A 115,343-nucleotide genomic window follows, 5' to 3' on the forward strand; every position below is an offset into this window, starting at 1 on the left:
GTAACTTTTGCTACTTTTTCAAACCACTCACCCATGTTTTCACTATAGAAAGCACGAGAAGTTAATGTAACTTTGTCAGCTTGATCCTTTAAAGCTTGAATAATTTTCGGATGACGATGACCTTGGTTTACAGAAGAATAAGCACTAAGCATATCTAAATATCTGTTCCCCTCTGGATCTGTTACCCAAATACCTTCAGCTTTTGCGATTACTACTGGTAGTGGATGATAGTTATTTGCGCCATATTGATTTGTTTGGTCAATGATTTTTTGAGAATTAGTTGCCATTTGAGTTCCCCCAATATTGATTAATTTTTAGTTTCTTACTAAAAGAATAAGCAATTTCCGTGCCAAACATGTTAAATACAGAAAAATTCACAGAATGTACTTATATCCAATGTTATCCACCAATAATGATGATACCGTTTACAATTTACCGCAAAATATTTTTGCATTTAAGCGCAAAATTAATTAAAATATGCATAGAATATTTGCAGCAAAAAAAAGAGTAACAAAAAAAATTAGCACATTTAGAAAAACTGCCTTTTTATCTTACCAAAAATAGTTAGAAGTGCAAATTTTTTATACAGTGATAATGAAAAGAGAGAATCTTATGAAAAATGATAAACAAAACTTTTTAGCTGTTGATGAATTATTACAGTTAATATTAGAAGAAATTGACATCGGTATACATGTAGTTGACCAAGATGCAAATACAATGGTGTACAACCGAAGAATGATGGAAATTGAAATGATGAATGAAGAGGATGTATTACATAAAAATCTTCTAGATGTATTCACGTTTCAAAAAAACCAATCAAGTACACTTCTCGAAGCCCTCCAAAAAGGGAAAGTTCGTAAAAATATTAAACAGTCCTATTTCAATAATAAGGGAAAAGAAGTTACAACAATCAACGATACTTATCCAATCATGAAGGATCATAAAATTATCGGAGCCATCGAAATGGTTCGCGATGTCACTGAATTAAAACAATCCGTACAAGACGGAATTCTTCAAAACAGAAATACACGCTATACATTCGAACAATTAATCGGAACTTCCGCGTCATTTAAGAGCATTATTGAGGACGCTAAGCGATCGGCTAAAACTTCTTCCTCCGTATTAATCGTTGGTGAAACCGGAACAGGTAAAGAATTGTTCGCACAAAGTATTCACAACGCAAGCCAAAGAGCTACAAAACCATTTATTTCTCAAAATTGTGCCGCTCTTCCGGAAACCTTAATCGAGAGTATTCTTTTCGGTACAAAAAAAGGAGCATTTACCGGGGCAATTGATAAACCGGGATTATTTGAAGAGGCCAATGGTGGAACATTATTACTAGATGAAATCAACTCACTTAGTCCGAACTTGCAAGCTAAACTTTTACGTGTTATTCAAGAACGCAAAGTTAGAAGAATTGGTGATACGAGTGAAAAAGAATTAGATGTGCGAATTATTGCTACTATAAATGAAGATCCGATCGAAGCAATTGCGAATAATCATTTACGGAAGGACTTATATTACCGTTTAAGTGTAGTCTCATTATTTCTTCCGCCATTACGTGAACGATTTGAAGACATTCTATTATTAGCAAACTTCTTTATTCAAAAATACAATCGCCTTTTTGGTCATCGAGTCATTAAATTAGATGAGGAAGTATCCAATTTCTTTCTAAACCATAACTGGCCAGGAAATATACGGGAGCTTGAGCATATGATTGAAGGTGCAATGAACTTAGTTGAAAATGAAACAACTATTTCTACCACACACTTACCATCTAGATTTTTTAATGAAAAAAGAAATGTTATTTCCGCACCTACAATCAGTCAAAATAAAGAGGTCAAATCAGTAGATATGACAGAGGATTCTTCAAATTTAAAAAGTACTTTATTAAATAATGAAAAACAGTACATTATGAATGTTTTAAATGAACATAACGGAAACATTACAAAAGCTGCAAAAAAATTAGGCATCAGTAGACAAAACCTACAATACCGTATTCGCAAATTTAATTTATTTAACGATTAAGGGTATTGAAGAATTCTATGTTTCCAGTACAGTTTTAAACTCGAACGCCCAAACCTTCCGCATTTGTCCAGCATATTTTAAATATGTAAGACTCATAAGTAAAGGAGGTTTGTTATACATGTCGAATGAACTTGAGTATCGCCCAGGATTTGGTGGTGGCTTCCATGGTGGAGGCGGATTTCATGGTGGAATGGGTGGAATGGGTGGATTTGGTGGTAGACCAGGGTTTGGGTTCGGTAGACCAGGCTTTGGGTTTGGTAGACCTGGATTTGGATTTGGTCGTCCGTTCTTCCGTCCATTCTTTCCATTTTTCCCATTCTTTTATGGAGGTTATGGTTACGGTTATCCTTACTACTATTGCCCACCAGGATATTATTGTCCTCCCCAATATTACTACTAGTAATGTAAAATTAAAAAATATAAAAGAGAAGGATCCTAATCCTTCTCTTTTTTTATAGCGATATTGTAGAGTAACTCCCTACGACATCTACCGAAAAGCCTAAAGCTTCTAATTCTTGCTTAACTCCAGGTAATAATACTTCATCATAGCCCATCTCAACATCAATAATGAAAAAGTAATTTCCCAATCCCGTTTTCGTCGGACGAGACTCAATCTTTGAAAGGTCAATCTTTCTCCAGGCAAATGCAGATAGCACTTGGTGAAGCGCACCGGCATGGTTCTCCGGCATATTAATGACTAAAGTTGCCTTAGTCTGTTTAGAATCAAAATAATTTGCTTCTACTTTCGCATCTTGTCTTTGTAAAACGACAAATCTTGTATGATTATAAGAATTAGAATGAATATCTGAAGCAACAATTTCTAATCCATATTTTTTAGCAGCAAACTCGTTCGCGACCGCTGCTATACACTCATTAGTTTGCTGACTAACAATTTTAGCTGCTGCGCTTGTAGAAGTTACCGGCTCTAGCTTCGTGTATTTATATTGACCATGTAAAAACGTATGACACTGAGCTAATGCATGGGAATGAGAATAAATTACCTCAATATCCTTCACTCGATGTGCCTGTCCTTTTGCCATCAATAAATGTTGTCTAATCGGTATAATGATTTCACCAACCATTTTTAATGGCTGCTCATGTACAAGATAATCGATTGTTGTAGTCACAGAGCCCTCAACCGAATTCTCAATTGGAACTACTACTAAATCAACCTCTCCCTCAGCTACACCATCCATACAAACAGGTATACTAGAATAAGCAATATGTTCTTCATTTTTAAATACAGATCGAACTGCGACATGTGTAAAAGTCGCCTCAGGACCTAAATACCCAACTTTCACGTTCCCACTCCTTTTAATTTTTAATTATACTAAAAAGAGTAAAGATTAAAAGCAAAATGTTTCATTTTTAGCAATTATCTTACAAATTTCGCAAATGACAATTAAATGGCTATTCTTTAAAGACTACTTTGACGTATTTTTAACGTCGTTGGAACAATCACTTTTTTAGCTATTTTCCTACCTAAAAGCCTTTCCATCAATAAATCCACAGCGGATTCGCCCATTAATTCGGTATATACTTTCAAAGTACTTAAACTAGGAAACAAATACTTTGTAAACACAAAATCATTCATTCCGATTAAATTCACGCGCTCAGGAACCGATATTTTTGCCTCATGAAGTGCCTTTAAACATCCAACTGCCATCGTGTCACATCCGACTAAAAAAGCTGTTGGTAATTCTCCACCTTGCTCTTTGATTGCCTTGTTCATTAAATTAAATCCATCTTCTGCTGTAAAACTACTTAAATACAGATTTTCTTTATGAAAAAGTCCCTTTTCTTCTAAATACTTTTTATATGTTTTCACGCGAGAATTATGATTTTGATTTCGATCATACTCACGTCCACCAATGTATCCAATTTTTTGATGACCATGCGATATAAAATGGTCTAAAACTTTTACAATAGCATTCTCATAATCAGTTATGACAGAATCGTATTTTTCTTCATCTGGTGAAAAATTAACAAACACAATATTTTTCGAAACTTTTTTCAATGAAATAATTTGGTGACTATCGAACTTACCTAAAGCAATAACACCAAGGATTTGCTCATCATACATTCCCTTTTCACTTCCATGAAAAAAAGTAGAAATATGTAAAGAATGTTGCTCACACTTATTTTCAATTCCGAATCGGATTAGCATATAAAACAATTCATTTAACTCTTCTTTGTCGTGCTCACCTTTAACAAGTGCGATTTTAGCAATATTCTTTTTTACTTTAGACTTTTTCCTATATGAAAGCTTTTCGGCTGTCTCGAAAATTCTTTGTTTTGTATCATCACTTACCGATAGTGCAGGGTCATAATTCAGAACTCTTGAAACAGTAGCAATTGATACCCCTGCTTTTTCCGCAATATCTTTAATAGTAGTCATTACAACTCTCCTCGTAACCTTTCCAACTTAATTGGACTTATTAAGTTAATTTTAACAGTTGAAGGTTGTACGATTATTCATTAAATATGGAGAATTTTTTACATATTTTAATTACTTTAAATCCGAATCGCATAATTAAGTTTTATTTATGTGTTTTTGAAATATTATAATTTACAGGAGGAAATTTTATCTTTTATGGAGTTTACTAGGTTACTTTTTTAATTGTTGGTTGATGTGGTTTCTATTTTTTACTCATATAGAGTTTTTAACATCGTACTTGTTAAAGCTTCAATTGTCCTACTTGAAGATAAGCCAATTTCATTTGGAAGATTACTGTAAATCAATATATCCATCCCCCTATTAATACGATATCCCGCTTGCTTTAAATAACTTATTACTTTCTTTAAATAGCTAGTCCAGTCATGTTTTATTTGATCCTCTACATCATTTAAAGTCACTTCAATGATTCCTAAGTCTTCAAAATTTAATGATACTAGTTTAATTAACTGTGCTTCTGTTCTAGATAAAATAACATAAATACCAAATTGACGAGATCCATTCTCTTCATTCTCAGTTATTTCTTCAATCTGATTATTATGTCCTGATACGAAAAATATACGTAAGTTCGAATGATTGTAATACTGGTTGTACACAGATACTAAATCTTTAACATTCATTTCTTAATCACTCCTATTAAATTATTTCAATGAAGCTCATTAGATCTAATTCAACTTTCTAACTCTCCCACGCCAAAGTCATAACTAGATATAAATTTTACTAGGAATAACCTTTAAACTACTAAAAAATAGATTCTATAAAAAGTATCCTACTCTCATGGATATTATTGGTCAATAATTAATTCAATAAAAATTTACTAAAATGGCAGAAACTTTTACTTAGTTTTTTATTCTGTCACAATTAAAGTTTTCAGAAATAAACTAGCGATAACATAAGGAATTGAAAAGCTTTTTGGATATTAGTTCTATTAGATTACTAAAAGTAATTATTTTACAATTTTACTTTCCGCCTTACGAAATAACTATTTTTAAATAATAAAGTAAATAAAATTAACTAAAATTTTTTAAACTCTATTTCTTTGGTGCGATTTGGAAATAAGTTTATATTGATTTGTTTTCAGAAAATTTAATAAACTAATAGTATAGCCTTACAATAAAGGGGGTAATTATTGGTGTTATCGTTTAATAGTGGTTTAGATGCATTTAAAATTCTTGCTTTCATTTTTCCAATTATCTTCGTATTCGTTTTTGCAGGTATCTTTTTCGCTTTATTAAAAGGATTAAAACAATGGAATTTTAATAATAAACAGCCAAAATTAACGGTTCCTGCAAAAATAGCTACAAAAAGAATTGAATATATTCAGCGTAATAAAAACCAGCTCGGCCAGTCTTACACACATTATTATGTTACACTTGAGATTGAATCTGGGGACAGAATTGAATTTCAAGTTGATGGATTTATTTATGGTCAATTAGTAGAAAAAGATTCAGGAAAACTAACATTTCAAGGAACTAGATTCATAAAATTCGAGCGATAACAAATTATTTCGAGGTGGAATAATGAAGGTTTTCATAAGCGGTGCCACTGGTTTTTTAGGGAAACACACTACTAAAAGATTAAGCGAGATGGGGTATTCTGTAATAGCCTATGGAAGGAACGAAGAAGCGGCTAAATTTTTCGTCAATATGAGTAATGTTACGTTTATTAAAGGTGATTTAAACAACTCCGTCTTGTTAAACGAGAATATAAAAAATGTAGATTATGTAATTCATTGCGCAGCTCTTGCGGCACCTTTTGGAGATTATTCTGAATTCGAAAAAACGAATGTTGAAGGAACAAAGAATATTGTGAATGCTGCACTTTTGGCAAACTTAAAAAAGTTTGTTAATATTTCTACTCCAAGTGTTTATTTCACAAATGAAAGTCGTAAAAACGTTAAAGAAAGCGGTCCACTCCCGACGAAGCACTCTAATTATTACGCTAAAACGAAACATTTAGCAGATTTAATTATTGAAGATGCGATTGAAAAAGGACTACCAGCTATTTCACTAAGACCTAGACAAATTTTTGGTCCTTTTGATCATACGATTTTTGGAAGATTTATACAGATAAATGAGGACGGTGGAATTCCTTTAGTTCATAGTGGACAAGTTCTAATGGATTTCACGTATATAGATAATGTTGTCGATATGATTATTGCTTGTATGAAAGCTGATCATGCCCTTAATGGCGAATACTACAATATTACAAATGATCAACCTATTTACTTAATAGATGTACTAAAGCAACTATTCTTAGCTTTGAATAAAGAATTAAATACAAAAAATATCTCTCCAAAACTACTCTCATTCATTGCAACAAGCTCTGAACTGATAGCAAAGATTACTAAAAAACCACCAAAAGTTTCAAATCATATTGCGAATTTCTTAACCTATGACTATACACTTAATATTGAAAAAATCAAAAATGATTTAAATTACGAACCAAAAGTTTCAATAAATGAGGGTATTGAACGATATGCTGATTGGTACTTAACTTCAAACGAGTTAAAGTAAATGAAAACAAGTTAAAATCACTGGATTTAGTGGTTTCAACTTGTTTTTTAATTTACTATTCTATTTAGTGTCCGTATGTATTTCCTTAATATTTAAAGACCATAGCCCACTATTTAAGATGATTTCCGAATCTATTATATTTAAACGTTCTTTAAAAAGTGGTCCGTCAATGACAAATGTATGGTACTCCCCACCTTCGCCCATTGGACAGATTTCTTTACTAGTAAAAAGTTCTTTTAAGTCTTCATTTAAAGTCCTACCTACTATAGACGAATCAAAAATTCTCTCACTTGCTCTACAAACAATTGCATTATATCCAGTCATTAGCCATTTATTTAGTAAATTAATAGACTCATTTTTAGTAATCCACACAGGGAATAGTGCTTGAAGTCCAGATTGGGATGCAACTAGCTCATTCCATTGTCGATCTTCACTTACATATAATGTGCCAAATGCAATACTAGTAAGATTGAATTGTTCTTTTATCGCTTTTAGCCCGTTGATCATCGACTCCTCATATTGACCTGCCGAATCAATCATAACAAGGGGAATACCAATTGCATCAGCTTGCATTTGCAAAAAATTAAGTTGTGTCCCATGTGCATGGTTTCTATCATCTTTTTTCGAAACCATCGATACTAAACATGCCACTTCATATCCATCTTTAATCAGTTGATCTAGAGCTAAACAACAATCCTTCCCACCGCTCCAGGAAACTGCTACTTTACGATTATTCACTTAAATCATTCTCCCTTAAATTAAAACTCTATAATTCCTTTTAATCCCAAAAATGCGATTCGTACAAACATCATTTTATTAAACTTTTTACATATGCCATGCCTTTCAATGAAAAATTAAACCACTGTTGATTGTCTCCGTAAGGAATTTCAACCCATTCTCTCATTGGTTTCCCACCCATCGGATCAAAGTTTTTTGTGCCTGTTAATTTTAAGGCAGCTTCAACGTCCGCTGGATTTAGTTTTACGACTATATTGAGCTCATTATAAAACATAAAAACCTTTCCTTGCACCTTCAATCCTTTGTGTCCAAAAATACTTCCCTTTGTAGCATCATAATCATTAATTAATTCCGTTCGTAAGCTTTCAAATAGTTCAATTGTACCTTCCATATTCATCATTCCTTTTTCAACTTTAAGCTTAATAATACCCTTTTATAAGAGGATCTTATTAATACTTATAACTTATTGATATTATTCATTGTAAAATTGTCGTCTATACTATTCTTATAGATAATTTGAATTAATTCAAAGGGGAGGTATTTACATGACAATTGACTTCCACGATGCACAAAATAAAATGACTTATACATCTCGAGAGGCTGACCCTTCATGGCTTCAGCTAATGAAGGATAATATTAACTTAAATGGAAAAAACGTGGTTGATCTAGGTTGTGGTGGCGGTATTTATTCAATTGCCCTCACTAAATTAAGTGTTAACCAAGTTACAGCCGTAGATTTTTCAGAGGAAATGCTTAAAGGAGCTGCTGAAAATTGTAAAGACTATAAAAACATAAAGTTTAGTAAAGGTGACGCATACGATACTAAACTCTCATCCTCTAGTTATGATGTAATTTTAGAAAGAGCTTTAGTTCATCACTTAGATTCTTTAACTAAATGTTTTAGTGAAGCAAATCGTTTACTAAAAAAGAATGGAATCCTCATCGTACAAGACCGAACGCCAGAAGATTGCTTATTACCAGGAGACGATAACCATATACGAGGCTATTTTTTCGACCAATATCCTAAACTAAAAACAAAAGAAATTACTAGAAGATATGATTCCAAAGAAATGCAATCGGCATTAGAGTCTGCTGGTTTTCATATAAAAAAAGAAATAAAACTTTGGGAAACTAGACGCACTTACAATGATCTAGATTCACTTAAAACGGATTTATTACTTAGAACAGGCCGTTCAATTCTACATGAACTTACTGATGATGAACTAACTAATTTAGTAAAATTTATAGAAGTTAAACTTAAACATCAAGCACCAATCATAGAGAAAGACCGTTGGACAATTTGGATTGCTAAAAAAGAAATAGAATGAACAATGTTTAGGTAAACGCTTAGTATACTACTGAGCGTTTTTTACTCTTTTTAGTATTTCTACTTTTGAGCTATTAATCATTCACTTTATATTCAACTTTTGGTAGTTTAATTGTTACTTTCGTGCCCTCATCAACGCTACTCTCGAATGAAATTGTTCCATGCATCGCTTCAATGATACGGACAGAAACCGTTGTTCCAACTCCAGTTCCCTTTTCTTTCGTTGAATAGAAGAGTGTACCAATGCGTGAAAGTTGTTCCTTTGTCATACCTTTTCCATTATCTCTGATCGTGATGACTGTTTTATCCTTTTCTTCGCATAGTTTTGTATGTACATATCCACCGGAGCTAGTTGCCTCAATTGCGTTTTTGATTAAGTTTATTAAAGCTTGTTTAAATTGATTTTTATCTGTATTGATGAATGTTTCTGCTTCCATATCACCCTTTAACTTAACATTTTGCTTCAATGCTAAAGGTACTAATAATGTGACTACATCTGAAACACATTGTTTTAAATTGATCGTTTCTACTTTATCAAATTGCGGCTTGGCAAAGTTTAAATAATCATTAATAATCCCTTCCGCTCTACCTAATTCGCTCAATACTAAAGGTAAATATTCCATCGATTGGTTATCTTTACTCTCCTGCATTAATTGAAGAAAACCTTTAACAACCGTAAGTGGATTTCGTACTTCATGTGCAATAGAAGCTGCCATTTCACTTAAAGTATTAAGCTTTTCAGCCTTTTGGATTTCTTTGTGTAATATTTTATTCTCAATTAACGTCTCAATTAGTTTTGCTCCTAAAGTAATGGCGATTAACTCGATCACAATAAAAATAAGAACTAAACCAAAAAGTCTGTAATCGCTTTTAAAACTAATATCATTTACGATTAAATAAGTAAATAAGATTCCTAATTGTATTACAGCTGGCCATAAACTAATTAAAGCCGTTGCAATTATTCTTTGTTTAGGTTTAAACTTCCAAAACCATTTAAATAAAATCAATGAGCCCAGTGAGGATAGGGTAATACTAATCAATCCAAATATAATAGCGTCGCCGCCTAAAATAAATCTAGCTAATAGAATCGATAAAAAAGTCACAATTCCCCAGCGATAACCGCAATAAAGAAAAGCAATCGTTAAAGGAATATATCTTAAGTCCCAAAACAATCCATATGCAGGATATGGAAAGGCCATACAAAGAAAGCCTGCTACAGCTTGGAACATGCCAAATAGATAAATTTTATCCTTATAGCCATGTCTTTCATAAATAATACTGTAGATTAATATCGGACTTAATATGATTAAAACATGCAGTAAAAGTTTTTCGATTAACACGTTTTCATCCTCACTAAATTCAAATTTACAAAAATGAGTTTAACATTAAAATAATACGACAAAACTTCCAAAAATCCTTTATTTTGTCCTACCATTTCCCATCTTTTTTCAATTTCTGTCGATTAATATTTGTCACATTAAATTAACTTTATAATCGATCGAAATAGATGCGTTTATAAGTTTAAACATTTATACTAGAAGTACTTCACTATTACATGAAAGGGATTATTATGAATAAAAGAATCTTATTAAATATTACTTTCGTTATGATTTTCTTTTTCTTAATTAATTTTTTCATAGGCATTAACGGATGGATTTATTTAAGTACTATTTTTAGTAAATGGACAAATCCAACTATAAAATTAATTTATTGGATTGTATTTTGGATTATTACTTTTGCGTATATCCTATCAAGAGTTCTTAAAAGAAAACTCCCTAATTCATTCTTTAAACCATTACATAAAATTGGGGCCTATTGGTTAGCTATATTTTATTATTTAATTTTTTTGGTGATCGCAGCAGATTTAGTTGGCGTATTATTAAGAGCCCTAACCCCTTTAAAAGCGAATGTTATTACTTTGATCCTTGGAACGATTGTAGTATTAAGCATCGTTTTACTTATTACTATCGGAAGAAGAAATGCCATTAACACTGAAATTGTCCATTATGATATAAATATTGATAAACCTAATGATCAATATAAAGAATTATCAATTGTATTAGTCTCAGATTTGCATTTAAGTACACTTGTCACGAATAAGAGACTAGAGTTTCTTGTTGATAAAGTTAATAAAATTTCACCTGATTTAGTCTTGATTGCTGGAGACATTATCGATGAAGATATTACTCCTTTTGTTGAAGAAAACATGATCGAAACTTTAAAAAAATTAAAACCGAGGATTGGAACATATGCTGTACCTGGAAATCATGATTATTATGGTGGGCATTTAGATTTACTAGTTGAGCATTTAAAAGATGCTGGCATTCATATTTTATTGGATGAGAAAGAGCTTGTTGAAAATAACTTTTATATCGTCGGTCGTAAAGACCTCGCAAGTAAAAAGCGTTTAGAATTAAACGAATTACTCGAAGGAATTGATCATACTAAGCCAATCATTTTACTTGATCACCAGCCCTATCACCTAGAAGTCCCAACTCAACTAGGTGTCGATTTACAAGTTTCAGGTCATACACATCGCGGCCAGTTTAAGCCAAATCACTTAATTACGCGCAGGCTTTATGAAGTAGATTGGGGATATTTACAAAAAGAACAATCACACTTTGTCGTTTCTTCTGGATTTGGAACTTGGGGGCCACCAATAAGAACAGGTAACCCTTCAGAAATTGTTACGATTACTGTTTCTTTTACTAATTAATTAAACAAAATGATTTAGAGACCACTGGGTTTTTACGATGGTCTCTTTTTTTATCACAATTTATGTATAAATAATTTTCTGAAAAGTGTAAAATATTATTGTAAGTTTCTTTTTTAGAATGGAGATTGAAACATGAAAAATACGGAGTACTACAATAATAGAAGCCGACGAATTTATATTTATTTCATGGCTTCACTGACTTCTTTATTACTAGTAGGTATTACACTTTCTCCTTTAACTTTTAAGGACCATCCAATCGAACTTCTGACCCAAGTATTCTTAATGTTCGTAGTCATTTTTGCACTATTTTATTTCGTTAAAAAAAATAACACATTTTCAAAAGTATTATTTACGACTATCGCTTCACTATATGTTTATATTAAATTTTGGACATACCCAGACACATCAACAATGTATAGTTTTGTAGCCATTATCCCAATCTTTACGATCTTTTTATATAACCGAATAGCATTTTACATAGGTTGGATCTTAAACATACTAGTTGGACCTACTTTTGTATTATTAATCTCATTTACTGAACTCAAAGAAAAATATTCATATATTGCATTAGACCCTGTTGGTAATATATTAGAATTCCTTTCCATTCAATTAATACTCTTATTTGTATTTTTACAAACAGAAACAAAAGTCATCGCCTTAGAAGCAAACTATAAAGAAATACAGCAAGCAAAACAATTAAATTCAATCGGTCAACTAGCTGCAACAATTGCACACGAAATTCGCAACCCAATTACCGTCGTAAAAGGATTTGCACAGCTTTTTCAAAAATCAAAAACAATCCTACCTGATGAAAGATACTATGTCGATACTATGTTGAAAGAATTAGAGTACGCCCAAATAATAATTAACGATTATTTATCACTAGCAAAACCCCAAACAGACACAATTCTAGTCACTGAAGTAAACAAAGAAATTCTAAACGTAACTGACTTATTAGCCTCAATGGCAAATAGTCAAAGCATTGGCTTTCAATTAAACTTAAACGAAATGCTTTACACAAAAATTAATCCAATTGAATTTAAACAAGTTCTAGTTAACATGATGAAAAACGCAATCGAATCAATGCATTGTGCCGGTTATATTACAATCAACCTTTTGCAAGAAAATGAATTTGCTCTTATTGAAATCATAGATACAGGAATTGGTATGTCTCAAGAAACAATCGAAAAACTTGGCACCCCTTTCTATTCACTAAAAGAAAGAGGTACAGGAATCGGATTAACCGTCTGCTTTAATATAATTGAAAAATTCAAAGGCAAAATTAAAATAAGCAGCAAAGAAAATGTAGGAACAACATTTCGGATTTATTTACCGATTTGGAAAGATCAAAGTGAATAAAACGACTTTGTAAGCTTTAGGAGCGGCCACAATCGAAAACAATATTGTGGCTTTTTTCATGGGATTATTTAGACATGGCAGAGAATAATGAAATGAAATGAAATCAAGTCAGTAGCTACCCTGCTCCAAGAACGCAGTCTTAATATGTTATAGGTACGAACACTTTTTGAACATTATTGATAAAGTTGTGAACTTCGTTGATATATAGCTAAATCTCGTTGATATATTGCTGAACTTCGTTGATATATCACAAAATCTCGTTGATATATTGCTGAACTTCATTGATATATCACAAAATCCCGTTGATATATTGCTGAATTGGATCATATATGCCTAATATTGTTTAATCCAACCCTTATTTCGCTTACAATCCACTTCAAACAATTAATAATTAGAGCTAATCTAACCTCAATTTAAGAAAATACACAAAGCCCGCTAAGAACTCGAAATTCCTAGCGGGCTTTTATTAGTTTTGAAACTACTTTATTTTAAAAATCCTTCGCAACTTCCTTAGCTTTTTGGATTGCTTGTTCTTTAATTTCTTGAGCACGATCTGCGAATTGATTTTGACCTTCTACAAAGATCCCATTAAAATCTTGTACACCTAAGAAGCTCATGATTGTGCCAATATAGCGATGTCCCATTTCAAGACCTGCTGCTGGACCCTCCGAATAAACGCCGCCGCGTGCTTGAATATGTAAAGCTTTTTTATCACCTAATAATCCTTGTGGTCCATTTGCAGTATACTTAAACGTTTTACCAGCAACGCAAATTGCATCAATATAGTTTTTCATAATTGGAGGAAATAAAAAGTTCCATAACGGTGTTACGAAAACATATTTATCAGCTTCAGCAAATTGAGTTACAAGCTCATTTAATCTACCAACTTTTGATTGCTCACCTGAAGAGAGTGTGTCAAATGCCCCTCCAGTTTGAAGTTTCCCCCATCCTGAAAAAACTTCAGCATCAATATGAGGAATCGTTTCCTTATAAAGGTCAATATGTACAACCTGGTCATTAGGATGCGCCTCTTTATAGCTCTCAATAAACGCATCACCGACTGCCATACTATATGAAGTAGCCTTATCGTGAGGATGCGCTGTGATATACAATAGTGTTGTCAAACGTATTTCCACCTTTCATTTCAATTTAAAAGCCTTCAATTATCATCTGTCATTTCTAACCAAACAATACAAATATTTATAAAAAAACCTTTTATTTTAAATGGAAGGATAGGGCTGACTTTGTGGAAAAACGCGAACGCTTAGTGAACTTTATTGATAAAGCTGTGAACTTTGTTGATATAGTAGTGTTTTTTGTTGATATCGAGGTGAAGTTTGTTGATAAAACGATAAAGTTTGTTGATAAATTGTTTTTTTTGCATAGGTGTTGAATAACACTTCTTCATCCGAACACATTAGCAACAAAAAAACCTTTACTCTAATAGTAAAGGTTCACAGTAAAATCATTATTTTGCTTTAAAAATACCAAATGGTTTCCCTACTGGTAAAAACTCTCTTCCAAAGTGACTATTTAAAACAGCTGCAGCTGATCCATAAAATGACATAATTGCAATTCCTAATTCACTATATGCTGCAAATGTATGTGTAGCTTCTTCCATAAATCCAAGAGTGCTAAGTGATAAACCGATAAATAGACAATCAATTAATACAAAAATAATAAATAAAACTTTATGTGTTTCCATTGCTCCAATTGTCATAAAGATTGAAAAGATTAAATATCCTACAAAAGCAAAACCAAGTTGTTTTACATCTGCTGCTTTCATTAATGCTTCCCCAAACACGCCTAATTGAATTAACCAAGTAGTACCAACAGCTAACCAGAAGAAAGCATAACCGGCAAATGCAGTTGCACCAAAAACATTATTATGTTTGAAATCCTGGATACTCGCAAATAATTGTGCAATTGCACCTAAAAATATAGCCCAAGGTAAAATTAATGAAACACCGTCAGTAATTCCTAACTTTTGTGTTGAGGCAACAAGCGTTACCATCGCTAAGCCGAATAAACCAATTGCAGATGGATCCGCAGTAGTAATTTTAATTTGTTGTACGTCTTTCATTGATGTAAATCCTCCTAAACTTTTAAACAGACTAAACTATACTACTATATAATTTTGAGGATTCATATAGCTTTTTTTCGCTTTAAAAAAAGAAAGCACTTTCTTTTAAAAAGAAAGCGCTTTTTACCAAAAATTACTTTTTATGTCGTTTTGCATACCCACATCTTTTGCATAATTCTTCCACTGCACATCGTCTTGAGAATCCATCATAAATCGCTCTAGCACGTTCAGAATTTAAAATATCTTCTAATGATGTCTCATATAAGTTCCCTAAAGGAATTTTACCTTCACTATCTAAACAACACGGTACAACAGTACCATCAACTAGTACTCCGATTTGATCCCTTAAACCATAGCAGAATACTTCCTCATCGATAATGTCATTTCCCATGTCTGGCCATTGAAACTTTTCTGCCATATTTAAATAAATTTTATCGCGCAGTTTAATATTATGCGTTTCTTGCAGCCTTTCACTTAAAGAAAAATCTAAATTTAGTTTTTCCTCAAGTAATCTTAATATATCAATATTTAACGAGTTACTTGCTTGTAACTCTGCGCTATCCATATTCCAAAGCCTAATCGCACAAATCATATCGCTTTTTTCATTCGCTTCATTTATGAAATTCGTAATATTTTCAACGTAATCATGCAAATCCTTCGTTAAATCATTCGCTTCAAAACTGTGAAGTGAAAAATTGATTTGTCTTAAACCTTTTGAATCAATTAACAAATCCTTTACTTTATTAATTAACGTACCGTTCGTTGTAATATTAACCTTCAAACCATTTTCATGACTAATGTCCAAAAATCTACCAAGCTTTGTATTTAAAAATGGCTCACCCATCAAATGAAAATAAATATGATCCGTATAAGGTTTTACTGAATTAACAACATGAGCAAATGCCTTCTCATCCAAAAACTTCAACGGTCTCTCAAGCGTTGGGCTCGGACAAAAATTACACTTCAAATTACAAATATTTGTAATTTCTATATAAACTTTCTTAAATTTTCTCATTCTACTCTCCTACTTTAAATGATCTATATACACATATTTCACTCTTAAAAAACTCGAATAAATCTATCATACAATAATTTTCAAGATATTAATATTTCTACACTCTGTTCAATTTTTACCAACCGAACAAAATTGTAATCATTCTAAAACTTCATGAAATTGTTTAAATTTAATGACTAAAACCTCAGTTTACATATAACTATTTTATTATAATTTAATTAGGCAATTAAATAGCATAGGGGAATGGTTTTATCTTCTTTTCTACATTTTTTTGTAGAAAGGAGGTGATGCCATTGGAAACACTTGAAATACTTACACTGATCTTCATCGCAATGACCTTCGTCGTTGTATTGATTCAATTAGTAGTTAGTATTATTAACGCAACAAAAAAGAAATAGCCCCTATGCTTTCCACCGCATTGACTACTTCTTTAGTAAAATTCTCTGATAAAACCATTTCGGCTTATTTAGTTGCCTAGAACGTGTGTTGTCGCACTCGTTCTTTTCTTAATATATATTTATTATAGCATATGATTCATTTGATATACTTTGATAGCTTGAATTTTTTGTTAAATTATTCTTATCGCAATAACCTTTGTCGTTGCATTGATCGAATTAATTGTTTGTATAATTAGTGCAAAAAAGAAATAGCCCTTATGCTTTTGGCTCACATGGGCTACTTCTTTGAAATACTTAGATAAAACCATCTTGGCTAATTCATTTGCCAAGAACGAGTGTTACAGCACTCGTTCTTTTTGTAGTTTTGCTCAGCATGGGCTACTTCTTTGAAAAACTACATAAAACCAACTCGACTGCCTAGAACGAGCGTTGTTCCTCTCATTCTTACTCTTAATTTATCATATTTTTTAATCCAAATTTATGAAGTATATGTTATTTCTGTGAATAGATAATAATTTACATTTCCAATCAGTTTTATCAGTATTCAATCGACATTTTTCCATATTTCCCGAGAAATTTCCTACCTAAATTTTGACAAAATCTATGCTTTTTAAAATAAAATTTGTTGACAGTTGTTTGTAATCTGTAATATTATTTGTTCATCGCAAAACAAACTAGTTTGATTTTAAAAAATGCAGTATCAAATATAATTAATAATTTAATTTAAAAGCCATGATGAGAAATAGTAAAAATATTAAGTTCTTAAACAGAGAGTTCCCGGTTGGTGCGAGGGGCGTAAGACAATATTTTGAACACATCTCTGAGCTGAGCACCGAACCCTTTTTTGGTAGTAGACTGTTTCCGGATTCCCTGCACCCGTTATCGTGCTAGAGTATAGCTTAATTGCTGCACTTGAAGAGGTTGGTATCGTGAGGTATCAATAAATAGAGGTGGAACCACGTGAGTATTACTCCCGTCCTCTAGCTATTCTATATAGCTAGAGGTCGGGAGTTTTTTGTTTTTCAAGAATAGTTTAAGGGAGAGAGTAAAAATGAATAAAAAATTAATGTCAGCAATTATCATGTGTATGATTTCAATATTAGTTGTAACGGGTTGTGGAAAAGAGAAACGAAATGCGAACGAAGTAGTTGTTGGTTTAGACGATACTTTTGTTCCAATGGGCTTTAAAGATGAAAAAGGAAAGGTCGTTGGTTTTGATATCGATTTAGCAAATGAAGTGTTTAAACGTGAAAAAATGAAAGTAACTTTCCAACCAATTGATTGGTCAATGAAAGAGACTGAATTAAAATCTGGTAATATCGATGCAATTTGGAATGGTTATTCAATTACACCGGAGCGTGAGAAAAAAGTTGATTTCTCTAGTCCTTATTTAAAAAATAGACAAGTTATTATCACACTTGCAAATTCAAAAATAAAAACAAAAGCAGATTTAAAAGGTAAAAATGTTGGTATTCAAGAAGGATCAAGTTCTTTAGATGCAGTTAATAAAGATGAAAAATTAGTAAAATCTTTCAATGGTAGCAAACCGGTATTATACGAAAATAATAACCAAGCTTTAATGGACTTAGAATCTAAGCGTGTTGATGTAGTTGTCGCAGATGAAACATTAGCTCGTTACTATATGAATAAAAGAGGACAAGACAAATATAAAATTTTAGACGATAACTTTGGTGAAGAAGAATATGGAATCGGCGTTAGAAAAGACAATGATGCTTTACTTAAAAAAATTAACAAAGAAATTGATGCTATGAAAAAAGATGGCACTTACGACAAAATTTATAAAAAATGGTTCGGTACTTTGAAATAAAAAGGAGATTATGATCATGGAACAAATTACATCTTTATTACCTTCCATGCTTGATGGATTAACAGTAACGCTAGAGGTTTTCTTAATTACTCTGGCGTTATCAATCCCACTTGGAATCGTTATAGCACTTGGAAGACTTTCAAATATAACAGCAATCAAATCAATAGTGAGTTCTTATATACTTTTAATGCGTGGTACACCACTACTTTTACAAATAATCTTTATCTTTTTCGGTTTACCATTAATTGGAATTGTGTTTGACCGCTTTACAACAGTAATTATCGCGTTTACATTAAATTACGCTGCATATTTTGGTGAAATTTTCAGAGCTGGCATTCAATCGGTTGATAAGGGGCAATATGAAGCAGCTGAGGTTCTAGGCTTAAGTCGCAGCCAAACATTTAAACGAATTATTCTACCTCAAATGACAAAAAAAGTACTACCTCCTGTTTCGAACGAGGTAATTACGCTGATTAAAGATTCAGCACTTGTATATGTAGTTGGACTAGACGATATGCTTCGAGTAGCTAAAATCGCTTCTAATACTAGCGCGTCACTACTCCCTCTTGTTTTTGTTGGAATCATCTATCTGCTATTAACAGCAGTATTAACTACATTATTTAAACGTTTAGAAAATCGATATTCATATTATAAATAAGGAGAGACTTATATGTTAAAAGTAAATAACTTAACAAAACAGTTTAATAAACAAACAGTATTAAATGAAGTCTCTTTTGCAGTCAATAAAGGAGAAATCGTTACCCTTTTAGGACAATCTGGAGCTGGAAAAACAACAATTCTACGTTGCATTAATGGCTTGGAAGGTTTCGATGGTGGATCAATTGAAATAGATGGTCAAATCATTAAATCTAAAAAGGATCTCTTAAAAGTACGAAAAAACGTCGGTCTCGTTTTTCAAAACTATAATTTATTCCCTCACAAAACGGTGATCGAAAACATTATTGAAGCGCCAATGCTTGCACTAGGAATGAATAAAGAAGAAGCTATAAAAAGAGCGATTAGATTACTAGAACAAGTTGGTCTTAGTGAGAAAGCAAACGCATATCCAAACGAATTATCAGGTGGTCAACAACAACGTGTAGCTATTGCTAGAGCATGTGCACTACAACCAAAAATTCTTTGCTTCGATGAACCTACTTCGGCTTTAGATCCTGAACTAACGAATGGCATTGCTGAGATTATGAAGAGTTTAGCAAATGACGGAATGAGTATTCTAGTCATTACACATGACATGGAGTTCGCAAAGAATGTCTCGACTCGCACTCTCCTTGTAAAAGAAGGAAAAGTTTTAGAAAGTGCCTAATTAAGGTGGCTGCTAGATGATATTTTGAATGATTTTACTTAGATTTACACTATTTTCTTATATTCAACGTACTAAAATTGTAAATCTAGGTAAAATCGACTTCATTTTAGGTGAATTTAGCTTCTTATTTGCAGATTCACCTTTTTTATTTGCAGTTTTGATATTTTTAATTGCAGGTTCACGTAATTTATTTGCAGTTCTTCCATTTTTATTTGCAGTTCCATTAGTTTATTTGCACTTTTGTTAAATTTAATTGCAGTTTTCCCTTTTTTATTTGCAGTTTCACCCGATTTATTTGCAGTTTCACCCGATTTATTTGCACTTTCAACATCATTGCTACTTAGGTAATTTATTTGCCGTTCCATTAGTTTTTTTGCACCTTTGCTAAATTTATTTGCAGTTTTCCCTTTTTTATTTGCAGTTTCACCCGATTTATCTACACCACCATTATAAAAAAAGAGGCCACAATAAAATATTGCAAACCTCCCCACAAATCAATGAAAAAACTTACTAATAAATGATAATCCCATTATTAAAGCGACGATAAAGCATAAAATAACTAAACGTTTTTCATGTTTATTTGAAGAGTGCATGTCATCTCCTCCGCTCTACTTTTTCCCTTGAATATATTCGGCATCAAATAAAAATAGTTTAAATAAGAATAGCAATGATGGTACTAGTAGGAGTAACCCTAATAAAAATACGGTTACTAGCATTGTTCCGGACGTTTGATTTGTGTAGCCATTATAGATTGTTATATATGGGTCTAAAATATATGGCAAGTGTGCTGCTCCGTAACCGAAAAATGCGAAGAAGAATTGGAGCATAACAAAGATAAAAGCTGTTCCGTAGTTTCGTTTTATTAAAATTAAAGTTGATGCAATCAGAAAGCAAATTAGTGAAAGTAAAAACATCCACCAATAATGGTTAATAATATTTTGATAAAATCTAGTATTGTTATCTCGTAATCCTACAAATACAAGGAAGCTTGATAGGATTGTTGGAACGGTCCAAAATAAGGCGTATTGTCGTAAAATTGCTAGAGCACTTTCATCCTTTGCTTTACTAGCGTAGTATGTTAAAAATGTAGCGCTAATATATAAAACTGAAATGATTGCAATGATTACAACACTCCATGAATAGATGCTTGTTAATAAATTTTTAGCTAAAAATTGAACGACTCCGTTTTTTTCAAAAATATACCCTCCACCAGAGATCGTTAGAACTGTACAAAGTGATGCAGGTATTAACAAGCCAGTCGCTCCGTATAGGAATAAATATACTTTATTATCCTTTGAACCGTAGTTTGAAAATGCGTAGAATGATCCTCTAATTGCTAACAGTACTAGTGAGATACTACCTGGGATTAATAAAGCTGTACCGTAGTAGAACGCAACACTTGGAAAGAATCCAATAATCCCTACAAAGAAAAATACAAAAAATACGTTGGTAATTTCCCAGACTGGTGATAAATATCTACTAATTAAATTACTTATTAAATGATCCTTCTTCGTAACCTTTCCGTAATAAGCAAAGAATCCTGCACCGAAGTCAATTGATGCAATGATGATATATCCATATAGGAATGTCCATAAAACGATTATTCCTAATAACTCAATATTCAAAGAAGCTCACCCTCCTATTCATCAGCTCTGTTCAAACTTGATAAACAAAGCCTATTTTTTTAAACGATATTGAAGTTCATCTTCGGGTGGATTATGAATGAACATTTTTCGAATTACGATTGTACAAAACACTCCTAAAAATACATACAATACAAAAAATAACCAAAACATTCCGCCTAGTCCTTTGGCTGTTGTGGCCCCTTCTGAAACCTTCATATATCCTCTTAATATCCATGGCTGACGGCCGACTTCAGCAATCATCCATCCTAGTTCGATATTAATCATCGCTACGGGTCCGGTCATTGCTAGTCCACGTAATAGCCATTTATTGTGCATCCAATTTTTCTTTTTAATTGAAAATACAACAAAAATAAAGGTCATCGATATAATTAATCCAACAAAGGTCATCTTAATATCAAATAAATAATGTATGTATAAAGGTGGGGTCTCATCTTTTGGAAATTCATTTAAACCAATTACTGGTGCATTGAAATCTGAAAAAGATAAAAAGCTTAATAATTTAGGAATGCGAATTTCATATTTTACTTCATGGGTCTGATCGTCTAATGTTCCGAATAAGACAAAGTCTGCCCCTCTCTGTGTTTCAAAGTGCCATTCGATTGCTGCTAACTTTTCCGGTTGGTATTTAGCAAGAAATTTTGCTGAGACATCCCCTGTTATTCCAGTTAAAACGGCGAATATTAATCCTAATGTAGCCGCTAATCGTAGACCTTTTCGTGTATATTCTGTATTCATTCCTCTTAAAATTTGAATTGCAGCGATCGAAGTCAATATGAGAGCAGATGCAACATATGCAGTAACGATTACATGTAATGTTTTTGATGGTGCCGCTGGATTAAACATCGCGGCAATTGGATCGACTGTTTTAATTGCTCCATTTTTCAAGGTAAAACCTTGTGGTGTATTCATAAATGCATTTACGGTAGTGATAAAAAATGCTGACAAGGTCGAGCCTAATATTACGGGTAAAATAATTAGCCAATGATAAATAGGCTTTTTGAATCGATCCCAGGTATATAAATATATTCCAAGAAAGATTGCTTCAAAAAAGAAAGCAAATGTTTCCATAAATAACGGAAAACTAATAGCCTGACCTGCAATTCTCATAAAGCTCGGCCATAATAAAGATAGTTGTAGACCGATACACGTTCCAGTAACTACTCCAACTGCAACAGTAATGGTGTAGCCTCTAGCCCATCTCCTTGCCAACAACGAATAATGTGGGTCTTTTTTTAAAATCCCCAATCCCTCAGCAATCGCAATCATTAATGGGATCCCAACACCAATCGTTGCAAAAATAATGTGAAATACTAGTGTCATACTTGTTAGTAATCTACTGAGTGTGACATTATCCAACTCCATCTGCTATCCCCCCTACACTGTAATATCTTATTGTCCATTGGAATTAATTATTCTAATCAAATTTTTACTAATGTTACTATTTTGTGAAATTCATCACTCTATATACTTTTCACGTTCGCATCTATAAAAGTATGTTCCTCTAACAATAAAGGTATACGTTAAGTTACGGATTAAGAAAGGTGGAAATAAAGAAAGAAAAATTGGCGAAGATAGGGTATAGTTTCACTTATTCCCGAATTAGAAACTACGTCTATTTCCCTTTCTAAACGGGAAAAAAACCACAAGAAATTATCTCGTGGTTTACTTCTTAATAGTGCTTTCAGGTAGCCCTATATATTAATTTATTAAGCGGACAATGCGTTTCTTTTTCCAAGAAAATTTGTAGTAAAAATAGTTTAGACAAAGGCCAACTATAAAGGCTGCCGGATATCCTACCCAAATTCCTTTCATTCCGAGATGTGTGTAATGAGACAATAGATAAGCTACTGGTACTTCAATACACCATATGACGAAAATGCTAATTAGAGTCGGCCAGAGAACTGCGCCGCTTGCTCGCATTGTTGACGTCAAAATAAATGAATGGCCAAGGATTAAATATCCCCATAATGTGATCATTAATAGACTATTGGCAATGTGAACTGTACTTGCGTTTGTTAAAAATAAATTTAAGATTGGCTCTGAGAAAAGATAGGTTAATAAAATGACTATGCCCCCTAGCACATAGTTAAGTAATAAACCTATTTTAATAACTTGGTTTAATCGTTCAAACTGATTCGAACCAATTGACTGAGCAGCAAAAATCGATACTGCAATTCCAATACAGATTGACGGCATCTGAACATAGCTTAATAATTGATTTACTACCCCGTAAGAAGCTGTAGCATTTGATCCATAATGATTTACGAACGTAATTACGGCGATTTCTGAAATCGAAAGAAAAACCATATTTATACTAGTCGGTATACCAATTTTTAAAATTAATTTTAATAGTTCAAAATCCATTCGTAAATATTTTCTAATTGATGAATCAATTCTAAGAGGGTGCTTCGTTTTAGATAAGTAAATAATTAGAACGATACATGTTAAAATCGTTGAAACAACTGATGCATACGCCGCTCCGTAAATTCCTAACCTCGGAATACCGATCCATCCAAATACTAAAGGCGGTAACAGGGCAACATTTAAAACCGTGCTTAATACTAGAAAGTAAAATGGGGTTTTCGAATCTCCAATACCTCTCATGAGAGTCGTATAAACCATATAGATAAATAAAACTGGTATTGACCAAAATAAAATCGACGCATAATGACTACTTACATTAAGAATATTTTCAGGTGTCCCTATTAATTTAAGTAAATCTTCAATAAAAAGATTACCAATAATAGCTAAGGCGACAGCAAGAATTAAAGTAAAAGTAAGAGTCGTTCCAACAATTGCTTTTAACCTCTCATCAAACTTTGCTCCATATGCCTGACCGATTAAAATTGAACTACCAGATCCAATTCCAATAATAAAAGAAACCCAAAAGAAAAATATTGGAAAGAAAGCAGAAATTGCAGCTAGAGCATTTTCTCCTAGCCAATTCCCCACTATAATCATGCTAAAAACTTGGCCAATTGACTGCAGAATATTACTTAAAAGCAATGGAATTAGAAACAGAATCATAGGACGTAATAAAGTAAATTTTGTTACCTTTTGCCTATCGGGATTTATCTCTGATGTAATCAAGCTTGATCACCCTTACCATTAAATGAGTTATAACCTCGTTCACCGAACGGTTGCAGTTTTTCCAGCCATTTTTCCTCAAGCTTCTTTAAATCTCCCTTAATACCTAATGGACTAATATCTTCTTCTTTCAAAACTTCTAATTCCTCAAAAACAAATGATTCTTTACCATATTCATTCCATTCTTGTTGAAGAGCTTGATTTGTACAAGACCCTGCCTCTAATTCAAATTTCTTTCCATTTATTGTTTTTAAATTTTTAGTACTTACAATAAATATTTTTTCATTTTTAACATTCCTAATTTGGTATATTCCTGCTTGCACTTTCGTTTCTTTATACTGCATTTTTAATTCTTTTTTCCTACTCATTTCATAACAATCCTTTCTTTTACTAAACTTTTAGCCAATAGCTACTTCCATCTGCCTTACGATCAATAAATCCATACTCAATTAAATATCTTCTTAAAATGACATAGTCATGGTAAATAGCTGTTAGTACCGCATTTATCTCTTTTTCTGTATATGACTTATTTGGTGAAAATCTTTTAGCGATTTCTCTCAAAACAACCAGTTTTTGTTTTTCCTTTAATGGAAATTTAGTTAATGGGCCATCCACGCCTTCAGGAAAATATTTTTTTAAACTTTTTTCCTTCTCGTCTTCAGTGATGTTATAACGATCATCAACCATTTTCGCTGTTTTATGAAGCGGCAAAAAGTTTGGAGCATGCTGATCCTTTTCCTTTAAAAGCTCCATCAACACGAGGAATAATTTCGCTTGTCGCTCTTTTTCTTTTAAAACAAAGCGATGATTCCTAATTGTTGAAGCACTGCCAATTCCGGTTTCTTTTTGAATATCGGCATCACTCTTACCTTGGTAAAAAAGACTTAGAAGATGGTTTTGATGTTCAGTTAATCCTGTCAACTTTTTATCCAGTTTAATTAAATAGTCGAAAACAGAATTATGATTACGTTCTATATGAATCTTCATAAATTTTTCAGCCTCATATAAAACACCTGAATCTTGGTAAACAATTCCTTTCTCAATCTTTTCACTACAAAGTAGGCATGAATAATGATCCTTCTCTTCGCTATACCCTTGTTTTAATTCTTTATTTCCAGCATTCCAAAAAGCATCTAAATTTTCCATTGGCAAACACAACCTTTTATTATCTATTATTTCACAAACAAATAGTTAAAATGTTTATTAATCACTAAACATAATATGTCATTGTTTATAAATTGTCAATTTCATTAAAATTTAATTCCAAAATTCATATATTGATCAAAAAGCCTTTGTAATATTCACTGTAAATGAAATTCATCCAATTATTTTCAAAAATAATCATTAAATGGCATTTATTTTCAATATTTCCAATTATTACCTACAAAAACTTACAAAATAGTACTTTATTCCCTTTACAAACATATTCACTTAAGACACCAGAACCAATTTAAAATCAACAATTGACAATTCTTTACAGTACTTTACAATTAAAATGTAAAGATAATTTAATATTTGTCATATTTCAGCGTGTTAAAAAGAACTATTTTATTTTCTTAATAGACTAATATTTTTTAAGAAAAAACAGTAAAATTAAATATATAAACAAATCAGGTTTTGACTATATATCATTCACGTGTAATCGGAAGTGATTTCTATAAAAGTTAGGGGGAAGTTATGTCAATTTACCAAGAAAAACTTATTGAGCTTTTATCCGTCGAACAAAAATTCGATAGATCGTATTTGCATATTAAACTATTATTTAATCAAGAAATTGAGCTTCATTGGGAAATTGACAACAAAACGGCTAATCTTTTGAAATCAAAAATTAATTTTGAAGAGAATGTGAAGTATAATCTTTCGTTAAATAGTGCTTGGTATGAGGAAAAAGGTCAGTTTACTAGCTATGTAACTAAAACTAGTGATCATAAAAGCGAGAAAATCTACTTTTCATGTTCAGAGGAATACCATCTACAGCTTCATTCCATAAAAAATATGAAAGATCTTAGAATACTAATCGATTTGCCTTATTTATCAATTACTCGATCAAGTTCAAAAAATGAAAAGAATAGCTCGAAACGGTATAAGCTTTATGGTTGGATTACTGTTGCGGCTATTAGCCTGCTTTCTATTATTTTAATAGGTTATAAGAGTCACACTTGTGTCTCAGAATCCTTTTTTTGTGGAAAAAAACCAGCAAAAGCTGAAAGTGTTGCCAAGGCACAAAACATAAAAGTTAATGAAAAGCAAAACAAGATAGACCAGCAAAAACAAGATCCAAAGAAGACTTCAATTAAAAATGTCTCTCAACCGAATTCTCAAATAAATGAACCAGACGTAAGATATGCAACAAAACAAGAACCCGTAAAGAAGCCCGTCCTATCAATCTACCCAACTACAGAGTTAAAAAACGTAGTAAGTTATAGCATCCCAGAAGGCAGTGTAGCACTTACATTTGATGATGGTCCATCGAAATATTCAAAGGAATTTGTTAATATATTAAAAAAATACAAAGTCGGGGGAACGTTTTTCTATATCGGGGAAAATGTTCAAAGATTTCCTGAAAATGTTCTATATGCATATTCAAACGGCTACTCAGTCGGAAGCCACTCTATGCACCATTATGACTTCGTAAAACTATCTTATAAACAACAAGAAAATGATTTAATTCAAACGAACAATCTAATCAAAAATATTACGAAGCAAGACACAGTTCTCTTTAGACCTCCATACGGAGCAAAAAACGAAGCAACTATACAATTAATGCAAAAACATCAATTTAAAATGGTTTTATGGAATAAAGATACTGAAGACTGGAAAAATCGCAACACAAATACAATTATTCATTATGTAAAAAGCTACACCGAGTCTGGTAGCATCATTTTACTTCATGAATCAAAACCTTCTTTAGATGCTTTACCTCAAATTATTGAATATCTTAAATCAAAAAATTTAAAAATAGTTAGTTTATATTAAAAAAGTAGTCACGCTAAAGTGACTACTTTTTTATTCATTTCTTCCCTGCACCAGTGTAAAACTTCTCCCTTGTTAGTTCAAAAATGTACGAATATTTATTTTCCTCACTTGTTGACTCTCTCTCGATTTTACCTTTATTACTAAATTGATTTCTCTCTAGTAGTTGGATTGATTTTTGATTTCCCGACTGAACATCGCCTTCTATTGTTTGTAGATTTAATACTTTAAATCCGTAATCTAGCACTGTTTCAATTGCTTCCTGCATGATTCCTTTTCCTTGAAGCTCCGGTGAAAGTTCGTATCCGACTTCCCCCTTTGATTGTTCGATTGCAAAATTCCACAAACAAATTGTCCCAATCAATTGATCACTTTCTTTAAGTGTAATTGCCCAAAGAACCCATTCATTACGATCTATTCCTTCATTAATCATATTAATGTATTGCAGTGCTTCATCTATCTCTTTTACAAGCGGTCGGCTAATATATTTGGACATTTCTTTATTTGATCGCAATGCAAATATTTCATTTTTATCGTCTTGGTTCATTTGTCTTAAAATTAATCGTTCCGTGATTAATTTTGGAAATGGTTTAAAATTAAGGCTCTCCATTCTAATTTATCCTCCAATTAAAATACTTAAATCAGTACAACTTGTTTCAATTCTATTATCCCTAATCTAATTATGTAATGGAATACTTCTAATAGAAAAAGCACTACTTTATGTAATGCTTCTTTTACGTATTTATTTAGTTTTTATCATGAAATATAAGAACCAATTTGCATGAATGCCATCTTCAATAGCCGCTCGATTAAAGACATTTTTAACAGTTTGATTCGTTGTACTGTCGGCAATTTTTAGATAAAAGCGACTATCATATTGTTCTCCAATAAATAAGGCTTCAATTCCTTGTTTAAAGGTTTTCCCACATACTTGTGTAATTTTGGCTTCAATTGTTCTTCCTGTTAGTATTCGATAAACTTGTTGAAACGCTTCATAATGTCTAACATCATCTTCACGAATCTCATTAATCACTACTTTTGTAGCATCATTTGGTGCTTGTTGTCCTAATTGTGCCAGGCAATTGATTGCATTATATTTTAAGTTAATCGCTTTTTCAATGTCTCTTTCTAATTCAGCGTTTAACTGTCTATAGTAATCGTAATAATTATTTGGATTTTGATAAGAATACATATGTCCCCTCCTCTTTACCACATATTACTTTATGGGTAAACGAAGTATTGGGTGCGTGTCTAGATGAATGTATGGATTTAGGAAAACGAATGGTTTAAAAAAGATTAAAGGAATAATCAATTACAAGGAATAGGGTAGAATAAGGAGCAGATTAAAGAATTTAAGATTGTATTGATATTAATACCTAGGTGCAAGGGATTGGCTCCTTGCTTTTTTATTTTTTTGAACAAACTTTTCTTTTTCTCCCCCCATTTCTCTGCACTTCATTGTTCCTAATTTTCACAGTAAATTTTTACGAAAATACACGTTTTCGGTACGATTTATTTTTAGTAAAAATTAACTTATATTTTTTTTATTTTTTATAAAACTTTTTCGAATAGGTATACGTCTTTTATATGTGTACCTTCTTAGATACGTATCTCAAAAAAGGAGCTCTTTACATGAAGGGGAAGTTAAACTTAGAAAAGGAACTTGTAGATTTTATTATTAATAATAAAGACGATTTTTATCGATTAGCATATAGCTACGTTAAAAACTCAGAAGATGCGGTGGATATATTACAAGATTCTATTCAAAAAGCCATTTCCTCAAAAGATAAATTAAAGAATGAACAATCTTTAAAAAGTTGGTTTTATAGAATTGTAGTAAATACAGCATTAGATTTTTTAAGAAAACAGAAAAAAATAATGGTAGTGGATGAAGAAACGATTGAGTTATATTCTCCAGGCCAAGATGATAATTACACTAATATTGATTTAGAAAGGTCATTAGAATCATTACCAACTAAATACCGCGCTGTAATTGTCCTAAGGTATTTCGAAGACCTTAAAATCGAAGAAGTTGCAGAAATTTTACAGGAAAGTCCAAATACAATAAAGACTCGTTTATATAAAGCTTTAGAAATACTCCGGATTAAAATGAAATGAATTTATTTTTTAGGAGGCCAATTAGTTGGATAAGAAATTAGAAAAATTAAGATCGGACTACAAGAATGTCCCCATTCCTGATAACTTGGACATGATCGTTAAAAAAGCAATTAAACGCTCCATGCAAAAAAGATATCCTCTAAAATCGATTACTGGATTTGTTGCCGCAGCACTATTTGTTTTATCAATTAACACTAGTTCATCATTCGCAAAGACTTTATCGAATGTTCCAATACTCGGAAATGTTATTAATGTACTAACTTTTACTGAATTTACTGTAAATGAACCAACCTATAAAGCAGATCTAAAGGTTCCTGCTGTTACTAATTTAAAAAATAAAGATTTAGAGCAAAGCTTGAACAAAAAATACTTAGATGAAAACCGTAAGCTTTATGAACAATTCAAGAAAGAAACAGAATCAGTCAAAAAGGATTCTGGTGCGCACTTAGGAATTGACAGCGGTTATGAAGTCAAAACAGACAATGAGGATATATTGTCCATTGAACGATATGTTGTCAATACTGCCGCTTCTTCGTCAACAACTATGAAGTTTGACACGATTGATAAGAAAAAAGAAATCTTATTGTCATTACCAATCCTTTTTAAAGATCAATCATATGTAAAAATAATTAGTGAAAATATTAAAGAACAAATGAAAGAGCAGATGAAAAAGGACGAAAGTAAGGTATACTGGATACCTGAGGCAAATCTGGATTATTCAATTGATGCTTTTACAAGTATTAAAGAGAATCAAAATTTCTATATAAATAATGATCATAAATTAGTAATCTCATTTGATAAATATGAGGTAGCCCCTGGTTATATGGGTATTGTTGAATTCATTATTCCGACTGATATTCTTTCAAAAGATTTAGTCGGTAATCATTATATAAGATAGCAGGGTTTCCTTAAATTATCCTTAATAAATTAACAGTATAAACAAATGAATTTAAAAGGGCCTCTCTCATTTTGAGACTTGGCTCTCTTTTAAGCGAAACGAAATAGATATAACCATAAGCCAAATAAATAAAGATAGGGCTAATATAAGTAGTTATATTAGGGGAAGGGGTAGTTTACAATGAACTTTTTGGTTCAGAAAGCTAGAAAGTTAGATTTTCTAAGCGTTCAACATTCTTTTGAGAAAGAAATCGTTTATGAGGTGTTTAAACGTAGAGGCAAATCTTATGTCTAATACAAACAAACAGTATCGTTACATGGGCGGATTAGACGGACTTAGAGCTTTAGCGGTTTTGTCAGTAATTGCATATCACTTAAATTTCTCCTGGGCATCTGGTGGGTTTTTAGGAGTATCGGTCTTCTTCGTACTTTCAGGTTATTTAATTACTGATCTATTAATTGCAGAGTGGAGTATTAATAATAGAATCGACTTAAAAGGTTTTTGGTTCCGTCGCGCCAAAAGACTTTTACCTGGGATGTTTACGTTATTACTTATTCTCATAGCATTCGTTTCATTGTTTAAATCATCTATGATCGGAAATTTAAAACAAGATTCGGTAGCTGCAATCTTTTATTACAGTAATTGGTGGTATATTTTTCATCATCTTTCGTATTTTGATTCATATGCAAACCCATCATTATTAAATCATTTTTGGTCGTTAGCAGTTGAAGAACAATTTTATATCATTTGGCCAATTCTTACTCTATTAGGCTTAAAATATATTAAAAATAAGGATCGACTTTTCTTATTTACATTAATCGGCGCATTTGTTTCAGCAATTTTAATGGCTATATTATTCCATCCAGGGAGTGATCCTAGTAGAGTATATTACGGTACTGATACGAGAGCCTTTTCATTACTAATAGGTGCAGCTTTAGCACTAGTATGGCCGAGTCGAAAGCTTACAAATCACGTTACAAAGTCTGGAAAAATTTTAATTGATGTAGTTGGAATTACTGGTTTATTCATTTTTCTACTTATGGTGGGGAAAACGAATCAATATGATAGTTTCCTATATCGTGGGGGAATGTTCCTATTATCAATTTCTGCTGCTATGCTAATTGCGGCGCTTGCACACCCTACAAGCAAGATTGGTAGATTCTTATCAATGAGACCATTGAAATGGATTGGATTACGTTCATACGGTATATATTTATGGCAATACCCCGTAATTATATTATTTACCCCTAAAGTAAATGCAGGTGATGTTTCAATCTTTAGAGCACTTATTCAAATTACCTTAATATTTGTTCTTGCAGCACTTTCATATCGCTACATTGAAGACCCGATTCGAAAAGGCAAACTAAGATTACTTTTAAAGAACTTCCTCTCAGGAAATATTAATATAAAAGAATTCTTCTACAAACATATCGTCATGATTAGCACGTTTGTTTTATTAGCTGGAATTGCTAGCTTTGGGCTATCAGTACTTCCAGACGCTAAAGGAGTAAAAGCAAGCTCAGAGGTAGAGTCAGTTCAATCCGTATCAAAGCAATCAGCTGAAACGGTACAAAACAATGTTAAAAAGCCTCCTTCAACTAACGTAGTTGATCATGATAAAGTAGCAACGAACCCAGTTCAACATAACGAAAGCAATAACCCATCAAAAACCGATGATAATCCATCAAAAACTGATGAAAAGCCCGTTGCAAATAATACAACAACCAAACAAAATGAACCAGATCAGAATGAACAAAAGAATGACGATAAAAATGTAGCAAAGAATGAAGATCAGAATTCGAATGTAAATACTAACCAAACTCCAACTAACACTAATACACCTGATGTTACGGATAATCAAAAAAACATCTTTATTATTGGAGACTCGATTGTTATTAATTCGATTCCTCAGCTCAAACAGACCTATCCATCTTTATCAGTAAACGCTAAAATTGGTAGACAATTTACTGAAGCAACTAGCATTATTCAACAAGCTAAAAACACAAATTCGCTTGGTAATATTGTTGTCATTGAACTAGGTACAAATGGTCCGTTCACCGGAAAACAAATGTCTTCTCTAATTGATTTAATTGGAAAAGATCGAAAAATTTTATTTGTAAACACGCGAGTACCTAGACCTTGGGAATCTTTCGTTAATAAAACTTTAAGAGAAGTTTCAAATAGATATCCTAATACTAGAGTTCTAGACTGGCATAGTGCTAGCGCAAATCATAGCTCATATTTTTCACCAGACGGCGTTCATTTAAAACCAAACGGCGCAAAAGTATTTGCTTCATTAGTAACAAATGCAATTGAATCATGGAAGTAAAATGAGTAAAACCACAAGGGAATCATGTCCCTTGTGGTTTTCTTTTTGTTTTTTTATCGGATTGTCGTCATTCTTTGGCGCGGAATGGCCCTTATGAACAAAATTTAGTGGTTTATGCACAAAACTCAGTGGTTTATGTACGAAACTCAGTGCTTTATGCACAAAACTCACCCATTTATGAACAAAACTAACGTATTTACGCACAAAAACAGCTGCTTTATGAATAAAGTTCACAACTTAATCAACACAGGACATATTATGTTCGCTTTCTAGCAGCTTACTCATTATCAAATTTTTTTGTTTTAGATATTAAAACAAGTCCAATAATCAAAATAACGATATATGAAAATAAAGCATACTGTTCCGATCCAAACGGTAAGATAAAATTAAAATTGCCACTGCTAAACCAAGGCACAATGCCTCTTATCAAACCTTGTACACTTATAATAAATAAGGCAATACCTAATACTCGCAAAAGCGTATTAATAACCATTCACTCCTAATTACATTAACATTTTTTAATTAACAAGTTTATCTTAACATAGCTAGCAGAACTTTCTAAACGTAATAAAACCACAAGGTAAATTCCTTGTGGTCTAAATCTTTTAACTAATTAAAGCTCTTCTTCAATTCTTCTAACGTTAATTTACTTGTTTTTTCAACTGGTTTAATTGAAGTAGGGAAATATGGATTTGTTGTCATAAAGTTCTTTTCAACATAATTGAAGTCTACTAAATCAACTACGCCATCTTTATTTAAATCTTCCTTCAAGTTATCGCCTGTTGCCTTCGCTTTATTTGCAATTATTTTTGCATCGTAAATGTCGATTACATTATCTCCATTTAGATCTCCCGCAGCAGCAGTGTCAGTGTAAGCAATATAGTCTATTCCTTGGACTTTTCCGTCTATTAATTTACTTAATTTAAGTTTTTTACTATATTGATAGTGTCCTGGAATGTTGACTACTAGTGTGCAATCATCTGCAGTTGCTGGAATATCAAAAATAGTCATATATCCATTTTCTGAAATATCCGCTTTATATTGTTTTCCATTTTTGTCGACAACATATGCTTTTACACCTAATTTTGAATAATCTAAGTCGTAGTTATAAAAGTTTACTGCCTCACCGTGGAAATAACCTTCTAAAACTGAGTGTTGAGCTATGAATTTAAAGTGATTAGCGTATGTTGGTAATGTAACTTGATTACCTTCATTTGTCTGATAAGTTGACTCCTGATAATAAAATCCGCTCTCCCTCATATAGTTAAGATCACTCACAACTTTTAGATTAATATCTAACAAATCAATATTACCATTAATTTTCACCGGTAATTTTGTCTTTTTGTCCTTAATATCAATTGAAATTGTCGTCATATTTGACCAAGTGTCTTCTGTTACTTGTGGTTTACCAATACGAAAACTCCAATTATTTTTCTTTATTAACTCATCTAATTGCTTCGATTGTTTTACACTCATGACTTTATAATAGTTAGGAATATTGATTGTTGCATTTGCACTTGTTAAATCTTTTGCATTATGGACAGTAAATGTACTTGTAAACTCTGAACCAAGCGTTACTTCTTTCGCCGCTGTATTAATCGTTGAATATCGATCACCTTTATTAATAATTGTAAAATCAGGGAAAATCGGGTTACCAGCAGTTGCATAATCATAAGTATAAACTGCTATATTTGTAGGGTAATTAGCATACTCCTCTGGTAGTACTCCAAATTTAAAATCTCCATTTGCTGTAGGGAAAAATTGTGCTGTTGGCCAAGATGAATCCTGGTAAGCATAAACCGTATTCGCTTCTTGTGTCAGATTATGTCCTCTGCTCTTTAAATAGTCAATCGTATCATCATACAAATTACCGTGGACCCAGTAAGCTTTGTAATCTTTACCATCTATTGGGTTTGTTTCAGTTGTTAAATCTTCACTAGTAATTTCATTTATGCCTGTCTTTTTATCAAATACTACTTTTGGAGGTGTATTATCAATTACCATATCATTGTCTACCTTATAGGTTTTTCCATCTGCATCTGTACCAATATAAGAAACGATATATTTGCCCTCATCTAATGATTCATATTCTAGTGATAGTGGTTTATTTGGGTTGCCTGTAAATAATTTTACATCACCTGAAAATCCGTACATCACTAAGTAGTCTGTATCAACATTTGCTCCATCTAAATCGAAAGTACCGTATAATCCAATTGGTTTTCCAGATAAATCACTAACAACGACATCTATTTTTTTCATTTCACTGTTTAATCTGATTGTAACTGGAGTAAATGGTAATATATCTGGGTGGTAATTACTTAAATCACTCGTAATTGCATTCTTAAAGAATTCAACCTTTGCGAAGCCACTTGTAGTATATCGAACATGGAATGGAATTTGATATTCCTGTGTCTTTGATTCATTTTCTACGTAAATATACCCTTCATAAATACCGATCTCAGCAGAATTTGGTATTGATATTTTCGCATCTACATTAACGCTCTCGTTTCCATTAACAGATACAGTTGAAGGTAATTCTAGTTTTACTCCGTTTTTACTAGCATCCTTTGAAACACTATCAATCGTTAAAAATTCTACTCTCGTATGATATGTTTCATTTTGATCACTTAAGTTTTTAATATTAATTGACGTTGTTCGATTTTGTTCCTCACTTGTTTGCGTAATACTTCCAAATGGTAACGAACCTGAAACATCATCAATCTGTTTTTTTAATCCATCCTCATCTAATGTATAAGTTTTATTCTGAACTTCGACTAAAGTCGTATTATGAACTGCTTCATAAGCATCTACTCGTCCAGCTCCAACCTCGTTTACATTATAAGTTCTTCCTTTTAACGGATCTGCTGTATTCATAAGTGCAGCTTTTACATCTGCAACCGTATAATCTGGATGGGATTGAAGAAGTAATGCAGCCACTCCCGCAACATGCGGTGTAGCCATTGAAGTTCCATCCATACTAGCATAACTTGTTGAGTAATCCGTACCCTCCTGGGGATTGTTTATATATTCTGGAACCGTTGAAAAAGTGGATACTCCAGGTGCAACTACATCTGGTTTAATATCAAAATTATTACTAACAGGACCACGGGAACTAAAGTCTGCTAATACATCGCCCGTTGTCATATTTGACTGTAAATCTGTCATTTTTAATTCAGCATCAGGATTCATTTTAAGTTCATCTACAATGCTTTGCCCTTCATCTTGACTCATTTTAAAGGTAGGTACATACCCAAAATTTTCACCTAAGAAAAATGGAATCTCATCTTCTATATTGTTATAAATTAACACTGCTACTGCCCCTTTTTCATTAGCACGGCGAATTTTTTCGTCAAAAGATAATGTACCGCGTGAGATTAGCGCCACTTTCCCAGTAACATTTTTATTTGCATAATCTTCTTCCGCACCGATTCCTACGTCAACAACATTCAATTTTTTATCAATAACACTTAAATAATCTTTCCCTAAGCCGTGAGCCATTAGCTCATTACTAACTATAGCCTTACCTATACTCGTTTTTACTGTCGGTATATCTGTAGGAACATCACTTGCCCCAACAGTAATTGCTAATGGTGATGAACCAGGTGACCCTAATGATCCTGGTGTCGGACCCGCATTTCCTCCAGCTACAACAGGAACTACCCCTTGAAGCGCTGCATTATTAATTGCTACAGCTGTAGCATCCAAAGAATAATTATTACTGTTTCCTAAAGATAGATTAATAACATCCATACCATCTTCTACAGCCTTCTCAATACCAGCTATAATCCAAGAATCATATCCAGAACCATAGTGACCAAGTACTCGATATGCGTATAAATCAACATTTGGTGCAACGCCGGTCATCGCATATTCAACATTATTACGTGGGTTTGAAGCAATTGTTCCTGCTACATGTGTTCCATGTTCGGTAACAAATGGTCGACCATCGACTTCGGCAGGCTCACCAGAAGCGATAAGATCAGCAGGCGTTGACTCCATCGGATCTGAGTCATTATCTACAAAATCATAACCACCTTTATAAGCATCCTTTAAATCCGGGTGATTATAATCTATACCTGTATCAAGAACTCCAACCTTAATTCCTTGACCATTTATATCCTCGTTATGTAAACGATCGGCACCTAAAAGTGGTAATGCTGGAGGGACTACTTTATTTTCTTTCGAATCTTTAGTAGTTAGCTCATTAATTGGTACACTAACTTTGTTATCCTTCCAAATTCGTTTGACTACACCCGTTTCAAGAAGTGAATTGATTCGATCCGTAGGAATTGTCATAGCCACTCCATTAAATACATTTTCAAATGATTGCTTAATATGAAACTGGCTAGTTGCCTCCTTCGCTTCTTGATTTATTTCTGCTTTTTGGTTTTTCTTATTCCATATTTCCGATAATCGCTTTTTAAAAAATTCTTGTTCGCCTCTAATTTTTTCTCTTTTACTTTTTGACACTTCTTTTATTTTTCCATTTTGATCCTTTTCGATTGGTGAAGTTTTAAGCTCAACTATAATGTTTGCGTTTTTGTCCTTTAATGATAATAAACTTGGATCCACCACAAAACCTTCTTGTGGAGTTAATCGTTTAATTGATTGTCTCTGCTCATCCGTAAGTCCCTTTAAGAGTGTTTCTACAGAATTAGAAGTTGCATAAGACTTGTTTGGGGGCATTAAATAAGTTGTAAAAAAGCTCGTAGTCAATACACTAGTTACCATCACGTTTAACACTTTATTCTTTCTAATCTTCATTTCTATGCTCTCCTTCTCTTTATCCTTCGTTAGATTAACTCAGTGAAAATTGAATCTTAATAGAACACAAATCAAAAATGATTAAGTATCTAAATCTATTTCATTCCTCCTATTAAAAAAATGATGTAAAATTAGATTAAGAATAATTAAATAACTCTAACAATTTGATTGTAATTTAGCGATTTTTCATGGTAAATAGGGGTTATTTCAGTCCGAGTTTTCATTTGAATTCTTATTTCATGACAAAAAAAACGTTTCTAGATTGTCTTTTTAGGATGAAAGTCTCATATTTTACTAAATTTATTGATTGATAGATTGTATTTTGGAAGAAAGTCATCTAAATTCAATAGAAATTTTTATTATAAACTTGGGGGAATTGTTGGTTTTCTACTACTCAAACTTTTAATAAAAGGTTTTCTAAGGGGAGAAATATATTATGTATGAGGGGAAAATCATAAAATATTATCGAGAAAAATCTCAAATGACACAAGAGCAATTAGGAAAAGGTATTTGTTCTAGTACTCATATTAGTAAAATTGAAAGATCTCAAACTGAATATGCACATGAAATCATTACACTACTATCAGATCGACTTGGAATAAAAATCGAGCAAGAGATATTAAAATTACAAAATATCAAAAAGCAGATCGATAATTGGCAACAGGCAATTGTCATGCAATTATTTGATGAAGTAGAAAAAATAAACATAGAGCTTGAACAAGAAGAGCTAATACGAATATCAAATTATATAAATCAATATAAACTACTTCGTATTCGATACTTTTTAATACAGAATTTAGTTGATAAAGCCTTGGAGCTCATCATTGAAATCAAAAAAATAAAGCATAAATTATCGCCTTATGAATTGAATCTTTTTAGACATGTGTTAGGAATTTACCACTTAACAATGCACGAGCCTTTAAATGCCATTCAAGTTTTAAAAGAAATAAATAATGAAGAATATGCTAATGAGGAGTATTTTTATCATTTAGCATCAGCCTATCACTCAAACGAGTTGTCTGTAATGGCCTATTTCTATGCTGATAAAGCTCGTCAATATTTCAAAAGTATAAATTCCTATCTACGTGTAATTGATTCCGAGATGCTTATGCTCATACAAGTTAAAGATAATGAAGACTTTACAGAAATCATTAAAAGATTTGAAAACTTAATCCAAAGCTGCGAAATTTGCAAATCGAACGAACGAAAAGCTAGAGTATATCATAATTTAGCATTTGAATACTATCGAAGAAACGAATACGAATTAGCGAAAAAATATTATTTCGAATCGATGAAATTGAAGGATCATAAATCGATCCCATACATACTTTCACTCGAAGGATATATACGAAGTTCATATTATGGAGAACTTTTACCCAAAGGAGAATTACTACAACTTATTAATGAAGGCTACCAGTTAGCTTCCGAGAAAAACGATAAATTGTTTATCTGTTTATTCACCTTATTAGATCTATTAATTTTAGAAAAAGAACATGATTATCATCGATATTTATCGGATTACTCATTACCATATTTTAAAAAATTAGGCTTTGCGTATTTAATCAATCAGTCAGAAAAAGAATTGTTTAACTATTATTTTAAATGCAAACAAACACGCAAAGCACTTAGAATGGCCAATACATTAATAAATCAATAAAAAGCATGTCCTCATTGAAGGACGTGCCTTTTTATTATGTTGAAAATATGTGGTTGATGTCATCTTTTTGCTTATTTACTTACTCATGAACCTCTTATGAGTTAATTTTTTTCGTAAATCCCCTCTTTTTTTAACTCATGAACCCCTTATGAGTTAATTTTTTTCAGATTCACTCTCTTTTTTTAACTCATGAACCAGTTTTTATTTCAGCACACTAAAAAGGCATGTCCCATTATAGAACATGCCTTTTCACCCACTCTTCCTACCTTAGCTTTTCTTATTTCTTAGCTGGCATTGCTTCTTCCAGTGCAAGATGTTTTGTATATAGATAAGTAGCGTATTCTTTTCCGACGTAACGAATATGCCATGGCTCATAGTGATAATGTGTTAAGTCTACTTTATCTTCAGGATAACGAATGATAAATCCGTAATCATGTGCATGCTCTGCTAACCATTTTCCTTCAGGCGTTTGTGCAAATCCGACTTCTAAAGCATTACCAAATGATGGTGAAGAAACGTCCATAGCTAGTCCAGTCTGATGTTCGCTTGTTCCTGGATATGCACTGTACGCTTTAGTCCATTCTTCGCCATGTACAGATAGATAATTATTGTATAACGAAACTTGTCGATCGTATGAACGATATCCAGAAATTGCAGTTAATGTATATCCATCCGATTTTGCACCCGCAAATAATTTTTCTAATGCATGAGCAGCTTCACTTCTCATTCTTGTTTTATCTTTTACTGCTCCATTTAAAGGAATGGATGGATAGATTAGATCGCTCGGTTCATATCCATCTGGTAGTTTTCGATCTTTATTAACTAAAACTAAATTTGAATCGATGTTTAACACTTCTAATAAACCGGACTCGTCTTCTTTTGTTGTTTTATAATAATCTGGGAAGTTTAGTACATTATTATTTTTAACAATATCTGTTTTGACTTGATCGTTTTTCTTAATCACAATTGTTTTAGGTTCATTATTATGATTCTGATAGTTTATAGTACCTACAACTCCTGCTGCTATAACTAAAGATGAAATGGCTATACCTATAATTGGTTTTTTTCTACTAGACACTTTCTGTTCTCCTCCTATATTTTCTATATTTTTTATCATTTTTCATGTCACAAAAAATCAACTTTAACTTTTAAAAAAGCAAAAACTTTACTTTATATTTTCTCTACTAACAATAGACGAATTTAATTATACAAAAAGTTTTATAATCTGACATTTTTTTTAATTATATGTCATGGTAATAAATAGTATTTTTAACAATTCTAAAATTGTGTTAATATAATTTTATCGATGGATATATAAATAAATTTTTTAGAATTTTTAGGAAAAAAGAATTCACTAAAAACTAATACATCTAAGAATCTATATACAGGAGAGAAAAATAATGAAATGGTTAATTTGTTTTGGTCCCCTATTAGAACTAGCCATAACTGCTACTATTGCTAAGTTTTGGGCTGAAGACTTTAGGGAAATTGCACCGATTATCATACTTCAATTTTTACTTTATACATTTTTAATTACACCAATTATACTTTGGGGATATTTACGTTAAATATTTATTAGGATAAAAAACCTTCTTTTTGAAGGTTTTTATTCTATATTTAAATAACAATCAATCGAAGAACACTACGTATTTTTAAGTCAAAAGTACTATATAAACTAAATTGCATGTCGAATGTATGTCGAGTCAATTCACTATTTAATATCCTAACTTAAAAATGTTTCAAACGTGTAACATACTAATTAAAAATTATTTTTTAAGTATTTTATAAACTTAAATGTTAAGTAACAAATTCCAGCAGTAATGATCAATGATATAAAAATAAGTAGAATTTGCATTAAAATAATGGCGTTAATTAAACTCATATTAATCATTCCTTTTTATTCATTTAATATTGTTATCGGTATTTTTTTATTTATTTATACAATGAGCATGTTGCTATTTTTAAGCTCAAAAAAAATAAGGATACTAAAAAAAGTATCCTCATTTCTCATTGATCCAATATATGCTAATCTTGTGTACTTTTAATTTCCACTTAAATAAAATCGCTGTCTTTCTTTCTTCAGCTCTACCCACTTTTAAAAATCAACCGTGCAAGTTTCCTAGCATCCAAGGTCTATTTCGATAATATCCGATCGGGATTTGTATTAGACTTGTTTTTTCTGTTTCTTCTAATTCATATATTTCGTCACACAGTTTTACATCATATCCTAATAGTGGATGGCCACCCATTTCTAGGGCTGATGCGGCGATCAGTAATCGCTGCACCATCATGCCGGCTTCCATTTGTTGAATTCGGTAGCCACGATAGCTATGTGTCGACTTGATGTGTTCTTTGTTTCCGACTACATGTATGCAAATTGGGATTTGGCATAAGTTTACAGTTGAAGCATTCATTCCATATTGAAGCTGGATTCGATGATCGCCTAATTTGATTTTTATTAACGAATGAGTAAGATCATCATAGCAATATGCGCCATCGGTAATCCCCTCGACGTTGTGTAAACACATATATAGTTTGGGACGATTTTTATTTTTTTTGAAGGGTTCGTCTAAATCGTTCAAATACGAAAAGGTGGCTGTTGTCTCTTGAAGTAGTGTCGCTAGAGTTTTTTGACTGACGGGACGTATTGTAAAGTCTAATTCGGGTGAAAAGCGTTTCTTACATATAGCTGCTAGATCATATGATAACATGCTGACTTTAGGCAAACTTATTCGTTGCTGACCTTCTAAAACTTCATCACTTTTGTCTACTTTTTTAAATGATTGCGTCGAATCCATCATTGATAGTTTATTCATTTTAATCAGCATTGGGAATTCTCTTATATTTTTCGATTTTAATATATACTTGTGCGAAACTGTAGGTAATTCTTTACTTAAATCTGTTGAATTGAAGCTCATGCTTTTACTATTTTCACTAGAAAATAAAGACGATTCTTCAATAGAAATCGGAATTGCAGCGTATATACTTTCCTCCCGTTCGTGCACACCAATTAGATGGTTGATTGCTTGATCTAAAAACTGATAGTATACCCCTGCTTTAAACCCAAAGCGTTTTGACACCTCTAAAATCTGTCCAATTAGTACACCAGCATCTAAACTTTGGAGACGATAAGAAAAATTATTATATTTAAAGAAGTTTTTCCAAAACATTGTTGAAATAAAAATAGTACCAAAACACTTAGGAATATCACATCTATTTCCTAGAGCACTTGATATATAAGAATCAAAGTTTCCTTCTCTTAATAAAACTAAGCAATGTCTAGCTACATCATAATGATAAATCCCGGAAGAGACTTTATCGCTTTTTAAATATAAGTATAATTCATTAGGATATAAGCCCCCACCAGAAGGTACAAATCTTCGGTTCGACGACATCATTGTAACGGTCTCATTTGAACCAGAAGGGATAGCCGTTTGGGCAATTTGAGTTAATCCATATACATACCATAGAAAATATCCTATTTTGTTTAAGCTCGGATTTACTGCGTTTTTTTCCTCTGTTAAGGACAGTGGAACGTCCAGTGAAAGAGGTATTATAGGTAAATCTTTGTATAATTTATAAGTTAAAGGCGCATCCTCCCAGTCTACTTCCCAGTTTGATTGATTTGCCTTTTCAATATCAAAATGAAGGTTGTGTAGAAATGTTTGTAAACTCATCTAATGAACCTCCTAAAACACCCCCTATGGAAACGGATGTGGATATGGATTTAATTGTTCCGGCTTTAGTTGCTTTTTCGCATAGCCTAATTTAACCGGAACCTTTAGCACTCGATCAAGTCCATTTAATCGTTTTAAATGATTTCCGAATGTCATCGGCAGCATCCCAGGGATTAATACTTTTACACAAAATAGTCCATTTCGTTTAAGCTCAGGTGTAGTTTGATCAACTACAATGACATCAAGATTTAATTGTTTAAAAACTTGCAGAATATCCTTTAGATCTTTCGTCAAATCTGCATGGGTTGTATTCCATTTAAATTCTTGCTCAAACGTCCTTAATGGGCGGTTATCATCTAATAAAAACTTTAAACGCTCTTCTGCTTGTCGCAATCCGTACAGCATTCCATGATCATCCATTTGTTTAACGAGCGTATTATCTAGAAGCATTTTCATAGTATTGGCGTAATTTTCTTCAAACTTCTTATCCAAAGTTAACATCATTCCAGCTAACTCATACACTGCGCTCTTAACCGCTCTAACCGGGTCAAGATGAGCACCGGCAGCGCAAATGAGATTTAAGCCACTTTCTTTTAGATTTTTTGCAATTGCTACGATACTTGGTACTCCATTTTCCATCGTCGAGTTAAACAAATGAAGTTCGTACCCACCAACCAAGCGCATACGTTCAATCATTAAATCCAGCTCTTGATCATTCGCCGATTTAGGATCAAGTCGAGGAAGCTGTAGCTTTGCATACCAAGTCATTAAGAATGAATCCCGTTCAACAATTTCCAAAATACCATAAAATATAGCTTCTTCTAAACTACCTCCAAGTGCACAACCATTTGAAGTTTCATACACAAATCCATGTCCACAGCCCAAGCTGTAATAAGCAAGTAACTCAGGCACAAGAATCGGCTCCTCTTTCATAAAGGAATAACCCCATACCCAATCCATTTTACGCTTAGGGTTAAATGACTTGAATGGGAAGTGTGGTAAAGAATATTGCTCTTTTGAATGAGTACCAACGATTTCCGGATTAATTGCCCGGTCTTTTAAATTTTGATAACTATCGTGAACTACTGTTCGCTTCCCCCTAGGGGTAAGACCACAATATCTTTCTAGCCCCTCTAAAATAGCAGTTAATTCACTAGACTCATATGAGAGAGTCCGTCCTGCCGTTCCTTCATCCCCTTGAAGTAGTGGTAAATTTACAACTACATCTGCAAATGGGGTAGTTAGATCATATGCCTTTCCGTTTAAAAAACCTGTTCGTTGACCTAAATAATCGCTAACTAGCACCTTTTTCAATTCATCCATCGAACGACTGCGGTAGCTTGATGGTGAAATTTTCATACTAGGCTCAAGTGAAATAATCGCAGAATCAGATGTATCATCATCTAACTGCCCACAATTTGGACATAATGGGTTTGGTAAAAAAAAGTGATTTGCGCTTTTAAATGTCTTTAAATTTAAGATAAAGATTCTTTCGTCTATACGCGTTTCTTTCCCGTTCATAAACTTTTCTACTTCAGCTGCAATTAGATAAGCCATTTGTAGTAATCCTGTTCTAGTTCCCCATACATCACTTGATTGCCCATCACCTTCTAATAACTGATCATCTATTTTTAGCATTTCTCTTCGTTCTCTGCCGGCCATTATACGTCGATAATCGGCGCATTTAATGCAACCAACTTTTCCCGGACGCACTAAAGGTCCAATTACACCTTCTCCAAATGAAACACAGGCACGTAACCATGGCACATTAGATGTTCTTAACTTTTCGTCGGCTTTTTCAAGAACTTTTGGATTCCATGCGTCGTCCAAAATCAATATTAAATTAGTGTCTTCTTGGATCGGAACGTCTATTTCCTTCTGCTGGACTATTTGATACTTATTTACAAGAATCTCGGACACATATTTCGTTAATAGTCCATCTCCCAAAATGGTAACGACTGATTTCAAGATTGGTTCACCTCTCTTAACAAGACGCCATAAACTCCCGCTAGCTCCTCTACATTAAACGATTCAAGCATTAATTCTAGCGATAAAATTTGCTTTTTATTCTGCTTTAAGATGTTTATAGCCGAAAGTAAAAGATCAGTATGTTCAGTACCTTTAGATTCAGGAATTATGATGTCGAGTTTATCCTTTTCTTCAAGTAAAACAGCTGAAGTCTCAATAGCCTTTGAATCATATAATGAAGACTTGTTTTGTGCCTCCTTAAGGGCCTGTTTTAATGCTTCTTGAAAGGCAATTGTTATATTTAAACCAACACTTCTATACCAACCTTGTTTTGTACCAATCCATACTACAGGAAATCCGAAAATTTCCTTTCCCAGTGCTATCTTCGGTAAATCTTGTATCGTATTAAATGCTTGTAGATAAAATCTGGCCCGTTCATCTTCTATTTTTATTTCATTTACATTCCGTATATGGTTTTTTTGTCCATTCGTTTGCTGATCAAGCTCTTCAGACAAATATTTTTGAAGTCCTCTACAAATACTCTCTGAAAAGCTTTGACCGGTAGCGATGGCAATGTATTCATGTGGTTCAATACTCTCCAAAACTTCAGTTTCTGAATTCTTGATAATTTGCTCGGCTATTTGTGATACATACATTTCAATCCCTGTAAGCCCTGCTTCCCTTCGTGCTTCCTCGTGAGTTAGTTCAGTACACACTTTATTTGATAATAGTTTAACTGGCCCCTCAGTGAGTGGATCTACTACTTGTATCTGACATTGAGCCAAAGGAAGTTGATTTAATTCTCCTTCATCCCAAACGTGAAATAGTCCAGTTTCTTGGGAGTTAAATTGCCCTAAGTATGTTAATAACTTGCTTTGGTCACTTCTATTAATATTTTGCTCTAGCATTTCTTTAAAATTATGAACTAATTTGGCCTTTGCCTTCCCACTAACCAATGGATGAGGCGAAAATGAATGCCAATTACCTTCAAGCGTTTCTTGATTAATAATAAAAATTTGATTATATTTTTCCTTCTCACGTGAATTTGTAATGTCTTTAAATAACTCAAACACTATGATATTCGTTAGCATTGCTGCCGTCATGGAAGACAAAGGTTGCAGTGTCCCCCCGTCATTCAGTATTTCTTGATGAATACTTCTCCAAGCTGACTCAAAGCAAGCCACAGAATTTGGCGTCACTAGTGGCCCAGCCATACTAATCTTATGTGAAGAAATTGCAGGGATAAATCTCTTGTTCTCCCTTTTACATATGTCATTCAGCATCTTAAGTTCATATAAATTATCATCCTCTGAAACATATAAAATCGAATCAAAATTAGAAACAATTTCTCGTAAAGAAAGCTTCTCTCTCTTTATTAATACAACTTCTGCCTCAGTATCTGTTTTCTTGGCATGATCTACAATCTCTTTTATTCGTTTTTCGTCGGTATTTTCCGGGCTCGTTATTAGAAGGTGAAACTTCGGCAACCCTGACTCAAGTAATGCCGAAACTAGCGAATTGACAATTGATCCGGATCCGATTGCTAATACCTTTGATTGTCGATACGTCTGAAAACGATAGGAACCAGACTCACCAAAACAATTTAGAAATTCTATTTGACTTGCATATTTAGTTAAAACCTCTTCTGACAATTGATGAGGATGATCCTTACTTACATCCCGCGCAAAGCCATTATTATATAGTATTTCTCCAATTTCATATACTCGATCTACGTATTGGCTAGGAAGTCCATTTGTTAAATTTCCCAATGAGTGGTCACCATTAAACATAGGAAATAACTTTTCAATCCATTGGTAAACAGAAGCACCTTCCATACGAAATGAACTTAAATTATTCCTGAAATAAACACCTCCATTCGAATCAGGTATAAAAAAAGTATCTCGATTAACTTTTAGCCGTGTAGATGAATTCAATTTGGACATACTTTTCAACCCCTTCAATGCAGTGAGTTGTATATTGAACTGCACAAATACTTTCTTCATAATCCTATGTTTTTTTAGTATTCCTTATGTCATAACATAACGCTAGTAAACCCCTACTTTATATAAGTAGGGGTTAATGACCTTAATGGACAAATAGTTTTTATAAAACATTACAAATTAACGATGACAGCGACCGCAGCCTCCACAACCTCCGCAACGGAAACAGCCTCCGCAACCTCCACAACCTCCACAGCCAAAGCAACTAAAGAAAGGGAAGAAACATGCAAAAACTCGAGAATCATAAGGTTGATATTGATAATAATCCCATGGGACTACTTGACTAGACTGTAACTGACCAACATTTAATTGTTGAAGTTCTCTTTGAAAATCATACATTCTTATAACCTCCGAAATGAAAATTCTAAAGCTCTAAAAAATACAACTTACTGACCCAAAATAAAAACAGTTCACTCAATTGAATCTACTATAATGCAGACTCTCAAATACAAAATATGATGAGTACTTGGGCATTGTTACTGTTTCAAACGCCCAATTTGGGTCATCCTTTAAAAATAAAAAACCCCACCTTAATAAAGTGAGGTTTTTCGAACTTAATTTATCTGGCTTCATCTTTCAAATTAACAAATATTTCGATTGTTTATTCTTCATTAAGAGTAATATTTTTTAGTGGAGAGTAATTAAAAATACTCTTACGCCTTCTTGTCCTAATCCCTTTGATTTCTTTTCTAAAGAATATTTTTATAATATGTAGGTTATTTATTTTACCTCCTTTAAACAGTAGGAAATACGGCAACAAAAGGAAATCGAAAATAAAAAGTAAATCTCTTACCATAAAAAACGAGAAGAGTGTCATTGAGAACTCTTCAGTTTGATACAGACTTGAAAATGAATAAACCGCATACCTTTCATAAACAGTGCAAATTAATAATATAGCTCCTACTACTAAAGATGTGAAACTATATCCAATATGTAGTTCTCTTTTATTGAAATTTAAAAAGGTCGGAAGTAAATACAGCAAAACAACAATAAAAATACTAAATAAAAATCCTACTAAAGTAATTCCACTGTATACAATAGACTGGACTAGCAAAAGTTTTCCTAGAATAAAAAGCATGATCATACTCTTCATCATTTCCCTCCTCCAATTATCAATTTTAGATCACCAAACTTTAATGATTATCTACATCTACGAATTAAAATGGCTTCTCTTCTGTCAATCAAATTATATCTTTGCTTATTAAAGTTTCCTATGCTATTTTTTACCGTTTCAATAGGTAAAAACGGCTAATATATAAAATGTCTTTTAGCAATTTAAAAAACTATTTGTGACATTTCTAATTTATTTATTACCGTTTTTAACGGTAAAAATAGTCATACCTTTGTCGGCCATCTAAGATTAAAATGATTTTAGAAATATAACATTTTTTGTGATTCATACCGCAAAGTTTTGAATTACATTTAGTTAGTAAAAAAATTTACTTATTGATAAAAGTAGGAGATGGGATGGATAAGGCTAGTTTACGCAGATTACAATTAATTGATGTTTTAAGCAGTCAAGAAAAATGGTTTAGAACGGAGGAGCTTGCTAAAAAGTTAAACTGTACGGAAAAGACAATTCGAACTGACATACAAATAATCAACGCAACATTCCCAGAAGGTTGGCATATTGAAACAATTAAGGGAAAGGGTATTTATATAAATAACCCTAATAATTCAACACTTGAACAAGTCCGTTCATTATTTGTTAAGAATTCTCTGTCACTACAAGTCATCATGTTTATCCTTATAAAGGATGTTGAATACATTAGTGATTTAGGCAAGGTTTTATATACGCATCATAATACTGTTTATAAGATCCTTGAACGGGTAGACACTTTATTAAAATCGTATAACCTAACTTTAAAGCGTGCTCCCCTTGAAATAATCGGAAATGAGTTTCAAAAAAGAATCTTATGCTGTGATGTACTATACGGACTTTATTCTCATACAAATACATGGCCATATGATTCACTATCGTTTTCAACGATTGAAGAAATTGTTTCTATATCAGCTGAAAATAATAATTTATTTTTATCTCCATCGACAACATTCAAATATATTTACTACGTTGGCACGATGCTCCAAAGAATCGACAGAGATTTGCACTTGGATTTAAATCCCTCAAACAATATAAAAGACTCAAAGTTTTATTCAGTTGCAATTGAGATTTGTGCGCAGCTAGAAAAAGCATATAAAATATTAATTCCATTGAATGAAATAACTGCCCTTTCTCTAATGATTTCTACATTTCCTTATTTTTGTAGTGAAGACGAACATCAGGACGAAATAATTAAACTCTACCATAATAAATCAGGGAAATTTTACTTGGAATTGCACGCTCTTGTTACGATGCTCGAAAATAAACTTGATTTAAATTTACATGGTAATAACGATTTTATTCTCACTTTACAAAAACAATTTAGAGCCCTTTCCTTAGTTCTATTTATTAACAGTAGAATAAATAGATCCTGTCCAATTTCAGATTACGTTAAAAAGCGTTATCCTGAATTATTTAATCATGTAAAAAATGTATTTCGTCATTGGTGCAAACATTTCTCTTATCCAGAAGTAAGTAATGAGGTAGTTGCTAAAATTACATTAAATATTCAAGCAATCATTATTAATTTATCTTTTATAAAAAATAGAGTTCTACTAATAACTAGTGAAGGTTATGGTGTCCAACATTATATAACAGCAAAATTAACAAAAGAATTCAGTAATAAAATCCGATTTGTCGAGCTTCAAAATGGTGAAATAACAAATGAAAGAATTAGCGAACTACGAGTAGATTTTATTATTGCTGATTTTCATATTGATATAAAAGATATACCTGTTGCGGTAATTAGTCCTCCGCTGTCACAGCGTGATCTTAACCATATCGCTCATTTTCTAAAATAAACTTTTATTAATTAAGCATTCAAAGGTGATTTTATGATAAAAAAAAGGCCAAACTTAGTCACAAATGAATTAATTGATCTTTTAAACAAACTTGATTATGAAACATTCATGCATGGGATGCGTGTCGGAGAAATGCTTTATCGATTCAGTAGGCATCTAAATCTCCCTTTATCTCAATCGAATCAATTGCATTTTATAGGATATGTTCATGATATAGGAAAACTTCAAATTCCAAATGAAATCGTACAAAAACAAGGTCCTCTTACAGACAACGAATGGGATTTAATGAAGAATCACACAATTTATGGTTATGAAATATTAAAGAATCTTTTAGATCATCATAAAGTCTTAAATGCTGTTCGTTATCATCATGAAAATATTAACGGGACTGGTTACGAGGGCTTATGCGGTGACGAAATTGATTTTAATTCAAGAGTAGTGAGAATTGTTGATAGTTTTGACGCATTAACACATGACCGTCCATATAAAAAAAGTTGTTCAATTGACTTGTCGTTAAAAAAAATTCAAAGACTAAATGGCACTGTTTATGACCGAGATTTAGTAAATGAATTTACGAAGTTTATTTGCAATTAATGTTGTAATGTTAATAATTTACACATGTTAATTGCTAGACCTGAATCTATTAACATGTTATAGTTTCATTAAAATTATAAAATTCACTACTCGTATAATCGTGAGGATATGGCTCACAAGTTTCTACCGGTTAACCGTAAATATACCGACTATGAGTGGTAACACATCTTATTTTAAGAGCGAATCCAAAACTCAAAATGTGTTACTTCACTCATTTTTTATACAGTGAAGTACATGTTTTGAGTTTTTTTGTCTAGATAAGGGGGAGCATTATGGAATTATTACTAAAGAAAATTGAACAAGAAGGAATTGTTTTAGCAAATGATGTACTAAAGGTGGATGCCTTCTTAAATCATCAAATGGACCCTGTTTTAATGAAAGAAATTGGTGAAGAATTTGCTCAGCTTTTTGCTGAAGAAAAAATAACAAAAGTAGTTACGATCGAATCATCTGGTATCGGACCTGGACTTATGACAGCACTGGCTTTAAATGTTCCACTAGTTTTTGCTCGTAAGAAGAAATCAATTACAATGCAACAAGATGTTTATACTGCCAAGGTGTATTCATTTACAAAAAAAGAAGAAAATGAAATTTCAATTTCCCATAAATGGTTAGAAGAAGGCGACAAAGTCTTAATAATAGATGATTTCTTAGCAAATGGACAAGCTGCTCTTGGTTTACTTTCAATTATCGAACAAGCTAAAGCAGAAACGGTTGGATTTGGAATCGTCATCGAAAAATCATTCCAAGACGGTGGAAAGATTTTACGTGAACGTGGATATCGAGTAGAATCACTTGCTCGTATTCAGTCATTAAAAGATGGCCAAGTTAAATATATTACCGAAGATTTAACTGTATAAATCGCAGAATTAAACTTTAAGTTACATTCTCTAAAATACCTAATTCAAAAAAGACATTGTGAACTGATCATGCAGTTCACAATGTCTTTTTTAATTGAAAATCATAATTCATTTATGCTTTTTTTAAGATTAAATAAACGAAATAAGGTCCACCGATTAATGCTACAATTATTCCCGCTGGTATTCCTTCCGAATTAGTTAAGTTTCGTCCGATTGTATCGGCAACCAATAATAATAAACCACCGATTAAAATTGCAACTGGAATATATAATTGATTTCGTGGTCCAACCAAACTTTTCGCAATATGTGGTGCCATTAAACCAATAAATGCGATTCCTCCAGTTAATGAAACAGCAGATGCTGCTAATGCAACTGCAGCTAGCATTAAAATAATTCTTTCCTTTTCTAATGAAACCCCTACGCCGATCGCAACAGGTTCATTTAAATTAAGAAGATTTAACGTATTTGCTTTATATAGTGTAAATGGAATTAAAATTATTAACCAAGGTAGGAATGCCCAAATAAACGGCCAATCCGTCCCCCATATATTTCCTGCTAACCATTTTGCAATAAAATCTACTTTCTCACGTTCTGCAGATGAAATTAATACAATCATGATTCCTGAAAGGGCCATTGAAAAACCAATACCGACTAAAACTAGTCTGATCGGTTGAAGACCGGAATTTTTCTTATAAGAAAATAAGTAAATGACGACTGCGGTTACAATTGCGCCACAAAATCCGACTATTGGGATTAAGTAAACAAATGAACCTGCTTCAATCGGGAAGTATAAAAAGAATATTGTTATGGCTACACCGGCACCAGCATTGAAACCTAGTATTCCAGGTTCAGCCATATCATTTCTTGTAACACCTTGTAAAATTGCACCGGATAGTGCAAGTGCCATGCCCGCCATTAAAGTAATGAGCATTCTAGGTAATCGAATTGAAAAAATGACAAACTGTTCTTTAAATGTACCATCACCTAAAAATGTTGGAAGTAGTCTACTATATGGAATAGCTGAAAATCCCATACCCATTCCAATAAACATTGTTGCACAAATAAGTATAAATAACGTTATTACGATTAATCTTTGTTTTCGAATCATAGCAGACTGGATCATGAGAATTCTTTGCCTCCTTTATGTACAATCATTAAAAAGAATGGGAGGCCAATCATTGCGACAATCGCTGCAACTGGTGTTTCGTAAGGTATATTGATTGTTCGACCTAGTGTATCTGCCAATAATAAGAATGTAGCTCCAAAAATAGCAGACATCGGTATAATAGATCGATAGTCAGTACCAACAAATCCACGTACTATATGAGGTACCATTAAACCTAGAAAAGCCATATTTCCTACTAGCGCAACTGCTGCTCCAGCAAGTAAAACAATTACAATAAACAAGATTATTTTAATTCTTGTTGTATTTTGACCTAAGCCAATCGCAACCTCTTCGTTTAAGCTAAGTATTGTTAATTGGCGTGCTAGAAAAATCGTCACTACTATACCTACTATAATAAAAGGTGCAATTGATTTTACTTGCCCCCAAGAAGTACCTACTAAACCACCCGAAGTCCACATTGAAATATTTTGAGAAATTTTAAAGTAAATTCCGACGCCTTCTGAAATAGCAGTTAAAAAGCCCGTAACAGCTGCCCCTGCTAAAACAATCCGGAAAGGAGAAAATCCACCTTTTTTGACTGAAGCGATTCCAAAAACAATCAGTGAACCAACTGCTGCTCCAATAAAACAAGCGATCATAATCCCAAAATAATTTACGTTTGGTAGGAAAGCCATTGTAATTGCTAAAGCTGCGTTTGCTCCAGCTGTTAAGCCTAACAAGCCTGGATCTGCAAGTGGATTTCTTGTCATCCCCTGCATAATTGCACCTGCAACTGCTAAAGCTGCTCCTACAAATATTGCTGCTACCTCTCTAGGTAACCGCAACTCTCGGATAATAGAAATCTGTTGACTATTTAAGTTTGTAAAAATCGCATTCCAGACATCGCGTACCGTTGTATCCGCTGCGCCGAAAACAATTGCAATGACAAACATAGCAATAAAAATAATAACGCCTATTAAAAGTTTAAAAAAGAACGGAATTGACCCTTTATTATTCTGCTTCATTAGCCCCTCATCTTCTCTTTATAGAATGAAAGAGTAGGAATTTTATGATTCCTACTCTCTTTTATGTTAGTTACCTAAAAATTGCTTTTTAAAGAACTCTAATTGCATATCTAAAGTATCTGGATCATTGAAATAGAATTCACTTCCATTAACTTCAAAAACGCGTTTGTTTTTTACTGCTGGTGTATTTTTATAAGTATTTGTTTTTTCTACAGATGTATCAGATTGATCGAATTTACTAAAGATTACATAGTCTCCCATAAATTCAGGAAGTACTTCTAATGAGATGGCATAATAGCCTGGTTTTAGCGCATTTTCTTCAACCTTTTTAGGCATTTTCAACTTCATTTCTTGGTAAAGAATTTCTGTACCACGACCCCAGTTGTTTCCATATACGTAAAGTTGTTTGTCGAATTTTTCAATGACAGAAACTGTTGCATTTGGACCAATCTTAGCTTTAATCTCTTCTCCGACTTTCGCGGCACGAGTCTTGAAATCATCTACCCAAGCTTGAGCTTCTTTTTCTTTATTTAATAATTTACCTATTTCGATCTGTTGCGTTAAATAATCTACTTTTCCATATGTATATACAACAGTAGGTGCAATTTTCTTTAATTTATCAAGGTTTTTAACGCTATCTAACCCAATAATTAAATCAGGGTTTAATTCAATAATTTTTTCGATATTATCATCTGACACTACTTCAGCATTTTTTAATTTTTCAGTCCAACGAGGATTCGACTTTGACCAAGAATCAACACCAACGATGTTAACTCCTAAAGACATTACATTCCCCGCGAATGATGATAATACGACTACACGTTTAGGATTTGCAGGTACTTTAACTGGTCCATTTTGAGATTGATATGTAATAGTTCCAGACTTTTTTGGTTCATTCTTAGAATCATCCTTGCTTGCCGCCGTATTACTACATGCACTAATAATTAGCACGAATATTAAAAGAAACGGTATTAAGATTTTCTTCATTTTTTTCTTCTCCCTTAAGTAAATTGTATGTTATGCACATTGGTTTATTTGTTCTTGGATCTCTGCCAATTACGGTATCAATCGAAAAAACTTGCTTTAGAACTTCATGCGTAATGACTTCTTCGCAAGAGCCTGCTTTTACGATTTCGCCGTCTTTCATAGCAATAATGTAATCAGCAAAACGAGCAGCTTGATTCAGGTCGTGTAAGACCATTACAATCGTGCGGTCCTGTTCTTGATTTAATTTTTGTAACAGCTCTAAAATTTCAAGCTGATGCGCCATATCCAAATATGTAGTAGGTTCATCAAGGAAAATAATTTCAGTTTCTTGTGCTAACGCCATAGCGATCCAAGCTCGTTGCCTTTGTCCACCCGAAAGTGAATCAACTGCTTGATACTTAAAATCCTTTGTACCAGTAACTTCAAGTGCCCAGTCAATTACCTCTATATCTTTTTTTGTGAGTCTACCGAATCCACTTTGATATGGGAATCGACCATAAGATACTAATTCTCCTACTGTTAACCCGCTCGCACTCTCTGGAGTTTGTGGAAGAATTGCCATCTTTCTAGCTAGTAATTTAGTATTCTCTAAAGAAATGTTTTCCCCATCTAAAATAATCGTTCCGGATTGATGCGAGATAATTCTAGTAATCGCCTTCAAAAGTGTCGATTTTCCACATCCGTTAGAGCCAATAATGGTTGTTATTTGTTTATCCGGAATTTTTATATTAAGGCCTTTTACAATCAAACGATCACCGTAACCAATGGTTAACTCATCAGTATATAACCGTACCATAAACGGACCCCCATTCATTTTATATTTATTTCTCAACATAAATGATAATGATAATTATTATCAGTCTATGTCACTACGTAAATATAATTCTATTTACTAATTATGTCAATATTAAATTTTCGTTAAAAGATTGAAAAATTCTTAAAAATGGTTTATATTTTATTGAGAATGATAATCAATGACAGAATATTCTGGAGTGAGACGGTAATGAACATAAATGATCTATATGATGTAACAGTAATCGGAGGAGGTCCCGCTGGACTTTACTCTGCTTTTTATAGCGGTTTAAGAGAAATGAAGACAAAAATTATAGAATTTCAATCTGAATTAGGTGGTAAAGTTCATTGCTATCCTGAAAAGATGATTTGGGATGTTGGTGGGCAGCCTCCAATTCCGGGTGAAAAGTTCATCGGTCAAATTGTTCAACAAGGATTAACATTTGATCCTACTGTTGTATTAAATGAAAAGGTCGATACGATCACTCGAGATGAGAATGGCATTTTTATTTTACAAACAGCTTCAGGTCAATTGCATTATTCTAAAACAATCATAGTTGCAGTTGGAAGCGGTATTTTAAATCCAACGAAACTTAATATAGATGGTGCAGAACGATTCGAAGTTTCAAATTTAAACTATACAGTTAAGTCACTTAAACGATTTAAAGATAAAACAGTTATTGTTTCTGGTGGAGGTAACTCTGCAATAGATTGGGCTAATGAATTAGAGCCGATTGCCAAAAAAGTTTATATAACTTACCGAAAAGATGCACTTAAAGGCCATGAAGCACAAGTCTCTCAATTAATGAATAGTTCAGTTGAGTGTCTTTTCAACACTTCTATTACAAAACTGATCGCATGTGAAAATCATGAGTTAATCGAAAAAGTTGAACTGTCAAATAACGAAACGGGTGAAATATCTCACTTAGCCATTGACGAAGTAATCATCAACCATGGCTATGAACAAGATACTTCTTTACTTAATAATAGTGAAATTAAAGTAGAAATGATTCAAGACTTCTACATAAAAGGTAATACAACGAGTGAAACTTCGATTGAAGGAATATACGCAGCTGGCGATATTTTAATGCATGAAGGAAAACTGCAATTGATTGCTGGCGCATTTCAGGATGCGGCGAATGCCGTTAATAAAGCGAAGCAATTTATTCAGCCTGATGCTAGCGGTGCAGCTATGGTTTCATCTCATAACGAAGTATTTAAAAAACGAAATCGTGAGCTAATTAAACAAATGATGAGCTAATATAAAACAAAAAAACGAATTCCATGCGAATTCGTTTTTTTATCGTTCATTTTTTTAAAAAAATTGAAGCCCTGAAGACTTTTTCGCGCTTCACTTCCACACTGTCATATATTTCTTTCGATACTTTAGATCCTCTTCTGTTTCAATCAACTCTAATGCCTTTTGCTTAATTTCTTCATTCTTAACTGCATCATATAGATTTCTCATACATTGAATAATATCGTAACGAATCAACGTATAGTTTTTCTCTGCCTTGCAATTTAAAAATCGATTTACTAGATGTTCAATGACGATTCCTCTTTGTTCCGGACCAGCTAGCCCTACTCTCCATATTGACTGCAATGTATGTCTTGCGGTTACAAACTTTGGATCATATGTAACCTGCCAAATTGCTGGAAAATCATTAAGCATTCTCTTCTCTGGGTCACTAATCGCTAAATTCGAAAGAAATTGGGCAGCTCTTGATCTTTGATGATTTCCCTTATTTGTTAGCTCCGATTTTAACCGATCCCATACTTCATACGACCAATCCACCGGCTCTCTTGTTACGGAAATAATATAGTTAAAGGCTTCGTATTGCAAATTCTTATCTTTTGATTCTAAGTTTTCAAAATAACCTTTTACTTTCGGATCCATATCATATACCTCTTTGAATATAGTAAATAACTCACATATCTAGATGATATCATTCCCTAGCATTTTTCTGGCTATGAAAAAAAATTATCGATAGTTCAAATTTTTTTCGTATTTTTACTAATACTAAGCCTACATGATATAAGCTTTTAAAAGAATTGGAGGCTAGTATGATTATGTTAAGTAATCTTATTTTGGCTAGATGGCAATTTGCAGTAACAACAATTTATCATTTTTTATTCGTACCTCTAACAATTGGATTAGCCTTTTTAATCGCATTTTTACATACTCTATATTTAATAAAAAAAGATGAACAGTATAAAATCATGACTAAGTTTTGGGGAAAGTTATTTCTACTAAATTTTGCTGTAGGTGTCGTTACCGGCATTATGCAGGAATTTCAATTTGGCATGAATTGGTCAGATTATGCCAGATATGTGGGTGATATTTTCGGTGGTCCTTTAGCAATTGAAGCTTTAGTTGCCTTCTTTTTAGAATCTACATTTTTAGGATTATGGATATTTGGCTGGGATCGACTACCACCTAAAATTCACTTAGCTACAATTTGGCTTGTGGCAATTGGTACGACGATTTCTGCTTTTTGGATTTTAGTAGCAAACTCATTTATGCAAGAACCAGTCGGTTTCACTTTACGCAACGGTCGTGCTGAAATGGTAAAGTTCAGTGCTCTATTAACTAATCCACAAGTATTAGTAGAATTCCCGCATGTCGTTTTTAGTGCATTAGCTACAGGTTCGATGTTTATGGCTGGTCTTAGTGCATATAAAATGCTACGAAAACAACAAACTGAAATCTTTAAACCTTCTTTTTCAATCGCTATTGTCGTTGCATTAGTTTCTAACTTATTAGTCGCATTTTCAGGACATCATCAGGCTCAACATTTAATGCATAGTCAACCAATGAAAATGGCTGCTGCTGAAGCTTTATGGGACACGACTGGTAATAGTGCTCCATGGGCACTAGTTGCGAATATTGATGTAGATCATCAAAAAAACCCTTTTGAAATTCAGGTACCCGGTTTATTAAGTCTTCTTACTTACAATAAATTTACCGGTAAAGTTGTAGGAATTAAAGATCTTCAAGCTGAATATTCAAAAAGATTTGGCCCTGATAACTATGTCCCTCCTGTTAAAACAACATTTTGGAGTTTCCGCGTTATGTTATTTGCTGGTGGATTAATGATTTTTCTTGCCCTTTATGGATCATTTGCCGTTTATCGTCATCGAATAGACAATCAAAAACTATTCCTTAATTTAATGCTACCTGCAATTTTTCTTCCTTATATTGCAAATTCAGCTGGATGGATTATGACTGAAGTTGGAAGACAACCTTGGTCCGTATTTGGCGTATTGAAGACGAAAAACAGTGTTTCCCCAACCGTATCTTCTCCAATGGTATTAACTACTTTTATTGGATTTACGGTTGTCTATGCGATTTTGTTAGTTGTTCTAATCTATTTATTTGTTCACTTTATAAAAGCAGGTCCAGTAACTAAAGATACCAGTAAACATAAGGAGTCGTTAGAACCAAAATTATATTAAAGGAGACTATTTAAATATGTTAGAAACGACATGGTTTATTTTAATAGCTGTTCTATTTATCGGATTCTTTTTCCTTGAAGGCTTCGATTTTGGCGTTGGAATGCTATTACCGTTTATCGGTAAAAGTGATACAGATCGGAGAATAATCATTAATACGATAGGTCCATTTTGGGATGGGAATGAAGTATGGTTTATTACCGCTGGCGGTGCAATGTTTGCAGCTTTTCCAAATTGGTATGCTACCTTATTTAGCGGTTTTTATATGGCTCTCTTTTTAATGCTATTAGCTTTGATTGGTCGAGGAGTCGCATTCGAGTTTCGCAGTAAGCAAAAAAGCCCAGCTTGGCGTTCAACTTGGGATTGGATTATTTTTTTCGGTAGCTTATTGCCTCCATTCTTATGGGGAGTTGCACTTGCCAATTTAATGCGTGGCGTTCCAATTGATTCTAAAATGAATTATGTTGGTACGTTTTGGGACTTAATCAGTGTTTTTTCAGTGACTGGCGGGATTAGTGTTGTACTACTGTTTCTTCTACATGGAGCGTTATTTATCTGTCTTAAAACGGTAGGCAAACTACGAGAAAAAGCTTTTGCAGTTGCTCTTAAAATTGGTATGTGGACCACTACATTTATGTCTATTTTTATTATACTAGCTTATTTTCAAACAGACTTTTTTACGCGCTACGGTGTCGTTCCAGGAGCGATTCCGATTTTATCCGGGATCACATTATTTTCTGTCCGCTATTTTATTAAAATTAAACGTGAAGGCTGGGCATTTATTATGACCGGTTTAACAATTGTCTTTTCAACTATTACCGTTTTTTTAGATTTATTCCCAAGAGTTATGATCAGTTCAATTGATCCTGCTTATTCTTTAACGATTTATAATGCTTCATCAAGTCCTTATACTTTAAAAATCATGACAATCGTTGCTTTTTCTACAATCCCATTTGTGCTTGCGTACCAAATTTGGACATACTGGGTGTTTCGAAAGCGAGTTACTTCTTCTGATTTAGAGTATTAAATTTAATTAAACGTTTGTTTAATTTTGTATAGATGAGCGATTCCGATAACAACGGTCGCTCATTTTTATGTATAAATTGCTCTAAAAATATAAGATTTTAAAAAAAATGAACGAAATTCGATTCTCAATCGTATAAGAAGTAAGGAGGGAACGATTATGAAAACAATTTTATTTGAAGAAAATCAATTAGTTATTACGTTATCTAGTTTAGAATCTGTACTTGGGCTAAAGCATAAAATTGAAATTCCCTATAATGATATTAAGGAAGTTTCAATAGAAGACATCCAGCAGTATTTATGGAAAGTATATGGTACACATATGGGCCCAAGTAAATATGGTTTTTTTAAAAAGGACGGATTGAATTATTTTGTGGCGACAAGTACGAACAAAGGCAATTTAGTCTTAACATTGAATAATCATAAGTACGATAAAATTATTTTGGAAATGGACCATGTTGCTGATGTTTTACAGCAAATACAAAATAAGTTGAGTACTCATATAAAGTAACTTAAATAAGACTGTCTTTAATAGACAGTCTTTACTTTTTTTCTTCGGATTTAAATAGCCTTATAAATGAATAATTTCAAAACGATGATCAAATTCTCTTAAGTACTCTACGACTAATTTACGATGACAATGGTGTGGTTTTTCTTCGCTACATAAAAAGCATGGAACGCCAATACTTGTAAAATCGTTTATTTTTTTTTCAATTTTACGGTTTTGAATCAAGTTCAAAAAGTCTTTTTCGAAGTCATTCCACGCGATTTCTTTTTTCTTAATTGCTTTAAGTAATTCTTCTGTTGGTGCTAAATCTGTGTCATGTGTGTATTGAATATTTAATAGACGCATTACAAATTGTAAGTCGTCTTTTTTTGCGTATCCTGCTAGTTGTGATGTGTTATGTAGACGAGTATCAATTAGATGGGTAACTCTATTTTGTTGAAGGATTGTTGAGAAGGTTCTTAAAGATTTTTTTGAGAAACCGATTGTTGTTATGTTCATTTTGGAAAGCTACTCCTTTAAAGATTACTTCTATTTATGCTGCTATAAAAAGGTGATTCGACTCGTTTTTAATAGACCACAATCACTTTTGCAGTAATCACATCAAGCTTTTTAAAATGGTCCTGAAGGGTTATTCGAATTATTAACTTTAGTTGTTTCTCTCCCAATTTCTTCATTCATTGTTTGATTATCACTTTTATTTGGTGCGCCCGTTCCGAATTTCTTTTGCATAAAATAACCAAATGCGATTATTAAAATAACAAATCCCCAAAATAAATATCCCAATGATGTCATTTACCTCACCTCATTTTCGATTATTAGTTTAGCTGTTCCTCAACTTATTACAGTTTATTATTATATTCGATAATTTACAGTATTTTCCTTTTATATTATTGAACTAATTTGTCACATATTGAAATAAATGATATTCGACTAATGATCATCCTCTATTTTTGTTCAGCTAAGGCAATACGATCGTTCAATAAATAAATGCTTTTCCAAATGGAAAGTATGCTTGATATTGCTCCATTTGCACGATAAACTTAATCTATGGAAAGTTAGCTTTCCGTAAAAAAAGGGGGGACCATGTTGCTCAACCGTTTAGAAGAAATCCGTAAGCAACGCGGAATTAAACAAGAAGAATTAGCAACTGCTCTTGAAGTATCAAGGCAAACGATCGGTTCACTGGAAAACGGACGATATAACCCTTCTATCCTTTTAGCGTTCAAAATTGCTCGTTTTTTTGGTATGAGTATTGAAGAGATCTTTATTTATGAGGAGGATTAAAATATGAAAAAAACTAATTCGATTTATTATCTTACCGCAGTGGCTTTTGTACTACTAGCGGGTGGTATTTACTTCATCAAAACAAATAATAACCCCCAAGGTTTGCTACGAGTGTTACCTTATATCTGTTTTGGGCTTGGCTGTAGTATTTTTGGTCACGGTATGGGAGAAATACTGCTCCGTTTCGCTGTGAAGAATAATCCTGCCGCAGCAAAAAAGCTAGAAATTGACAAAAAAGATGAGCGTAATTTGGCAATCGCTAATCAAGCAAAAGCGAAAGCATATGACATGATGGTTTTAGTGTTTGGAGCCTTAATTTTAGCATTTGCCTTGATGGATATAGATTTTACCATGTTGTTACTATTAGTTTTTGCATATATGTTTCTCCTTGGATCCAACAGTTTTTACCGTTTAAAGTACTATAAAGAGATGTAATTTATTAATAGTTATGTCAAAATATAATGAATTCGAAAATGAAAAATGATCGATCATGTATACAATTTAATAAAGAAAACCGGGCGATAATCGCGCCCGGTCCTTTTTAGTTTACACATTACAAATTAAGACTTCACTACTTCAACTGAAACTTCTTCAAATGGCCAAGATGGAAGCATTTTTCTTAAAACTTTATCTTCTCTATAGCCAAGGTCGTATTCAGCTTGCATAATTGTGTGAATTTCACGAGTACCTTCATAAATTACAGGTGCTTTTGAGTTTCTTAAGTAGCGCTCTACTGGGAATTCGTTAGAGAATCCATATGCACCGTGGATTTGAACTGCATCGTTTGCTGCTTCGTTTGCGGCATTACATGAAATCCATTTTGCTAGTGAAGTTTCTCTTGTATTTCGTTTGCCGTTATTTTTTAACCAACCTGCTTTGTATACTAATAATCTAGAGATTTCTAGGTTTGATGACATTTTTGCAATCATTTGCTGTACTAGTTGGTGTTTTCCGATTTCTTTGCCGAATGTTTTACGTTCGTGGCAGTATTTTACACTCGCTTCAAGAGATGCTTGAAGTAAGCCGCAAGCACCAGCAGCTACTGTAAATCGTCCGTTATCCAGTGCTGACATGGCAATTTTAAAGCCTTCACCTTCAAAGCCTAAAAGGTTTTCAGCAGGAACTCTTACATCATCTAAAAATACTTCGCCTGTATTTCCAGCTCTAATACCCATTTTTCCTTTGATTGCTTTTGTGGAAACGCCTTCAAAAGTACGTTCTACAATAAAACATGATATTCCATGATGCTTTATGTCATGGTTTGTTTTAGCAAAAATTAAGAAATGATCAGCAACATCACATAATGAAATCCATGTTTTAGACCCATTTAAAATATAGCTATCACCGTCTTTTACAGCTGTAGTTGTCATTGCGACTACATCCGAACCAGCATTCGGTTCAGTTAATCCAAATGCTCCAATTTTATTCCCTTGAGCTTGAGGTACTAAGAATTTTTTCTTTTGTTCTTCAGTACCCCATTGTAATAAAGTCATGCTGTTTAATCCCGTATGCACAGAGACTGCCGTTCTAAATGCTGTGTCTCCTCTTTCTAATTCCTCACATACAATTGCTAATGTATTATAATCCATTCCTACTCCACCGTATTGTTCTGGAATACATACACCCATTAATTGTAAATCAGCTAGTCGCTTTAAAATATTTGCTTCAAAATGTCCTTTTTCATCCCATTCTTTAATAAAAGGGATAATTTCTCGGTCTACAAATGACCTGACTACTTTCCTTACACTAACTTGTTCTTCTGATAATGAAAAATCCATTTTTATTTCCTCCTCAAATTGTTTTATTTAATTTCATTTCTTCTATTTCAATTCGGGAATAACCTAGCTTACTCATTATTTCATCAGTATGTTCGCCGTGCAGGGGCGGATGTCTTACTACTTCAACTGGTGTTTTTGATAATTTTAATGGTGATCCAACTAGCTTTAGATCTTTTATAAATGGGTGATTTACATTTAACACCATATCTCTCGACTTAGCTTGTTCAGACTGTAGAGCTTCACTCACATTATTAATTGGTCCATTCGGGATTCCTATTTGATCTAATAATTCTTTCCATTCATTCTTAGTTTTCATTTTTAACTTGTTTTGAATTAATTGCTCTATTAGTTTTCTATGCTGTAGTCGACTAGTATTTGTTTTAAATGTTTCGTTCAATAAAGTTGGCTCATCAATTAATAGTGCAAATCGTTTAAATTGTTCATCATTACCAACTGCTATGACAAGTTCCCCATCACTTGCCGTAAAAACTTGATATGGAACGATATTAGGATGATAATTGCCCATACGCTCGGGTACAATTCCACTGCATAAATAATTACTAGCTACATTTACTAAAGCAGCTAGCTGTGAGTCAAACAACGAAATATCGATTTCTTGGCCTTCTCCTGTACGACTTCGATGTTGCAGTGAAGCAAGAATCCCAATACATGTAAATAGCCCAGTTAAAACGTCTGAAATCGCTACTCCTACCTTTGTTGGCTCTGCTTCTTTTTCGCCTGTAATGCTCATTAAACCAGACATTGCTTGAATGATATAATCATATCCTGGTAGACTTGAACTCGGCCCTACACTGCCAAATCCACTAATGGAAGCTAATATGATGTCATCTTTTATTTTTTTTAAATCTTCATAGCCAAATCCTAGCTTCGACAATGTGCCAGGTTTGAAATTCTGAACAACTACATCAGCCTCAGTAATTAGCTTTTTTAAAATTTCTTTACCTCGTTCACTTTTTAAGTTTAATGTGATGCCTTGCTTATTACGGTTTGCACATAAATAATAAGCGCTTTCACCTTCCACGAAAGGTGGCCCCCATCCTCTTGTTTCATCACCAATATTTATACTTTCTACTTTTATGACCTCGGCCCCCAAATCCCCAAGGATCATCGTACAAAAGGGACCGGCTAGCACTCTTGTTAAATCAATGATTTTAACTCCATGTAATGCACCCGGCAACTTTTCCACCTCTATTAATCTAGTTAATAAGCCAGTAAACGCTCAATTGCAATAGCCTGCACCTGAATGTTTAACTGGCTTACAGATTTTTAAATGTCTAACCCAATTGAGATATATTTAACTTCTAAAAATTCTTCAATTCCAAAATGACCGCCTTCTCTTCCTAGACCACTCTCTTTATACCCACCAAATGGGACTTGAACAGCTGAAGGTAAAGCATCATTTAAACCAATAATTCCGTATTCAAGTGCTTCTGTGATGCGGAATGAACGACTTAAATTCTCCGTATACACATATGCAGCTAGACCATAATTTGAATTATTTGCTCTTTCGATTACTTCTTCTTCCGTTTTAAAAGTAGAAATTGGTGCTAGAGGACCAAAAATTTCTTCCTTCATACATGCCATTTCATCTGTAATTCCAGTTAAAATAGTTGGTGCATAATAGTATCCATTTTCTTCTGAAGGTTTATTACCACTAAAAACAATTTTCCCACCATTTTTAGTAGCATCCTCGACTAATGTTTTTACCTTTTCTAAAGCTGAATGATCAATTAGAGGACCAACATCAACTCCTTCTTCTAAACCATTACCAACTTTTAATTTTTCTAGTTCTTTTGTAAATAGGTCCGTAAATTTTTCAGCTACACTTTCTTGTACATAAATACGATTTGTACAAATACATGTTTGACCTGCATTACGGAATTTAGATTGAACTAAGCCAACTGCTGCCTTTGATAAATCGGCATCATCCATGACGATAAATGGTGCGTTCCCACCAAGTTCAAGAGAAACCTTTTTGACATTTTCTGCTGCACCTTTCATTAGCGTTTTGCCAACTTCGGTAGAACCAGTGAATGTAATTTTCGTTACTCTTGGATCCTTTAACCATACGTCACCAATTTCAGAAGATTTACCAGTAACGACATTAATTACACCTTTTGGAATTCCTGCTTCATGAGCAAGCTCTGCCAGCTTTAATGCTGTTAAAGGAGTTTGAGTTGCTGGTTTAATAACCGTCGTACAACCAGCTGCAAGAGCAGGCGCAACTTTTCTAGTAATCATTGCTGCTGGAAAGTTCCACGGCGTAATTGCTGCTACAACACCTACGGGTTCTTTTCTAACAAGAATTCGTTTATTAGGCTGTGATGCAGGAATTGTTTCTCCATATACACGTTTACCTTCTTCTGCATACCAAGAGACAAAGCCATTTGCATAAACAGTCTCACCTAACGCTTCTTTTACTGGTTTCCCTTGCTCTATTGTCATTAATCTAGCAATTTCTTCTTTCTTTTCGTCAATCAGTCGATACCAATTCATTAATAAATGATATCTTTCTTCTGCAGTCTTTTTTGACCAAGTTTTGAAGGCTTTATGAGCAGCATCAACAGCTAATTTTGCTTCATATGTACCACCTGTTGGAATTGCACCTACAACCGCTCCAGTTGCAGGATTTGTAACCTTTGTATAATATTCATGATCAGTCCCAACCCATGCACCGTCTATATACATAGGGTAGACTTCGTATTTTTCTTTAATTTGGCTCATTTAGTTTACCTCCAATTGAAGTTCTGGAACTAATACAGCCTCGATGGACTCTCTTAAAATATCTAGTCCTTCTTCAAGCTGCTCATCAGTAATCGTTAGTGGCATTAATAAACGAATCACGTTACCAAAAATTCCTGCGCTTAATAACATTAACCCTCTGTTATTTGCTTCTTTTACAATCTTTCCAACTGTAGCTTTATCTGGTGTTTTATCCTTTTTATTTGTGACAATCTCCATCGCACACATTGCGCCAATTCCACGAATATCGCCTATTTGTTCAAATCGTTCTGCCCATTGGTACATTTTCTCATTAACCTTTTCACCAATAACAACAGCTCGATCATTTAATTCTTCTTCTTCAATGATGTCAAGTACTGCTAATGCTGCACGGCATCCAAGTGGACTACCAGAATATGTTCCGCCGATTTCACCACTATCGGAAGCTTCCATTATTTCTTTTCTACCAATTACGCCACTAATAGGTACTCCTGCACCCATTGATTTTGAAATCGTAATTAAATCAGGCTCAACTCCAAAGTGCTCGATCGCAAAGTATTTACCTGTTCTAGCAAATCCAGTTTGAATTTCATCTGCTACAAACAATATGCCATATTGCGTACAAATTTCTCTAACTCTTTTAACAAAATCAAGATCCGGAACAATAAAGCCGCCTTCACCTTGAATCGGTTCCATTACAACAGCAGCAATTGTTTCTGGTGCTACTTCGGCAATTAGGAACTGCTCAAATTGTTCAATGATGAATTTACTATATTCTTTTTCATTCATTTGTTCTGGACGACGATATACGTATGGATAAGGTGCTTTATACACTTCAGGAGCAAATGGTCCAAATCCATATTTGTAAGGCTTAACTTTACTAGTCATTGTCATTGTCATTAAAGTACGGCCATGGAATCCTCTAGTAAACGAAATGATCCCTTGACGCTTTGTATATTTTCTAGCAATTTTCACTGCATTTTCAACTGCTTCTGCACCACTATTAAAAAATGCTACTTGTTTATCGAAATCTCCAGGCGAAATCTCAGCTAGTCTTTCAGCAAGTTGAATATAAGATTCATACATCATGACATTAAAGCCTGTATGAATATAATCACCGGCTTGTCCTTGAAGTGCTCTTACTACTCTAGGATGGGAATGTCCCACATTTAGAGTTCCAATTGCTCCAGCAAAGTCAATATATGTATTGCCATCAATATCCTCAACTAGTGCGCCCTTTGCTTTTTTTACAAAAGCTTCACTATTATTACTAATTGCTTTTGGAACCACTTTATTTCTTCGCGCAAGTAACTCCTGCGATTTCGGACCAGGAATTGACGTTTGGATTTTAACAAATTTTCGATCTGCCATTATTGCACCATCCTATCTATAACGATTTTTTCCGACTGTAATGAAAGCATGTCATGATCTATAATGTCATGACATGCTGGTGAATAAATTAAGCTTGAATAGTAGCTAAAATTTCTTTAAATGCACTTACTACAATATCAACCTCTTCGTAGCTAATTTTTAATGAAGGCTCGATACGAATTGTTTTTGAATTAATTAACGTACCAGCAACTAGGATACCTTTATCAAACATTCCTTTAGAAACTTCATAGCCGATTTCATCTTGATGGAACTCGATTCCGATCATTAAACCTTGACCACGAATTTCTAAAACTTTGTCTTCATGTCCTTTTGCAGCTTCTTTTAATTGATCTAAGAAATATGCTCCAACCTCTTCTGCTCTTTCAGGTAATTTTTCTTCAAGTAATACACTGATTGTAGCAATAGCAGCCGCACATGCTAATGGATTTCCACCAAATGTTGTTGTATGCATAAATGGATTTGGGAACCAGCTTTTGAATACTTCTTCTTTTGCTACTACTGCACCAGCTGGCATAACTCCTCCACCAAATGCTTTAGCAAGACAGATAATATCTGGTACTACTTCATATAAATCAGCAGCAAACATTTTACCTGTACGCCCCATACCTGTTTGAACTTCATCAAAAATTAATAGAGAACCGTACTCATCACATAACTCACGAACTTCTTTTAAGTAGTTTGGAGGAGGAAGAATAATTCCGCCTTCACCTTGAATTGGTTCAAGGATTACTGCTGCAACATCCTCACCAACTAATGCACATGTTTCAAATGTTTTTCTCATCATGTCAATGTCACCAAATGGAACATGACGGAATCCAGGAATTAGCGGTAAAAATGGTTTACGGAACATACCTTTTGCAGTACCTGATAAAGAACCTAAGCTTTTTCCATGGAATGCACGTGTAGTTGAAATAAATGTACTGCGTTCGCTATACATTTTTGCAAGCTTTAATGCTGCTTCTACACTTTCAGTTCCACTATTTGTAAAGAACGAGTATTTTAAATCTCCAGGTGTAATATCAGCTAAAATTTTAGCAAGCATTGCACGTAATGGATCTAATAAATCTTGGCTATGAAGTGCCTGTCTTTTTAACTGATCAGTAACAGCTTTGATAACTTTTGGATGGCGATGTCCAACATTATAAATTCCAAATCCGCCTAAACAATCAATATACTCTTTTCCATTTACATCCTTAAAGCATGAACCGCTATCAGACCACTCAACAGAAGCAAATTGACCGCCTTCAGTAACTGTTTTACGGTAAGCAAGGAAACCTGGATTTACATGTTCTCTAAAACCATCAACTGTTTCTTTTGTGATCCACGCAGCATCTTCTTCTGTAACAGTCTCTTTTTCTATTAAACTTAAAACTTTATTAATGTACTCAGTTACGTTTGTTTCTCCACTTTTTAATTCGTTTTTTAAATTGATACTCATTTTGTCCACTCCTATAGTCGTTTTTATTGTTTTTTGTTTTCACTTAAATTTTGCCTATATTATTCTGCAAACCAGCCAATTGGTTCAACTTGTAAATTAATATTAATTTGCTTAATCTCTTGGAATTCTTCTAACCCAAATGTACCTAGGCTACGTCCTACACCACTTTGTTTGTATCCACCCCAAGGCGCTTCATTATAAGTTGGATGATAGGCATTGATCCAAGTAATCCCTGAACGTAGCTTTTTAATGACTCTTAAAGCTTTCGCTCCATCTTTACTAAATACTGCACCTGCTAAACCATAAACAGTTCCGTTTCCTAGTTTTATTGCTTCCTCTTCAGTTTTAAACTTTTGAATACATACTACAGGGCCAAAAATTTCTTCTTGAACGATTCGCATATTTTGTTCAACATCCACAAATACAGTTGGTTCAACAAAGTATCCCTTTTCTAACCCATCTTTTTCGATACGATTTCCGCCGCAAGCAACTCTTGCGCCTTCATCTTTACCAATTTGTACATAGCTTAAAACTTTTTCTAAATGCTCTTTACTAACAAGTGGACCCATTTCATTTTCTGCTACATTTCCAGGGCCTACTTTAATTTTTTTAGCACGCTCTACAAATCGATCAACGAAGCGATCATAAATTGATTCTTCAACTAAAATCCTTGAACCAGATGAACAAACCTGACCCGAACCTGCATAAATTCCAAATAGTGCATAATCTACTGCCGTTTCAAAGTCTGCATCAGCAAAAATGATATTCGGAGATTTCCCACCAAGCTCTAGTGACACTTTTTTCATCGTATCAGCCGCTGTTTTCATGATATGTTTACCTGTTTTTGTTCCACCCGTGAATGAAACCATGTCTACATCAGGATTGGCAGCGATTTCATTTCCAACCACTGGTCCTGCACCCATCACCATATTTGCTACACCATGCGGCAGACCAACCTCTTCAAAAATCTCAAATAATTTCTTAGGAGTTACTGGTGTTACTTCTGAAGGTTTAAAAACAATCGAATTACCTGCCGCTAGTGCAGGAGCAATCTTCCAAACACTCATTAATAGTGGGTAGTTCCAAGGAACAATCAATCCACAAACTCCGATCGGTTCACGTACAACCATAGCTTGCATTGGATCTGCTACATGATAAGTAAATCCGTCTGGCTTCGTAATTAAACCTGCATAATAACGGAAGCATGCTGCTGCATCAGCCACATCATAGCCCGCTTCACGATTCGTTTTCCCATTATCTAATGTTTCAAGTTTTGTTAATTCCTCTTGGTATTCTTCTATTTTGTCCGCTATTTTAAATAAGTAAGTTGCTCTTTCTTGAGCAGATAAATCAGACCATCTTCCATCATTGAATGCTTTACGAGCAACATCAATTGCTTCTTTCGCATCTTCAATCGTTCCTTCTGGTGCATATGCGATGATTTCTCCAGTTGCTGGGTTAATAACAGGGCGTTTCTCATGATTGCTAGAATCTTTCCATTCACCATTTATAAACATCTTTAAATCAATTGTTTTAAATTGAACATCGACCATTGTATATAAACCCTCCTTAATTTCTTAACAATTTAATAGTTTGCAAGAACTGTGCCAACTTAAATAATGCTAATTTACAAGGTTTTTACTGAATACTTTGTACAATTATTATTCAATTTTGCATAACGCTATTCCACTTTGCATAATCTTTGAAATTCGTTAGTTTATTAAGGTTCAATTACTTTTTAAATGATTTTTTAAAATACGATTAGTTTAAACCGACATATTGCGAAAATTCGTTGCATAGGCTAGAACACTATGAAAGGAGGAGATTAATATGTTACTTGCTGGAACGTGTATTGCAGTGGGACTCATTATGATCTTCATGGCATTTGGGATTGCAAGGGATCAAATTAGAATGACTGAAGTGATTGAAAGTCATAATGAAAATATAGGGGATTTAGAGAAATAAACGCACAAGTTCCGCTTCACTCTGTCGAAAAAGTCGACAGTTTTTTATTTATTATGGACACGAAAACCCTAGACTAGGCCTAGGGTTCTAAAAAGCTTAAAGCGTGGTATTAAAAGAATCCCTCCGTATGCTAAATATCAGCATACGGAGGGATTTTTATGTCAAAAGATAGTAATTATCTAGCAAATACAACACACCTTAATCAACGACGGACATATATCCTCATGTTTTTCATCGGATTGCCATCATAATTCAGCGCAGAAAGTCCTTTATGAACAAAAGTCTGTGGTTTACGAACAAAAGCCACCTATTTATGCACAAATAGCCGCAGAAGTTACTCCATAAATAAATAAGAGTGTAGAGAAATCGTTAAGGATTTCTCTACACTCTTAAAACTCACTTAAATGACATAAAATCATTATTTATGTTTTTTTCATTCATTATTTTTTGATACTTACGACTAACAGAAGATTGACTGATTCCTAAAACCTGCGCAGCTTTTGTTGTTGTTTTATATTGCTTCATCGCAAGTACAATAAGCTGTTCCTCTACGTAATCAATTGCCTCTTGTAAAGGAATTACCTTATTAATTACTGGTTTTGATTTATTAAAGTCATAACTATTTGGCAAGAACTGATTAACATCCTCTGCATTAATAATTTGATCTTCTGCAGAAACGACTAATCGTTCGATAATGTTTTGAAGTTCTCTGACATTACCTGGCCATGAGTAAAATTCTAAAACATTAATCGCATCTGGTGTCAGGTGATAACTCTTATTATATTTTTCATTTAATTGCTGTAAGAAATGGAAAGCTAGTAATGAAATATCTTCAAGTCTTTCCCTTAATGGCGGAATGTTAAGAGGGATTACATTTAAACGGTAATATAAATCCTCTCTAAATGTACCATCCTGAACCATTTTTTCTAATCTCTTATTTGTCGCTGCGATAATTTGAACATTAACTTTAATTGGCTTTGTACTTCCAACCGGAATTACTTCTTGCTCTTGAAGAACTCGAAGCAATTTAACTTGTAAATGCAATGGCATTTCACCAATCTCATCTAAAAATAAAACACCATCATCAGCTTGTTTAAAATAACCATCCTTATTTTGATCTGCTCCCGTAAAAGCCCCTTTAACATAACCAAAGAGTTCACTTTCTAAAAGATTTTCAGGTATTGCACCACAGTTTAGCTTTAAGAATGATTTTGAGGAACGATTCCCTAGTTGGTGAATCGCTTGTGCAATTACTTCCTTACCTACTCCAGATTCTCCGTGTAGTAAAACAGTAGAAGAAAAATCGGCAATTTTTTTTGCTTGATTGATGATTTGCTCCATTTTAGGACTACAATAAATTAGTTTTTTAACAAAACTGTCCTTACTTTTAATATCTTCAAGTTCCCTTTTATATTGCTCAGAGATCTTCTTCATTTCTTTTAATTCTGTTTTAAGTCGTGAAGTTTCTGTAATATCTCTAGAAGCAATAATAATACGGTCAATTTCCATATTCTCGTCAAAAACCGGATTACCTACTGCAAGTACTTTACGTCCATTTATTGTTTCTTGAACAATTGATACTTTTTTCTTCTTTTCTAAAACTAGTTTCGTAACAGAAGGCGTAAAAAGTCCTTGGTTTTCAAATTCTAAAATACTCTTTCCAAGCATTTCCTTTAAATCTACATTCCAAAAACCAGGAATGATATTCTCACTGTAGCGAATTAACTCACCTTTATGATTTACTACAAGTATTTCATCATAAATACTTGATAAAATGGCATTTAAATCTTTATTTAAATCCTTAACATATTCGATTTCAGAAGCCATTTCTTCAACCATTGGAAGATCCTGTACTACAATAACTACGCCTTCAACCTCGTTATCAACAAAAATCGGGCTATAATCAACAAGAATTCCCATATCATCATTTATTTGAATCTGATTAAGAACTGTCTTACCTGTAGAAAATACATTTTCAATTTGTTCACCGCTAAAAATGACTTCTGCTTTTGTATTAATTACCTTTTCTGATGTTGATTTAATCATTTTTAACCCAGCATCATTGCAATTAATTATCACTTTATTTTTATCTACTACAAACGTGCCCATTGGGATCGATGTTAAAATACTCTTTAACAAATCTACACTTTTATTATCCTGTTTGAAAAGCTCGGCCAATATATCTTCACGAAGTATGTAACCTATTGGCGTATCTTCTTCTTTTACAATCGAGATTGGTTCACCAATAATTTGAAATAGATCTGTTATTGAAATTTGCTCACTTACACTACAGACACTATTAATAGATTGAGAAGAGCTCGTAATCTTTGAAATTGCTATATTTTGCTTTTTATTATTTCCTTGAATAATATTATTTAATTGAACATAACCAAAAATTTGATTTTGCTTGCGCAAGAATAAAAAGGGTTCATTTATCTTGGATAAATCGATTTCATCATTTTCTTTAAATTGATCGATATCTACTGTGATGACTGGTCTAATCTGTTTCTCATTTATTGATAGCATTTCTTTCACCCCTTATGTCTAAACAAATATACATTCTTATTTTAGCAGAATTTTTAAATTTATCATAAAAATCTAAAATTATAATTTACTAATCTATTAAATACCATATTTAAAACAGAAAGAAAGGGCAGTCTCTTAAGACGCCCCTTTGCAATTATTAAGTCGTAAATACCTCATTGTTCACGAAAAATTAATTAACTTCCCCAACCCCTGTATTTCTTTTTCCCTCTAAACCAAGTCTTTTAATCGCTAGCTGATACAAATAAGTCCTCTTTAACAAACGCTAGTACCATCCCCGGAACTACCCGATCTCCTTTTACTACTTCTAATGAAACAATTTCACCACTTATTCCTTGATGAATAACTTTCGTAATGCCATCGGATGTTTTTATATAAAATAATGGTTCCCATTCATAAACCCTCGAATCTTTTTGAATAGCTGCTTCCTCGACTGTTCCGTAGTAGTCACAGACGACGACTCCATAATACATAGCGCTCACTCCTTTTAGTAAAAATTAAGCTTCATATTATAACTCGCAAATGTGTCTTGATTGTAAAACCATACTAAAGAAATTTTGAATTTCTAAAATGTCTTCCTCAGCAATTCCGAGTTTTGGAGCCCAATAATGTTCAGAATCAATATCTTCTAAACATAATAACGCCATTTTACTAGATTGAAGTGATGTAACCATTGACTTTCCGTAAAAGTGATTAGAAAAGGCAATTGATAAATCATATCGGTTATTCTGCGTTAATAAACAATAATGGTGTACAAGCTGTCTTTCTGCTGATTCAGAAATAATATCGATCATCTAGATCTCCCCTTTTGTTTAGAATTTTACCCAGCCTCTCAAACGACAAGCTTCAGCGATTTTACGAATTCCTTCAATATAAGCCGCTATTTTCATGTTTACATTATATTTTTGGGATGTTTTATAAACTTTCATAAAGCTATCTGTCATTTTTTCTTTTAATCGTTCATCTACAGTATTCTCTGTCCAATAATAGCCTTGCATGTTTTGACACCATTCAAAATACGAAACAACTACTCCACCTGAGTTAGCTAAAATATCTGGTACAACTAAAATTTCTTTTTGATCAAGAATTTCTAAAGCTTCTTGCGTAGTTGGTCCATTTGCTGCTTCAACAACAATTTTGCACTTTAATTTATCTGCATTACGATTATTAATAACCCCACTAATTGCCGCTGGTATTAAAACATCACATTCCTTTTCCAATAATTCTTGATTTGAAATTGCATTTTTAAATAAATTAGATACAACTCCGAATGAATCTCTGTTATCTAAAAGATATGGAATGTCTAACCCTTTTGGATCATAAACGCCACCAAGAACATCTGAAACACCAACAACCTTTGCTCCAGCTTCGTATAAATATTGAGCTAAATAACTACCAACATTTCCAAATCCTTGCACAATAACCTTCATATTCTTAATTTCGATATTCTTTAATTCACTTATTAACTCAAGGGCATAAAATACACCTTTTGAAGTTGCTGTCTCTCGACCAACTGATCCTCCTAAAGTAATTGGTTTACCAGTAATAAAGCTCGGCGAATCAAATTCTCTAATATGGTCATATTCATCAAGCATCCATGCCATAACTTGCGCGTTAGTATACATATCAGGTGCCGGAATGTCCTTTGTAGGTCCAACAATCTGGCTAACTGCTCTTACATAACCTCTACTTAGCTTTTCAAGCTCATTCATACTTAAAAGTCTTGGATCGCAAACGACACCACCTTTTGCTCCTCCATAAGGTAAATCAGTAATACTACATTTTAAACTCATCCACCCAGCCAATGCTTTTACTTCTTCTGGCGTAACATCTGGATGAAACCTAATGCCACCCTTAGTTGGGCCAAGTGCATCATTATGCTGAGCACGATATCCTTGAAATACTTTCGTCTCACCATTATCCATTTGAACCGGAATACTAAATTCTAAAAATCTCATCGGTGTTTTAAGAAATTCAAATACTTGGCTCGGATAGTTCATTATTCCAATTGCTTCATTTAACGTTTCTCTAAATTCTTGAAGGGAATCATCTATTTCGACCTGCTCACTAATTTTTTCTGTTTGCTCTACTTCAGATAAATTTGAACTCATCTTCTGCACCTCATTAGTTATTTTTAAAAAATTAAATAGCAATTCCTGTGCCAACTTGAATTCCCTTCATCATTTTACAAGTAATATATCTCACAAAAGCTTATTAGAGAGCCATTTAATGGGCTTTATATAATTTTTATAATTCGCTATTGTCTTTGAGAATGAAATTTGGTGGTTGAGTTGGAATATGATTGAATGCATTGATTATTCAGTTTTGCATTATTGATTATTCAGAATTGAATTGCTTGATGTTGATTGGGTGCTCTGATGTGGTGGGGCGCGCTGGCGAGGTGGCTTGCGAACACATTGTGTCATTTGTGCATAAAGCTGTGAACTTTGTTCATAAAGTGGTGGTTTTTGCGCATAAAACGTAGACCATTGTTCATAAGCAAGTGGTTTTTGTGCATAACACGGTCGACACACCTAAAGCAGCTTCAATTCGCAGGATTTTAATATTAAAAATACGAACATTAATTGAACATTGTTGATAAAGTTGTGAACTCGGTTGATATAGTGTTAAAGCTTGTTGATAAGTTGTTAAAACGAACCAATTTGGAATTGGCCATCCAGAAATTTGACCTCTTTTTAAAGAAAAACGTAAAAAAGCCACAAGGAAATCAATTCCCTTGTGGCTGTTCGAAGCATATTATACCGCTGCTTCTTCTTCATATTTAGGTGGAGCAATTTGGAATGCTTTCGTTAAGTAAATTAAATATACTAAACCAATGGAGAACCAAACTGTTCCCATAATTAATGAGCTTTTTTCAATATTAAACCAAAGGATTGCTACTGATGCGGCTCCAATTAGAGGCAAGATAAGGTAAGAAATGTAACCTTTAATTGATCTCTGTTTTCCTCGAATAAAGAAATGATTAATTACTGATAGATTAACAAAAGTAAATGCCATTAGTGCGCCAAAGTTAATTAGTGAAGTGGCTGTTACTAGATTGAAAAAGATTGCTGATAATGAGATCACTCCAACGAAAATTACGTTAAATGCTGGTGTTTTCCATTTTGGATGAACAAATCCGAACCATTTATCTGGGAAAACTTTGTCGCGTCCCATTACATATAGTAAACGTGATACACTCGCATGTGATGCCAATGCAGAAGCTAGTGTATTAATAAATGTTATGCATAAGAAGATTGATTGAAATAATTTACCACCTACATATAGTGCAATCTCTGGTGATGCAGCATCAGGATGCTTAAATCTAGATATGTCAGGATAGTATAATTGGATGAAGAAGGATGTAACTGTAAAGATTACTCCTCCCCAAAGGGCTGTGTAAAGAATTGCTTTTGGGATTGTTTTTGCTGGATTAATCGCTTCTTCTGATAAAGTGGAAACAGCGTCAAATCCTAAAAATGAAAAACATAGAATTGTTGCACCGGTTACTAATGTGCCAAAATGCATTCCCGCACTGAATAATGGTTTTATGCTGAATCCACCATAACCCTCTCCATGATGTAAACCTTGGATTACTAGAACGATAAAGACAACCATAATCACAAGCTGTACTAATACAAAAAGGGTATTGAAATTCGCTAACATATTTATACTTCTTAAATTTAAGAATGTAACTAGCCCTACAAAACCAACTACCCAAATCCAAGTTGGAACATTAGGAAAAAGTGCATTGAGGTAAATTTTAGTTAATAAGGCATTTACCATTGGTAAAAACAAATAATCTAGTAATGATGACCATCCAACAAGAAAGCCTAAGTGACCACTAATTGCTTTCTGAGTGTATGTATAAGCAGAGCCAGCATCAGGAAATACTTTTACAAGTTTACCATAGCTTACCGCCGTAAATAACATTCCAATTAAAGCTACAATATATGCAGTTGGTACATGACCATTAGTTACATGAGATACAATTCCGAATGTGTCGAATACAACCATAGGAGTCATATAGGCTAACCCCATCATAACTACTTGCCATAACTTTAAGGATCTTTTTAACTGTGTTTTATTTTCCACCTATCATATCCCCTTCGTTTTAGATTAAGCGCTTACACCTTTATTTCTACTTCCTTATAATTCTTACTTTTCCGACAGAAACCTCCTTTTTTTGAATATTTAAATAAGTCATTTTATAAAGTTGCAAGTTTTATGCCAAAATATTAATTTTATGTAAACGTTCAATTAAACACTTAATATTACACTGAAAGCATTAAGTATCAATAGAAGAAACTGATTTAGATCTTTTGAAAATTACTTTATCTTCCTGCCTGCACATTATTCAATCTTGCATATATTATTCAAGCTCTCATAATCCTTCTCTCTCTTTTCATGAGAACCCCTATATTCTATTCAATTATATGGACTGGCACGGAAGTTGCTACGCTAACTATAAACTTCCAATCTAAAAATACATAGCTTCTATTAATAATAAAACTTTTAGTTATTAAGACTGACTATAAGTTTAATTATAAGAAAATTCAGTAATTTAATTCGAATTCGGAGGAGATGATTTATGAGTAAACAAGGTTTTGATTCAGATGCTTTACAATCATTTAGCTACAAACAGGAATTACAGCGATCTTTAAAGTTTTTCAGCTCATTTGCAGTTGCGTTTTCATTTATTTCAATTACAACAGGCATTTTTAGCTCCTATAGTCTTGCTTTAGGTGCAGCTGGACCGGCGGGGATATGGACATGGCCATTTGTAATGGTAGGTCATTTACTTGTCGCTTTAATTTTCGCAGATTTATCAAGCAAAATCCCTTTAAGTGGCTACGTATACCAATGGGTCAGCCGCTTAACGAATCGGGGATTTGGTTGGTTTACGGGTTGGGCTGCATTATGTTACTTAATAATTGTTGTACCGACCGTTGATTACGGTGTTGCGCCCATTTTTCTTGATTTAGTCGGTATTAAAAGTACGACTACAGTACTTACAACGGTTGTGCTAATTACAATCGTGATACAAGCTTTATTAAATATTTATGGGGTAAGAATTGCTACAATCATTAATAATTCCGCCGTGTATACAGAAGTAATTGGATTTATTGGCATTATTATCATTTTAAGTTTTGTCTTATTTTTTAAAGGAGCAGATTTTTCACTATTAACTTACACTGCTCATAAAGTTGGTTCAAACGGAAGTTATTTTACTGCATTTGTACTAGCTGTTGTAATGGGATCCTATACACTAGTAGGTTTTGAAGCAGCCGCAAATCTAGCTGAGGAAACCGTTGATGCTAATAAAACTGTACCTAAAGCCATTGTTTTCTCAATGTTACTAGCAGGGTTAATTGGTTTTATCTTCTTAATTATTATTACATCAGGCATTAAAGATATTAACAGCATCATGGCTTCTACTTCGCCTATTTCTGATATTTTACAATCACGACTAGGTACTGCAGTTGCAGACTTTTTCCTTGCATTAGTAATTGTGTCTATTTTTGCTTGCGGATTAATTATTATGGCTTCTGCTTCTCGTCTTATTTATGCACTAGCAAGAGATAATGTTTTCTTTGCTTCAAATGTATTTAAGAAAGTAGATCAGAAACATAATGTACCGTACAATGCCATTATTTTAGTTTCTGTATTAGGTATCATTGCCGTATTCTATTTTGGGAAACTATCATTATTAATAGGTACTTCTGCGGCACTTCCAGCCATTATTTACTTAATAACTGTAGTCGCTTATGCTACTAAAATTAAAACATTACCGGATTCGGATGGTTTCAAATTAGGAAAATGGCGACTTCCTGTTACAATTCTTGCGATTATTTGGTTAGTATTTGAAGTTGGCATTTTAACACTTCCAAAAGACTTTTTACCAACTACTAAAGTTATACTTTATTTATTCCTTGCTGGGATTGTTATTTATTGGGCTGTATTTCGATCTCGAATTAAAGAAGGCAAAATTGGTATTAATTTGGAGAAGGATTTGGATGTTTAAATAAAATAAGATGTAAGTTTTAATAAGACAAAAGTCGTTCCTCTTTATGGGGAACGGCTTTTAAACCTGTTATGAGTAAAATACAACAATTCTTAAGTGTTATTTAAAAGAAAATGCTCTAAATAATAGATTAATAGAAAAATAACGTACATATCCATAAAAATATGTACGTTATTTCCTTTATCAATTATTAATCAAGTTGAGCACCGTTTGTTTGAATAACATTTTGGTACCAAGAGAATGATTTTTTCTTTTTGCGTTCTAATGATCCGCTTCCATCATCATGCTTGTCAACATAAATGAAACCGTAGCGTTTAGACATTTCTCCTGTTGATGCGCTTACTAGGTCAATACATCCCCATGGAGTGTAACCCATTAGTTCCACACCATCTTCTATTGCTTCCCCAATCGCTTCGATATGGCTGCGTAGGTAGTCGATACGGTAATCATCATTAATCGAACCGTCTTCTTCAATTTGATCGTACGCACCAAGTCCATTTTCTACGATGAATAGTGGTTTTTGGTAGTGATCATATAATTGATTTAATCCAATGCGAAGTCCAGTTGGGTCGATTTCCCATCCCCAATCACTTTCTTTTAAGAATGGATTCTTTACACCTCCAACTAAATTACCTTGGCTATTTTCTTCATTCGTTTTATGTTTTTTCTCAGTGCGTGACATGTAGTAGCTAAGTGAAATGAAATCAACTGATCCTTCTTTGATGATTTCTAAGTCACCGTCTTGAATATCTAAATTAATATCGTTCTCTTTCCAGAAACGTTTTGCAAATGCTGGGTATGCTCCTCTAACTTGTACATCACCACAGTAGTTGTTCCACAAGCGAGACTCTTGTAGAGCATACATTACATTTTCAGGGTTTGAGTCGTAAGTGTAAGTTGGAACATATACAAGCATACAACCAATTTGGCTACCCGGAATAATCTCATGTCCTGCTTTTACAGCTAACGCACTTGCAACAAATTGGTGGTGTAGTCCTTGGAAGCTATCTTGTAATTGTGTTTCTTTACTTTCAGGAGAAAAACCAAGTCCTAATATTGGTAAATGTGTTGCACCATTAATTTCATTAAAAGTTAACCAGTATTTTACTTTGTTTTTATAGTATTCGAATAATGTTTTTGCATAACGATCAAAGAATTCGATTACTTTACGGTTACGCCAGCCACCGTATTCTGTGATTAAGTGCAGAGGAATTTCGTAGTGAGAAATTGTAACAACTGGTTCAATATTATATTTTTTTAGTTCATCAAATACACGGTCGTAGAATGCTAAGCCTTCTTTGTTTGGCTCTAATTCATCACCTTTAGGGAAAATACGACTCCATGCAATACTCATACGATAAGTTTTAAAGCCCATCTCTGCAAAAAGTGCAATATCTTCTTTATAACGATGATAGAAGTCAATTCCATCATGATTTGGATAAACAAATTTTTCATTATTTATTTTAAAATCAAAACCTGGTTCTTGAATAACTTTTAATCTTACTTTTCCACCAGGCATAACGTCTGCTAAATTTAACCCTTTGCCACCTTCTTGATAAGCACCTTCTAATTGGTTTGCAGCAGTTGCTCCTCCCCATAAAAATCCTTCTGGAAATGAATATTTAGTATTTGTCATAATGTCCCCTCCATAATTAATTCTTTATTAAAATATTCTGACTGCTGATTGTAAATTCACCAGTCAGAATCATTTATCTAATTAGCCACAAATAGTTAAAAGTGTTTCATTTTCTTTAATATTTTCTTTATTTACAGCATTTACTTCTGAGTAATTTCTACTGTTTGTAATAATAACTGGTGTTGTAACTTCATAACCTGCTTCTTTAATTTTTACTAAATCAAATTCAACAAGTAAGTCTCCAGCTTTAACATTGTCACCTTGATTTATATATGCTGTGAAGAATTCTCCATCTAATTTAACTGTGTCGATCCCGACATGAATTAAAATTTCAATTCCATCTTCTGAAGTAATGCCAATTGCATGTTTTGTTTTAAATAATGTTGTAACTACCCCATTAACAGGAGAAACAACTTTTCCTTCTTGAGGCTCAATAGCAATCCCTTTACCTAATGCTTCACTAGAAAATGCAGCATCATTTACTTCGGTTAAAGGTACAACTTTTCCTTGAAGCGGGCTTACTACCACATGAACAGCATCTTTATCTAATTTTTTTACTTCATTTACTACCTTTACTTCTTTTTTATCATCTTGCGCTTCTTCAACATCTTCAAATCCGATAAAGTAAGCAGCAATCGTGCCACCAATGAATGCGATTGGTAAACCAATTAAAGCATAAACAAATGTTGATCCAATAAAGAATGGAATACCAGGAAGACCAGCATTACTCGGAATAACGAATAATTTAACAGACATTAATGCGTAATACGCTCCACCTATAGCTCCACCGACTAAAGCCCCAATGAACGGCTTTTTAAGTCTCATATTTACACCATACATAGCAGGTTCTGTAACACCCATTAAAGCTGTCATACTAACTGATAAAGCTAATGATTTAAATGATTTATTTTTCGATTTTAAGAATACTGCAAAAGCCGCACCTGCTTGACCCATATTAGCCATAAACATTGCAGGTAGAATTGTGTCGTATCCTTTTGAACTTAAGTTTCCAACTACGATTGGTAAAAATGCGTAATGCATACCAGTCATAACGATTAAAGAGAATGTACCTCCAAGTAGAAGACCAGCAAAAATTCCAGTATGGGCATATAGGAATGTTACCCCTTTAGAAAGTCCGCCACCAATAACTACACCAAGTGGTCCAACAGCAATTAATGTAATTGGTACCATGATTAGTAAAGTAACAGTTGGTACGATAATTAATTTGACCATGCTTGGCGTTACACGATCAGTCCACTTTTCAACATAAGAAGCGATCCAAACTGCTAATAAGATCGGTATAACAGATGATGCATATGTTACCGCTGTTACAGGAAGACCGATAAAGTGTACTGGTTTCCCAGCACTTAATAACGCTGTAATTGTTGGGTGCATCAAAGCTCCTGCTATGGACACTGCAACAAATTGATTAGAACCAAATTTTTTCGCTGCACTAAATGCTACTAAGAATGGTATGAAGTAGAACGCTCCATCTCCAATTGCATTCATTATTGTATATGCTTGGCTTTTGTCTGAAATCCAATGGAATGTCAAAAGAATAGCAAGAATCGCCTTGATCATACCTGCACCAGTAATTGCAGGTAATATTGGTGCGAATGTTCCAGAAATTACATCAAAAATACTTCCTATAACATTTCCTTTTTTCTTGGTATCACCGTTTGAATTGCTAGTATTTATATTGGCGATCTTATTAATTTCATTAAATACTTTTACAACATCGTTTCCGATGATTACTTGAAACTGAGTTCCGCTTTTATTTACACCCATGACTCCATTAACTGCTTCTAGTTTAGCTTTGTTTTTTTCAGCAATGCTTTCGTCATTTAAATTGAATCGTAGTCTTGTGATACAGTGAATCAAATTCGATATATTTTTTTCTCCACCAACTAATTCGATTATCTCACTAGCCGTTTTTTTATAATCCATAAATACCCCTCCTCAAGTTACGGAAAATTCCAAAAACATGAATATCTCTTCTGAATTGTTATTGTAGAAAAATAAAAAACCTAAACTACTCGCGTATAATAAAGTTCATACGCACTTGTAATTTAGGTTTTGCCTGCATGATCAGTAACAATCCTGAAATAAGTTATTAAATTTAAAATCAAATACAATTATTAAGCAAACTGGCCTTCCTGACTGCCTTTGTCCGGATCAAAAGTGGCTCAAGAAAACAAAAAACCTAAACTGTACGCCTCTAAAATAACATTAGAAACGACAATTTAGGTTTTGCCTGCACGACCAGTAACAATCCTATCGGATGTATTTAATTGATGCCTTAATATTATCATTGTATATTAATCATGTCAACGCTTTCAGTAAAATTAATTTCGATTTACAACACGAGCAATATGAATTGTAAGATAAAGCTTTTCTTCCGTACTTAATTCATATTCATATTTTTTCAATACAAAATCCGAAATTTTTTCTGTACAGTTAGAAGCATCCTTATATTTCTCTTTGATTGTATTAAATAAAAAGTCTTCTTCATTATTTAAATAAGTTTTACTAAAGATTCTTTGAGCAAAGAATTTAAGGTGAGTGACAAATCGATAATAGTTTAATGAATCCTCATCAAATTCAATTTTAAAATGATATTTAACAACAGTGAGGATTTCTTGAATAAACTTTGTAATATTTACAATGTTCGTCATTTCCTCATTCAATTCCGCATTTACCACATGCAAAGCAATAAAACCTGCCTCATCCTCTGGTAAGCGAATACCCGTTTTTTGCTCAATAATATTTAGTGCGTGTTTACCTACCACAAATTCTTCTTTATAAAGTCGTTTGACTTCCCAAAGTAAAGGATTCTTAATTTCCATTCCATTTTTTTGTCTGTGTAATGCGAAATGGATATGATCCGTTAGTGATACATAAATGCTCTCGTTTAATTTTTTTCCTAATGTCTCTTTTGCAAAACTGATAATTTCATCAGATAGATCCATATATTTTAAAGGAATTTCTTCAAGTAATTTTTTAAAATGCTCCGATAAATCTTTATTTTCTAGTTTGAAAACCTTTTCAATCAATTGCTCATCAACTAGATCGCCTGGTTTTTTCTTAAAAGCCAGCCCTCGTCCCATCACAACCATTTCTTTATTTTGTTCATTTAAAACACTTACTACATTGTTGTTAATTACTTTATGGATTATCATCTATCTCACCCCTCTTGTGACGGATTGTTTGCTAAACCATTTATTATCTATACTATATCTTCCCTTTTTACAGGTCAATTTTACTACATCATCATCTATAAATAAAAATAACCTAAACAATCAATATCTCACTCAGAGACATTGATTATTTAGGTTTTGCCTGCACCTGCAGTAACAATCCAATTATTTATAAGATAGAAATAATTATAAAAAATATTGCATATATAAACAAGATATTTTTTATTTTTTGATTCTAAGAGAGGAAATAATCCTTCTCTCCCTTGAATACTAGGGTATTTTTAACTAGTCTACTCTGCCAATAAAATCCATAATTAGGAATTAGAGAATAAATATTACTTTATTACTCTCTAACTTTTTATAGATTTGTACTTTTGAATATATATGCTTTTTACCTAGTGGGTCTTACGAATTATCTTCCCCTATTCTAATACTGGAACTCCAGTAGGATTACTATTTTCAACTACATATTTCTTTTGATCTTTATCAGTAATTTGAATCACAACTTTTTTTGGTACAGAAAAATCATAAGTTGAACTAGTCCACCAATCACCTGTCACTGCTGCATCTTGTTTGATAAACGCTGTGCTTAATTGTCCATCAAGTCCACCATATGTTTGATCATCTGCTTGCAACTTTAGAATTTGCTTTCCTGTTGCTGTTTTAGTTGCAATACTATTACCATTTTCATCTTCAAGCATCACTTTAATTTCTTTAATCATAGTATAAGGTAATTTAGTTAAATCTAGTTTAAATCCTACATTGTATGCCGAATTACCTTTTCCGTCATAGTTATTCCAATAGCCAAAATCTTGTGGTTGAACGAAGCTTTCTGAATTTGCTACCGGCCCTGAAGGTACTCCTGTTGGGTTGTTATTTTCAACTAAATAAATTTTATTATCTTTATCTTTTATTGTAATCACTGCTTTTGTTGGTGCTGTAAAATCATAAGATGAGCTTGTCCACCATCCGTTTGATGCTGCATCATCTCTTTGAATAAACGCTGCACTTAACTGTCCATCAAGTCCACCATATGTTACATCATCTGCTTGTAATTGTTTAATTTGATTACCTGTAGCTGTTCTTTGCGCTAAAGTTTTCCCGTCTTGATCAACTAAAGCTACATTGATTTCTTTAATCATATTGTATGGTAGTTTAGCTAAATCTAACTTAAATCCTACATTATACGCTGGGCGGCCGTTACCCGCATCTTCCCAATAGCCAAAGTCTTGCGTTTGAACGAAGCTCTCTGAATTCGCTACTGGTCCTGTAGGTATTCCTGTTGGATTGTTGTTTTCAACTGAATAAAGCTTATTTTCTGTATCCTTAATTGTAATGATTGCTTTAGCTGGTGTTGAGAAGTCGTATGCCGTACTTGTCCACCATTCATTTGTTGCTGCTGCGTCTCTTTGGATAAACGCTGCACTTAACTGTCCATCAAGTCCACCATATGTTACATCATCTGATTGTAATTTTAAAATTTGACTTCCAGTAGCCGTTCTAGATGCTATCGTTTTTCCGTTTTTATCTACTAATGAAATCTGAATTTCTTTAATTTTTATGTATGGTAATTTAGCTAAATTCAATTTAAATCCTACATTATATGCTGCGCGACCTTCACCTGCATCTTCCCAATATCCGAAATCTTGTGTCTGTACGAATTCTGTAGGATTCGAAACTTTAACTGGTGCAGAAACGGTCACTTTCACTGTTACCTTCTTATTAACATCAGTTACAGTACCTGTAATAGTATAAATTCCAGCTTTACTAAAGTTTACGCCATTTGTGTTCCAAACAACTGATTTAGTTAACTTCTGGCCGTTAACTAGTTTTACTTCTACTGTTTTTGGAAGGGTTACTTTATTACCTTCATAAACTGTAATGTCATTAATTTTACTGATGCTAGCAACTTGTAATCCAGCAATTTTTGCATTTATTTTAGTTTTTGTAGCATTTACCTTTGAGATGTATGAAGCTTTCACATCTGAATATTTTAAGCTATTAATAATCTTTAAAGCTGCGTTATATTGAGCAGTCACTTCACTACTCGTCGTTTTAGCTGTTACTTTCCCTTCAAATGATTGGAATACTTTAAGTGCATTCGTTGCATTTTTTTCTACTTTATCTTCTGAAGCCTCATAAGCTACTACCTTATTATGTTGAGTTTTAATTCGATTCGTTAATTTTCCTTTTAAAGTACGATAATTCTTCCCTAATTTTGCTACCTCTTTTTTTGCTGAAGATTCTAATGATGCAATTCTTTTTTCATCAGATGCTTTCTTAGGCATGCCAGCGCTTTCAAAAGTATTTACAGCTCTAGTAGCGTAAACTTTTTTTGATGCTGCATAAGCAGATGAACCCACCGATGTTGTTGCTAATAATGTCGCTACAAGAGAAGCAGATAAAACCTTTCGAACTGATAGAACTTGATTCTTCACTTTAAAAATCCCCCTAATGTTAACTATTTAAGACAGAAAATTTATAATTTTTTTAACCATCCAAATTATATTATAAATGTTACATTTTTAAACGACAAAGGTAAATTTTGTAATATTTTTGTAACAAAAAAAGAGATGTAAATTCTAGTTGCGAATTACATCTCCAATCTACTTATTAATTAATAGAAAACCCATTACTGCTTACATAAAACTCTGTTTAATTCTTTAAATCACAATCAGTAAGACGAACAATTTTTGTCTTTTTAATTAGCTTATAGCCGATCCATAAAACAAGGAAAAGTGGCAATCCAATATAGGAAACAAGTACACCGTTCCAGTCAATCTTATTCCCCATAAATGCTGAATAGTTTTGACCAAGAATAACAACTCCACAAAGTACAAATGCAAATATTGGACCAAACGGGAACCATTTCGCTTTATACGGAAGATCATTTAAATTCTTACCTTGTGCTACGTAAGCTTTGCGGAATCGATAATGACAAATAGCTATACCAAGCCAAGCAATAAAACCGGACATACCTGAAGCGTTAAGTAACCAAACATAAACAACTCCGTCACCATATAAAGAGGCTAAAAATGCTAATGTACCAACTGCTGCTGTAATGATCAATGCATTAACAGGTACACCTCTTTTGTTTAACTTACCTAATGCTTTTGGAGCTTTCCCTTGGCGCGCCATATCCCATAGCATTCTAGTCGAAGCATACATCCCTGAATTCCCAGCTGATAAAACTGCCGTTAATATAACTGCATTCATTACGGATGCTGCAAAGGCTATGCCAGCTTTATCAAAAACTAGCGTAAATGGACTAACAGCTACATCACCACTTGCTAGATTATGATTTGTGTATGGAATTAGTAAACCTATTACAAAAACAGACAACACATAAAATAATAAAATACGCCAAAATATTTGACGAGCTGCACGAGGAATGTTTTTCTGAGGCTCTTCACTCTCCCCAGCTGCTACACCTAATAACTCTGTACCTTGAAATGAGAAGCCCGCTGCCATAAAAATTCCGAGTGTTGCCATAAAGCCGCCATGAAAAGGAGCATCCCCAACTGTAAAGTTTTTAAATCCTACTGCTTGTCCACCAATAATGCCAAAAATCATTAAGCAGCCCGCAACTAAAAAAATGATAACTGTAACTACTTTTATTAAAGAAAACCAATACTCTGACTCTCCAAATCCTTTAACAGATAAATAGTTTAATAGAAAGATAATAGCTAAAAATAATGAACTCCATAAAAGTGATGATGTGTGTGGTAGCCAGAATTTCATAACCATCGTAACCGCAGCTAATTCGGCAGCTATAGTAATTGCCCAGTTATACCAGTAATTCCATCCAAGTGCAAAACCAAGAGCAGGATCGACGAATTTAGTTGCGTATGTACTAAATGAACCTGCAACCGGCATGTATGTAGCCATCTCAGCAAGGCTTGTCATTAAAAAGTAGACCATTATTCCAATTGCTACATAGGCTAAGAGAACACCGCCTGGCCCTGCATTATGTATAGCGCCCCCACTCGCCAAAAATAGACCTGTTCCAATTGTTCCCCCTAGCGAAATCATTGTAATATGACGAGGTTTTAATCCACGCTTTAACTCTTGAGGCATAGAAGAAATATGATCCTGAGAATCAATGACTGTTATTGTATTTACCGTATTTTTCATTAAAATACTCCTTTTCAGTCGTTTTTGGGATTAGATAATTTTTTCTTAGCTTTTTTGAAATATTCGGCTGCAGGTTTAAGGAAAGAAATGTATTACGATAAATTAAAAGATTAATAATTAGAGAAAATGAGAAGCGAATAATCGCTTCTCATTTTTTTATAGAGAAAAATCAAAATAATTTTTCTTTAATAAACGTGGTTGCTGTATTAACTCTTGAAATGAAAGTGTTCTTTCAATAAGTTTCGTATTAATTAAATATAATTGCTCCTCAATTGCACCAACTGTATCATCTGTTTGATAAGTTATATTACAATTCTGGCATATAACACATGGTGTTTCTTTAATCTCAATTGCCTTCGTTCCATCAGGAAGCTCCCAGTAGACCGTATTTGTTGATTCGACTATGTTAGCTGATTCACACCACTGACATGTCATCATTCAGCTTCACCTTTTGAGGGTGCACTCGCTACTAGCTTTTCGCTAACTTGAATTTTTGTAAGCTGTGCTTGGAATTTCTTTTCTTTTAATTCGTCACGCTTTTCACGTTTATCTTTTAAAGAAGCATGCTCTGGGTTTGTCGTATATGTTTTACGAGCTTCCATACGTTGTAAACCTTCTGGTACAAGATTGAATTTTGTTTCATTCATCAATCCTGCAATACCCGCATTCGAACGTTTTTCTTCCATATTAGGATAAATTTCTTTAAAGTATGCTTCCGCTCTACCTGGTACATAATTTTGTGGCTCTGGATAAGTAGTAATTACACCTTCAAAATTACGAAGTACAACTTTATCAGCACTTTGTGAAATTAAGTAATTCGGTTGGAGAGCAATTTTCCCTCCACCACCTGGAGCGTCTACTACAAATGTTGGTACTGCATATCCTGAAGTATGGCCTCTTAGACCTTCCATGATTTCTAAACCTTTTGATACAGGAGCACGGAAATGACCAATTCCTTCTGATAAATCACATTGATAAATATAATAAGGTCTTACACGAATTTTAACTAAATCATGCATTAGCTTTTTCATGATTGGTACACTGTCATTAATTCCAGCCAAGATTACAGCTTGATTTCCTAACGGTACACCAACATTAGCAAGCATTTCGCAAGCTCGTTTCGATTCTTCTGTAATTTCGATTGAAGTATTAAAGTGAGTATTTAGCCAAACTGGATGATATTTTTTTAAGATATTACAAAGGTTTTCAGTAATACGTTGTGGGAATACTACAGGTGCTCTTGTACCGATACGGATAATTTCCACATGTGGAATCTCTCGTAAATTTTTTAAGATGTACTCTAAAATATTATCGTTAATTAAAAGACCGTCTCCACCTGAGATTAGGACGTCTCGTACTTCAGGAGTTTTGCTAATGTAATTAATAGCAGCATCAAGCTGTTTCTTCGGTACTCCCATTCCAATTTGCCCTGAAAAACGACGTCTAGTGCAATAACGACAGTACATTGAACATTGATTTGTTACTAAAAATAGAACGCGATCTGGATAACGATGTGTTAAACCAGGTACTGGTGAATCTTCATCCTCATGAAGAGGATCTTCTAAATCATACTTCGTTTTATGAATCTCCGCAGAGATCGGAACTGATTGCATACGAACAGGACAACGTGGGTCATCCGGATTCATTAATGACGCATAATATGGAGTAATATTTAGTGGAATTGTTTTTGTCGCAATTCTTACCCCATCTTCTTCTTCTGGCGTGAGGTTAATTATTTGCTTTAACTCATCCAATGATTTGATGGTATTTGTAAGTTGCCAAACCCAATCATTCCATTGTTCATCTGTTACATCTTTCCACAATTCAACTTCTTTCCAGTGTCTTTTTGGAGCATAGACTGCATTTACCATACTTACATCCCCTTTCAAACTGTTTGATTTAATATAAAGCAAGACCCGTGCCAAAAATTTACATTTTTTTAATAAACACGCTCGGAATATAGAAAATTCAAACTATTCAGCCTGTTAATTTATTTTTTTCCGTTAAAACTCAAAGCGAGTATTAGTTGAAACATGTCGCAACAATAGTAAAACCGCCTAAATTTAGGCGGCTTGGCTAATAAATACAGTTATAAAACTATCATTTTCAAATGGTTTTAAACAAGATTTATACTAAAATATTTAACTTTTGAATCTTATACTGAAGAGTCTGCCTAGGTATTTCTAGAAGTGCTGCAGCTTGTTGAATATTAGCGTTAGTTTGCAACAATGCTTGTTTTATAAGTGAAATTTCCATTTCCTGCATTGCCGAACGTAATGGCTGTACTCCTCCTTTTATTTCAGTACTTTTCTTAATTTGTTGCAATTGAATTGGAAGATGTTTAACAGTTAGCGTATGCCCTTCCGCCATAATCATAGCATGCTCAATCGTATGCTTTAGTTCACGGACATTCCCAGGCCAATTATACTGGTGAAATAATTCAAATACCGTATGCTCTACATTACGAATGTTCTTCGAGAAGCGTTCATTAAATTGCTCGACAAAATGGGATGTCAGTAATTCTATATCATAATTCCTTTCTCTTAAAGGTGGGATGAACAATGAAAATACATTCAGTCGATAATATAAATCCGGTCGCATAATGCCATTTTGAACGCAGTCTAACGGCGATTCATTAATTGCAGCGATTACTCTCACATTCACTTTCCGAGTCTTTTGATCACCTATTCGGCGAACTACGCCATCCTCTAGAACTCTTAGTAGCTTGGCTTGGAGCTCTAAAGGCATGGAATTAAGTTCATCTAAAAATAAGCTACCGCCATCGGCTAGTTCAAATAATCCCGCCCGATCGATAGCTCCCGTATAACTGCCTTTTGTTGTACCAAATAATATACTTTCTAGTAATGATTCTGGTAGCGCAGCACAGTTTTGAGCTATAAAAGGGGCTTCACTTCTACTTGAACAGTGGTGAATTGACTGGACAAAAAGTTCTTTTCCAGTACCAGTTTCACCGACTACAAGTACGGCAGAATCAGCATTTGCCACCTTCTCAACTTGATTTTTAACCGCCATTAAAGCTGGATCATCCGTTAATATATCTGAGATCGTATAGGAATGAATTTGTTTCGCTTTACCTTGCTTAACTTGCGGTTTAATTCTCGCTTGTAAATCTAAAACTTTTTCTCCAAGTGATTTAATGGTGGAATAATCCTTTGCAATCTCAACCGCACCTATAAGCTGATCATCCAAAATAATAGGAATAGTCGTATTAACTGTATCAATGTATTGGCCCTTAATATTCTCATAGCGTTGGGGCTGCCTAATAATCGCTTGCCTTGTTTCTAGTACCTTCAGTAGGGTGCTTGTTTCTTTTGTTAAAGAAGGGAAAGCTTCTAGGACATGCTTTCCTAGAACCTCTTCAACTGAAACTCCATCATGGTCAGCCGCAACTTGATTATAAAATATAGTCATTCCATTATTGTCGACTGCATGAATTGATTCATCGATACTATTTAATATGGCACTAATCATTTGATTAGTTGGAATTGTTGCGTTCATTTTCTACCCTTCCTTTCACCGCCGAAAACTTGGCAATTTCACGCTTAATTTTCGGCAGTTTGACATTAAGAGACTACTTTCGAAAGATCTTTCACCCAAACGTTCATATCTTCTAATTTATCAAAAATATAGCAGTTGTTTGTCATTCTTCCAGTATACATATAGCCTAATTGATGAAAGGCTGCATTCATTCCATACGATAATGATCTCGCAATCGTATATGAACAATAAATAGCTTCGCTTACTAAGTCCTGTTCTAGCTTCTTCATCAGTTCCTTCATTAGTCCATGCTTACGATGCTCCTCAAGCGTTGCACAATTCGTAAGCTCAGCATTTCTTTGTCCGAAGTCAATTTCAGCTGATGCTGCACTCACTATTTTCCCTTCTTTTTCGTAAATCCAATAAATAGTCCCTTCATCCATCGTCTTTTCAACATAAGTCGATTCATTTAAAGGTGTTGGATATACTTTAAAAACTTGATCATAAAGTTTAGCTAGTTTTTTTGAGTCATTTTTTTCAGCTCTTCGTAAAACATACTCATCAGGAATTACTTTTTCTTTTGAACGATCACTTTTTAAGACAGCATCTAAAATGTCATCTCCAGCAGCCCAATATAGACTGTTTCTTCTGTCCTGGCTAGCATATTTCGTAACAAAGTAACCATCACTTCCTTGAAAATATCCCTTCAGTGCAGATTCAATCATATACCCTGATTGTAAGAAGGAATATAAGTGTTCACTTCTTGCTTTAATTATTAACTTTGTATATTTATATTCTTTTGCTAGTTTTTCTACTCTCTCTATTAGTAACGATACGTTACCTAAGTAGTAATCAACTCGAATTCTCTCATTAAAGTGATCTAAAGCACCTTCAAAATAATAGTTTTCTTGTTTAATTTTTACCGTTTCATAATACTTTTTCGTTTTCATATGCTCCCTCACTTTCATGTTGGTCTTCTACTCCACACCAATCAATTAATGTACAAGCAATGATTTCTGCTGATAAAAACAGTTGATCTAAATCAATAAATTCATCTGGATAATGAGCTACTTTCGTTTCTCCTGGTCCAAAAACGATCATTGGAATATTTAAAATTTGTGTAAATAATCCACCATCTGTTCCCCATGGTGCAGCTTCCACTATTGGACTTTGATTCATTGTTTCGCAATAGTTTCGTTGCAAAGTTTGCACTAATTCACTATCAGCTTCAACAGTACCTGGGACCCATCTTGCTCCAAACCATTCTACTTCTACAGGATTTTCAACGAACCAATCATCAAGGTTTTTAATATTATAAATCCAATTCTCAAATTCTTCTCTAGCAGCTTCCAATTTTTCATTTGGTGCTACTCCAAATCTTCCTTCTAAAGTGACTAAATCTGAAACAGAAGATGGCCATGTTCCACCATGAATCGTTCCTATATTAATAGGTATTGGAATTGGTACTCCATCATATAAAGGGTCATTTATTCGGTCATTACGTAGTTGCTCCAGTTTTTGAATTTGTTGAACGATTAACATACTTTTTTCGATAGCGCTTACACCTTCGTAACGAGTACCTCCGTGTGCTACTTTCCCTTTCACTCTCAGACGGAACCACATAGAACCTTGTTGCTTAATGAAGAACTTCATATTTGTTGGTTCAGGGATAATAACACCATCAGCTGAATATCCTCGCAAAATTGTTGCAAGTGTTCCAGCACCACCACTTTCTTCCTCAATTACACTTTGAAAATAAACATTACCCTTTAATGTAATCTTACTTTTCTTTATTGCTTCAATTGCTAAAATTAGTGCGACATTTCCACCCTTCATATCAGTTGCTCCACGGCCATATAGCTTGTTATCTACCACAGTTGCACTGTAAGGTGGGTTAGTCCATTGCTGAAGATTACCTTCTGGAACGACATCGATATGTCCATTTAAGATCATGGACTTTCCTCCACCCGTTCCTTTAAGCGTAGCCACAATATTAGGACTACCAGCAAAGTCGTCTCTTGTAGAAATAAAGTAAGGATGCTCTTTCATTTCCTTTATATCTGGATCCCAAACGTCTAAGTCCAATTCAAGCTCTCTTAATTTTTCAAGGACAATTGCTTGTGCCTTACTCTCATTACCAGAGACGCTGTTTTCCATTACTAGTTGTCTAAGTAGTTCAATTGTTTTAGCTTTATGTTCGCTAATATAGTCTTGAATAACTTTTTTGTAATGACTCATCCTCTTCACCCTTTTCTATATAAACATTTTTAAATCTTTGCTGATTTTTAAATCCGCACCAGTATGTTTGATTACATCCTCTACAGTATATGGACTCATTATTTCTTTAAGCACTAATGAATTATTAACAACTTCAATAACAGCCATTTCCGTTATGATTAAATCCACACAAGATTTAGAAGTTAATGGCAAACTACACTCTTTCACGATTTTTGGATTCCCAGCTTTATCCGTATGATTCATTACGACAATTACTCTTTTAGCCTTTTGAGCTAAATCCATCGCTCCACCGATTCCCGGTACACGTTTTCCAGGTACAATCCAGTTTGCCAAATCTCCTTTTTCACTTACTTGTAATGCGCCTAGAACAGTTAAGTCTAGTAAACCCCTACGTATAATTCCAAATGCCGTAGCACTATCGAAATAGCTAGCACCTTTTATTGCAGTAATTGGGAAACCACCTGCATTACATAAATTTTCATCTTCTTTTCCTTTTTCAGGACTCGGTCCGATCCCCATAACTCCATTTTCAGCATGGAACATAACATGAACATCTTCTGGTAAGTAATCAGGAACAATGGATGGAATCCCAATCCCCAAATTTACAATCATTCCGTTTTTAATTTCCTTTGCAGCTCGCTTCGCAATTTTTTGACGAAAGTCTATTCCCATGCCCATTTCCAGTTCACTCCTTCTGATGAAATTATGTAATCAACAAACACACCTGGAGTTACAATTTCCTCTGGATTTAGCGTACCAAGTGGAACAATTTCTTCTGCCTCAACAATTGTAATATCCCCGGCCATAGCCATATGAGGATTCATATTCCTTGCACTCTTGTCAAAAACCAAATTTCCAAATGGATCAGCTTTCTTTGCAAATATAATACTGACTTCTGCATTTAGAGCTTCTTCGACTAGAAATTGTTTACCTTTTACAAATACTTTTTCTTTGCCGTCTTCTGCCATACTATCAAGGCCTACATCGACTAGCACTCCTCCAAGTCCCATTCCGCCTGCTCGGATACGCTCCGCTAGAGTACCTTGTGGAGAAAATTCAACTTTTAGCTTACCTTCCGTCATTAACTTTCCAGCAAACGGATTTGATCCAATATGAGATGTAACAATTGATCTCACTCTTTCATTTCTTACCATCCTTCCGATGCCAATATCCGGAAATCCAGTATCATTACAAATTAAGTCAATATCCTTAATTTCACTTTCTAATAATGCTTGAAGTAAAGTTGGCGGTGAACCGACTCCTCCAAAACCTCCAACCATTAGTGTCATTTCATCATGAAAAAAAGGAAGGATTTGTTCCATTGTCGCTATTTTTTTATAAGTATTTTCAACTAAATTCATACACTTTCCCCCTTAGCTGTATACGTTAATTGGGATTGTTCCATTTCCAATTCTGTTAAACTTTCCGTAAGAATTTGAAGTAATTCATCCAGTTCTCCATAAGTAATGGTTAAAGGTGGCGCAATCATGAAAGCTGAATCTTCTTTTCCATTTTTTCCCGCAACGGAAGGGTATAATAGCAAGCCCTTATTCATTACTTTTTGAATAAACGCACTTGATTTTATGTTACTTATAAATTCGATGCCGATTAACAAGCCTTTTCCTCTAACATCTCCAATGATTGAAAATTTCTCTTTTAATCCTTGGAGTTTATCCATTAAATAGTTACCTTTTTCTTCTGCAGCTTGTACTAAATTATGTTTCTCAACATATTCAATAACAGCTAAGGAAACTGCTGCTGATAATGGGTTTGCACTAAATGTATGCCCGCTCATTACAAGTTTTGAGCCTTGCATAATTGGTTCAATCACTCGATCGCTTGCAATAGTTGCAGCCATTGGTGTGTACCCAGAAGTTAATCCTTTTCCAAGTGTCACAATATCAGGCTGGACACCCCAGTGCTCCATTGCAAACATTTTTCCAGTACGACCAAGGCCAGTCATAACCTCGTCTGAAATTAGTAAAATATCATATTTTTCACAAATGGCTTTTATTCTTTGGTAGTAACCTTTAGATGGTACGATTGCACCACCTGCAGCACCAATTATTGGCTCAGCAATAAATGCTGCAATATGCTCAGGACCAATTCGATCAATGGCTGTTTCTAGTTCAGATGCACATGCTAAATCACAAGATGGGTGTTCTAAGTTGAAAGGACAACGATAGCAATATGGTGGTGAAACTGAAGGATAATCCTCCAATATTGGAACAAAACGCTGACGACGTAAAGGGTGCCCCGACATGGATAAAGCACCAATTGTTATGCCATGATAACTCATCCAGCGTGAAAGGATTTTATTCTTACCTTTTTTACCCTTCTCTTGGTAATGCTGTATTGCTAGTTTCATAGCAGTTTCTGTTGCTTCAGTGCCGCTATTAACAAAGAATGTCCAGTTTAAATCACCTTGAGTAATTTCACTTAGCTTCTTTGCTAGCTTCTCAGCAGGTTCACTTGTAAACTGTGAACGGTAGACGAATGATACTTGTTTTGCTTGTTCAGTCATCACATTAATAATCTCTTCAACGCCATGACCAATCCCTACGGTGATTGCACCAGATGAACCATCAATGTACCGATTTCCATCTTTATCAATTAAGTACACACCTTCCCCATGTGAAATCATAGGGTAATGCTGACCAAGCAATGGTTTTATTAAATAATCTCGATCCATCTTATCCCCACCCCTTTTTTTATAAAAAACTAAAAAGCCAATCTACTAAATATTGGAAATTTAAATAGAGGCTATTTTTTAGTATTCTTGCTTTCTGAAATACTTCCTTTTTATTTTTTTTAAACTTAAACAACTGTTTTAAAAAACTAGTTGGCCGCATTAGTTCCTTAACAAAAGATTTATACCTTTAGTTACCTGCTTTAACTGATAACCATATACATATTTATATAAAAAATTTGTATCAAGATCAGTTGGCGGTGAAAAGTGAAAATGGTTTTATCAGAGCAGATTAGAGCTGAAATGGACGGTCTAATAGATAAGATTAGGTTGGATCAGTGCGATGATGGTTCGTGGAGATATTGTTTCGAAAGTGGTCCTATGACAGATGCCTATATGATTATTATTTTAAGAACACTTGAATATAACGATGAAGATTTAATTAAGACATTAGTAAATCGTTTATTAATAAAACAAGACTCAAGCGGTGCTTGGAAGCTTTTTGACGATGACTCAGGAAATTTATCTGTAACTGTTGAGGCTTACACTGCACTACTATTTTCAGGTTATATCGAAATTTCGAATGAAAAAATGAAGAAAGCTGAAGAATTTATTCGCCAAAATGGTGGATTAGAAAGTGTACACGTCTCAACAAAATTTATGCTAGCTTTACATGAATTGTATCCATGGCCAAGTTTTTTTCCAATTCCTCTTCTCTTAATGAACGTCCCAAAATCTTTTCCTTTGTCCTTCTATAAATTTAGCTCTTACGTTCGATTTCACTTTGCACCACTTTTAATATTAGGACATAAAAAGTTTACGACTAAAAATAAATGGACACCTACTATACAACATTTATTTACAAACAATAAATTAAAAAAGATTAGCAAAAAACGGAGGTTCCCTGCGTTTAAAATTCCTTTTATTAAGACATTTTCAAAAATAGGAATTAAAAAGGCTGAGGAATATATTATTCAAAATATTGAAAGGGATGGGACATTATCTAGTTATGCTAGCGCGACATTTATTGCAATTTATGCACTTCTTTCGTTAGGTTATGAAGTTACTTCGCCCGTAATTCAAAATGCTGTTTTAGGCATAAAATCTTTTCTATTTGAGTTGGATGATTCTCATCATATCCAAAATTCCCCTTCTACTATATGGGATACAGCACTTACTAGTTACGCTTTACAGGAGGCAGATGTACCATTAAATGATGAGGCTATTCGTTCCTCGGCTAACTATTTACTCTCTCTACAACTTAAGATTGTCGAGAACAATAGTACTATTGGTTTAGGAGGATGGGGATTTTCAGACAGTAATACCCAAAATCCAGATGTAGATGATACACAAGCAGTTCTAAGAGCGACAACTACTCTATCCTTGATCGATGACGATTATAGAAAATCGTGGAATGCTGGTGTGAGATGGTTATTTGAAATGCAGAAAAAAGATGGTGGATGGGCATCATTTGAAAAAAACAGTAGTAAATACTTAAAACTCATCTTCCCGATCCAAAACTTTGTTGATACTGCAATTGATCCATCAACGGCAGATTTAACCGGTCGAACAATCGAGTTTTTAGGTTCAAAACTAAAACTAAATATGAATCATCCACGAATTGAAGATGGGGTTAATTGGTTAATCAATAATCAAAATGAGGATGGTTCCTGGTACGGTCGCTGGGGAATATCATATATTTATGGAACATGGGCAGCGATAACTGGTATGAAAGCAGTCGGAATTCCTTCAAATCACCCTAGTATACAAAAAGCCAACAGTTGGTTACTTAGCATAAAACAGCTTGATGGTGGTTGGGGTGAATCGTGTAAAAGCGATATTGAAAGAAAATATATTCCTCTGTCTTTTTCTACAGTTGTTCACACATCATGGGTAATTGACACACTGATTTCTATAAACGACTATCCTACTAGTGAAATTGATGAGGGAATTTTAAACATTTTAAACTGGTTAAAAACCCCTGATAAGCGAATGACCTACCCAACAGGTGGCGGGTTACCAGGTCATTTCTATATAAATTATCATAGTTACCAATCAATTTGGCCATTATTGACTTTAAGCCATTATCTAAAAAAATATAAGACAAGTGACTAATTTACAATTTCTAGTTAAACGCCTTGTCCTTATTTTCTTTGACTGCATATAATACACTGTTTCTTACAAAAAAATATATGAGCGTATGTCAATATAGTTAATGGTTTAAACAATAAAGGAGTGGCTTTATGGGAAATCTTGACCCAAGTTTAATGAGAGAATTTTGTGGAAAGGTTTGTGATCCTCGTCATTTTCCACGTATTTTTCGTATTCTTCGATCATACCGTCGCAACGATTTAAAAAGTCGAGAAGGTGCATGTCATATGATTGATAGACTATCAGAATGTTGCGGATCAACAATAACTGAAGCACAACGAGAAAACGCGGCACAATGGCTAATGAACTGTGACGTAAATCCACAAGATCCATCTCATCAAAAAGAAATGTGGAATATGATCAGAAACAGCAGAAGACGTTCTTGGTTTTAATTAACTATAGACAATAATATGAAAAGCCTATAAATTTTCTCTTAAAAGGAAAATTTATAGGCTTTCGTGCGTGAAAACCCGCATGGAATTTCGGATTCCTAGCGGGTTTTTTCCGTTTCCTCTTAAATTGCGGTCGTTTTCTACTTGGTTAGTAAAAATGTTACGTTATTGCTTCTAATTTGTGGTGATTTCTGGTGAGTCTTAGAAATATATCAACCGGAACTGGCAATATATCAACGAGTTTTAGTAATATATCAACGGCCAATAGCAATATATCAACGGAGTTCACAACTTTATCAATATAGTTCACATAGTGTTCGTACGGACCCAACATATTTTGTTCGCATTATATCCATCTCCCGCCGCTTAATTCAATAAATGTTTGTACCCATCCATGAAAACATGGCCAGCAAAGTAAAGGAAAATGATCGCTGCAATAAATGAAAAGATATTAAGTATTTTTGGGCCAACTATATGCTCGGCTTTTTTCACAACGACCGGTAAAAAAAGTGACCATAATATGTTAAATAAAAAGAAACCACCAAAAAAGAAAAAGATATCTGTTTTAGAGTGGTTATTGATCGTTGCAGAAATGATACTCCCCCCAACAGTTGCAAACCAAATAAAACCAGATGGGGATGAAGCTGTTAAGGCAAATCCTTTGAAGTAATGTTTAAAAAGGGATCCTTTTTCAATACTATCATCTGCTTCTAAGTTTAAGTTTCTTTCTCTAAACGCATCCTTGAACATGAGATACGTCATATATACAAGGACTAGTGTACCACCTACCCAAAGTGTATATTTAACGTATATATTATTCAGTAAAAGGGATAGCCCTAAAAGTGATAAAATTGCATAAAGCATGTCTGAAGTCGTCGCGCCTAACCCCATATAAATACCAGGGGTAACACCTTTCGTTAAACTCGTTTGTATAACAGCGACATTTGCAACACCTATATCAAAGCATAGCGATGCAGATAGAACAAATCCAACCATAAAAAGTTCCATTATACTAATTCTCCTATATTTAAACATTTAAATGTATATTATATAGCTTGTGAGAATCTTTTAATATAGTTTTTTACTCTCTTAATTTTCTTTTCCATAACAAAAACAAACCCCCTTAAGGAAATATAATTACCTTTTGGGGGTTCTTCATCTATAAGTAATCTTTAACCTCAAAATTCTCCCTTAACCAAGTCCACGAACCGATAATCCACCGTCACTAGAAATAACTTCTCCAGTAATAGCACGTGACTGATCTGAAGCTAAAAGTACATATGCTGCAACATGATCTTCAGGCATTTGTGCTAGTTGGAGTGGATTTCGTCTTTTTATATTGCTTGCTTTTGTTTCATTATCGACGGATTTAGTAAAATTACGTAAAGGTGGGATTACTGTTAGTGCTGTTAAAGTCCCTCCTGGAGCTACTGCATTTACTCGAATATCTGGTGCTAGTTCGAATGCAAGTTGACGCATTAAACCGATTTGAGCATGCTTACTTGCCGTGTACCAAACGCCACCGCCGTCTGGGTAGAAGCTTGCACCTGATACCGTGAAAATAATATTACCGTTTGTTTTTTGTAATTCTTCTAGCGCTGCTTTTGCACCGAAAAATGATCCTTTTACATTTATATTTAAAAGAAAATCATATGCTTCTGAGAGTGCCTCAGGTGTTACGTCTGCAAATTTAGCGAATCCATCGAAAACGCCAGCATTTGCAATAAAGACATCTAGTTTACCGAACTGTTCAACAGTAGCTTTTACAGCTCGTTCATTGTCTTCGTATTTGCTTACGTCACCTTGAATAATTAGGAGATTATCATTAAATTCTTCTTTCATTTGCTCGAGTGTTTCAAGTGAGCGACCTATAATACTTACCTTTGCTCCTTCTTGAATGAAACGTCTTGTAACAGCTGCACCTATTCCTGATGCGCCGCCTGTAACTAACACAACTTTATCTTTTAATAACATAACTTAGCCTCCTCTATTAAACAAAGATTGCAAGATTTCTAGTATTAATGGTTGTCTGGTCTACAATAAATTCCCGCTTGGAAAGCTTCCATTTCCCATCTTCATATGTAAACTCGTCATTGCGTTCTCCTGAAATTAGATCATGATGAATATCTGTGCTGCGGCTTCGATAAATAAGTAAATAGCTCTTAACTACTGCCTTTTCTTCTTTAACTAGCTCTTTTACGCTCACATTGCTTACAAAACGGCGGGTTCTTGAAGGAGGAATTTCCGCCCATGCATAATCAGTTTTCAATCGGTCAACTCGAAGCTTTAATAGTTCGATATCATCATTAAACGTAAACATCTCTGTTGAATAATCCGGGCGTTCAGTTCCTTCTTTATTAACGCGCACAGGCATTTGATAGACTAAATTTGAGTGCATTAAGCGAAACCAATCATCAAATTCAATATCATCAAGTAATTGCGCTTCATCAATTAGCCATTGTTCAAACTCTAATTTTGCTAATAATTTTTCAGTATTCATTTTCCTTCCTCCCCCCTTTATTACTTTGTCATTAATTCAAGCCAGTACTTATAGAAATTACGTTGGCTTGCTTCTGTAAATTTATCGTCATAAGCTACACCTGGGCCGATAAAGTCGACAGGCTCACGATGTAGTCCCATTGTATAGTTATAAGTCAAATTCTTTTGAAATGGCATCGGACCTTGGGCTGCTTCTGTAATGTCCGTAAACACTTCAGTATCATCTTGTTCAAAAATACCAGATGGACTAAATGTTAAGATAAAAGAATCTCTTGATCGATTCTTCCAATCCTGTGAAGCATTTTTCTCTACTAGTAACCACGCAATTACTTCCATCTTATTGTGGCTAATTGGTCTCCACATTCTAATTGAAGTATTCGAAATTAATTCGCCCTTAATTTTTGTGTGAGATATTAAAAATGACATGTTTGGAAATGCATTTCCAATCATATTTTTCAAGTTTGATAACACTGCATATTGTTCCTCTGATAAATTACTTTTATATTCATCTTTCAATTCTTCAGGGAAAGCAAAGTCCGGGTTCGGTGTACCAAGGTTTAATCCGTGTCCGTTTTCCGTATGGATTTGGAAACCACGCTTCGAGTATGTTGCATTTGGTACCATACCTAATTTGGCAATTGACCCGTGAGTAACCATTGTATGGTAAGAATCACCTACAAAGTTATCAGAACCGACCTTCCAGTTTGATTTCACAATAAAACGTTGCGGAGCTCCAATTACTTCCATCTCAGCACGGCCCACTACAATATCTAAATACCACTTAAAATCACCGAGGAACTCTTCAAGAGGTTCTGCATTTTCATCCCAATTTCCAAATATAAGTCCTTTGTATGATTCTAGCTTTACTTGGTGAAGACCCATTTTAGTTCGGTCAAGTCGATCTCCATAAATATCTTTTTGAAGTGGAACACCAACTAGTTCGCCTGTATTTTTAAAGTTAAATCCATGATATGGACATGTAAATAAAGTCTTGTTTCCTTTGTCAGCTCTACATAGCTTCATACCACGGTGAGTACACATATTGTAAAATGCATTGATTTCTCCATTACTATCTCGTGAGATAATGATCGAGTAGCCTGCAAGTTCACGTGTCATAAAGTCACCGGAATTTGGAACTTCAGATTCATGACCAAGAAAAACCCATGTTTTTAAAAATACTTTTTCATGCTCTAACTCGTAAACTGCTTTGTCTCCTAGAAGATATGCAGGGATGCTTCCTTCATCTGGTTTGACCGTTTCGGATAAGTAATTTACTAGTTGCTCTTTTGACAATTCATCTAAAGTTTTCTCTGTTATAATCACGCTCGCACTCTCCCTTCATATTTCAATTACCCGACTTGTACATAGTTATCTTTATTTTGTAATTTCGCCAAAACGCTTAACGCTGCTAAATAACTTGTTTTAGGATTATTTGGCATCGGATCATTTTCAATCTCAAGTTTTAGTTTCCCGAACGCACCAGAAGCTTCAATTGTATGGCTATTTTTTATCACACTCGGGTCAGCAATGATTTTTACTTTCGTATTGTTAGAGCCTAGTCCTGCTAATGATAATACGATTGCTACATTTATATTTTTCGGGTAAAGTTTGATCGCTTCAGCTGCAGAACCTTCAAATAAAATCGTTTCTTTTTCTAATGGCTCTCCGGATAATGCTCCAGGTGGTTTTCTAGTTGTAATTGAAACGGTGTTTAAACCATTTACAGCTTTTGCTGACTTTAAAATATCTAAGCCTCCGATTGCTCCTGAAGGTAAGTAAACGTTTACGCCTTTTCGAATACAAACCTCTCGAACTTTGTCTTCAAAAGAAGAATCAGCCATTACGCCAATACTACTTAGTAATAGATCTTTTCCAGACTCAAGAACTTTTATAGCGTACACCTCTGCCGCTTCAACTGTCGCAGCTTCAATGACTAAATCTACATCAGAATGAAGGAGAGCTTCTACATCTGTAAAAGCTTCTGTTTCAAAATCTTTAGCCAATTGAACCGCTGATTCTTCACAGCGTGTATAAATTGAAACAATCTTTCCGCCAGGTAACATGCCGTCTTTATTAATTGCTTGAAGAAGAAATTGACCAATGTTACCACACCCGATTAGACCTAGTTTCATGTCTATTCACCATCCTCAATTTGCAAATCCATATGAATCTGCAAAGAATTCCAATCCACAGTGTCTTGTTTCTCTTGATACACCACTTTCTTTTAACCCAGGGAAATCCAGTGCTAAATCGCTAAAGATGGTGTGATTATTATGAAAAACTGCTCCTGCTTCTAAACGATCTGCCATTTCAACTGCCAATTCTTCATTCTCAGTCCAAACAGATGCCCTTAAACCAAATTCACTATCATTTGCTAGTTTGATTGCTTCGTCAATCGTTGAAAAAGGTAAAATAGGAATGACTGGTCCAAATTGCTCTGCACGAACGATCTCACTTTGCTGGTCAACCCCTGTTACGATTGTTGGTAAGATGTAATATCCTTGTTCCCACATTTCAGGATTCAGTTGAATTCCGGCTGTTATTACATTTGCGCCTTCTTTTTCAGCACGTTCAATTAATGCATTTACATAATCATATTGAGCTTTATTATTTAATGGACCCATTGTTACATCAGGTTGAATACCATCCCCTACAACAATTCGCTCAAATTCTTTCTTTAATTTTTTTACAACTTCAACATATCTAGATTCATGTACATATACACGTTTAATAGCCGAACAAACTTGGCCAGCCGCTCGTAAAATACTCATTCTTAATCGTGTAATCGCTTCGTCATCTAAGCTAGCATCCTCTAAAATAATTGCCGGGTCATTTCCACCAAGCTCCATATAGACTTTTTGAAGATTTCCAGCAGATTTCTTCATAATATCTTTACCTGTCTGTGTACTTCCGACAAAGGCAATTGTACGAACTCGTGAATCAGAACAAAGTTTATCGCCAATCACTTTCCCTGAACCTGTTACAATATTAATAACGCCAGGTGGAAAATGTTCAGCCACTACTTTTAAACAAGTCATAATTGTTAGTGGACAATTTGTCGCTGGTTTTACAACAACTGTATTCCCTGCTAAAACTGCTGGGATTACACGCTTAAATGTTAAAATCATTGGCGAATTCCAAGGAGTAATGACTGCTGCAACTCCTCTTGCTCTTCTTCTTACTTGAACTTTTTGATTGCCTGGAAGTAACTCTGGATTCCACCATTTAAGTAGTTCATCTGCTCCACCATTCATTACTTCAACACAGCGTAATAAGTCTTTCTTTGCTTCTACAAGTGTTTTTCCATTTTCACGTACAAATAACGAAACATTTTCTTCAATGATTTTAGAAAGTTCCTTCGCTGCGTTTTTCATTCTTTCTACACGATCTTGAACTTCACTTTGCGACCAAGATTCAAATGCTTTCGATGCTGAATCAATAGCTTCATTTACGATTTCCTCTGTACATAACGCAACTGTGCCGATTACTTCCGACTTATTTGCGGGATTAATAATATTAGCCGTTTCATTTATTTCTTTCCATTCACCATTTATGAGATATCTTCCTGATACAACCGGATATGTCGAAATCATATTGAATCTCCTTTATAATTTTTTTGGCTTAAAGCTTTCTGCTGCTCCTGGAGGTCCACCGAATGGTATTGCCATCGGGCCAACTGCTTCCATATCGACAACGATCATTGTTGGTCTTCTTCTTTCAGTTGCCTTCTTTATTTCATTCACAAATTCGTCTCCTGAACCAATACGTGCTGCATCAAAATGCATTGACTCAGCTAGTTTTACAAAATCTGGACTTAATAAATTCACTGCTACTTGTCGTCCGTATGCTGCTTCTTGAATATTTCGAAGTACGCCATAACCAGAATCATCAAATAACACGATAATAATTGGTAGACTTTCTTCAGCTGCAGTCACCATTTCACCTACGTTAACCATAAATCCACCATCACCGGCCATTAGTACGACTGTTTGATGAGGACGACCCACTTGTGCACCAATAGCAGTAGGAAGACCTTGACCGATTCCTCCACCAGATGCGTGAATAGATGTTCTAGGTTCGTAAATATCGAATATTCTACTTCCCCATACATTTGCCTGTACTGTAACATCTCGAACTAAAATTGTATCTCTCGGTAAAACTTCTCTCATTCCATCTACAAATTGCTCAAATGGACCAAGTGTTTTACGAAGTTGTCCTCGTACTTCATTTCTTAAGCCGCGTACTTCCTCTATATAAGAAGGTAAAACCGAAATAGATTTTTCATCGATTTTATTAATTAGAGCAGACAAGATATCTTTTGCATCTCCAACTAAACCAACTGTCGCTTTATAGTTACGATTAATTGCATTAAAATCTGCATCAATCGAAATATGTTCTTCAGGGACAGTTACTTTCCAGTTTGAAGTTTCGTTTCCTCTGAAGCGTACTCCTACACTGATTAATAAATCTGCATTTCTCAAAAACTCTTTAGTAGACTCATTGGCTGCAAAATGACCGATACATTGCTCGTGATTTTCTGGTATCGAGCCTTTTCCTGACTGACTAGTAATAACAGCTGCGCCAAGAATTTCTGCTAAATTTGTTAACTCTTTTGACGCATTAGCAGAAATCACACCGCCACCAGCCCAAATAACTGGACGACGTGCTTCCAAAATTTTTGATATTGCTGTTTCCGGTATAACAGTTGTTAATTGCTGCTTATAAACTTCCACTTGCACTTTCTCGATCGAAACATCCTCGATTATCGCTGATTGAAAGTCGATTGGGATTTCTAATGAAACAGGTCCCGTTGGCGCAGTTAATGCTTCTTCAATTGCTTTTCTTACTACTCCTGCTGTTTGATCTGGTCTTCTTAGTCTTACAGCATTTTTACATGCTCCACTCATCATTGATAATTGGTCTTTACACTCATGTATATATCCTTTACCAGTTCCAAGATAAGGTGATGCTACTTCTCCAGTCAGATGAAGAAGAGGTACTCCAGCCGCCCAAGCTTCTACTAATGAACCAGCTGCATTTCCTGCTCCTGTTCCTGTGCTAGTAATGACAACACCTAATTTTCCTGTCGCACGTGCATAACCATCAGCCATGTTTACTGCTCCGCTTTCACCGCGTGAACAAATTAATTTAATACTTCCATCCCTAAGGATCGCGTCATAGATTGGCATATTATGAATACTTACAATCCCAAAAGCGACTTCTACTCCAGCTTGAACTAGCTCTTTTACAACGGCATCCGCAGTAGTAAATACGATTTCATCTTGTTTTTTCATCTTAGTATCCTACCTTTGTCTAATAAATTATTTAAAGTGCTTTACCGATTGCACCTGCAGTTTCAATTGTTGAACCGGCTACATAGCTCGCTTTGTCTGAAGCAAGAAACACTATTACACTAGCAACTTCTTCTGCTTCGCCTACACGACCTAGTGGAATATTTCGTTTTATCGCAAGATCTCTATAATATTCTTCAGGATCCATATCAGGAGCATTTTTCAATCTTCTTCGCTCCCATTGATCTGTTCGAATTAAACCAAGACTTACTGAATTTACTAAAATATTGTCTGATGCTAATTCTTGAGACAATGTTTTACTTAAATTTAAAAGTCCTGCACGAGTAGCTGCTGTTGCAACCATATGACGTTCAGGCTCTTTTGCAAGAGTTGCATTTATATTAATAATTCGTCCTCCTCCTCTTTTCACTAAATGAGGATGAACTGCACGAACTGCATAAATAATTGCAAAATATTTTAACTGAATTTGTTCTTGCCACTGTTCATCTGTAATATCGAAAAAATACCCCATTACACTTTGACCAGCTGCGTTTACTAAAGTATCAATTCCACCAAACTTTTCTGCAGTTTGTTGTATAAATGCATTAACGTCTTCTTTTGATGTAACATCACAAGTCGAAGCAAATATATCTTCCCTGTCACCATATGAGAGTAAATGATTTAAAGCTTGATCTGCGCGCTCTTTGCTTCTACCACAAATCGCTACTTTAGCGCCTTCACCTAAAAATAATTCCGCTGTCTTTAGTCCAACACCAGAAGTTCCACCCATAATGACTGCAACTTTTCCGTTTAAACCTAAATCCATTCTCGTCACCCCTTTTCATAGCCACTTCATTTTATGCTTTTAGTTCCGAATGCTTATTTTAAAATTATGAACGTACTTTAACTTCTGTATCGACCCAACCGGTATCTGGTTCTCCGCCCATCGCTTTACGAGCTTCTGGCTTCGGTGGGCCAGCAATTCCCCATTGATCCATTAAATGTGGCACACGTTTCCATACACGTGCTTTCCATTCAGCCTCATCTTCAATCGTCTCAAGATAGCATGTGTATTCCATGACAAATCCACCAAGATCTTGAAAATAACAGAAGATATTATTACCAGGACCATGTCGACCTGGACCCCATAGCTCACTTAGTCCGGCCTTTCTAACATTACTAATGCCGCGCATTAGTTCATCCACCGAATCAACCTCGTAAGCAATATGATTCACTGAAGCGTGTGCATCTTGGTTGAATGCAATCGAGTGATGTTTTCGGTTGCACCTTAAGAATGACATTTGGTGCTCGCTCCAGTCTGTTACTTTAAAGCCAAGTACATCTGTATAAAACTCGACGATCATATCTAAATCTTTTGTGTTCATGACTACATGGTTTAATTTCACCGGGTCAACGTTTTTATTGTTCCAAATGGACGTTTGGACCTCTACCCAAGCAGAAAGCTCAATTACGCGGTTTTCCGGATCAACAAATCGAAGTCCGTATCCACCACCAGCTTCGTCTAAATAACCTGGCTCTTCGATGATATGTATACCTTTTGAATGTAAGATTTCCGCTGCACGATCGACTGCATTTTTATCAACCATTCCAAATGCGATATGATGTAAACCAGCTTTTTCTCCTTTTCGAAGGCTTAGAATATGATGTTCAGGACCTGCCCCTCGAAAATAAGCAATATGATTGTCTTCTGTTGCATCTACACGATCTAAACCCCAAACTTTTTCGTAAAATTTTACTTGTTCCTCAAAGTTTGGTGTGATCAAACTGATATGCCTTAAATGAGTAATTCCTAGCATCAACAATCCCTCCCACTAATTTGATAACGATCTATATTAAGCGCTTTCTTTTCTACTCTATTGAAAAAGGCAGCTGCAATTTATCCAAAATGCAGCTGACCCTTTTTTAATTCTTTTAATTAACCTTTGATGATTGCTTCTCTTTCTTTAGCACGTTGTTTACGAAGATCTTCAAGAGCGCTACCTTCTGGATATGTTGGAAGGTTTGGTTTTACTGCACCAAGCATAACTAACATACGAGCTTCAGTATCTCCATCATTTCGAATGCCACGATGAACTCCAGGAGGTGAACTGATGCAATCTCTAGCATTTAATTTAATTTCATGTACTACGTCTTTACCAACTTCTTGAATTAAAGCTGTAACTTCTCCTTCAAGAATGAAGAACACTTCTTCTACATCATCGTGAAGATGTAAAGGTCCAATGCAGCCAGGAGGTAGAACCATTGTACTTAATGTAAAATGTTCTGCTGCAACTACATTTGAGTCATTATTCGCTGTCGCACCGCGTCCAATATAACGCATTTGAGCGCGTTTATATCTAGGATCAATTTCCTCTTGAAACTTTAATACATTCCAATCAAGCGTACGGTCTTCTAAGCGAGCCACATATTTTTTTTCAAATTCTTTAACTGAAAAAGTTTCATTTGTCATTTTAAAAATCCTCCCTGTGATTTGGTCTTTTTTTAAACAAAATGTTTTGTATTTTTGAATCATTGTGTTTCATATACAAAACAGTGTTTTATCTATAAAATAATTTTAGAATGGAATTTCTTCCATGTCAACATAGTTTTTAGAAAATTTTGATATGTCACAAAAGTAATACATTACAAAAATATTGTATTTACAAGGTTTATAACTAGTTTTTTGAGCAAAAAAAATATGGATTCCCATTGTGTAGGAATCCATATTTATAACTTTAACGATATGACTCAAGTTGAAACTCTGCCATTGTAACCCATATAGTTTGATAGTAAAACAGAGACATCTAGTAGTTTAGGCAATGCAACTTTATTCATAAAATCTTCCTGATAAGACAATTCTGTTGCTACGATGTTTAGGGCAGCTAAGACCTTTCCAGTTCTACCGTAAATTGGGGCAGCGATCGAATGAATGCCTTGATGGAACTCCCCACTAGTTATAGAGTAGCCATTTTTTCGTATATTTTCTAATTGCTCCATAAACTCACCAGGAGTCGTCAACGTTTTATCTGTATATGGTGTTAAACTTGAAACTTGGAATAGTTGCATAAGACTTTCTTTTGGTTCGTACGCAAGAAGTAGTTTTCCATTTGCTGTTGCATGTGCTGGTAGTCTTAAACCAATGTTCACATTGACTGCTGATACACCTCTAACTGGCGCACTACCTACGTAAACAACTTCATGTCCATCTAAGATCGACAAATGACAAGATGCTCCGATTTCATCACGCAATGACTCCATATAAGGTTGTGCAATTTCAGGTATTTTCAAGCTATTTATATAACTAAACCCTAATTCTAGAACCTTTGGAGTTAGCGAATATTGCTTCGTATTTTCATCCTGTGTTAAATATCCAATCGACTGAAGTGTATAAAGTAGACGATAAGGTACTGTTCTGCTTACCCCTAGCTTTTTTGCAATCTCAGAAAGTGACAAACTAGGATGTTCCTCATTAAAAAGCTTAATAATTTCTAAACCTCTTACTAATGAATTTGCGCTATATTTTTCTTTCTCTACATTATCCATCGAGCAAACCTCTCCTAATACATATTATCGCAACTATTAAATCTATTTTATATTATTGACCATTTGGTTGTTTCTTTAAAAAGTCTACCACGAATTGATTAAATAGTTTAGGGTCTTCTTGATAGCATAAATGCCCTGTATTCGGAACAATAGCAAATTCTGAGTTTGGAATCAACTCATGAAATATTTGTGATTCACTTACTGGTGTTACTTGATCTAATTCCCCACACATAACAAGCGTTGGGACAGATATTGAAGATAGAATCTCCATTTGGTTTAAGTTCGATAAAGAGTAGGAAACGGAGCGATAACCAGAAGGACGTACTTGTGACATGATGCGCTCAGCTTCTTTTACAACCTCATCCGATGCATTCGGAGATAATAATGCTCTTACTCTCTTTTTAGCTAGTTCACTTGGTTCTAGATGATCAATAGAGTTTAATCTATTTTGAAGTTTTTGTTCATTATCTTCTTTAGTTAGTCCCGCTGCTCCTCGTGTTGCGTCTGAAATGATTAGTGAATTAACCATCTGCGGAAAACGGCTCGTAAAATCGATTGCAATAGCTGAACCCATTGAATGGCCTAGTAAATTGATAGATTCTAGCCCTAGACTATCCAAAAATTCTTTTAAGACATTCGCAAACTGGGAAAATTCACGAAACTCCTCTTTTAAATCGGAACTCCCACCATAGCCTGGAGCATCCCAAACAATCACTCGAGAATACTCACTCAGTTGGTTTAATTGATGCTTCCATGACTGAGAATTGTTTCCCAATCCATGTAGTATGACTAATGCTTGTCCCTTACCTGACTCTTGATAATGAATTGATAAATCATTTAAATGACTAATTGGCATCCACAGTACCTCCGCTCTATTTTCTCTACACAAAGTCTACTAAATTGATTAATCCATGAGGATTTAAAAACAATGTGTTTCATATAAAAAACATGTTTTTCAAATTGAATTATAGATTTGTCAGAATTTATTGTCAATAATTCTATTTTTCTCAAATCTGAAAAAAGCTGGTTTAATGTTAGTTGAATACAAAAATTGGAAAATATTTTTAATGAATTCTTAATTGACAAACTTTTCTAATTATTTTATCTTTAAAAGAGTTTCATCTCATAAAAATGAAACACTGTTTTATATTTAAAACAAAAAAACTAAAAGGAGTTGATAATTAAGGTTGAGCCAAAATAAAAACGTGAAGTCTCAAAACATATTGTTTGAACTTCAAATCTGCTAGGTAAACGTTGATTCTGCTTTTTCCTTCCAAATTTTTAACGAAATTAACTGATTTTAAAGGAGAGAGAACTTTAATGCTAAAAAGTCAAAAAAGATGGTTTTTAATTGCTTTACCAATCTTTTTCTTTTGGTTCTTCGGACAAATTGATAAGGTAGGCATCTCAGTCATACAAACAGATCCAGGATTCTTAAAAGCACTCGGTATGACGGGCATTGACAAAAATGCAAAAATTGGACTTCTTTCATTTGTTTTTACGATCGCTTATGGAATTTCGAATCTTTTTTGGGGATTCATCATTGATAAATTTGGTGCGAGAAAAACGGCTATAGCTGGATTATTTGTTTGGTCTCTTACTATGTTTTCGTCTGGTCTCTCCACTACATATGAAGCATTTATTATAAGTCGCATTATTCTCGGATTTTCAGAAGGGATGATGATTCCTGTTTCGGGAAAATTTATTTCGGCTTGGTTCAACAAACGCGAATTGGGACGTGCTCAAGCATCTTGGCTTACAGGTAACTATTTAGGACCAGCGATTGGCGCAGTCATATTAGTCCTTGTTATTTCATCACTTCATTGGCATGCAGCTTTCTTTATACTAGCTGGATTTAACCTAGTCATTAATATACCTATGTTTATTTTTCTTACAAGAAATACACCTGAAGAACATCAGTGGGTTAGTAATGAAGAACTGGCTTTAATCCGACGTCCAGTTGATTTTGAAGAACAAGAAAAAGGTTCAAATGAGAATAAAAATTTTATTCAAGACTATCGCTTCTGGATTGTTTGGTTTGGCATGTTAGTCTGCTCTTTCCTTTTCTTCGGAATAAGCATTTGGCTACCAACGTATTTGATCGAGGCAAAAGGATTTGCGCGTGAAGGTATGACAAGCATCACTTCTCTATCATGGTTATTTGCACTTGGCTTTGTTCTCCTATGTGGCTTTCTTGCAGATAAAACAAGACGCCCAAGCTTAATGGCGGCAATACTATTCTCACTGACGGTCATCTTTTTAACTACAGCAGTCTTTGTTCCAAATGCAATAATAGCAGGAGTTTGCATGGGGCTAGCAATGGGATGCCAAGGTGGTGTCTTCCATCTAAGTAATATGTTCTTAGTAAAATATTCAACACAAGAAACCGCTGGTCGCGCAGCAGGTTTAATCGGATTTACAAACTTAATGGGTGGATTTTCTAGCTATATCATGGGATGGTTACGCGATTCATCAGGTGGTAGCTTCACTACTTCAATTTTCATGTTAATTATCACAGCTCTTCTAGGTTTGATCGCATATTCATTTTCTATTAAAGAAGAAGCAACTGAATTACGTGCTGTTCCACTTCCTCCACAGAAAATAAACGCTTAATTTTTTCAGTTTTTTGAAAACGCTTTACTTATTGTACTACTAGTAAAAGGGGCTGTCTCATCAGTTTGGGGAACTGATGAATCTGCGCCTCTTTTTCTATTTGTAGAATAAATGATTTTTTGCGGAGTATTCGAGTGGTTTTTAAACATCGTTGGAGAATTTTTAATGCCTTAAACTATTAGTAGAGGGGTATCGCGGTGTTTCATTTGTAATTGATATTACGACCTATTTTTATAGATAACTAGCCGATTTCATCGTTTTTTATGTTCGATTTAGAAAGAATTATGGATAGCTTGCAGCTTTCCCTTTAAAATAAGCCGATTTTATATAATTATGAAGTCAATATACCCTAACCGGTATGGGTGCTTTTTTATCTTAATTGCGATTCTCCGATTTTATTTGCGATTCTTGAAATTTATTTGCGATTCCACGATTTTATTTGCGATTCTTAAAATTTAATTGCGATTCCACGATTTTATTTGCGATTCTTGAAATTTATTTGCGATTCCACGATTTTATTTGCGATTCTCGATATTTATTTGCAGTTGGCTGTTTTATTTGCAACTTCATCTTATTTAATTGCACTATTAGACCTCTTATTTACGATCCCTCAATTCTTATTTCGCCATTACTCATTTTACCCAATCAATATAAAGAGACCTTTCACTCAAATTCTTACTATTAGAATAGAAATAAGACATTTATCTTCCCCTTACTATTTTTTCTTAATAAAGAACAAAAATATGTTGAACTTTCCCTTTAGATGATAAAATTTAATTATTAAAATTTTCTAAATATTTTCTAATAAAACCGTTAACAACCATTAATTGATAAGTAGGGATCGTATACTCAATACTTACTAAATTCTTTATACTCATCTCAGGATCAGTAAAGAATAAAATATTTTAGGAGGGTTCTTATATGTTTGAGGTGATATTCGTAGGTATCGTTCTGCTTATAATTGCAGGACTAGCATTTTTTAAACCTGAAGTGATTTGGTTCATTACCGAAAGTTGGAAATCCTCAGTTGGTTCAGAACCATCTGATTTCTATTTAATAACTACACGTATTGGTGGAGTAATCCTCTTAATAGTTGCTCTTATTTTGCTTATCCCAGGAATTTATTATAGTTTAACATAACTACAAGAATAATATGTTCTGAATAAAAACAGCGACCATCATTTAGACAGCCGCTGTTTATTAATTTGCTCTAAACTAGGGTGAACGTAAGGGGTTCATTGGAAACTTAAATCCCGACTCCCAATCTTCCGCCCGCATACCGTCTGTTCCTTAACAGATAATATATTCCCTAAAGTGATATTCTCTTTTATTTCTTATCTAAATCAATCTTAGTTCCAGCGCGGACAGTCCAGGAAGGATTTTTACCTATTTTATCCCCTTCCTTTACTCCTTTAAGGATAGCAACATATTTTCCTTGTTTTTGGCCAATCTTGACATTTTGTTTAACTATTTTACCTTTTTTAAGCAGATACACGTATTTTGATTTCCCTGATCCTTTAACACTTGTTGCAGGTACTGATAATAAATCTTTTGACTCTACTACAACATTAAGATTTGTTTCGTAGCCAGGATATAGTTTTTCTTGTGAATCTAAAGTTGCTCTAAAAGTGTAGTATGCATCAGATTCTTTTTTTGAGTCCTTTTCTTGATCAGTGGATGTATTGTTCATAGGATAGTTACTAACCTCTGAAATACTTCCTTTCCAGTTCGTATTTCCGACAATACTTGAAGTAACTTTAATCGCTTGACCTGGTTCAATTTTTGATTTTTCTTCTTCTGTTAGTTTTCCTTCAATTTGGAAAGGTTCATTTGAAGCAATTTGCATAATTGAAATTTGTTGTTTGTCTGTTGCTTTAAAGCCTTGACCAATGTCTTTGTTCAAGTTAAGTACGACACCTTCATTATTGCTATTAACAGTTAATGCTCCTTGTTGTGCTTTTAATTTTTCAGCTTCAAGTGTGTATTGTTCTACTTTTAATTCTGCTGCATTTAATTCTTCTTTCGCAGTATTTAATTCAGCTTGAAGTGTTTGAATTATTGCTGCATTAGTTGTAGTATCAGTTTTATCTGTTGATTTATCTGTTGATTTATTTTCATCAGTTGTATTAGACTCAGTCTCCG

102 protein-coding genes, 1 riboswitch and 1 other annotated feature (2 of these 104 cut by a window edge) are annotated in these 115,343 nt (G+C 33.9%); of the genes, 32 read left to right on the top strand and 70 right to left on the bottom strand.

Annotation, left to right across the window (positions count from 1 at the left end; all coding sequences use genetic code 11):
- Window positions 1-287 carry the 5' portion of an ornithine--oxo-acid transaminase gene (locus CN692_RS04880; protein WP_098118018.1) on the bottom strand. It extends 925 nt beyond the left edge of the window, so 287 of the gene's 1,212 nt are visible here — the first part of the coding sequence; it begins with the start codon at window positions 285-287; the stop codon falls past the left edge of the window.
- A 325-nt stretch (window positions 288-612) separates the two neighbouring features.
- On the opposite strand from CN692_RS04880, the gene CN692_RS04885 reads away from it, so the two are divergent.
- Complete coding sequence (locus CN692_RS04885) at window positions 613-2,028, top strand: sigma-54 interaction domain-containing protein (RefSeq protein ID WP_098118019.1); 1,416 nt, start codon at window positions 613-615, stop codon at window positions 2,026-2,028.
- Window positions 2,029-2,146: 118 nt separating this feature from the next.
- Window positions 2,147-2,428, top strand: coding sequence for a hypothetical protein (locus CN692_RS04890; protein ID WP_179865432.1), 282 nt, complete (start codon window positions 2,147-2,149; stop codon window positions 2,426-2,428).
- 52 nt (window positions 2,429-2,480) lie between these two features.
- Here CN692_RS04890 and pheA read toward each other — a convergent pair whose 3' ends face one another.
- The 3 genes from pheA to CN692_RS04905 form a co-directional block, all read right to left on the bottom strand.
- The gene (gene pheA, locus CN692_RS04895) at window positions 2,481-3,329 is read right to left on the bottom strand and encodes a prephenate dehydratase (protein WP_098118020.1); all 849 of its coding nucleotides are present in this window, start codon (window positions 3,327-3,329) and stop codon (window positions 2,481-2,483) included.
- A gap of 116 nt (window positions 3,330-3,445) precedes the next feature.
- Entirely contained in the window at window positions 3,446-4,426 is a 981-nt protein-coding gene (locus tag CN692_RS04900; protein WP_098118021.1) for a LacI family DNA-binding transcriptional regulator, read from the bottom strand.
- Window positions 4,427-4,674: 248 nt separating this feature from the next.
- Window positions 4,675-5,103 carry a GHMP family kinase ATP-binding protein gene (locus tag CN692_RS04905; protein ID WP_098118022.1) on the bottom strand — a complete coding sequence of 143 codons (429 nt, stop codon included), beginning with the start codon at window positions 5,101-5,103 and terminating at the stop codon, window positions 4,675-4,677.
- Between the two features lie 512 nt (window positions 5,104-5,615).
- Here CN692_RS04905 and CN692_RS04910 point away from each other — a divergent pair.
- The gene (locus CN692_RS04910; protein ID WP_098118023.1) at window positions 5,616-5,981 is read left to right on the top strand and encodes a DUF2500 domain-containing protein; all 366 of its coding nucleotides are present in this window, start codon (window positions 5,616-5,618) and stop codon (window positions 5,979-5,981) included.
- A 22-nt stretch (window positions 5,982-6,003) separates the two neighbouring features.
- Entirely contained in the window at window positions 6,004-6,999 is a 996-nt protein-coding gene (locus CN692_RS04915; protein WP_098118024.1) for an NAD-dependent epimerase/dehydratase family protein, read from the top strand.
- 60 nt (window positions 7,000-7,059) lie between these two features.
- Here the strand turns inward: CN692_RS04915 and CN692_RS04920 are convergent, their stop codons facing one another.
- Both CN692_RS04920 and CN692_RS04925 read right to left on the bottom strand, forming a co-directional pair.
- Window positions 7,060-7,737, bottom strand: a complete 678-nt coding sequence (locus tag CN692_RS04920; protein ID WP_098118025.1) for a diphthine--ammonia ligase — start codon at window positions 7,735-7,737, stop codon at window positions 7,060-7,062.
- A gap of 70 nt (window positions 7,738-7,807) precedes the next feature.
- The gene (locus CN692_RS04925) at window positions 7,808-8,137 is read right to left on the bottom strand and encodes a hypothetical protein (RefSeq protein WP_142317497.1); all 330 of its coding nucleotides are present in this window, start codon (window positions 8,135-8,137) and stop codon (window positions 7,808-7,810) included.
- 145 nt (window positions 8,138-8,282) lie between these two features.
- Between CN692_RS04925 and CN692_RS04930 the strand changes: the two genes are divergently transcribed.
- A complete protein-coding gene (locus tag CN692_RS04930) occupies window positions 8,283-9,065 on the top strand; it encodes a class I SAM-dependent methyltransferase (protein WP_098118027.1) in 783 nt (260 codons plus the stop codon).
- A 73-nt stretch (window positions 9,066-9,138) separates the two neighbouring features.
- On the opposite strand, the gene CN692_RS04935 is transcribed toward CN692_RS04930, so the two are convergent.
- Entirely contained in the window at window positions 9,139-10,404 is a 1,266-nt protein-coding gene (locus CN692_RS04935; RefSeq protein WP_098118028.1) for an ATP-binding protein, read from the bottom strand.
- A gap of 230 nt (window positions 10,405-10,634) precedes the next feature.
- Between CN692_RS04935 and CN692_RS04940 the strand changes: the two genes are divergently transcribed.
- Both CN692_RS04940 and CN692_RS04945 read left to right on the top strand, forming a co-directional pair.
- Entirely contained in the window at window positions 10,635-11,780 is a 1,146-nt protein-coding gene (locus CN692_RS04940; protein WP_179874372.1) for a metallophosphoesterase, read from the top strand.
- A 132-nt stretch (window positions 11,781-11,912) separates the two neighbouring features.
- Entirely contained in the window at window positions 11,913-13,139 is a 1,227-nt protein-coding gene (locus tag CN692_RS04945) for a sensor histidine kinase (protein ID WP_098118030.1), read from the top strand.
- Between the two features lie 488 nt (window positions 13,140-13,627).
- Here the strand turns inward: CN692_RS04945 and CN692_RS04950 are convergent, their stop codons facing one another.
- The 3 genes from CN692_RS04950 to CN692_RS04960 all read right to left on the bottom strand — a co-directional run bounded on the left by CN692_RS04950 (window position 13,628) and on the right by CN692_RS04960 (window position 16,237).
- Entirely contained in the window at window positions 13,628-14,263 is a 636-nt protein-coding gene (locus tag CN692_RS04950; RefSeq protein WP_098118031.1) for an FMN-dependent NADH-azoreductase, read from the bottom strand.
- A gap of 344 nt (window positions 14,264-14,607) precedes the next feature.
- Complete coding sequence (locus CN692_RS04955; RefSeq protein WP_098118032.1) at window positions 14,608-15,222, bottom strand: acetate uptake transporter; 615 nt, start codon at window positions 15,220-15,222, stop codon at window positions 14,608-14,610.
- A gap of 133 nt (window positions 15,223-15,355) precedes the next feature.
- The gene (locus tag CN692_RS04960) at window positions 15,356-16,237 is read right to left on the bottom strand and encodes a radical SAM/SPASM domain-containing protein (RefSeq protein ID WP_098118033.1); all 882 of its coding nucleotides are present in this window, start codon (window positions 16,235-16,237) and stop codon (window positions 15,356-15,358) included.
- A gap of 1,121 nt (window positions 16,238-17,358) precedes the next feature.
- Window positions 17,359-17,619 (top strand) — a binding site (T-box leader).
- A gap of 67 nt (window positions 17,620-17,686) precedes the next feature.
- Here CN692_RS04960 and CN692_RS04970 point away from each other — a divergent pair.
- From CN692_RS04970 to CN692_RS25810, 4 genes are read left to right on the top strand one after another with little or no spacing between them, the layout of a single operon-like run.
- Window positions 17,687-18,463 carry an amino acid ABC transporter substrate-binding protein gene (locus CN692_RS04970; protein ID WP_218923534.1) on the top strand — a complete coding sequence of 259 codons (777 nt, stop codon included), beginning with the start codon at window positions 17,687-17,689 and terminating at the stop codon, window positions 18,461-18,463.
- Between the two features lie 16 nt (window positions 18,464-18,479).
- Window positions 18,480-19,121 carry an amino acid ABC transporter permease gene (locus tag CN692_RS04975; RefSeq protein ID WP_098118035.1) on the top strand — a complete coding sequence of 214 codons (642 nt, stop codon included), beginning with the start codon at window positions 18,480-18,482 and terminating at the stop codon, window positions 19,119-19,121.
- A 12-nt stretch (window positions 19,122-19,133) separates the two neighbouring features.
- Window positions 19,134-19,787, top strand: coding sequence for an amino acid ABC transporter ATP-binding protein (locus CN692_RS04980; RefSeq protein WP_098118036.1), 654 nt, complete (start codon window positions 19,134-19,136; stop codon window positions 19,785-19,787).
- A 28-nt stretch (window positions 19,788-19,815) separates the two neighbouring features.
- A complete protein-coding gene (locus CN692_RS25810; RefSeq protein WP_142317498.1) occupies window positions 19,816-20,034 on the top strand; it encodes a hypothetical protein in 219 nt (72 codons plus the stop codon).
- A gap of 361 nt (window positions 20,035-20,395) precedes the next feature.
- Here CN692_RS25810 and CN692_RS04990 read toward each other — a convergent pair whose 3' ends face one another.
- The 5 genes from CN692_RS04990 to CN692_RS05010 all read right to left on the bottom strand — a co-directional run bounded on the left by CN692_RS04990 (window position 20,396) and on the right by CN692_RS05010 (window position 25,666).
- Window positions 20,396-21,412, bottom strand: a complete 1,017-nt coding sequence (locus CN692_RS04990; RefSeq protein ID WP_098118038.1) for a cytochrome d ubiquinol oxidase subunit II — start codon at window positions 21,410-21,412, stop codon at window positions 20,396-20,398.
- Window positions 21,413-21,463: 51 nt separating this feature from the next.
- On the bottom strand, window positions 21,464-22,795 hold the full coding sequence (locus tag CN692_RS04995) for a cytochrome ubiquinol oxidase subunit I (protein WP_098118039.1): 1,332 nt from the start codon (window positions 22,793-22,795) through the stop codon (window positions 21,464-21,466).
- 336 nt (window positions 22,796-23,131) lie between these two features.
- Window positions 23,132-24,460, bottom strand: a complete 1,329-nt coding sequence (locus CN692_RS05000) for an MATE family efflux transporter (RefSeq protein ID WP_098118169.1) — start codon at window positions 24,458-24,460, stop codon at window positions 23,132-23,134.
- Window positions 24,461-24,519: 59 nt separating this feature from the next.
- Window positions 24,520-24,888: a GIY-YIG nuclease family protein gene (locus CN692_RS05005; RefSeq protein ID WP_098118040.1), complete on the bottom strand. Its 369-nt coding sequence runs from the start codon at window positions 24,886-24,888 to the stop codon at window positions 24,520-24,522.
- Window positions 24,889-24,910: 22 nt separating this feature from the next.
- Entirely contained in the window at window positions 24,911-25,666 is a 756-nt protein-coding gene (locus tag CN692_RS05010) for a DUF2087 domain-containing protein (RefSeq protein WP_098118041.1), read from the bottom strand.
- Between the two features lie 531 nt (window positions 25,667-26,197).
- On the opposite strand from CN692_RS05010, the gene CN692_RS05015 reads away from it, so the two are divergent.
- Entirely contained in the window at window positions 26,198-27,496 is a 1,299-nt protein-coding gene (locus CN692_RS05015) for a polysaccharide deacetylase family protein (RefSeq protein ID WP_098118042.1), read from the top strand.
- 34 nt (window positions 27,497-27,530) lie between these two features.
- Here the strand turns inward: CN692_RS05015 and CN692_RS05020 are convergent, their stop codons facing one another.
- Both CN692_RS05020 and CN692_RS05025 read right to left on the bottom strand, forming a co-directional pair.
- On the bottom strand, window positions 27,531-28,103 hold the full coding sequence (locus CN692_RS05020; RefSeq protein WP_098118043.1) for a GNAT family N-acetyltransferase: 573 nt from the start codon (window positions 28,101-28,103) through the stop codon (window positions 27,531-27,533).
- Between the two features lie 132 nt (window positions 28,104-28,235).
- The gene (locus CN692_RS05025; RefSeq protein ID WP_098118044.1) at window positions 28,236-28,685 is read right to left on the bottom strand and encodes a ferritin-like domain-containing protein; all 450 of its coding nucleotides are present in this window, start codon (window positions 28,683-28,685) and stop codon (window positions 28,236-28,238) included.
- Window positions 28,686-29,125: 440 nt separating this feature from the next.
- Here CN692_RS05025 and CN692_RS05030 point away from each other — a divergent pair, with 440 nt between their 5' ends.
- The 3 genes from CN692_RS05030 to CN692_RS05040 all read left to right on the top strand — a co-directional run bounded on the left by CN692_RS05030 (window position 29,126) and on the right by CN692_RS05040 (window position 32,838).
- Window positions 29,126-29,611 carry an RNA polymerase sigma factor gene (locus CN692_RS05030; protein ID WP_098118045.1) on the top strand — a complete coding sequence of 162 codons (486 nt, stop codon included), beginning with the start codon at window positions 29,126-29,128 and terminating at the stop codon, window positions 29,609-29,611.
- A 25-nt stretch (window positions 29,612-29,636) separates the two neighbouring features.
- A complete protein-coding gene (locus CN692_RS05035) occupies window positions 29,637-30,509 on the top strand; it encodes a DUF3298 and DUF4163 domain-containing protein (RefSeq protein WP_218923231.1) in 873 nt (290 codons plus the stop codon).
- Window positions 30,510-30,795: 286 nt separating this feature from the next.
- Complete coding sequence (locus tag CN692_RS05040; RefSeq protein ID WP_098118046.1) at window positions 30,796-32,838, top strand: acyltransferase family protein; 2,043 nt, start codon at window positions 30,796-30,798, stop codon at window positions 32,836-32,838.
- A gap of 277 nt (window positions 32,839-33,115) precedes the next feature.
- Here CN692_RS05040 and CN692_RS05045 read toward each other — a convergent pair whose 3' ends face one another.
- Both CN692_RS05045 and CN692_RS05050 read right to left on the bottom strand, forming a co-directional pair.
- Complete coding sequence (locus tag CN692_RS05045; RefSeq protein ID WP_098118047.1) at window positions 33,116-33,331, bottom strand: hypothetical protein; 216 nt, start codon at window positions 33,329-33,331, stop codon at window positions 33,116-33,118.
- A 116-nt stretch (window positions 33,332-33,447) separates the two neighbouring features.
- Window positions 33,448-37,602, bottom strand: coding sequence for a S8 family serine peptidase (locus tag CN692_RS05050; protein ID WP_098118048.1), 4,155 nt, complete (start codon window positions 37,600-37,602; stop codon window positions 33,448-33,450).
- A gap of 436 nt (window positions 37,603-38,038) precedes the next feature.
- Here CN692_RS05050 and CN692_RS05055 point away from each other — a divergent pair, with 436 nt between their 5' ends.
- Window positions 38,039-39,259 carry a helix-turn-helix domain-containing protein gene (locus tag CN692_RS05055; RefSeq protein ID WP_098118049.1) on the top strand — a complete coding sequence of 407 codons (1,221 nt, stop codon included), beginning with the start codon at window positions 38,039-38,041 and terminating at the stop codon, window positions 39,257-39,259.
- 277 nt (window positions 39,260-39,536) lie between these two features.
- Here CN692_RS05055 and CN692_RS05060 read toward each other — a convergent pair whose 3' ends face one another.
- Window positions 39,537-40,337, bottom strand: coding sequence for a M15 family metallopeptidase (locus CN692_RS05060; protein WP_257143969.1), 801 nt, complete (start codon window positions 40,335-40,337; stop codon window positions 39,537-39,539).
- A 322-nt stretch (window positions 40,338-40,659) separates the two neighbouring features.
- Here CN692_RS05060 and CN692_RS26035 point away from each other — a divergent pair, with 322 nt between their 5' ends.
- The gene (locus CN692_RS26035) at window positions 40,660-40,827 is read left to right on the top strand and encodes a hypothetical protein (RefSeq protein WP_179865435.1); all 168 of its coding nucleotides are present in this window, start codon (window positions 40,660-40,662) and stop codon (window positions 40,825-40,827) included.
- Between the two features lie 534 nt (window positions 40,828-41,361).
- On the opposite strand, the gene CN692_RS05065 is transcribed toward CN692_RS26035, so the two are convergent.
- From CN692_RS05065 to CN692_RS05085, 5 genes are all read right to left on the bottom strand, one after another.
- A complete protein-coding gene (locus CN692_RS05065; protein WP_098118051.1) occupies window positions 41,362-42,936 on the bottom strand; it encodes a SagB/ThcOx family dehydrogenase in 1,575 nt (524 codons plus the stop codon).
- Between the two features lie 24 nt (window positions 42,937-42,960).
- A complete protein-coding gene (locus tag CN692_RS05070; RefSeq protein ID WP_098118052.1) occupies window positions 42,961-44,904 on the bottom strand; it encodes a TOMM precursor leader peptide-binding protein in 1,944 nt (647 codons plus the stop codon).
- Window positions 44,901-46,847, bottom strand: a complete 1,947-nt coding sequence (locus tag CN692_RS05075; protein WP_098118053.1) for a putative thiazole-containing bacteriocin maturation protein — start codon at window positions 46,845-46,847, stop codon at window positions 44,901-44,903. Before CN692_RS05075 ends, CN692_RS05070 begins: the two co-directional genes overlap by 4 nt.
- A 177-nt stretch (window positions 46,848-47,024) precedes the next feature.
- On the bottom strand, window positions 47,025-47,243 hold the full coding sequence (locus tag CN692_RS05080) for a heterocycloanthracin/sonorensin family bacteriocin (RefSeq protein ID WP_098118054.1): 219 nt from the start codon (window positions 47,241-47,243) through the stop codon (window positions 47,025-47,027).
- 262 nt (window positions 47,244-47,505) lie between these two features.
- Entirely contained in the window at window positions 47,506-47,997 is a 492-nt protein-coding gene (locus tag CN692_RS05085; protein ID WP_098118055.1) for a hypothetical protein, read from the bottom strand.
- A gap of 374 nt (window positions 47,998-48,371) precedes the next feature.
- Between CN692_RS05085 and CN692_RS05090 the strand changes: the two genes are divergently transcribed.
- From CN692_RS05090 to CN692_RS05100, 3 genes are all read left to right on the top strand, one after another.
- Entirely contained in the window at window positions 48,372-49,805 is a 1,434-nt protein-coding gene (locus CN692_RS05090) for a BglG family transcription antiterminator (protein ID WP_098118056.1), read from the top strand.
- A gap of 33 nt (window positions 49,806-49,838) precedes the next feature.
- On the top strand, window positions 49,839-50,399 hold the full coding sequence (locus CN692_RS05095) for an HD-GYP domain-containing protein (RefSeq protein WP_098118057.1): 561 nt from the start codon (window positions 49,839-49,841) through the stop codon (window positions 50,397-50,399).
- 70 nt (window positions 50,400-50,469) lie between these two features.
- Window positions 50,470-50,571, top strand: a riboswitch (purine riboswitch).
- Window positions 50,572-50,671: 100 nt separating this feature from the next.
- Window positions 50,672-51,259, top strand: coding sequence for a xanthine phosphoribosyltransferase (locus CN692_RS05100; RefSeq protein ID WP_098118058.1), 588 nt, complete (start codon window positions 50,672-50,674; stop codon window positions 51,257-51,259).
- 112 nt (window positions 51,260-51,371) lie between these two features.
- Here CN692_RS05100 and CN692_RS05105 read toward each other — a convergent pair whose 3' ends face one another.
- The 4 genes from CN692_RS05105 to CN692_RS05120 all read right to left on the bottom strand — a co-directional run bounded on the left by CN692_RS05105 (window position 51,372) and on the right by CN692_RS05120 (window position 55,172).
- A complete protein-coding gene (locus CN692_RS05105; RefSeq protein ID WP_098118059.1) occupies window positions 51,372-52,382 on the bottom strand; it encodes a FecCD family ABC transporter permease in 1,011 nt (336 codons plus the stop codon).
- On the bottom strand, window positions 52,379-53,389 hold the full coding sequence (locus CN692_RS05110) for a FecCD family ABC transporter permease (RefSeq protein ID WP_098118060.1): 1,011 nt from the start codon (window positions 53,387-53,389) through the stop codon (window positions 52,379-52,381). The genes CN692_RS05105 and CN692_RS05110 overlap by 4 nt, the downstream gene beginning before the upstream one ends.
- 66 nt (window positions 53,390-53,455) lie before the next feature.
- Window positions 53,456-54,376 (bottom strand): iron-hydroxamate ABC transporter substrate-binding protein, encoded by a 921-nt coding sequence (locus tag CN692_RS05115; protein WP_098118061.1) that lies wholly within the window; start codon window positions 54,374-54,376, stop codon window positions 53,456-53,458.
- Window positions 54,327-55,172: an ABC transporter ATP-binding protein gene (locus tag CN692_RS05120; protein WP_098118062.1), complete on the bottom strand. Its 846-nt coding sequence runs from the start codon at window positions 55,170-55,172 to the stop codon at window positions 54,327-54,329. The genes CN692_RS05115 and CN692_RS05120 overlap by 50 nt, the downstream gene beginning before the upstream one ends.
- Before the next feature lie 207 nt (window positions 55,173-55,379).
- Here CN692_RS05120 and CN692_RS05125 point away from each other — a divergent pair, with 207 nt between their 5' ends.
- Window positions 55,380-56,429 carry an NAD(P)/FAD-dependent oxidoreductase gene (locus tag CN692_RS05125; RefSeq protein ID WP_098118063.1) on the top strand — a complete coding sequence of 350 codons (1,050 nt, stop codon included), beginning with the start codon at window positions 55,380-55,382 and terminating at the stop codon, window positions 56,427-56,429.
- A gap of 90 nt (window positions 56,430-56,519) precedes the next feature.
- Here the strand turns inward: CN692_RS05125 and CN692_RS05130 are convergent, their stop codons facing one another.
- Entirely contained in the window at window positions 56,520-57,065 is a 546-nt protein-coding gene (locus CN692_RS05130; RefSeq protein WP_098118064.1) for a hypothetical protein, read from the bottom strand.
- Between the two features lie 173 nt (window positions 57,066-57,238).
- Here CN692_RS05130 and CN692_RS05135 point away from each other — a divergent pair, with 173 nt between their 5' ends.
- The 3 genes from CN692_RS05135 to CN692_RS05145 all read left to right on the top strand — a co-directional run bounded on the left by CN692_RS05135 (window position 57,239) and on the right by CN692_RS05145 (window position 60,155).
- Window positions 57,239-58,624, top strand: a complete 1,386-nt coding sequence (locus CN692_RS05135; RefSeq protein ID WP_098118171.1) for a cytochrome ubiquinol oxidase subunit I — start codon at window positions 57,239-57,241, stop codon at window positions 58,622-58,624.
- 16 nt (window positions 58,625-58,640) lie between these two features.
- Window positions 58,641-59,648: a cytochrome d ubiquinol oxidase subunit II gene (gene cydB, locus CN692_RS05140; protein ID WP_098118065.1), complete on the top strand. Its 1,008-nt coding sequence runs from the start codon at window positions 58,641-58,643 to the stop codon at window positions 59,646-59,648.
- A gap of 156 nt (window positions 59,649-59,804) precedes the next feature.
- Window positions 59,805-60,155 (top strand): PH domain-containing protein, encoded by a 351-nt coding sequence (locus CN692_RS05145; RefSeq protein ID WP_098118066.1) that lies wholly within the window; start codon window positions 59,805-59,807, stop codon window positions 60,153-60,155.
- Between the two features lie 60 nt (window positions 60,156-60,215).
- Here the strand turns inward: CN692_RS05145 and CN692_RS05150 are convergent, their stop codons facing one another.
- Window positions 60,216-60,650: a DUF488 domain-containing protein gene (locus CN692_RS05150; RefSeq protein WP_098118067.1), complete on the bottom strand. Its 435-nt coding sequence runs from the start codon at window positions 60,648-60,650 to the stop codon at window positions 60,216-60,218.
- A gap of 111 nt (window positions 60,651-60,761) precedes the next feature.
- The gene (locus CN692_RS05155; protein WP_098118068.1) at window positions 60,762-60,944 is read right to left on the bottom strand and encodes a hypothetical protein; all 183 of its coding nucleotides are present in this window, start codon (window positions 60,942-60,944) and stop codon (window positions 60,762-60,764) included.
- A 294-nt stretch (window positions 60,945-61,238) separates the two neighbouring features.
- Here CN692_RS05155 and CN692_RS05160 point away from each other — a divergent pair, with 294 nt between their 5' ends.
- Together CN692_RS05160 and CN692_RS05165 are read left to right on the top strand one after the other, a co-directional pair.
- Window positions 61,239-61,436 (top strand): helix-turn-helix transcriptional regulator, encoded by a 198-nt coding sequence (locus CN692_RS05160; RefSeq protein ID WP_098118069.1) that lies wholly within the window; start codon window positions 61,239-61,241, stop codon window positions 61,434-61,436.
- A 3-nt stretch (window positions 61,437-61,439) separates the two neighbouring features.
- Entirely contained in the window at window positions 61,440-61,871 is a 432-nt protein-coding gene (locus CN692_RS05165) for a hypothetical protein (protein WP_098118070.1), read from the top strand.
- 125 nt (window positions 61,872-61,996) lie between these two features.
- Here the strand turns inward: CN692_RS05165 and CN692_RS05170 are convergent, their stop codons facing one another.
- From CN692_RS05170 to CN692_RS05195, 6 genes are all read right to left on the bottom strand, one after another.
- The gene (locus tag CN692_RS05170; protein ID WP_098118071.1) at window positions 61,997-63,214 is read right to left on the bottom strand and encodes an acyl-CoA dehydrogenase family protein; all 1,218 of its coding nucleotides are present in this window, start codon (window positions 63,212-63,214) and stop codon (window positions 61,997-61,999) included.
- 13 nt (window positions 63,215-63,227) lie between these two features.
- Window positions 63,228-64,412 (bottom strand): CaiB/BaiF CoA transferase family protein, encoded by a 1,185-nt coding sequence (locus CN692_RS05175; protein ID WP_098118072.1) that lies wholly within the window; start codon window positions 64,410-64,412, stop codon window positions 63,228-63,230.
- An 89-nt stretch (window positions 64,413-64,501) separates the two neighbouring features.
- A complete protein-coding gene (locus CN692_RS05180; protein ID WP_098118172.1) occupies window positions 64,502-65,923 on the bottom strand; it encodes an NAD-dependent succinate-semialdehyde dehydrogenase in 1,422 nt (473 codons plus the stop codon).
- A 36-nt stretch (window positions 65,924-65,959) separates the two neighbouring features.
- Complete coding sequence (gene gabT / locus CN692_RS05185) at window positions 65,960-67,327, bottom strand: 4-aminobutyrate--2-oxoglutarate transaminase (protein WP_098118073.1); 1,368 nt, start codon at window positions 67,325-67,327, stop codon at window positions 65,960-65,962.
- Window positions 67,328-67,415: 88 nt separating this feature from the next.
- Window positions 67,416-68,786: a putrescine aminotransferase gene (locus tag CN692_RS05190; protein ID WP_098118074.1), complete on the bottom strand. Its 1,371-nt coding sequence runs from the start codon at window positions 68,784-68,786 to the stop codon at window positions 67,416-67,418.
- Window positions 68,787-68,845: 59 nt separating this feature from the next.
- Window positions 68,846-70,339 carry an aldehyde dehydrogenase family protein gene (locus CN692_RS05195; RefSeq protein WP_098118075.1) on the bottom strand — a complete coding sequence of 498 codons (1,494 nt, stop codon included), beginning with the start codon at window positions 70,337-70,339 and terminating at the stop codon, window positions 68,846-68,848.
- A gap of 277 nt (window positions 70,340-70,616) precedes the next feature.
- Between CN692_RS05195 and CN692_RS26600 the strand changes: the two genes are divergently transcribed.
- Entirely contained in the window at window positions 70,617-70,751 is a 135-nt protein-coding gene (locus CN692_RS26600; protein ID WP_257131605.1) for a hypothetical protein, read from the top strand.
- Window positions 70,752-71,147: 396 nt separating this feature from the next.
- Here CN692_RS26600 and CN692_RS05200 read toward each other — a convergent pair whose 3' ends face one another.
- From CN692_RS05200 to CN692_RS05225, 6 genes are all read right to left on the bottom strand, one after another.
- Window positions 71,148-73,277, bottom strand: coding sequence for a sigma 54-interacting transcriptional regulator (locus tag CN692_RS05200; protein ID WP_098118076.1), 2,130 nt, complete (start codon window positions 73,275-73,277; stop codon window positions 71,148-71,150).
- A gap of 242 nt (window positions 73,278-73,519) precedes the next feature.
- Window positions 73,520-73,768: a hypothetical protein gene (locus CN692_RS05205; RefSeq protein ID WP_098118077.1), complete on the bottom strand. Its 249-nt coding sequence runs from the start codon at window positions 73,766-73,768 to the stop codon at window positions 73,520-73,522.
- A 36-nt stretch (window positions 73,769-73,804) separates the two neighbouring features.
- A complete protein-coding gene (locus CN692_RS05210) occupies window positions 73,805-74,089 on the bottom strand; it encodes an SAV0927 family protein (RefSeq protein ID WP_098118078.1) in 285 nt (94 codons plus the stop codon).
- An 18-nt stretch (window positions 74,090-74,107) separates the two neighbouring features.
- The gene (locus CN692_RS05215; RefSeq protein ID WP_098118079.1) at window positions 74,108-75,406 is read right to left on the bottom strand and encodes a Glu/Leu/Phe/Val family dehydrogenase; all 1,299 of its coding nucleotides are present in this window, start codon (window positions 75,404-75,406) and stop codon (window positions 74,108-74,110) included.
- A gap of 382 nt (window positions 75,407-75,788) precedes the next feature.
- Window positions 75,789-76,016 (bottom strand): hypothetical protein, encoded by a 228-nt coding sequence (locus CN692_RS05220; RefSeq protein WP_098118080.1) that lies wholly within the window; start codon window positions 76,014-76,016, stop codon window positions 75,789-75,791.
- Window positions 76,017-76,052: 36 nt separating this feature from the next.
- Window positions 76,053-77,390, bottom strand: coding sequence for an APC family permease (locus CN692_RS05225; protein ID WP_218923535.1), 1,338 nt, complete (start codon window positions 77,388-77,390; stop codon window positions 76,053-76,055).
- Window positions 77,391-77,886: 496 nt separating this feature from the next.
- Between CN692_RS05225 and CN692_RS05230 the strand changes: the two genes are divergently transcribed.
- A complete protein-coding gene (locus CN692_RS05230) occupies window positions 77,887-79,320 on the top strand; it encodes an amino acid permease (protein WP_098118081.1) in 1,434 nt (477 codons plus the stop codon).
- Window positions 79,321-79,510: 190 nt separating this feature from the next.
- Here the strand turns inward: CN692_RS05230 and CN692_RS05235 are convergent, their stop codons facing one another.
- From CN692_RS05235 to CN692_RS05295, 13 genes are all read right to left on the bottom strand, one after another.
- Window positions 79,511-80,956: a glycoside hydrolase family 1 protein gene (locus CN692_RS05235; protein WP_098118082.1), complete on the bottom strand. Its 1,446-nt coding sequence runs from the start codon at window positions 80,954-80,956 to the stop codon at window positions 79,511-79,513.
- Window positions 80,957-81,037: 81 nt separating this feature from the next.
- Window positions 81,038-82,903: a beta-glucoside-specific PTS transporter subunit IIABC gene (locus CN692_RS05240; RefSeq protein WP_098118083.1), complete on the bottom strand. Its 1,866-nt coding sequence runs from the start codon at window positions 82,901-82,903 to the stop codon at window positions 81,038-81,040.
- 398 nt (window positions 82,904-83,301) lie between these two features.
- Window positions 83,302-84,135, bottom strand: a complete 834-nt coding sequence (gene licT / locus CN692_RS05245) for a BglG family transcription antiterminator LicT (RefSeq protein ID WP_098118084.1) — start codon at window positions 84,133-84,135, stop codon at window positions 83,302-83,304.
- 440 nt (window positions 84,136-84,575) lie between these two features.
- Window positions 84,576-86,591, bottom strand: coding sequence for an Ig-like domain-containing protein (locus CN692_RS05250; RefSeq protein WP_098118085.1), 2,016 nt, complete (start codon window positions 86,589-86,591; stop codon window positions 84,576-84,578).
- Window positions 86,592-86,808: 217 nt separating this feature from the next.
- On the bottom strand, window positions 86,809-88,230 hold the full coding sequence (locus CN692_RS05255; protein WP_098118174.1) for an amino acid permease: 1,422 nt from the start codon (window positions 88,228-88,230) through the stop codon (window positions 86,809-86,811).
- Between the two features lie 213 nt (window positions 88,231-88,443).
- A complete protein-coding gene (locus CN692_RS05260) occupies window positions 88,444-88,722 on the bottom strand; it encodes a YokU family protein (protein ID WP_098118175.1) in 279 nt (92 codons plus the stop codon).
- Window positions 88,722-90,158: a lysine 2,3-aminomutase gene (gene ablA, locus CN692_RS05265; RefSeq protein WP_098118086.1), complete on the bottom strand. Its 1,437-nt coding sequence runs from the start codon at window positions 90,156-90,158 to the stop codon at window positions 88,722-88,724. Before ablA ends, CN692_RS05260 begins: the two co-directional genes overlap by 1 nt.
- Before the next feature lie 256 nt (window positions 90,159-90,414).
- Window positions 90,415-91,806, bottom strand: a complete 1,392-nt coding sequence (locus CN692_RS05270) for a sigma-54 interaction domain-containing protein (protein ID WP_098118087.1) — start codon at window positions 91,804-91,806, stop codon at window positions 90,415-90,417.
- A gap of 65 nt (window positions 91,807-91,871) precedes the next feature.
- Complete coding sequence (ablB, locus tag CN692_RS05275) at window positions 91,872-92,735, bottom strand: putative beta-lysine N-acetyltransferase (RefSeq protein ID WP_098118088.1); 864 nt, start codon at window positions 92,733-92,735, stop codon at window positions 91,872-91,874.
- A complete protein-coding gene (locus CN692_RS05280; protein WP_098118089.1) occupies window positions 92,713-94,023 on the bottom strand; it encodes a peptidase in 1,311 nt (436 codons plus the stop codon). Before CN692_RS05280 ends, ablB begins: the two co-directional genes overlap by 23 nt.
- A gap of 15 nt (window positions 94,024-94,038) precedes the next feature.
- Window positions 94,039-94,701: a 3-oxoacid CoA-transferase subunit B gene (locus CN692_RS05285; protein ID WP_098118090.1), complete on the bottom strand. Its 663-nt coding sequence runs from the start codon at window positions 94,699-94,701 to the stop codon at window positions 94,039-94,041.
- Window positions 94,686-95,384 carry a CoA transferase subunit A gene (locus CN692_RS05290; RefSeq protein WP_098118091.1) on the bottom strand — a complete coding sequence of 233 codons (699 nt, stop codon included), beginning with the start codon at window positions 95,382-95,384 and terminating at the stop codon, window positions 94,686-94,688. Before CN692_RS05290 ends, CN692_RS05285 begins: the two co-directional genes overlap by 16 nt.
- Window positions 95,381-96,715: an aspartate aminotransferase family protein gene (locus tag CN692_RS05295; protein ID WP_098118092.1), complete on the bottom strand. Its 1,335-nt coding sequence runs from the start codon at window positions 96,713-96,715 to the stop codon at window positions 95,381-95,383. The genes CN692_RS05290 and CN692_RS05295 overlap by 4 nt, the downstream gene beginning before the upstream one ends.
- A gap of 270 nt (window positions 96,716-96,985) precedes the next feature.
- Here CN692_RS05295 and CN692_RS05300 point away from each other — a divergent pair, with 270 nt between their 5' ends.
- Complete coding sequence (locus CN692_RS05300) at window positions 96,986-98,827, top strand: terpene cyclase/mutase family protein (protein ID WP_098118093.1); 1,842 nt, start codon at window positions 96,986-96,988, stop codon at window positions 98,825-98,827.
- 128 nt (window positions 98,828-98,955) lie between these two features.
- Window positions 98,956-99,255 carry a hypothetical protein gene (locus CN692_RS05305; RefSeq protein ID WP_098118094.1) on the top strand — a complete coding sequence of 100 codons (300 nt, stop codon included), beginning with the start codon at window positions 98,956-98,958 and terminating at the stop codon, window positions 99,253-99,255.
- Between the two features lie 366 nt (window positions 99,256-99,621).
- Here CN692_RS05305 and CN692_RS05310 read toward each other — a convergent pair whose 3' ends face one another.
- The 12 genes from CN692_RS05310 to CN692_RS05365 all read right to left on the bottom strand — a co-directional run bounded on the left by CN692_RS05310 (window position 99,622) and on the right by CN692_RS05365 (window position 111,444).
- Window positions 99,622-100,263 carry a LysE family translocator gene (locus CN692_RS05310; RefSeq protein ID WP_179874373.1) on the bottom strand — a complete coding sequence of 214 codons (642 nt, stop codon included), beginning with the start codon at window positions 100,261-100,263 and terminating at the stop codon, window positions 99,622-99,624.
- A gap of 183 nt (window positions 100,264-100,446) precedes the next feature.
- A complete protein-coding gene (locus tag CN692_RS05315) occupies window positions 100,447-101,229 on the bottom strand; it encodes an SDR family NAD(P)-dependent oxidoreductase (RefSeq protein WP_098118096.1) in 783 nt (260 codons plus the stop codon).
- Window positions 101,230-101,245: 16 nt separating this feature from the next.
- Window positions 101,246-101,755 carry an aromatic-ring-hydroxylating dioxygenase subunit beta gene (locus tag CN692_RS05320; RefSeq protein WP_098118097.1) on the bottom strand — a complete coding sequence of 170 codons (510 nt, stop codon included), beginning with the start codon at window positions 101,753-101,755 and terminating at the stop codon, window positions 101,246-101,248.
- A 20-nt stretch (window positions 101,756-101,775) separates the two neighbouring features.
- Window positions 101,776-103,077, bottom strand: a complete 1,302-nt coding sequence (locus CN692_RS05325) for an aromatic ring-hydroxylating oxygenase subunit alpha (RefSeq protein WP_098118098.1) — start codon at window positions 103,075-103,077, stop codon at window positions 101,776-101,778.
- Between the two features lie 26 nt (window positions 103,078-103,103).
- The gene (gene nadX, locus CN692_RS05330; RefSeq protein ID WP_098118099.1) at window positions 103,104-103,886 is read right to left on the bottom strand and encodes an aspartate dehydrogenase; all 783 of its coding nucleotides are present in this window, start codon (window positions 103,884-103,886) and stop codon (window positions 103,104-103,106) included.
- Between the two features lie 15 nt (window positions 103,887-103,901).
- Window positions 103,902-105,347, bottom strand: coding sequence for an aldehyde dehydrogenase family protein (locus tag CN692_RS05335; protein WP_098118100.1), 1,446 nt, complete (start codon window positions 105,345-105,347; stop codon window positions 103,902-103,904).
- 12 nt (window positions 105,348-105,359) lie between these two features.
- On the bottom strand, window positions 105,360-107,048 hold the full coding sequence (locus CN692_RS05340; protein WP_098118101.1) for a thiamine pyrophosphate-binding protein: 1,689 nt from the start codon (window positions 107,046-107,048) through the stop codon (window positions 105,360-105,362).
- Between the two features lie 31 nt (window positions 107,049-107,079).
- Complete coding sequence (locus tag CN692_RS05345) at window positions 107,080-107,871, bottom strand: SDR family oxidoreductase (protein WP_098118102.1); 792 nt, start codon at window positions 107,869-107,871, stop codon at window positions 107,080-107,082.
- A 64-nt stretch (window positions 107,872-107,935) separates the two neighbouring features.
- Window positions 107,936-108,862 (bottom strand): VOC family protein, encoded by a 927-nt coding sequence (locus CN692_RS05350; RefSeq protein WP_098118103.1) that lies wholly within the window; start codon window positions 108,860-108,862, stop codon window positions 107,936-107,938.
- Window positions 108,863-108,981: 119 nt separating this feature from the next.
- Window positions 108,982-109,515 carry a cupin domain-containing protein gene (locus CN692_RS05355; RefSeq protein ID WP_098118104.1) on the bottom strand — a complete coding sequence of 178 codons (534 nt, stop codon included), beginning with the start codon at window positions 109,513-109,515 and terminating at the stop codon, window positions 108,982-108,984.
- A 278-nt stretch (window positions 109,516-109,793) separates the two neighbouring features.
- Window positions 109,794-110,588 (bottom strand): IclR family transcriptional regulator, encoded by a 795-nt coding sequence (locus CN692_RS05360; protein ID WP_098118105.1) that lies wholly within the window; start codon window positions 110,586-110,588, stop codon window positions 109,794-109,796.
- Window positions 110,589-110,640: 52 nt separating this feature from the next.
- Window positions 110,641-111,444 carry an alpha/beta fold hydrolase gene (locus CN692_RS05365; RefSeq protein ID WP_098118106.1) on the bottom strand — a complete coding sequence of 268 codons (804 nt, stop codon included), beginning with the start codon at window positions 111,442-111,444 and terminating at the stop codon, window positions 110,641-110,643.
- A gap of 464 nt (window positions 111,445-111,908) precedes the next feature.
- On the opposite strand from CN692_RS05365, the gene CN692_RS05370 reads away from it, so the two are divergent.
- Together CN692_RS05370 and CN692_RS05375 are read left to right on the top strand one after the other, a co-directional pair.
- The gene (locus CN692_RS05370; RefSeq protein ID WP_098118107.1) at window positions 111,909-113,201 is read left to right on the top strand and encodes an MFS transporter; all 1,293 of its coding nucleotides are present in this window, start codon (window positions 111,909-111,911) and stop codon (window positions 113,199-113,201) included.
- A gap of 921 nt (window positions 113,202-114,122) precedes the next feature.
- Window positions 114,123-114,341 (top strand): DUF6199 family natural product biosynthesis protein, encoded by a 219-nt coding sequence (locus CN692_RS05375; RefSeq protein WP_098118108.1) that lies wholly within the window; start codon window positions 114,123-114,125, stop codon window positions 114,339-114,341.
- A gap of 187 nt (window positions 114,342-114,528) precedes the next feature.
- Here the strand turns inward: CN692_RS05375 and CN692_RS05380 are convergent, their stop codons facing one another.
- Window positions 114,529-115,343: the 3' portion of an efflux RND transporter periplasmic adaptor subunit gene (locus tag CN692_RS05380; RefSeq protein ID WP_098118109.1), read on the bottom strand. The gene runs 457 nt beyond the window's last position; 815 of the gene's 1,272 nt are visible here — the last part of the coding sequence; its start codon lies beyond the right edge, outside the window; it ends in the stop codon at window positions 114,529-114,531.

Origin of the sequence: Bacillus sp. AFS002410 (genome assembly GCF_002556365.1) — a bacterium.
Lineage (GTDB): Bacteria > Bacillota > Bacilli > Bacillales > Bacillaceae_G > Gottfriedia.

Bases quoted from the DNA above. Each gene is read 5' to 3' on its own strand.
- CN692_RS05020 (WP_098118043.1), bottom strand. From the start codon at position 28,103: ATGGAGAGCCTTAATTTTAAACCATTTCCAAAATTAATCACGGAACGA.
- CN692_RS05050 (WP_098118048.1), bottom strand. From the start codon at position 37,602: ATGAAGATTAGAAAGAATAAAGTGTTAAACGTGATGGTAACTAGTGTA.
- CN692_RS04975 (WP_098118035.1), top strand. From the start codon at position 18,480: ATGGAACAAATTACATCTTTATTACCTTCCATGCTTGATGGATTAACA.
- CN692_RS05285 (WP_098118090.1), bottom strand. From the start codon at position 94,701: ATGGGCATGGGAATAGACTTTCGTCAAAAAATTGCGAAGCGAGCTGCA.
- CN692_RS05280 (WP_098118089.1), bottom strand. From the start codon at position 94,023: ATGAGTCATTACAAAAAAGTTATTCAAGACTATATTAGCGAACATAAA.
- CN692_RS05290 (WP_098118091.1), bottom strand. From the start codon at position 95,384: ATGAATTTAGTTGAAAATACTTATAAAAAAATAGCGACAATGGAACAA.
- CN692_RS04995 (WP_098118039.1), bottom strand. From the start codon at position 22,795: ATGGAGTTGGATAATGTCACACTCAGTAGATTACTAACAAGTATGACA.
- CN692_RS05125 (WP_098118063.1), top strand. From the start codon at position 55,380: ATGAACATAAATGATCTATATGATGTAACAGTAATCGGAGGAGGTCCC.
- licT (WP_098118084.1), bottom strand. From the start codon at position 84,135: ATGATAATCCATAAAGTAATTAACAACAATGTAGTAAGTGTTTTAAAT.
- CN692_RS05180 (WP_098118172.1), bottom strand. From the start codon at position 65,923: ATGTATATAGACGGTGCATGGGTTGGGACTGATCATGAATATTATACA.
- CN692_RS04955 (WP_098118032.1), bottom strand. From the start codon at position 15,222: ATGAAAGACGTACAACAAATTAAAATTACTACTGCGGATCCATCTGCA.
- CN692_RS04940 (WP_179874372.1), top strand. From the start codon at position 10,635: ATGAATAAAAGAATCTTATTAAATATTACTTTCGTTATGATTTTCTTT.
- CN692_RS04915 (WP_098118024.1), top strand. From the start codon at position 6,004: ATGAAGGTTTTCATAAGCGGTGCCACTGGTTTTTTAGGGAAACACACT.
- CN692_RS05360 (WP_098118105.1), bottom strand. From the start codon at position 110,588: ATGGATAATGTAGAGAAAGAAAAATATAGCGCAAATTCATTAGTAAGA.
- CN692_RS05025 (WP_098118044.1), bottom strand. From the start codon at position 28,685: ATGTATTCTTATCAAAATCCAAATAATTATTACGATTACTATAGACAG.
- CN692_RS05170 (WP_098118071.1), bottom strand. From the start codon at position 63,214: ATGGATTTTTCATTATCAGAAGAACAAGTTAGTGTAAGGAAAGTAGTC.
- CN692_RS05315 (WP_098118096.1), bottom strand. From the start codon at position 101,229: ATGTTATTAAAAGATAAAGTTGTGTTAGTTACAGGCGGCGCATCAGGA.
- CN692_RS05145 (WP_098118066.1), top strand. From the start codon at position 59,805: ATGAAAACAATTTTATTTGAAGAAAATCAATTAGTTATTACGTTATCT.
- CN692_RS05370 (WP_098118107.1), top strand. From the start codon at position 111,909: ATGCTAAAAAGTCAAAAAAGATGGTTTTTAATTGCTTTACCAATCTTT.
- cydB (WP_098118065.1), top strand. From the start codon at position 58,641: ATGTTAGAAACGACATGGTTTATTTTAATAGCTGTTCTATTTATCGGA.
- CN692_RS05310 (WP_179874373.1), bottom strand. From the start codon at position 100,263: ATGGAACTTTTTATGGTTGGATTTGTTCTATCTGCATCGCTATGCTTT.
- CN692_RS05375 (WP_098118108.1), top strand. From the start codon at position 114,123: ATGTTTGAGGTGATATTCGTAGGTATCGTTCTGCTTATAATTGCAGGA.
- gabT (WP_098118073.1), bottom strand. From the start codon at position 67,327: ATGGCAGATCGAAAATTTGTTAAAATCCAAACGTCAATTCCTGGTCCG.
- CN692_RS05260 (WP_098118175.1), bottom strand. From the start codon at position 88,722: ATGACATGTCAGTGGTGTGAATCAGCTAACATAGTCGAATCAACAAAT.
- CN692_RS05105 (WP_098118059.1), bottom strand. From the start codon at position 52,382: ATGATCCAGTCTGCTATGATTCGAAAACAAAGATTAATCGTAATAACG.
- CN692_RS04925 (WP_142317497.1), bottom strand. From the start codon at position 8,137: ATGATGAATATGGAAGGTACAATTGAACTATTTGAAAGCTTACGAACG.
- CN692_RS05100 (WP_098118058.1), top strand. From the start codon at position 50,672: ATGGAATTATTACTAAAGAAAATTGAACAAGAAGGAATTGTTTTAGCA.
- ablA (WP_098118086.1), bottom strand. From the start codon at position 90,158: ATGGTAAATGCAGTCTATGCTCCAAAAAGACACTGGAAAGAAGTTGAA.
- CN692_RS04930 (WP_098118027.1), top strand. From the start codon at position 8,283: ATGACAATTGACTTCCACGATGCACAAAATAAAATGACTTATACATCT.
- CN692_RS05340 (WP_098118101.1), bottom strand. From the start codon at position 107,048: ATGAAAAAACAAGATGAAATCGTATTTACTACTGCGGATGCCGTTGTA.
- CN692_RS04945 (WP_098118030.1), top strand. From the start codon at position 11,913: ATGAAAAATACGGAGTACTACAATAATAGAAGCCGACGAATTTATATT.
- CN692_RS05345 (WP_098118102.1), bottom strand. From the start codon at position 107,871: ATGGATTTAGGTTTAAACGGAAAAGTTGCAGTCATTATGGGTGGAACT.
- CN692_RS04970 (WP_218923534.1), top strand. From the start codon at position 17,687: ATGAATAAAAAATTAATGTCAGCAATTATCATGTGTATGATTTCAATA.
- CN692_RS05270 (WP_098118087.1), bottom strand. From the start codon at position 91,806: ATGAACGCAACAATTCCAACTAATCAAATGATTAGTGCCATATTAAAT.
- CN692_RS05080 (WP_098118054.1), bottom strand. From the start codon at position 47,243: ATGTATGATTTTCAAAGAGAACTTCAACAATTAAATGTTGGTCAGTTA.
- CN692_RS05120 (WP_098118062.1), bottom strand. From the start codon at position 55,172: ATGGTACGGTTATATACTGATGAGTTAACCATTGGTTACGGTGATCGT.
- CN692_RS05355 (WP_098118104.1), bottom strand. From the start codon at position 109,515: ATGACAAATGAAACTTTTTCAGTTAAAGAATTTGAAAAAAAATATGTG.
- CN692_RS05115 (WP_098118061.1), bottom strand. From the start codon at position 54,376: ATGAAGAAAATCTTAATACCGTTTCTTTTAATATTCGTGCTAATTATT.
- CN692_RS05130 (WP_098118064.1), bottom strand. From the start codon at position 57,065: ATGGATCCGAAAGTAAAAGGTTATTTTGAAAACTTAGAATCAAAAGAT.
- CN692_RS05135 (WP_098118171.1), top strand. From the start codon at position 57,239: ATGTTAAGTAATCTTATTTTGGCTAGATGGCAATTTGCAGTAACAACA.
- CN692_RS05075 (WP_098118053.1), bottom strand. From the start codon at position 46,847: ATGTCCAAATTGAATTCATCTACACGGCTAAAAGTTAATCGAGATACT.
- CN692_RS04885 (WP_098118019.1), top strand. From the start codon at position 613: ATGAAAAATGATAAACAAAACTTTTTAGCTGTTGATGAATTATTACAG.
- CN692_RS05335 (WP_098118100.1), bottom strand. From the start codon at position 105,347: ATGATTTCGACATATCCGGTTGTATCAGGAAGATATCTCATAAATGGT.
- CN692_RS05295 (WP_098118092.1), bottom strand. From the start codon at position 96,715: ATGGATCGAGATTATTTAATAAAACCATTGCTTGGTCAGCATTACCCT.
- ablB (WP_098118088.1), bottom strand. From the start codon at position 92,735: ATGAAAACGAAAAAGTATTATGAAACGGTAAAAATTAAACAAGAAAAC.
- CN692_RS05190 (WP_098118074.1), bottom strand. From the start codon at position 68,786: ATGAGTATCAATTTAAAAAACGAATTAAAAAGTGGAGAAACAAACGTA.
- CN692_RS05085 (WP_098118055.1), bottom strand. From the start codon at position 47,997: ATGAAGAGTATGATCATGCTTTTTATTCTAGGAAAACTTTTGCTAGTC.
- CN692_RS04980 (WP_098118036.1), top strand. From the start codon at position 19,134: ATGTTAAAAGTAAATAACTTAACAAAACAGTTTAATAAACAAACAGTA.
- CN692_RS05010 (WP_098118041.1), bottom strand. From the start codon at position 25,666: ATGGAAAATTTAGATGCTTTTTGGAATGCTGGAAATAAAGAATTAAAA.
- CN692_RS05000 (WP_098118169.1), bottom strand. From the start codon at position 24,460: ATGATTCTGTTTCTAATTCCATTGCTTTTAAGTAATATTCTGCAGTCA.
- CN692_RS26600 (WP_257131605.1), top strand. From the start codon at position 70,617: ATGTTACTTGCTGGAACGTGTATTGCAGTGGGACTCATTATGATCTTC.
- CN692_RS05230 (WP_098118081.1), top strand. From the start codon at position 77,887: ATGAGTAAACAAGGTTTTGATTCAGATGCTTTACAATCATTTAGCTAC.
- CN692_RS05095 (WP_098118057.1), top strand. From the start codon at position 49,839: ATGATAAAAAAAAGGCCAAACTTAGTCACAAATGAATTAATTGATCTT.
- CN692_RS05030 (WP_098118045.1), top strand. From the start codon at position 29,126: ATGAAGGGGAAGTTAAACTTAGAAAAGGAACTTGTAGATTTTATTATT.
- CN692_RS05300 (WP_098118093.1), top strand. From the start codon at position 96,986: ATGGTTTTATCAGAGCAGATTAGAGCTGAAATGGACGGTCTAATAGAT.
- CN692_RS05165 (WP_098118070.1), top strand. From the start codon at position 61,440: ATGAAAAAAACTAATTCGATTTATTATCTTACCGCAGTGGCTTTTGTA.
- CN692_RS25810 (WP_142317498.1), top strand. From the start codon at position 19,816: ATGATTTTACTTAGATTTACACTATTTTCTTATATTCAACGTACTAAA.
- CN692_RS05320 (WP_098118097.1), bottom strand. From the start codon at position 101,755: ATGAATACTGAAAAATTATTAGCAAAATTAGAGTTTGAACAATGGCTA.
- CN692_RS04890 (WP_179865432.1), top strand. From the start codon at position 2,147: ATGTCGAATGAACTTGAGTATCGCCCAGGATTTGGTGGTGGCTTCCAT.
- CN692_RS05090 (WP_098118056.1), top strand. From the start codon at position 48,372: ATGGATAAGGCTAGTTTACGCAGATTACAATTAATTGATGTTTTAAGC.
- CN692_RS05350 (WP_098118103.1), bottom strand. From the start codon at position 108,862: ATGCTAGGAATTACTCATTTAAGGCATATCAGTTTGATCACACCAAAC.
- CN692_RS05365 (WP_098118106.1), bottom strand. From the start codon at position 111,444: ATGCCAATTAGTCATTTAAATGATTTATCAATTCATTATCAAGAGTCA.
- CN692_RS26035 (WP_179865435.1), top strand. From the start codon at position 40,660: ATGAAATGGTTAATTTGTTTTGGTCCCCTATTAGAACTAGCCATAACT.
- CN692_RS04960 (WP_098118033.1), bottom strand. From the start codon at position 16,237: ATGAGAAAATTTAAGAAAGTTTATATAGAAATTACAAATATTTGTAAT.
- CN692_RS04900 (WP_098118021.1), bottom strand. From the start codon at position 4,426: ATGACTACTATTAAAGATATTGCGGAAAAAGCAGGGGTATCAATTGCT.
- CN692_RS05255 (WP_098118174.1), bottom strand. From the start codon at position 88,230: ATGCCTCAAGAGTTAAAGCGTGGATTAAAACCTCGTCATATTACAATG.
- CN692_RS05210 (WP_098118078.1), bottom strand. From the start codon at position 74,089: ATGATCGATATTATTTCTGAATCAGCAGAAAGACAGCTTGTACACCAT.
- CN692_RS05195 (WP_098118075.1), bottom strand. From the start codon at position 70,339: ATGGTCGATGTTCAATTTAAAACAATTGATTTAAAGATGTTTATAAAT.
- CN692_RS05065 (WP_098118051.1), bottom strand. From the start codon at position 42,936: ATGAGTTTACAAACATTTCTACACAACCTTCATTTTGATATTGAAAAG.
- CN692_RS05040 (WP_098118046.1), top strand. From the start codon at position 30,796: ATGTCTAATACAAACAAACAGTATCGTTACATGGGCGGATTAGACGGA.
- CN692_RS05240 (WP_098118083.1), bottom strand. From the start codon at position 82,903: ATGGATTATAAAAAAACGGCTAGTGAGATAATCGAATTAGTTGGTGGA.
- CN692_RS04905 (WP_098118022.1), bottom strand. From the start codon at position 5,103: ATGAATGTTAAAGATTTAGTATCTGTGTACAACCAGTATTACAATCAT.
- CN692_RS05155 (WP_098118068.1), bottom strand. From the start codon at position 60,944: ATGACATCATTGGGATATTTATTTTGGGGATTTGTTATTTTAATAATC.
- CN692_RS05205 (WP_098118077.1), bottom strand. From the start codon at position 73,768: ATGTATTATGGAGTCGTCGTCTGTGACTACTACGGAACAGTCGAGGAA.
- CN692_RS05150 (WP_098118067.1), bottom strand. From the start codon at position 60,650: ATGAACATAACAACAATCGGTTTCTCAAAAAAATCTTTAAGAACCTTC.
- CN692_RS05215 (WP_098118079.1), bottom strand. From the start codon at position 75,406: ATGAGTTCAAATTTATCTGAAGTAGAGCAAACAGAAAAAATTAGTGAG.
- CN692_RS05055 (WP_098118049.1), top strand. From the start codon at position 38,039: ATGTATGAGGGGAAAATCATAAAATATTATCGAGAAAAATCTCAAATG.
- CN692_RS05045 (WP_098118047.1), bottom strand. From the start codon at position 33,331: ATGGTTATTAATACGCTTTTGCGAGTATTAGGTATTGCCTTATTTATT.
- CN692_RS05235 (WP_098118082.1), bottom strand. From the start codon at position 80,956: ATGACAAATACTAAATATTCATTTCCAGAAGGATTTTTATGGGGAGGA.
- CN692_RS05305 (WP_098118094.1), top strand. From the start codon at position 98,956: ATGGGAAATCTTGACCCAAGTTTAATGAGAGAATTTTGTGGAAAGGTT.
- nadX (WP_098118099.1), bottom strand. From the start codon at position 103,886: ATGAAACTAGGTCTAATCGGGTGTGGTAACATTGGTCAATTTCTTCTT.
- CN692_RS05110 (WP_098118060.1), bottom strand. From the start codon at position 53,389: ATGAAGCAGAATAATAAAGGGTCAATTCCGTTCTTTTTTAAACTTTTA.
- CN692_RS05005 (WP_098118040.1), bottom strand. From the start codon at position 24,888: ATGAGTAGGAAAAAAGAATTAAAAATGCAGTATAAAGAAACGAAAGTG.
- CN692_RS05200 (WP_098118076.1), bottom strand. From the start codon at position 73,277: ATGCTATCAATAAATGAGAAACAGATTAGACCAGTCATCACAGTAGAT.
- CN692_RS05015 (WP_098118042.1), top strand. From the start codon at position 26,198: ATGTCAATTTACCAAGAAAAACTTATTGAGCTTTTATCCGTCGAACAA.